Annotated in this window: 103 protein-coding genes and 3 pseudogenes (1 of these 106 running past the window's edge); 50 read left to right on the top strand and 56 right to left on the bottom strand. The window is 41.4% G+C overall.

The window, feature by feature from the left end:
* A protein-coding gene (locus FTT99_RS10800; RefSeq protein WP_078189725.1) for a LysR family transcriptional regulator crosses the window boundary here: on the bottom strand, positions 1 to 862 show its 5' portion. 2 nt of this gene lie to the left of the window's left edge; only the first 862 of its 864 coding nucleotides appear in the window; it begins with the start codon at positions 860 to 862; the stop codon is cut by the window's left edge — 1 of its three bases falls inside, at position 1.
* 468 nt (positions 863 to 1330) lie between these two features.
* Here FTT99_RS10800 and FTT99_RS10795 point away from each other — a divergent pair, with 468 nt between their 5' ends.
* A complete protein-coding gene (locus FTT99_RS10795) occupies positions 1331 to 1540 on the top strand; it encodes a hypothetical protein (RefSeq protein WP_180131715.1) in 210 nt (69 codons plus the stop codon).
* A 129-nt stretch (positions 1541 to 1669) separates the two neighbouring features.
* Here FTT99_RS10795 and FTT99_RS10790 read toward each other — a convergent pair whose 3' ends face one another.
* A complete protein-coding gene (locus FTT99_RS10790; RefSeq protein WP_180131712.1) occupies positions 1670 to 1906 on the bottom strand; it encodes a DUF2061 domain-containing protein in 237 nt (78 codons plus the stop codon).
* 359 nt (positions 1907 to 2265) lie between these two features.
* Here FTT99_RS10790 and leuC point away from each other — a divergent pair, with 359 nt between their 5' ends.
* The 4 genes from leuC to leuB all read left to right on the top strand — a co-directional run bounded on the left by leuC (position 2266) and on the right by leuB (position 6183).
* Positions 2266 to 3714 carry a 3-isopropylmalate dehydratase large subunit gene (gene leuC / locus FTT99_RS10785; RefSeq protein ID WP_180077931.1) on the top strand — a complete coding sequence of 483 codons (1449 nt, stop codon included), beginning with the start codon at positions 2266 to 2268 and terminating at the stop codon, positions 3712 to 3714.
* 24 nt (positions 3715 to 3738) lie between these two features.
* Positions 3739 to 4389 (top strand): 3-isopropylmalate dehydratase small subunit, encoded by a 651-nt coding sequence (leuD, locus tag FTT99_RS10780; protein WP_180161451.1) that lies wholly within the window; start codon positions 3739 to 3741, stop codon positions 4387 to 4389.
* A 109-nt stretch (positions 4390 to 4498) separates the two neighbouring features.
* Complete coding sequence (locus tag FTT99_RS10775) at positions 4499 to 5062, top strand: hypothetical protein (protein ID WP_180131709.1); 564 nt, start codon at positions 4499 to 4501, stop codon at positions 5060 to 5062.
* Positions 5063 to 5103: 41 nt separating this feature from the next.
* A complete protein-coding gene (gene leuB, locus FTT99_RS10770) occupies positions 5104 to 6183 on the top strand; it encodes a 3-isopropylmalate dehydrogenase (RefSeq protein WP_078189719.1) in 1080 nt (359 codons plus the stop codon).
* Positions 6184 to 6257: 74 nt separating this feature from the next.
* Here leuB and FTT99_RS10765 read toward each other — a convergent pair whose 3' ends face one another.
* The 3 genes from FTT99_RS10765 to infA all read right to left on the bottom strand — a co-directional run bounded on the left by FTT99_RS10765 (position 6258) and on the right by infA (position 7568).
* The gene (locus FTT99_RS10765) at positions 6258 to 6704 is read right to left on the bottom strand and encodes a hypothetical protein (protein ID WP_373684593.1); all 447 of its coding nucleotides are present in this window, start codon (positions 6702 to 6704) and stop codon (positions 6258 to 6260) included.
* Between the two features lie 114 nt (positions 6705 to 6818).
* Positions 6819 to 7193 carry a hypothetical protein gene (locus tag FTT99_RS10760; protein ID WP_180113566.1) on the bottom strand — a complete coding sequence of 125 codons (375 nt, stop codon included), beginning with the start codon at positions 7191 to 7193 and terminating at the stop codon, positions 6819 to 6821.
* A gap of 153 nt (positions 7194 to 7346) precedes the next feature.
* Entirely contained in the window at positions 7347 to 7568 is a 222-nt protein-coding gene (gene infA / locus FTT99_RS10755) for a translation initiation factor IF-1 (RefSeq protein ID WP_001284370.1), read from the bottom strand.
* Positions 7569 to 7799: 231 nt separating this feature from the next.
* Between infA and FTT99_RS10750 the strand changes: the two genes are divergently transcribed.
* Positions 7800 to 8807, top strand: coding sequence for an AraC family transcriptional regulator (locus tag FTT99_RS10750; RefSeq protein ID WP_078189717.1), 1008 nt, complete (start codon positions 7800 to 7802; stop codon positions 8805 to 8807).
* A gap of 133 nt (positions 8808 to 8940) precedes the next feature.
* On the opposite strand, the gene truA is transcribed toward FTT99_RS10750, so the two are convergent.
* The 5 genes from truA to asd form a co-directional block, all read right to left on the bottom strand.
* Positions 8941 to 9738 (bottom strand): tRNA pseudouridine(38-40) synthase TruA, encoded by a 798-nt coding sequence (gene truA / locus FTT99_RS10745; protein WP_180131706.1) that lies wholly within the window; start codon positions 9736 to 9738, stop codon positions 8941 to 8943.
* 16 nt (positions 9739 to 9754) lie between these two features.
* Entirely contained in the window at positions 9755 to 10717 is a 963-nt protein-coding gene (locus FTT99_RS10740; RefSeq protein WP_180131729.1) for an asparaginase domain-containing protein, read from the bottom strand.
* Positions 10718 to 10766: 49 nt separating this feature from the next.
* Positions 10767 to 12062, bottom strand: a complete 1296-nt coding sequence (locus FTT99_RS10735) for a fimbrial protein FimV (RefSeq protein ID WP_180131703.1) — start codon at positions 12060 to 12062, stop codon at positions 10767 to 10769.
* 75 nt (positions 12063 to 12137) lie between these two features.
* A complete protein-coding gene (locus tag FTT99_RS10730) occupies positions 12138 to 13571 on the bottom strand; it encodes a hypothetical protein (protein WP_180131700.1) in 1434 nt (477 codons plus the stop codon).
* 143 nt (positions 13572 to 13714) lie between these two features.
* On the bottom strand, positions 13715 to 14833 hold the full coding sequence (asd, locus tag FTT99_RS10725; protein ID WP_180131696.1) for an aspartate-semialdehyde dehydrogenase: 1119 nt from the start codon (positions 14831 to 14833) through the stop codon (positions 13715 to 13717).
* A gap of 185 nt (positions 14834 to 15018) precedes the next feature.
* Here asd and FTT99_RS10720 point away from each other — a divergent pair, with 185 nt between their 5' ends.
* Together FTT99_RS10720 and FTT99_RS10715 are read left to right on the top strand one after the other, a co-directional pair.
* Positions 15019 to 16146, top strand: a complete 1128-nt coding sequence (locus tag FTT99_RS10720) for an endonuclease/exonuclease/phosphatase family protein (RefSeq protein ID WP_180131693.1) — start codon at positions 15019 to 15021, stop codon at positions 16144 to 16146.
* Between the two features lie 372 nt (positions 16147 to 16518).
* Positions 16519 to 16824 carry a hypothetical protein gene (locus tag FTT99_RS10715; protein ID WP_257226790.1) on the top strand — a complete coding sequence of 102 codons (306 nt, stop codon included), beginning with the start codon at positions 16519 to 16521 and terminating at the stop codon, positions 16822 to 16824.
* Positions 16825 to 16962: 138 nt separating this feature from the next.
* Here FTT99_RS10715 and FTT99_RS10710 read toward each other — a convergent pair whose 3' ends face one another.
* From FTT99_RS10710 to FTT99_RS10695, 4 genes are all read right to left on the bottom strand, one after another.
* The gene (locus FTT99_RS10710; protein WP_180010178.1) at positions 16963 to 18075 is read right to left on the bottom strand and encodes a glycosyltransferase family 4 protein; all 1113 of its coding nucleotides are present in this window, start codon (positions 18073 to 18075) and stop codon (positions 16963 to 16965) included.
* A 32-nt stretch (positions 18076 to 18107) separates the two neighbouring features.
* On the bottom strand, positions 18108 to 19043 hold the full coding sequence (gene lpxL, locus FTT99_RS10705; RefSeq protein WP_180131690.1) for an LpxL/LpxP family Kdo(2)-lipid IV(A) lauroyl/palmitoleoyl acyltransferase: 936 nt from the start codon (positions 19041 to 19043) through the stop codon (positions 18108 to 18110).
* An 86-nt stretch (positions 19044 to 19129) separates the two neighbouring features.
* On the bottom strand, positions 19130 to 19891 hold the full coding sequence (locus FTT99_RS10700; protein ID WP_180131688.1) for a 3-oxoacyl-ACP reductase: 762 nt from the start codon (positions 19889 to 19891) through the stop codon (positions 19130 to 19132).
* A gap of 186 nt (positions 19892 to 20077) precedes the next feature.
* A complete protein-coding gene (locus tag FTT99_RS10695) occupies positions 20078 to 21982 on the bottom strand; it encodes an ATP-binding cassette domain-containing protein (RefSeq protein WP_078192744.1) in 1905 nt (634 codons plus the stop codon).
* Positions 21983 to 22016: 34 nt separating this feature from the next.
* On the opposite strand from FTT99_RS10695, the gene FTT99_RS10690 reads away from it, so the two are divergent.
* From FTT99_RS10690 to FTT99_RS10665, 6 genes are all read left to right on the top strand, one after another.
* Complete coding sequence (locus FTT99_RS10690; protein WP_078189840.1) at positions 22017 to 22262, top strand: SlyX family protein; 246 nt, start codon at positions 22017 to 22019, stop codon at positions 22260 to 22262.
* 132 nt (positions 22263 to 22394) lie between these two features.
* The gene (locus FTT99_RS10685) at positions 22395 to 23396 is read left to right on the top strand and encodes a hypothetical protein (RefSeq protein ID WP_180161449.1); all 1002 of its coding nucleotides are present in this window, start codon (positions 22395 to 22397) and stop codon (positions 23394 to 23396) included.
* Between the two features lie 70 nt (positions 23397 to 23466).
* Positions 23467 to 23916 carry a hypothetical protein gene (locus tag FTT99_RS10680; RefSeq protein ID WP_078189705.1) on the top strand — a complete coding sequence of 150 codons (450 nt, stop codon included), beginning with the start codon at positions 23467 to 23469 and terminating at the stop codon, positions 23914 to 23916.
* Positions 23917 to 23954: 38 nt separating this feature from the next.
* Positions 23955 to 26597 (top strand): type I DNA topoisomerase, encoded by a 2643-nt coding sequence (gene topA, locus FTT99_RS10675; protein ID WP_180007162.1) that lies wholly within the window; start codon positions 23955 to 23957, stop codon positions 26595 to 26597.
* 169 nt (positions 26598 to 26766) lie between these two features.
* Positions 26767 to 27525 carry a hypothetical protein gene (locus tag FTT99_RS10670; RefSeq protein WP_168377896.1) on the top strand — a complete coding sequence of 253 codons (759 nt, stop codon included), beginning with the start codon at positions 26767 to 26769 and terminating at the stop codon, positions 27523 to 27525.
* 126 nt (positions 27526 to 27651) lie between these two features.
* Positions 27652 to 28224: an HdeD family acid-resistance protein gene (locus tag FTT99_RS10665; RefSeq protein WP_180131680.1), complete on the top strand. Its 573-nt coding sequence runs from the start codon at positions 27652 to 27654 to the stop codon at positions 28222 to 28224.
* A gap of 77 nt (positions 28225 to 28301) precedes the next feature.
* Here FTT99_RS10665 and FTT99_RS10660 read toward each other — a convergent pair whose 3' ends face one another.
* Positions 28302 to 28751, bottom strand: coding sequence for a carboxymuconolactone decarboxylase family protein (locus FTT99_RS10660; protein ID WP_180026607.1), 450 nt, complete (start codon positions 28749 to 28751; stop codon positions 28302 to 28304).
* Positions 28752 to 28834: 83 nt separating this feature from the next.
* On the opposite strand from FTT99_RS10660, the gene FTT99_RS10655 reads away from it, so the two are divergent.
* Positions 28835 to 29965, top strand: coding sequence for a glycerate kinase (locus FTT99_RS10655; RefSeq protein WP_180131677.1), 1131 nt, complete (start codon positions 28835 to 28837; stop codon positions 29963 to 29965).
* A 65-nt stretch (positions 29966 to 30030) separates the two neighbouring features.
* On the opposite strand, the gene FTT99_RS10650 is transcribed toward FTT99_RS10655, so the two are convergent.
* Complete coding sequence (locus FTT99_RS10650) at positions 30031 to 30414, bottom strand: hypothetical protein (protein WP_180161447.1); 384 nt, start codon at positions 30412 to 30414, stop codon at positions 30031 to 30033.
* Between the two features lie 97 nt (positions 30415 to 30511).
* On the opposite strand from FTT99_RS10650, the gene FTT99_RS10645 reads away from it, so the two are divergent.
* From FTT99_RS10645 to FTT99_RS10625, 5 genes are all read left to right on the top strand, one after another.
* On the top strand, positions 30512 to 32500 hold the full coding sequence (locus FTT99_RS10645; RefSeq protein ID WP_168377891.1) for an ATP-dependent helicase: 1989 nt from the start codon (positions 30512 to 30514) through the stop codon (positions 32498 to 32500).
* A gap of 86 nt (positions 32501 to 32586) precedes the next feature.
* A complete protein-coding gene (locus FTT99_RS10640) occupies positions 32587 to 32838 on the top strand; it encodes an RNA-binding protein (RefSeq protein WP_078189697.1) in 252 nt (83 codons plus the stop codon).
* Between the two features lie 42 nt (positions 32839 to 32880).
* A complete protein-coding gene (locus tag FTT99_RS10635; RefSeq protein ID WP_180024454.1) occupies positions 32881 to 33243 on the top strand; it encodes an ASCH domain-containing protein in 363 nt (120 codons plus the stop codon).
* Positions 33244 to 33318: 75 nt separating this feature from the next.
* Positions 33319 to 33822 (top strand): DUF6586 family protein, encoded by a 504-nt coding sequence (locus FTT99_RS10630; RefSeq protein WP_180024453.1) that lies wholly within the window; start codon positions 33319 to 33321, stop codon positions 33820 to 33822.
* 105 nt (positions 33823 to 33927) lie between these two features.
* Positions 33928 to 34206, top strand: a complete 279-nt coding sequence (locus FTT99_RS10625) for a hypothetical protein (RefSeq protein WP_078192732.1) — start codon at positions 33928 to 33930, stop codon at positions 34204 to 34206.
* Positions 34207 to 34284: 78 nt separating this feature from the next.
* Here FTT99_RS10625 and FTT99_RS10620 read toward each other — a convergent pair whose 3' ends face one another.
* From FTT99_RS10620 to FTT99_RS10600, 5 genes are all read right to left on the bottom strand, one after another.
* Complete coding sequence (locus tag FTT99_RS10620) at positions 34285 to 34527, bottom strand: hypothetical protein (protein ID WP_180024452.1); 243 nt, start codon at positions 34525 to 34527, stop codon at positions 34285 to 34287.
* 177 nt (positions 34528 to 34704) lie between these two features.
* Positions 34705 to 36423, bottom strand: a complete 1719-nt coding sequence (locus FTT99_RS10615) for a cation:proton antiporter (RefSeq protein WP_180007170.1) — start codon at positions 36421 to 36423, stop codon at positions 34705 to 34707.
* 141 nt (positions 36424 to 36564) lie between these two features.
* Positions 36565 to 36720 carry a 50S ribosomal protein L33 gene (rpmG, locus tag FTT99_RS10610; RefSeq protein WP_001205031.1) on the bottom strand — a complete coding sequence of 52 codons (156 nt, stop codon included), beginning with the start codon at positions 36718 to 36720 and terminating at the stop codon, positions 36565 to 36567.
* Positions 36721 to 36732: 12 nt separating this feature from the next.
* Entirely contained in the window at positions 36733 to 36969 is a 237-nt protein-coding gene (rpmB, locus tag FTT99_RS10605) for a 50S ribosomal protein L28 (RefSeq protein WP_000048256.1), read from the bottom strand.
* A gap of 162 nt (positions 36970 to 37131) precedes the next feature.
* Positions 37132 to 38580 (bottom strand): coniferyl aldehyde dehydrogenase, encoded by a 1449-nt coding sequence (locus tag FTT99_RS10600; RefSeq protein ID WP_180034939.1) that lies wholly within the window; start codon positions 38578 to 38580, stop codon positions 37132 to 37134.
* 116 nt (positions 38581 to 38696) lie between these two features.
* On the opposite strand from FTT99_RS10600, the gene FTT99_RS10595 reads away from it, so the two are divergent.
* The 5 genes from FTT99_RS10595 to FTT99_RS10575 all read left to right on the top strand — a co-directional run bounded on the left by FTT99_RS10595 (position 38697) and on the right by FTT99_RS10575 (position 42377).
* Positions 38697 to 39398, top strand: coding sequence for a TetR/AcrR family transcriptional regulator (locus FTT99_RS10595; protein WP_078192728.1), 702 nt, complete (start codon positions 38697 to 38699; stop codon positions 39396 to 39398).
* 79 nt (positions 39399 to 39477) lie between these two features.
* Positions 39478 to 40344, top strand: coding sequence for a formyltetrahydrofolate deformylase (gene purU / locus FTT99_RS10590; protein WP_078192727.1), 867 nt, complete (start codon positions 39478 to 39480; stop codon positions 40342 to 40344).
* A gap of 210 nt (positions 40345 to 40554) precedes the next feature.
* Positions 40555 to 41319 carry a TonB family protein gene (locus FTT99_RS10585; protein WP_111884065.1) on the top strand — a complete coding sequence of 255 codons (765 nt, stop codon included), beginning with the start codon at positions 40555 to 40557 and terminating at the stop codon, positions 41317 to 41319.
* A gap of 30 nt (positions 41320 to 41349) precedes the next feature.
* On the top strand, positions 41350 to 41973 hold the full coding sequence (locus FTT99_RS10580; RefSeq protein WP_180131549.1) for a MotA/TolQ/ExbB proton channel family protein: 624 nt from the start codon (positions 41350 to 41352) through the stop codon (positions 41971 to 41973).
* On the top strand, positions 41973 to 42377 hold the full coding sequence (locus tag FTT99_RS10575; RefSeq protein WP_078192724.1) for a biopolymer transporter ExbD: 405 nt from the start codon (positions 41973 to 41975) through the stop codon (positions 42375 to 42377). The genes FTT99_RS10580 and FTT99_RS10575 overlap by 1 nt, the downstream gene beginning before the upstream one ends.
* A gap of 87 nt (positions 42378 to 42464) precedes the next feature.
* On the opposite strand, the gene msrA is transcribed toward FTT99_RS10575, so the two are convergent.
* The 5 genes from msrA to thyA form a co-directional block, all read right to left on the bottom strand.
* Positions 42465 to 42989 (bottom strand): peptide-methionine (S)-S-oxide reductase MsrA, encoded by a 525-nt coding sequence (gene msrA / locus FTT99_RS10570; protein WP_180024449.1) that lies wholly within the window; start codon positions 42987 to 42989, stop codon positions 42465 to 42467.
* A gap of 159 nt (positions 42990 to 43148) precedes the next feature.
* Positions 43149 to 43607, bottom strand: a complete 459-nt coding sequence (locus FTT99_RS10565; RefSeq protein ID WP_180131552.1) for an META domain-containing protein — start codon at positions 43605 to 43607, stop codon at positions 43149 to 43151.
* 84 nt (positions 43608 to 43691) lie between these two features.
* Positions 43692 to 44762, bottom strand: coding sequence for a DUF4105 domain-containing protein (locus tag FTT99_RS10560; RefSeq protein ID WP_180131554.1), 1071 nt, complete (start codon positions 44760 to 44762; stop codon positions 43692 to 43694).
* Between the two features lie 27 nt (positions 44763 to 44789).
* Positions 44790 to 45302: a dihydrofolate reductase gene (locus FTT99_RS10555; protein WP_180004562.1), complete on the bottom strand. Its 513-nt coding sequence runs from the start codon at positions 45300 to 45302 to the stop codon at positions 44790 to 44792.
* A gap of 167 nt (positions 45303 to 45469) precedes the next feature.
* Positions 45470 to 46312, bottom strand: coding sequence for a thymidylate synthase (thyA, locus tag FTT99_RS10550; RefSeq protein WP_078189681.1), 843 nt, complete (start codon positions 46310 to 46312; stop codon positions 45470 to 45472).
* Between the two features lie 559 nt (positions 46313 to 46871).
* Here thyA and FTT99_RS10545 point away from each other — a divergent pair.
* Positions 46872 to 47384, top strand: coding sequence for a peptidoglycan amidohydrolase family protein (locus FTT99_RS10545; RefSeq protein ID WP_078189680.1), 513 nt, complete (start codon positions 46872 to 46874; stop codon positions 47382 to 47384).
* Between the two features lie 22 nt (positions 47385 to 47406).
* Here the strand turns inward: FTT99_RS10545 and FTT99_RS10540 are convergent, their stop codons facing one another.
* The 3 genes from FTT99_RS10540 to lgt all read right to left on the bottom strand — a co-directional run bounded on the left by FTT99_RS10540 (position 47407) and on the right by lgt (position 49137).
* A complete protein-coding gene (locus FTT99_RS10540; protein WP_180131557.1) occupies positions 47407 to 47775 on the bottom strand; it encodes a hypothetical protein in 369 nt (122 codons plus the stop codon).
* Positions 47776 to 48168, bottom strand: a complete 393-nt coding sequence (locus tag FTT99_RS10535) for a hypothetical protein (protein WP_180131559.1) — start codon at positions 48166 to 48168, stop codon at positions 47776 to 47778.
* 156 nt (positions 48169 to 48324) lie between these two features.
* Positions 48325 to 49137, bottom strand: a complete 813-nt coding sequence (gene lgt / locus FTT99_RS10530) for a prolipoprotein diacylglyceryl transferase (RefSeq protein ID WP_078189677.1) — start codon at positions 49135 to 49137, stop codon at positions 48325 to 48327.
* Between the two features lie 93 nt (positions 49138 to 49230).
* On the opposite strand from lgt, the gene FTT99_RS10525 reads away from it, so the two are divergent.
* Positions 49231 to 50010 (top strand): NRDE family protein, encoded by a 780-nt coding sequence (locus FTT99_RS10525; RefSeq protein WP_180034931.1) that lies wholly within the window; start codon positions 49231 to 49233, stop codon positions 50008 to 50010.
* Between the two features lie 41 nt (positions 50011 to 50051).
* Here the strand turns inward: FTT99_RS10525 and FTT99_RS10520 are convergent.
* The 4 genes and pseudogenes from FTT99_RS10520 to tatA all read right to left on the bottom strand — a co-directional run bounded on the left by FTT99_RS10520 (position 50052) and on the right by tatA (position 53967).
* A pseudogene (locus tag FTT99_RS10520) lies at positions 50052 to 52268 on the bottom strand (PhoX family phosphatase).
* 221 nt (positions 52269 to 52489) lie between these two features.
* Entirely contained in the window at positions 52490 to 53260 is a 771-nt protein-coding gene (gene tatC / locus FTT99_RS10515; protein ID WP_180131565.1) for a twin-arginine translocase subunit TatC, read from the bottom strand.
* Complete coding sequence (gene tatB, locus FTT99_RS16565) at positions 53257 to 53733, bottom strand: Sec-independent protein translocase protein TatB (protein WP_180024441.1); 477 nt, start codon at positions 53731 to 53733, stop codon at positions 53257 to 53259. Before tatB ends, tatC begins: the two co-directional genes overlap by 4 nt.
* A gap of 12 nt (positions 53734 to 53745) precedes the next feature.
* Complete coding sequence (tatA, locus tag FTT99_RS10505) at positions 53746 to 53967, bottom strand: Sec-independent protein translocase subunit TatA (RefSeq protein ID WP_078189673.1); 222 nt, start codon at positions 53965 to 53967, stop codon at positions 53746 to 53748.
* 141 nt (positions 53968 to 54108) lie between these two features.
* Here tatA and FTT99_RS10500 point away from each other — a divergent pair, with 141 nt between their 5' ends.
* Positions 54109 to 54990 (top strand): permease, encoded by an 882-nt coding sequence (locus FTT99_RS10500; protein WP_143221672.1) that lies wholly within the window; start codon positions 54109 to 54111, stop codon positions 54988 to 54990.
* 36 nt (positions 54991 to 55026) lie between these two features.
* Here the strand turns inward: FTT99_RS10500 and FTT99_RS10495 are convergent, their stop codons facing one another.
* From FTT99_RS10495 to FTT99_RS10450, 10 genes are all read right to left on the bottom strand, one after another.
* Positions 55027 to 55320: a hypothetical protein gene (locus tag FTT99_RS10495; protein WP_180131567.1), complete on the bottom strand. Its 294-nt coding sequence runs from the start codon at positions 55318 to 55320 to the stop codon at positions 55027 to 55029.
* Positions 55321 to 55385: 65 nt separating this feature from the next.
* Positions 55386 to 56009, bottom strand: coding sequence for an RdgB/HAM1 family non-canonical purine NTP pyrophosphatase (gene rdgB, locus FTT99_RS10490; protein WP_180026016.1), 624 nt, complete (start codon positions 56007 to 56009; stop codon positions 55386 to 55388).
* Between the two features lie 103 nt (positions 56010 to 56112).
* Positions 56113 to 56703: a tetratricopeptide repeat protein gene (locus FTT99_RS10485; RefSeq protein ID WP_078189669.1), complete on the bottom strand. Its 591-nt coding sequence runs from the start codon at positions 56701 to 56703 to the stop codon at positions 56113 to 56115.
* Complete coding sequence (metW, locus tag FTT99_RS10480) at positions 56700 to 57293, bottom strand: methionine biosynthesis protein MetW (protein ID WP_067763682.1); 594 nt, start codon at positions 57291 to 57293, stop codon at positions 56700 to 56702. Before metW ends, FTT99_RS10485 begins: the two co-directional genes overlap by 4 nt.
* Positions 57293 to 58453, bottom strand: a complete 1161-nt coding sequence (locus FTT99_RS10475; RefSeq protein WP_078192713.1) for a homoserine O-acetyltransferase — start codon at positions 58451 to 58453, stop codon at positions 57293 to 57295. Before FTT99_RS10475 ends, metW begins: the two co-directional genes overlap by 1 nt.
* Before the next feature lie 104 nt (positions 58454 to 58557).
* Positions 58558 to 60255, bottom strand: coding sequence for a 2-isopropylmalate synthase (gene leuA / locus FTT99_RS10470; RefSeq protein ID WP_078192712.1), 1698 nt, complete (start codon positions 60253 to 60255; stop codon positions 58558 to 58560).
* Between the two features lie 263 nt (positions 60256 to 60518).
* A complete protein-coding gene (locus tag FTT99_RS10465; protein ID WP_180131577.1) occupies positions 60519 to 61625 on the bottom strand; it encodes an alpha-hydroxy acid oxidase in 1107 nt (368 codons plus the stop codon).
* A 33-nt stretch (positions 61626 to 61658) separates the two neighbouring features.
* Positions 61659 to 62342, bottom strand: coding sequence for a Fe2+-dependent dioxygenase (locus FTT99_RS10460; RefSeq protein WP_078192711.1), 684 nt, complete (start codon positions 62340 to 62342; stop codon positions 61659 to 61661).
* Positions 62343 to 62452: 110 nt separating this feature from the next.
* Positions 62453 to 64705, bottom strand: a complete 2253-nt coding sequence (locus FTT99_RS10455; RefSeq protein ID WP_180131569.1) for a TonB-dependent siderophore receptor — start codon at positions 64703 to 64705, stop codon at positions 62453 to 62455.
* A gap of 300 nt (positions 64706 to 65005) precedes the next feature.
* On the bottom strand, positions 65006 to 67216 hold the full coding sequence (locus FTT99_RS10450; RefSeq protein WP_180021071.1) for a TonB-dependent receptor domain-containing protein: 2211 nt from the start codon (positions 67214 to 67216) through the stop codon (positions 65006 to 65008).
* A 272-nt stretch (positions 67217 to 67488) separates the two neighbouring features.
* On the opposite strand from FTT99_RS10450, the gene tig reads away from it, so the two are divergent.
* From tig to FTT99_RS10430, 4 genes are all read left to right on the top strand, one after another.
* Positions 67489 to 68820, top strand: a complete 1332-nt coding sequence (tig, locus tag FTT99_RS10445; protein WP_078192708.1) for a trigger factor — start codon at positions 67489 to 67491, stop codon at positions 68818 to 68820.
* Between the two features lie 194 nt (positions 68821 to 69014).
* Entirely contained in the window at positions 69015 to 69620 is a 606-nt protein-coding gene (gene clpP / locus FTT99_RS10440) for an ATP-dependent Clp endopeptidase proteolytic subunit ClpP (RefSeq protein WP_078192707.1), read from the top strand.
* 29 nt (positions 69621 to 69649) lie between these two features.
* Positions 69650 to 70960 carry an ATP-dependent protease ATP-binding subunit ClpX gene (clpX, locus tag FTT99_RS10435; RefSeq protein ID WP_078189661.1) on the top strand — a complete coding sequence of 437 codons (1311 nt, stop codon included), beginning with the start codon at positions 69650 to 69652 and terminating at the stop codon, positions 70958 to 70960.
* Between the two features lie 163 nt (positions 70961 to 71123).
* The gene (locus FTT99_RS10430; protein WP_180131572.1) at positions 71124 to 71837 is read left to right on the top strand and encodes a DUF2846 domain-containing protein; all 714 of its coding nucleotides are present in this window, start codon (positions 71124 to 71126) and stop codon (positions 71835 to 71837) included.
* Positions 71838 to 71966: 129 nt separating this feature from the next.
* Here FTT99_RS10430 and FTT99_RS10425 read toward each other — a convergent pair whose 3' ends face one another.
* On the bottom strand, positions 71967 to 73493 hold the full coding sequence (locus tag FTT99_RS10425) for a fumarate hydratase (RefSeq protein WP_180131574.1): 1527 nt from the start codon (positions 73491 to 73493) through the stop codon (positions 71967 to 71969).
* Between the two features lie 682 nt (positions 73494 to 74175).
* Between FTT99_RS10425 and FTT99_RS10420 the strand changes: the two genes are divergently transcribed.
* From FTT99_RS10420 to FTT99_RS10410, 4 genes and pseudogenes are all read left to right on the top strand, one after another.
* Positions 74176 to 74316, top strand: coding sequence for a hypothetical protein (locus FTT99_RS10420; protein ID WP_180131665.1), 141 nt, complete (start codon positions 74176 to 74178; stop codon positions 74314 to 74316).
* 191 nt (positions 74317 to 74507) lie between these two features.
* Positions 74508 to 74669 (top strand): annotated as a pseudogene (locus FTT99_RS16625) (GNAT family N-acetyltransferase); the annotation flags it as partial.
* 221 nt (positions 74670 to 74890) lie between these two features.
* Complete coding sequence (locus FTT99_RS10415; protein ID WP_180034916.1) at positions 74891 to 76111, top strand: OprD family outer membrane porin; 1221 nt, start codon at positions 74891 to 74893, stop codon at positions 76109 to 76111.
* Positions 76112 to 76160: 49 nt separating this feature from the next.
* The gene (locus FTT99_RS10410) at positions 76161 to 77783 is read left to right on the top strand and encodes an alkaline phosphatase (protein ID WP_180131662.1); all 1623 of its coding nucleotides are present in this window, start codon (positions 76161 to 76163) and stop codon (positions 77781 to 77783) included.
* A gap of 152 nt (positions 77784 to 77935) precedes the next feature.
* Here FTT99_RS10410 and FTT99_RS10405 read toward each other — a convergent pair whose 3' ends face one another.
* The 4 genes from FTT99_RS10405 to FTT99_RS10390 all read right to left on the bottom strand — a co-directional run bounded on the left by FTT99_RS10405 (position 77936) and on the right by FTT99_RS10390 (position 84048).
* On the bottom strand, positions 77936 to 78610 hold the full coding sequence (locus FTT99_RS10405) for a phosphatase PAP2 family protein (RefSeq protein ID WP_180161445.1): 675 nt from the start codon (positions 78608 to 78610) through the stop codon (positions 77936 to 77938).
* A gap of 260 nt (positions 78611 to 78870) precedes the next feature.
* A complete protein-coding gene (pta, locus tag FTT99_RS10400; protein WP_180131657.1) occupies positions 78871 to 81012 on the bottom strand; it encodes a phosphate acetyltransferase in 2142 nt (713 codons plus the stop codon).
* 59 nt (positions 81013 to 81071) lie between these two features.
* A complete protein-coding gene (locus FTT99_RS10395; RefSeq protein WP_111884043.1) occupies positions 81072 to 82289 on the bottom strand; it encodes an acetate/propionate family kinase in 1218 nt (405 codons plus the stop codon).
* A gap of 493 nt (positions 82290 to 82782) precedes the next feature.
* Positions 82783 to 84048, bottom strand: a complete 1266-nt coding sequence (locus FTT99_RS10390; RefSeq protein WP_180021062.1) for a glutamate-5-semialdehyde dehydrogenase — start codon at positions 84046 to 84048, stop codon at positions 82783 to 82785.
* Positions 84049 to 84351: 303 nt separating this feature from the next.
* On the opposite strand from FTT99_RS10390, the gene FTT99_RS10385 reads away from it, so the two are divergent.
* Positions 84352 to 85680: an alpha/beta fold hydrolase gene (locus tag FTT99_RS10385; RefSeq protein WP_180131654.1), complete on the top strand. Its 1329-nt coding sequence runs from the start codon at positions 84352 to 84354 to the stop codon at positions 85678 to 85680.
* Between the two features lie 29 nt (positions 85681 to 85709).
* Here FTT99_RS10385 and FTT99_RS10380 read toward each other — a convergent pair whose 3' ends face one another.
* Both FTT99_RS10380 and nagZ read right to left on the bottom strand, forming a co-directional pair.
* Positions 85710 to 86579, bottom strand: coding sequence for a class I SAM-dependent methyltransferase (locus FTT99_RS10380; protein WP_180161443.1), 870 nt, complete (start codon positions 86577 to 86579; stop codon positions 85710 to 85712).
* Positions 86580 to 86709: 130 nt separating this feature from the next.
* Complete coding sequence (gene nagZ / locus FTT99_RS10375) at positions 86710 to 87732, bottom strand: beta-N-acetylhexosaminidase (protein ID WP_180131648.1); 1023 nt, start codon at positions 87730 to 87732, stop codon at positions 86710 to 86712.
* Between the two features lie 200 nt (positions 87733 to 87932).
* Between nagZ and FTT99_RS10370 the strand changes: the two genes are divergently transcribed.
* From FTT99_RS10370 to FTT99_RS10340, 7 genes are all read left to right on the top strand, one after another.
* Entirely contained in the window at positions 87933 to 90143 is a 2211-nt protein-coding gene (locus tag FTT99_RS10370) for a carboxy terminal-processing peptidase (protein ID WP_180093328.1), read from the top strand.
* Between the two features lie 437 nt (positions 90144 to 90580).
* Positions 90581 to 92647 (top strand): EAL domain-containing protein, encoded by a 2067-nt coding sequence (locus FTT99_RS10365; RefSeq protein ID WP_180131646.1) that lies wholly within the window; start codon positions 90581 to 90583, stop codon positions 92645 to 92647.
* Positions 92648 to 92887: 240 nt separating this feature from the next.
* A complete protein-coding gene (locus FTT99_RS10360) occupies positions 92888 to 94480 on the top strand; it encodes a peptide chain release factor 3 (protein ID WP_078192693.1) in 1593 nt (530 codons plus the stop codon).
* 106 nt (positions 94481 to 94586) lie between these two features.
* On the top strand, positions 94587 to 95414 hold the full coding sequence (locus tag FTT99_RS10355) for a hypothetical protein (protein WP_180131644.1): 828 nt from the start codon (positions 94587 to 94589) through the stop codon (positions 95412 to 95414).
* Between the two features lie 74 nt (positions 95415 to 95488).
* Positions 95489 to 96445, top strand: coding sequence for an RsiV family protein (locus FTT99_RS10350; RefSeq protein ID WP_180161441.1), 957 nt, complete (start codon positions 95489 to 95491; stop codon positions 96443 to 96445).
* Between the two features lie 8 nt (positions 96446 to 96453).
* A complete protein-coding gene (locus tag FTT99_RS10345) occupies positions 96454 to 97275 on the top strand; it encodes a TatD family hydrolase (protein ID WP_180131639.1) in 822 nt (273 codons plus the stop codon).
* A 150-nt stretch (positions 97276 to 97425) separates the two neighbouring features.
* Positions 97426 to 98232, top strand: a complete 807-nt coding sequence (locus FTT99_RS10340) for an enoyl-ACP reductase (protein WP_078189642.1) — start codon at positions 97426 to 97428, stop codon at positions 98230 to 98232.
* A gap of 161 nt (positions 98233 to 98393) precedes the next feature.
* Here FTT99_RS10340 and secB read toward each other — a convergent pair whose 3' ends face one another.
* The 4 genes from secB to rsgA form a co-directional block, all read right to left on the bottom strand.
* Positions 98394 to 98849, bottom strand: coding sequence for a protein-export chaperone SecB (gene secB / locus FTT99_RS10335; RefSeq protein WP_078189641.1), 456 nt, complete (start codon positions 98847 to 98849; stop codon positions 98394 to 98396).
* Positions 98850 to 98889: 40 nt separating this feature from the next.
* Entirely contained in the window at positions 98890 to 99144 is a 255-nt protein-coding gene (grxC, locus tag FTT99_RS10330) for a glutaredoxin 3 (protein WP_078189640.1), read from the bottom strand.
* Between the two features lie 20 nt (positions 99145 to 99164).
* On the bottom strand, positions 99165 to 99572 hold the full coding sequence (locus tag FTT99_RS10325) for a rhodanese-like domain-containing protein (RefSeq protein ID WP_078189639.1): 408 nt from the start codon (positions 99570 to 99572) through the stop codon (positions 99165 to 99167).
* A gap of 93 nt (positions 99573 to 99665) precedes the next feature.
* Positions 99666 to 100724: a ribosome small subunit-dependent GTPase A gene (rsgA, locus tag FTT99_RS10320; RefSeq protein ID WP_180131636.1), complete on the bottom strand. Its 1059-nt coding sequence runs from the start codon at positions 100722 to 100724 to the stop codon at positions 99666 to 99668.
* Between the two features lie 125 nt (positions 100725 to 100849).
* Between rsgA and orn the strand changes: the two genes are divergently transcribed.
* Complete coding sequence (orn, locus tag FTT99_RS10315; protein WP_067763591.1) at positions 100850 to 101407, top strand: oligoribonuclease; 558 nt, start codon at positions 100850 to 100852, stop codon at positions 101405 to 101407.
* Between the two features lie 56 nt (positions 101408 to 101463).
* Here orn and FTT99_RS10310 read toward each other — a convergent pair whose 3' ends face one another.
* Complete coding sequence (locus tag FTT99_RS10310; protein WP_180131633.1) at positions 101464 to 101904, bottom strand: GNAT family N-acetyltransferase; 441 nt, start codon at positions 101902 to 101904, stop codon at positions 101464 to 101466.
* 199 nt (positions 101905 to 102103) lie between these two features.
* On the opposite strand from FTT99_RS10310, the gene FTT99_RS10305 reads away from it, so the two are divergent.
* From FTT99_RS10305 to FTT99_RS10285, 5 genes are all read left to right on the top strand, one after another.
* Positions 102104 to 102874 (top strand): ThiF family adenylyltransferase, encoded by a 771-nt coding sequence (locus FTT99_RS10305; RefSeq protein WP_180093340.1) that lies wholly within the window; start codon positions 102104 to 102106, stop codon positions 102872 to 102874.
* A gap of 115 nt (positions 102875 to 102989) precedes the next feature.
* The gene (locus tag FTT99_RS10300) at positions 102990 to 104804 is read left to right on the top strand and encodes a tetratricopeptide repeat protein (protein WP_180131631.1); all 1815 of its coding nucleotides are present in this window, start codon (positions 102990 to 102992) and stop codon (positions 104802 to 104804) included.
* Between the two features lie 236 nt (positions 104805 to 105040).
* Entirely contained in the window at positions 105041 to 108457 is a 3417-nt protein-coding gene (locus FTT99_RS10295) for a type VI secretion system Vgr family protein (RefSeq protein WP_180131628.1), read from the top strand.
* Positions 108458 to 108521: 64 nt separating this feature from the next.
* Positions 108522 to 113576 carry an RHS repeat-associated core domain-containing protein gene (locus FTT99_RS10290; protein WP_180131625.1) on the top strand — a complete coding sequence of 1685 codons (5055 nt, stop codon included), beginning with the start codon at positions 108522 to 108524 and terminating at the stop codon, positions 113574 to 113576.
* A gap of 1 nt (position 113577) precedes the next feature.
* Positions 113578 to 113835: a hypothetical protein gene (locus FTT99_RS10285; RefSeq protein WP_078192682.1), complete on the top strand. Its 258-nt coding sequence runs from the start codon at positions 113578 to 113580 to the stop codon at positions 113833 to 113835.
* Positions 113836 to 114009: 174 nt separating this feature from the next.
* Here the strand turns inward: FTT99_RS10285 and FTT99_RS10280 are convergent.
* Positions 114010 to 114941: pseudogene (locus FTT99_RS10280) on the bottom strand (IS5 family transposase).
* Positions 114942 to 115343: the final 402 nt, after the last annotated feature.

Genomic DNA, 115343 nt, shown 5'->3' with positions numbered 1-115343 from the left:
AGATGTGTTTCATCAATTCAACCAGCTTTTGTGCAGCAAGTGACTGAGTACGGCCTGGGTGCCATACCATGCCCAATTGACGATTCATGTTTGAAGGTAAATTCAGTTGTTTTAAATCTTGGTTCAATAAGGTTTTAGGAAGGACTGACCAACCGAGACCAATGGAAACCAACATACGAATCGACTCGAGTGAATTATTGCTCATGGTGACTTTTGGTTTCAGGCCATACTTTTCAAACTCAGCCAAGGTAATTTGACTGGTATAGGTTTGCGCCGCAGGCAATAGACTTGGGTATTGGATCAAATCCTCTAAGGTTAAATGTTCAACTTGCGCCAAAGGATGGAAAGGCGCAACCACGAATACCAGTGGATCATTCCATGTCGTAATGTATTTTAAACGGCTGTCACCTTGTGGCGGTAAAGTTAAAAATGCCAATTCTAAGTCGCCAGCCAAAACTTGCTCATGGGCCTGTTCAGAATCAACAAAGTGTACATCTAATGTTACTTCCGGAAACTGTTGTACATATTGACGCAAATGCGCTGGTAAATGGTGTAAGCCGATATGATGACTGGTACCAATTTTCAGTTTACCTTGAACCTGACCTTGCTCATGGCTGAGCGTATGGTGAATATCGCCCAACTCATTCAGCCAGCTTTTTACTTTTGGCAAGAGAGAGTTTGCTGCATGCGTCGCTTGAACACCACGACCCGCTGATTCAAAAAGTTTGACACCGAAGTATTCTTCTAAACTGTGAATACGCTTGGTTACAGCAGGTTGCGTAATGAAGAGCTGATCTGCTGCCAAAGAGATCGAACCAGTTTCCATGACTTTTACAAAGGCTTCAAAGGCTGCGAGATTCATCTTCATTCCTATAAAGAATTTTTATGCGTAGTCTCATTGTTATAATATTTTAAGAATAAATCAAAGGAAAAGTTGTATCTTTTGATTTAAAACTAGGCGTTCAAGCCAGATGACGCTTTAAATCTGAGGGAAGTTTCAGGGTTCAATAGTGTTATTTGAGTACTTGGTCGCTGCATGATTTAAGATTGGGCTGAGACATTTTCAGCTCAAATGCGCTGTTACAAAGTTATTTTTTAAACCGAAACCAGAGTTATGCATAATATAAAAAAATACAGGGCTGGAAAGTAATTCAACCGTTTGAATTAAAGAGGAGCGATGGCGTTTCTTTTAATTCAGTATTGAACTAAAACAAAAAATGAACTCAAGTTTTGATGGCTTGGAGAACATACTTTTCAGTGAATAATTATAGCAACAGGTACAGTCAGAGCTGCATCGATTAGCGATGTTGTACCTCACAGGGAGAAGGCGATGGATATTAAACACATTAAAAATTTATTGGATATTTTTGAAGGGACAGTCGAAAAGCGCTGTGCAATATATGAAATCGCAGATGATGAAGACGACGAAAACCGTGCAGCTGCTGAGTGTAATGCGGCAAAAAACAAACTGATTCTTGCGATAGAACAATTGGTTGAGGCGCATGGTCAGCTGGTCTTACAACAAAAAACCAAGCTTTGATGATCTGTCTACAATTGAATCTATAGGATGAAATGAATAGAAAGTTAAAGTGGATAGAGTAAAAGAACGTTTTGAGGTCATTAAAAAAACCACCGTGATGGTGGTTTTTTTACAAGGAGCAGGGTTGGATTAAGCGGGGATATTTTTCTCTACAGCTTTATCTTTCTTTTCCCAGACTTTTTCGTGGAAGAAAAAGGCAACCGCTTGAACAGTTGGTTCAAGTAAACTTAATGTAATGGCCATTGCAATACTGCCTGTTACGTAATAACCAACCAACATCGCAACCGTGATATGCATGATGTAATAGCTCAAGGTTTTTTTGAACATGCGCTGATTATTTTCGACGAACTTGTTAATGTGTGCCATGAGAATGCTCCTTGTTAAATTGATAAATCTTGGCAATGAGTTAATAATAATGATTCTTATTTGCAATGTAAAAGAGAAAATTCGATTTATGACCATTGAATTTTTAAATTACTGTTTAAATAATGGCAGACAGTGAACAAAAAAAGTCGGAGAAAATTCTAAAGTTTCATCTGCTGAAAGTATTGAAGTGAGCGTGTTTTAAACGCATTAATGGTCTTTAAAATGTAGCGGAAATCAGCAGTTAAATATCATTCCTATAAGTTTTTAAACTAATAAAAATGATAAATTAGATTTATGTGAATACGTGGTTATAATCGATTTAACGAAAGAATTTACCCAGTCCAGTGGAGCAAATCGACATGGCAGGCGAAACCCAAAAAGCGGAAACCCAAACAAAAAAAACCTTGTATGACAAATTGTGGGATGACCATCTAGTAAAACAACGAGATGATGGCTCTTCATTATTGTATATCGACCGTCATTTATTGCATGAAGTGACTTCTCCACAAGCCTTTGAAGGGCTACAGCTTGCGGGCCGTAAACCATGGCGTTTAAGCGCTAATGTTGCAACGCCAGACCATAACGTACCTACGTCTACTAAGGAGCGTGCTGAAGGTATTGCAGGTATTGAAGATGATACCTCACGTATCCAAGTGCAAACTTTAGATGACAACTGTAAAACTTTTGATGTTGCCCAGTTTGACATCAACGATGTACGCCAAGGGATCGCGCATGTGGTTGGGCCTGAACAAGGTTTAACGTTGCCAGGTATGACCGTGGTGTGTGGTGACTCACATACTGCAACGCATGGTGCATTTGGTTGCTTGGCACATGGTATCGGCACATCGGAAGTTGAACACGTATTGGCGACTCAATGCTTAGTTCAAAAGAAAATGAAGAACATGTTGGTGCGTGTTGACGGTCAATTGGGTCAGGGCGTAACTCCTAAAGACGTGGTTTTAGCGATTATCGGTAAAATCGGTACGGCAGGTGGTACAGGTCACGCGATTGAGTTTGGTGGTCAAGTATTCCGTGATATGTCGATCGAAGGTCGTATGACGGTGTGTAACATGGCAATCGAAGGCGGTGCGCGTGTTGGTATGGTCGCTGTCGATGACAAAACCATTGCCTATGTAAAAGACCGTCCATATGCACCGAAGGGCGAACAGTGGGATGCTGCAGTAGAATATTGGAAGACTTTAGTGTCTGATGAAGGCGCGCATTTTGATACTGTTGTAGTGTTGCAAGGTGAAGAAATTGAGCCACAAGTGTCTTGGGGGACTTCTCCTGAGATGGTGATTCCTGTATCTCAAGCAGTGCCAACTTTAGAACAAGCCAAAGATGATGTACAGCGTAATGACTGGACACGTGCATACAACTACATGGGCTTAGAAGCGGGGCAGGCATTGGCTGATATTCAATTAGACCGTGTATTTATTGGTTCATGTACCAACTCACGCATCGAAGATATTCGTGCAGCGGCTGAAGTGGCCAAAGGTAAAAAAGTGGCGGCATCGATTAAGCAAGCCATGGTGGTGCCGGGTTCAGGTTTGGTGAAAGCACAAGCAGAAGCAGAAGGCTTAGATAAAATCTTAATTGAAGCAGGCTTTGAATGGCGTGAGCCGGGTTGCTCAATGTGTTTGGCAATGAATGCCGACAAATTGCAACCAGGTGAGCACTGTGCATCGACGTCTAACCGTAATTTTGAAGGTCGTCAAGGCAATGGTGGTCGCACGCATTTGGTGAGTCCAGCAATGGCAGCAGCTGCGGCAATCGCTGGTCACTTCGTTGACGTTCGTACCTTCTAATCAGGGCTAATAGGAGCAAATCGCATGAAAAAATATACCGTTGAACAAGGTATCGTTGCACCATTAGACCGTGCCAATGTGGATACAGATTTAATTATTCCAAAACAGTTTTTGAAATCTATTAAGCGTACAGGCTTTGGTGCCAACTTATTTGATGAGTTGCGCTATTTGGATGAAGGCTATTTAGGTCAGGACATTTCAAAACGTCCAATTAACCCAGATTTCGAATTGAATAAACCGCGTTATCAAGGTGCGTCGATTTTGATCTCTCGTGCAAACTTTGGTTGTGGTTCGAGCCGTGAGCATGCGCCTTGGGCATTAGAAGAATATGGTTTCCGTACCGTCATTGCACCAAGCTATGCGGACATTTTCTTTAATAACAGTTTTAAAAATGGCATGTTGCCAGTGATCTTGTCTGAAGAGATCGTCGATCAGTTATTTAAAGAATGTGCTGCATCTGAAGGCTATCAATTAACCATTGATTTGGCTGCGCAAGAAGTACGTACACCGAGTGGTGAAGCATTTACATTTGAAGTCGATCCATTCCGTAAACACTGCTTATTGAATGGCTTGGATGATATCGGTTTAACTTTACAAGCAGCCGATGATATCCGTGCTTATGAAGAAAAAACCAAAGCATCTCGCCCTTGGGTATTTACAGAAATTAAAGCTTAAGTCAGTGTCACTGTAGAACTTCTTAGTAGTCAGTCGGCTTAAGTCTTGTTAATATCAGGCGAAACAAAATTTATACGTTAGCCAGAATTTATCAGGTTGGGTTCGAAAAATGAAAAAGTTCTTCGGTCAGCTGGTTGTAACGGGAGCGCTGTTTGCAACGCTCTCTGCCTGTCAAAGCTTTGACACGGCACGCATTAAAAATGTGAAGGAAACTGAAAGTACAAAAAATAATGCTTTGATTTACTGTGCAGGTACAGTGCACTGTGAATTTGAGCGTTTTGATCAAATACAAGTGGTTGATCCAAATAATCAACGTGTACAACGTGCTGCGATTAAAGCAGGCATTGTGCGGTTGAATGGTCGTTCATTGTCTGAACCTAATCCTTTGTATTTGTCTGTACCTACAGGTCAGCATGAAATCGTGATTCGCTATTATCCAATTTCTCAGGAAAAAGCAGAGCGCTTGCATGTCATTCACAACTTTAGGTCTAAACACGAGTACACCTTTAAAATGTACCGTGAGCGTTCAAAAAACAGAGGCAGTTTACTAGATAAATCTGCGCCTGATCCGCTCTGTGTAGACTTAAAGCAAGGTGCAAAAACGATTCGACGTTTCTGCCGACCCTACAATGTCCTCACAGGACTTGGTGAGTTTGTAGAAAAGAAACTTTAAATCTGACTGGTAATCAAGCCAGCGTATAAATGGAAAGACTCATGTCAAAACATATTTTGATTTTACCAGGTGATGGTATTGGTCCTGAAATCGTGAAAGCGGCTGAACAAGTGCTGACACGTGTAAACGAGAAATTCAACTTAGGTTTGACTTGGGAACAAGGTCTTTTAGGTGGTGCAGCGATCGATGCGCACGGTTCACCTTATCCAGATGTAACAGCAGCACAAGCGAAGACTGCTGATGCGATTTTATTGGGTGCAGTGGGTGGTCCTAAGTGGGATACCATTGAGCGTTCAATTCGTCCAGAACGTGGCCTATTAAAAATTCGTTCAGAATTAAATTTATTTGCCAATTTACGTCCAGCAATTCTTTATCCGCAGCTTGCAGATGCGTCGAGCTTAAAACCTGAAATCGTAGCAGGTTTGGATATTTTGATCGTACGTGAGTTAACTGGCGGGATCTATTTCGGTCAACCACGTGGTATTCGTGAACTCGAAAACGGCGAAAAACAAGGTTTCAATACTGACGTATATGCTGAATCTGAAATCAAGCGTATTGCCAAAGTTGCTTTTGAAATGGCGAACTTACGTGGTGGTAAGGTATGTTCAGTGGATAAAGCCAACGTGCTAGAAGTGACTGAGCTTTGGAAACAAACCGTAACTGCGTTAAAAGAAGAGCAGTATCCTGAAATTAACTTGTCTCATATGTACGTCGACAATGCTGCAATGCAATTGGTCCGTGCGCCAAAACAGTTTGATGTGATCGTAACTGGTAACTTGTTCGGCGATATCTTGTCTGATGAAGCGGCGATGTTAACCGGTTCTATCGGCATGCTGCCATCGGCTTCTTTAGATGAAAATGGTAAAGGTATGTATGAACCTTGCCACGGTTCAGCACCAGACATCGCAGGTCAAAACATTGCGAACCCATTAGCAACAATTCTGTCTGTTGCTATGATGCTGCGCTATACCTTCCGTGAAGAAGCGGCGGCAAAAGCAATTGAAGATGCTGTAGGTAATGTCTTAGATCAAGGCTTACGTACAGGTGACATCATGTCAGAAGGCAGTACTCAAGTCGGTACTGTAGAAATGGGTCAAGCTGTAGTTTCTGCATTGAACTAATGGCGAATCAAAAAACGCAGCGTTTATGCTGCGTTTTTTTGTGCCTAGAAATTATCAATCTTAGAATTGATGCGCTAACAGGTGCGACCAGTTAATCGGACATCAGTTGCAATATTATGCTTTAAGCGAAATTGAATAAGGCAGTTTAACTCAACCTCATAGCGTGTATTTCCACTGGGAATCGGCACAGCAGCGCCGCTGCCCATGCCCATTGCGGGATTTTCAGCCATCGGTAAAGGAATACTGATCGGGCGTGCGACACGATAACGGAGGTAGTCAGAACTGACCTCTACGGGAGAGGTTCTTTGATAGCCAAGTTTGCTGAGATTAAGTTCTGCTTGAATCGTTTGGCTCGATTGACCAATAAATGAGGCTAAATAGCGTTCACGTTCAACGGAGGATATCGTTGATGTCGTGCTACAGCCAGCCAACCATACAATGCTTAGAACGCATCCCATGCTCAATATCGGACGAATAAAACGCTGATCTTTGTAAACCTGATGTTCTAAAATAAATTCCATGGGCCAGTTCCTCACGAAATAAATTCAGTTTAGTCAGATCGGTCTGTATAACACTGTAGTCATTTGATACACGGTCATCCGAGCAAGATTAGCCTCTAGGATTCTCATGCAGGATCAACAAGCTTTACCAACATAGTTAATAGATTCCACTATTTGATTGCGTAATTTGAACTCGATTTTACATTCCATATCGACAGTGACACCACCTTTAGACGGCGTTGGGATAGGGGCGCCCATGGCTATACTGGTGCCGATATTTGGTGTACCAATCGGGATTGGCATCGAGCGTAAAATGGTATAGCTGAGTTTTTCATTGCTTTGTACGGGTGCTCCCATCACTTTATAGCCCAATTGACTCAAGTTGAGCTCTTTACGAACTTGATCAGCTGGCTGTCCAATATAGTGTTGTAGGGATTGATTGAGTTGCTTTTGGCCTGTCGTGGCGCAAGCAACACAAAAGATAGCACCGACTAATCCTAGATGTTTCATATGATTTTATGTCCTTATATTTTGAATTTTATAATCGAATTTTTATGTTTTTAGACTGTAAAGGAAAGCAAATTTGCAGTCAATTTTTATCATTGTATTGAAATAAATACAAAAAAAGCCACTTATAAAGTGGCTTTTTCGCTTCGCTAAAACTTAGCGCGCACGGTAAGTGATACGACCCTTAGTCAAATCATAAGGTGTCATTTCTACTTTAACACTGTCGCCAGTCAAAATACGGATATAGTGTTTACGCATTTTGCCAGAGATGTGAGCAATCACTTCATGACCGTTTTCTAAACGTACACGGAACATAGTATTAGGAAGCGTCTCGGTGACAACGCCTTCGAACTCGATGAGTTCCTCTTTATTGGCCATAGCCTACCTGAATGAATAAATTAGCAAGGCGCAAATTATAGTCAATTTTTTTTCAGAATACAAGCCGTAAAAGGCTTTGAACTGATCGACTGTCAGTAAAATAAGCGAACAATTCAGTTAAATATTTTCAACAAAAAATGTGCAGTAACAGTTGTCAGTTTGGTCAATCGCAGTTAATCTAAAATCAATCTTTTTAGGTATAAATGAAGTACATACAAGGAAGGTTCTGGAGTGGGTCAGCTAACTGATGCATCTGTTGTGTTGCGTTTAGGGTATCAAGCGATTCGTCGTGCCGGATTGCCAACAGAAGAAATTTTAACAAAAGCGGGTGTGGCATTAAATCAGGTTGAAACCAATGACCGTACCCCATTGAATGCACAATTTGCATTCTGGGTGGCTGCAGAAGAAGTCAGTAAGGATCCTGATATTGGTTTGCATCTGGGAGAGCATTTGCCTTTATATCGAGGGCAGGTGATTGAACACTTATTTATTTCATCTGAGAATTTCGGTGAAGGTTTAAAGCGGGCTTTGGCCTATCAACGCCTAATTAGCGATGCCTTTCATGCGCAATTGGTGATTGAAGATGACCGCTGCTATTTGACCAATGGTCATCAGCCTTGGGCAGAAAATATCGTGAATCGTCATTTTTCTGAATGCGCGATGTCCGGTGTTTTGCGTTTCTTTAAGTTTATTACTGAAGGGCGTTTTCAGCCGATTTATATCGACTTTAACTTTAGTCAGGGCGCGCCAGATGATGAGTATTTCCGTGTTTATGAATGCCCTGTGAGCTTAGGGCAGAAAGAAACCCGATTGTATTTTGATCCGGCTATTTTAGAGTATCAATTGTGGCAGGCAGAACCTGAGTTATTACAATTGCATGAGCAGTTGGCGATTGAAAAACTTCAGGAGTTGGCGCGTTATGATTTGGTCGGTGAAGTTCGCCGTGCTATTGGTTCAACGCTTGAAAGCGGTGAAACCACACTCGAAACGGTCGCTGCGCAGCTCAACATTACCCCGCGTCGTTTACGGACTCAATTGTCAGAAGCCAATACCAGTTTTCAGCAAATTTTGTCAGACTATCGCTGTCGTTTGGCTAAAAAATTATTGGCCAATACCAATGAAAGTGTGGAGCGCATTGTGTACTTAACGGGTTTTTCTGAACCAAGTACGTTCTATCGTGCATTTAAACGCTGGACCAATGAAACGCCCGTGGAATACCGTAAGCGGAAGCAGCGTTAAGGTTGATCTTCGATAAAATCCTTCCCTAAACAGAATCCCCCTTTTGAAAGGGGGGAAGTTTCATTTTAAAGCTTAGCAATAATTGAGAAAATGAAACACCTCCCTCTATGAAAGAGAGGTTGGGATGGATTGTTTATTCAGGCATATTTAACCAATGTGGTCCCAGCGGAACTTGAGGAAGTTCAAACTGAGCTGGATAGTCTGCGTGGATAAAATATAGTCCATCGGGTGGTGCGGTGACACCTGCTGCTTTTCGGTCTTCAGCAGCAAAAATATCGTCAATATGGTCAATGTCATACATACCTTGCCCAATTTCCAATAAACAGCCCATGATGTTACGCACCATGTGATGTAAAAAACCATCCGCCTGAATATCTAGGACCAAGTAACATCCGTGTTGGATCAGACGGCAATGGCTGACATGACGAACGGGCTGATTGGACTGACACGCTGCGGCACGGAAGCTTTCGAAATTATGAGTGCCTTCAAATTTGGCCGCAGCACGTTGCATTTTCAGCACATCTAGCTTGGCATAAACATGGGTCACTTGCTTATGTAATAAAGCTGGACGTTGTGGATTGTTATAGACCACATAGCGATAACGACGTGCTTGCGCTTTAAAGCGGGCATGGAAGTCCTGATCCATTTCCTTAATCCATTGGATGGAGATATCACGGGGTAATTGGCTATTGCTGCCCATTAACCATCCGCGAATGGGGCGAATCGCCTGAGTATCGAAATGTGCCACCATATTGGTTGCATGGACGCCGGCATCTGTTCGGCCAGCGCCATGCAACATGATCGGCTCATTGGCTACTTTGCTGAGGATGGTTTCAATGGTTTCTTGCACGCTTGGTACGCCCGGTTGCTGAGTTTGCCAGCCCTTGTATTGCGTGCCACAAAACTCAATCCCAATCGCAAAACGTTGCATAGTTACCTCAAATGACTTAATCGTTCCAATGCGCAGTCCAGTCTGCGGCACTGCCGTATTGTAAATACATTTTCAAACATTTGGCATAAAGATCTGCATGACCCAAACAATTGCTTAGTAATATTCCACTGTCTTTGACCCAGTCACTCACAGCATAGCGTTGATCTATACCCCCATGAACAACCTGTGTACTTAAAATAATTTTGCAATTTTTTTGTTGTATAGCCTTTAATACATTGAGTAACTCAGCATCAACGGCAATATTGCCTGTGCCAAAACCTTGCAGAATTAAAACATCTGGCGTGTGTGTAAGCAGGGCGGCTAAATTTTGACTGTGTAGATCAGTTGCTATCGGTTGCCACATCCAATTCAGGCAATTGAAATGAGCTGCTTTGTCTAAATCATTGGCTTGAACAATATACGGCGATGTCAGCATTGAAAGTGGCTGTGTGGCTGGCAGCCCATCAAAGGCTTTCAGATCGGTTGTATGTACTTTTAATGCGGATTGAGCATGCATCAGTTGATGATGAAAGGCCAAATAAACCCCAACACTCGATTGATGTACCGATTCCAATGCAAAATTTAAATTGTCGATGGCATCGGTAAATTCACGGGTGTTGTCACCAACCACATTAAACAGCGGATATTGGCTGCCTGTAAGCACGATATGAGCAGACTGTGCCATAAAGTGTGCAAGTACTGCGCTGGCATAGCTAAGCGTGTCTGTGCCATGAATAATTACGAAATGCTGAAATTGTTGTAATTGTAAACTTTGAATTTGTTGGATCAGTGCCAGCCAGTCGGGTGCAGTACAAGCACTACTGTCACGAATGACAGGTGCAACAAAACATTCAATGTTTAGGTGTAGTGGCAGCACATGCTGTAATTTAGGTAAAAACGCATTCGCTGGCATGGGGCTTAAAGGTTCACCGATACAACCGAAGGTACCACCCATATAAATAAGAGCAATTTTTTTCATCATAAAAAAAGCAGCCTTGAAAGACTGCTTTAGTTTAAATCGCTTTTGCTTAAGATGCGATTTGATTCAGTAACTGATCTACTTGTTGACGCTGAGCTGAAGAAAACTCAGCCTCTTTTTCAGTTAAAATTTCACGTGCAGCGTCATAAGCACCTAGTTTGATGTATTGCGCTGCCAATTCAAGATTCAATTCAATTTCATTGACTTCAACCAGTTCAGGGAAAGATTTAACCAATGGATCGTTTTGGTCTGTAGCAGATGGGGTTGACGGTGTGCCTAAACCGCTAATGTCAAAACTCACACCACTTGAAGCAAGTGCGGGAGGTTTTTCTTCAGGTGTAGACTCTAAGTTAAACTCTGTTGCAGGAGCAACAACCGCTTCTTCTGTTTTTGCTGTTTCAAAAGCACCTAAGTCAAAGTTTAAGGTTGGAGCTTCAACTTTGTTTTCTTCTACAGCTGGTTTTTCTGTTGTAAATGAAAAATCTAAAGGCTCGATTTTTTCTTCTACAGTTTCTGTTTTGGTTTCAGCCGCAGCTTCAGTGCCTGGGGCAAAGTCCATTACAAAATCAATCGGTTTGATTTCTTCAACGGCAGGAGATGGCTGAGCAATCTCTTCGGTTTTCGGTGTTGCTTCAAGTGCGGGTTCTGGTGAAATTGAAAGCGTGTCAAATTCAAGCGGCTGTATTTTTTCAGCAGGAGCACTTTCAACTGGGGTAGAAATGTCTGCTTTTGCAGGCGTTTCAGTGGTGAAATTAAACTCTAGAGGCTTTTGTTCTTCAGAGATTGGTTTAGTTGGCGCTGAATTCATGAGCGCATCAAAATCTGAGGTATTGTTTGTAATTTTAGGAGTTGATGATGTAGAAGAATGATGAATCGCAATATCTTCATCAACATGTGAATTGTCAAACTCTACTTTTTTTGCTTCAGCTTGTTCTAAAATTTCATCGAGTTCAAGTGAACGAATATGGCTCAGCAATTGGCTGATGGCAAATTCGTCTTTTTGTAAAATGTGAATATCTAATAGATATAGGTATAACTCATGTTGTGAGTTGTCACGTTTTAACGATTGATTGATTTGCGCTTCAGCAGAAAAGAAATTACGTTCTGCAATTAATTTTTCAATTTTGCCACGAGCTTCTGTCGTTAATGGTGTCATTGATTTTTTTTCAATGACACTGTTTTCAACCACTTGAGTTTTCTTCGGAGTCGCTTTAGCTGAAACACCCGTTTTCTTGGTTTTAGTGGATGTTGGTTTGGCTTTATCTGATTCTTGATCTTTTTGGCGTTTGTTTAAAAAAACCAATACGATCACTAAGATCACTAATGGAATCACATAAATCAGCATGTTTTAACCCCTTGGAGATAGAGCGATATAAAGTTGCACTCATCTCTATAAAATCTTGATTGGTAACGTTTTAGTTTATTGGCTTCTTTTATCTGCTTGTTGAGCTTTCAACTGTTGTTGCAGTTGAGCAAGACGAGCATTTAATAATTGAATTCTGTGATCCTTTTGATTTAGCGCCAATTCTAATTGAGTTACGTTTCTCTGTAATTTAACGGTTTTTTCACGAGATGTCATAACTTTTAATGACAACTCTTTCGAAGTTTTATTCTTTTCTGCCGCACTGTTGGCAGAAGATTGTGCCGAATCTTGCGCTTTTTCTGCAACCAGACTCATTTCAGCTTGATTCAAACGGTATTTGGTTTTGCCTGACTGCTTCGAAGGCACTTTGGCAAGTTCTGCCGCAGAGACTTTTACAGGCTGTTTTGCTTGCTGCATACCATGCAGATTTAATGCCGCACCACGGCGCAGACGGTTTACGTCGCCCTGAATGAATGCATGTTCGTTGCTGTTTTTAATCTGTTGCATGACTTCAGAGACAGGGCGGTTTTGTTCTGTCGCAATACGTGAGGCAATCCCCCAAAGGCTTTCATTTGAGCGAACCACATATTTTGCCGCAGGTGTTGCTGTTGATGCAGCTGCAGTACTTGTTGGTTTTGGTGTAGATGCTGTTTGAGTTGTCGTTGTTGGATTTTCACGTTTTTGTGCTGCCTGCTCCGCAGCAAATTTTTGTGCCAATGGGTCTTGAGACCTTGCAGTTGATGCTGTTGCAGTTTGTGTGGCTTGCATTTCTGAACTGACAGAGCCGGTCGAATTGGTTTTTGTAACTTGCGAAATTGATGTTTCAGCACCTGATGAAGTACTTCCGCTATGTTGCTCCGCAGGCGTAACACTATAATTTTGTACATGCGTGACAGGTTCAATCGCAACAGGCGTTGACGTTGCTAATTGTGCTAACTGTGGAGGTGCTTTGGTACTGAGTAATAAGGGTTGTTCTGCAGCTACGGGTGCTTTTGCGGTATACAGTGTGCTGACAGGTAAATTTAAGGCAATATCTTTTTCATTTACAATCACGACAGGTGCTAAAGCACGCTCATTGGCACGTGTTTGATTCGCATTCGACGGCGCTGGATTGCGTTTTAATGGTGTGCGAATTTGTTGCAGGCGTGAAGCATTCCCTTCTTTAATATTGACAATAAAATTAAGTTCTGCATCGGTTACTGGACGCGAAGAGGTAATGGTAATTACCCCGTTGCCTGCACCATCACGACGCGTAAAGAAGTTTAAATGTCCCGGTGGTTGATGCCCTGTACCCATACTCAACAAATCCTCTGCCGTGGCTAAACTTGCATTGAGCGGCACAGATGTGTTTGAGTGGCGAAAATGAATCTCAGCGTACAGCAATTCCCCGGGTGCTGACTGGACTTGTACAGGATCAATGCTGATCGCTTGAATGTTTTGAGATGCAATAACGGCTAAAATGGCGATCTTTAATTTGTTATATACGGTCATCTTAATCTTTAGCTCGAATATATGTCGCATGGCGAAAATTATAGATTAGCGAGTTGTCAAAGAATTGTAAAATATTTACACGACAGTTACATAAAAAAGCCGATCAATTGTGATCGGCTTCCTGTTCATAGACTTAAAAATGCTTAAGCAGTTTTATAATCAATGAGAATTCTTAGCATACGGCGTAAAGGTTCAGCAGCACCCCAAAGCAATTGGTCACCCACAGTGAATGCGCCTAGGTATTCTTTACCCATGTTGAGCTTACGGAGACGACCAACTGGAACAGACAAGGTGCCAGTTACAGCAACAGGAGTCAGATCAGTCATTGAAGCTTCACGCGTATTTGGAACCACTTTAGACCAATCGTTGGCACTTGCGATGATATCTTCGATTTCATCCAGTGGAACATCTTTACGAAGTTTTAAAGTCAATGCTTGTGAGTGACAACGCATTGCACCAATACGGACACAGTGTCCATCGATTGGAACGATTTGCTGGTTGCCTAAGATCTTGTTGGTTTCAACTTGACCTTTCCATTCTTCTTTCGACTGACCGCTTTCAAGCTGTTTGTCGATATAAGGAATGAGAGAACCTGCTAAAGGCACACCGAAGTTCGCAGATGGGAAACCTTCACCGCGTTGTAGGGCTGCAATTTTAGAGTCGATATCTAAAATTGGAGAACGTGGGTCATCTAGCAAATCTTTGGTATTGTTGTACAAGTAGCCCATACCTGAAATCAGTTCACGCATGTTTTGCGCGCCTGCACCAGATGCCGCTTGATAAGTCATTGAAGTTGCCCATTCCACTAAATTATTTTGGAATAGACCGCCTAAACCCATTAACATTAATGAAACGGTACAGTTACCGCCCACGAATGTTTTTGTGCCTTTGACTAAGCCGTCTTTGATTACATTCATGTTTACTGGGTCAAGTACGATGATTGCTTCATCGTCCATACGTAAAGTCGATGCAGCATCGATCCAGTAACCATTCCAGTTTTCAGCTTTAAGCTTAGGGAAAACTTCAGTCGTATAATCGCCACCTTGGCAGGTGATAATGACATCCATTTGCTTCAGACTATCAATGTCCGTTGCATCCATAAGTGCTGGGGCAGTCTTACCACCAAACGCAGGGGCTTCACCACCTGCATTACTGGTAGAAAAGTAAAACGGTTCGAAATGAGCGAAATCGTTTTCTTCAACCATACGTTGCATAAGGACGGAACCAACCATCCCGCGCCAACCGACCAGACCTACTTTCATGTCACTTTGCCTCGGTGCGTTAAAAAAATAAAAAGGGGGTTCGAGTGTACCAAAAGGGCGCATAACTGCAAGCGCTACATAATGAAAACACCAATAATATTGTGCAATATATCTTGTTTATGTTACATGCAAAACTGATATAAATTTATGAATCAATAAAAAATAAAGAATATAAGGGAGGCGTAATGATTTGGATTGAAATACTGGCGGGCTTCGTCATTTGGTTGACATTTTGGTCACTGATCCCACGAGATGAATGGTGGTTTCGTGGTGCAGATTTTCCGCGCCTGCAAATCTTGGCTTTGGGTATATTTGCCTTCATGGGCTTAATTTTATGGAATGCTGAATGGGACTTGGCGCGTGAAATCATTTTAATTGGGTTGATTGCCGCCTTGGCATATCAATTAAAAATGGTTTTGCCTTATACCTTCCTTTGGAAAAAACAAGTCAAAAAAGTTCGATCAGACCAGTTAGACAAACAGAAACAAATTTCAATCATTGTCTCAAATGTACTTACGCCGAATACTCAATATCACTTATTATTGGCACAAATACAAAAGCATCAACCTGACTTAGTACTCACGCTAGAAACCGATCAAACTTGGCAAAATGAATTGGCAGTGATTGAAGCTGATTATCCTTATCGCGTACCCGTACCTTTGGATAATTTGTATGGGATGCATTTGTATAGCAAGTTAGAACTTAGTGAAACTGAAGTCAAATTTATTCTCAGTGATGAAATTCCTTCGATCCATACCCGAGTCACCTTAGCATCAGGAAATCAGGTTCAACTGTATTGTTTACATCCCAAACCGCCAAGTCCAACAGAAGCCAAAGATTCAACTTTACGCGATGCAGAATTGCTGATTGTGGGCGATCAGATTAAAGATTTAGATGAAAGTTGCATCGTTATGGGGGACCTGAATGATGTGGCATGGTCACGTACTACACGACTCTTTCAACGAATCAGTGGGCTTTTAGACCCACGTGTTGGACGGCATTTCGTAAATACCTTTCATGCCAATTATCCACTGCTGCGTTGGTCGCTCGACCATATTTTTCATAGTACAGATTTTGCATTGGTACACATGGAACGCTTGCCCAATATCGGTTCAGACCATTTTCCAGTCTATGTGGTGCTGCAAACAGGCAGGGTATTTGAGCAAATCCAAGAAGAATTAGAGCAAACAGATGAAGATGAACAAGAAGCGCAAGAGGCAATTCAGGAGGGTATAGAAAAAGCTGAGAAAGAGGAGAAGATTGTGACCGATGAAATCGCCCATGATTATAAGGATGGTACGAAGGCACCTTGATTTTGTTTGATTTAAGAGAAAAGTGTAAGAAATAGCTTACACAGCTTTCGGCTTCTGACGAATGGTCAGGTCAAGTGTATTGACTTATTCTTTGTTCATCGGCACATGGAACTGGGAACGGAACATCCCACTAAGGAAGACGAAGCCGATGGAAGCATCACGGAACGGATGCAGGAAAGGAAAGCCAATAAAAAATAAAAAGAATACTTGTGAAAGCACAACCTCATAGACCCGAGTTTTGCAGGATGCAGAACTCGGGTTTTGCTTTTGTGATATAGAATTTTTTGCTTTTCTTTTGATCAATTTCTTTATACAGTGTGCCAAGAAAAAAAACGATGAATTTCTAATAAAAATATAGGTATGAGACGTTCTATGCTGTCCGAATGGCACCAAAAAATATTGCAGATTACACACTTATCCACCGATGCACTTTCCATTTACCTTGGCTTAATCCTGTTCTTTTTTGTGGCCTTTTGCCATCACCGCCAATTGAAATCACATTATGCGATTTGGACGGTTGTGGTCGTTGCAGTGGGGTTGGAATTGTTTAATGCACGGCATGATATTTTAGATAGAGGCTATTGGCGTATAGGGCAAAGTTTGCAACATATTTTGAATGTCTTGTTACTGCCAATGATCCTTTGGTTGATGGCCCGATACCGTGTATGGAAGGGTTGAATCACCATTGAGTCATTCATGATAAAAAAGGATATTGTGCATTTCACAATATCCTTTTTAGATGATAATCGAGTTGCCGAATTAAAAATATTTCCCGAGCTTCATCCTGAGCAGTAAGGATCAATGGCGTGTAGTCAATCAAGCTGAATGCTGAGAGACCACTTGCGTATACAACTCCAAAGTCTGATCACACATCTCTTTTAAACTAAACATGCTGATAGGCTGCACGTGTTGTGGTTGGTCTAAATGCAACTTTAAGGTGTCGAGTAATTGTGTTTCATCATCGACAGTGACTAAACCTTGCGGATAGACATTCGATAAAATTTCAGCTACGCCACCACGGTTCCAACCGATTACAGGTGTACCTACAGACAGTGCTTCAAGTACTGTCCGTCCAAAGGTTTCCGCTTGGCTCGACAAAGACAAAACCAAATCGCTAAAAGCTAACCATTCACGGATATCTGAACGATGACCGACAAAAGTAATCCGATCACTCAGCCCTTTAGCCGCAATACTGTCTTGCATTTCTTGTAAATAAGCCGCTTTTTTCGGATCTGCACCACCGACCACTACCGCATGTACGTCGGGATACTGTGTTTGTAGCTGTTCCATTAAATGGATCAGGGTTTCATGACCTTTCAAACGGGTGATACGGCCTGGTAAGCAAATCAGACGCTTATTTTCTAGTTCAGGGAAATCTTTTAGGGTTTGATTGAGCCACTGTGCTGAGGGTTGATAGCCATGTGGAAAAGCCGCAGGGTCAATGCCACGATAAATACGCACAATGTCCTTAGTAGGACAGTTTTTGTAGTTGTCCGTGATGTATTTGACAACACTATCCGAGACCGCAATAACTTTTTCAGCCTGCGTCATGATTTGACTATAGCGATTAATCGAATAAAAACCATGTACAGTTGAAATCAGGTGAGGTCGTTTGTTTGCAGGAATCCCTTTGAGGGCAAAATGCGTGAGCCATGCAGGGACACGTGAGCGCACATGCACGATGTCTGGTTGATGTTGCTCAATCAGTTTACGTAGAGGACGAATTTGCCATAAGCTTGATAAGGCTTTTTTATGGATTGCGAGTGTGAGATGAGTTGAGCCTTCGGCTTCCAATTGAGTCACCATACGGCCACCATTTGAAACCACTAAGGACTCATGACCGGCGGTCACTAAAGCACGAGCTATTTCTAAGGTTCCTCGCTCGACACCACCACTGTTCAATTCAGGTAAAAGCTGCATTACTTTCATAGCATTTCTCTTTTTTATGTGCTGAGTTGAACTCAATAGATTTTGTCATAGCCTTGTGGGCGGGTTTTAAAGCGGCGATGGAACCACATGTATTGTGTCGGTGCGATTCGTAGCTGATTTTCAATAATTTTATTGGTTCGAACAGCATCCGAAACTTCATCGTCACTCGGAAAATTATCCAAAGCAGGTTCAATCAGCACATGATATTGAGGGTTGCTGATGTCGCCATCGCGATAAAAATACAACGGGATCGCCTCGGCTTTAGCAATTTTTAATAAGCGACGATGTGCAGTAACAGTGGCTGCTGGAGTACCAAAAAATGGTGCCATGACCCCTTGTTTTAAACCAAAGTCTTGATCGGGACTGTACCAAATGGCATGGCCATTTTTCAGATTGCGAATCAAGCCACGCATATCGTCATGGTCGATTTGGTTGGCATAGATGGTGGCACGGCAACGCACAATCAACATATCCAACAGCGGATTATTTTGCGGACGATAAACCACATCCGGCTCAAAAAACTGTGCGCATAAATAGCCACCTGCATCGAGCAGGGTAGAATGTGTGCCGAGGAGCAAAATACCTTTGCCTTCAGCTTGTGCATTTTGAATATGCTCTAAGCCTTCAATTTGCACCCGATTTTTGAACCACTGCGGGCTGTACCATGCATTTAAAGTTTCAAAAATACCAATCATTTGGTCGATAAAAACCTGTCGTGCATTGGCTTCAACTTGTTCTGACGTCCATTCAGGAAAGCAAACTTCCAAGTTGCGAATCGTGGTTTTACGACGTGACTTAAGATTGTTAAATGCGACAGAACCGAGGAATTGCCCAAGGCGATACTGAATTGCCCACGGAAGAATCGCCAAAATCATAAGAAATACAATCCCTATCCATATTCCCCAGTACTGAGGAAGTAAGAAAGACCATTGGAATTTTCCGGGTTGATATGTTGGCTTTTGACTCATAGGGCTAAATCAAAGATTAAAAATAGGGTTCAGTTTAGCATGAAGCTGAATTGAAAGAGAAAGTTCAACCTCATGCTGCATCAGACTTAACCTTTGACTAAACCGCCATCGACAATCAAATTCTGCCCGGTGACTGCACGTGAGTAAGGGGACAAGAACATCATGATGGCCGCCGCAAATTCTTCAGGTGTGGTCACTGTGCGTAAAGGTGTCGATGCTGCGATTAAATCAAACACGGCATCGGGCGTCGCTTTACTGGCATCGGTGCTTTGTAATAAGCCACCTGAAAGCATATTGATGTTAATCCCAAACTCACCCAGCTCATGCGCCGCTGTGCGAGTGAAGGCCAAAAGTGCTGCCTTTGCTGCAGTGTAGTCGTGGTAAGGCACGACAGGGTTTTGTACCAGGTTGGTACCAATATTCACAATGCGACCAAAAACCTGTGCTTTCATCTTGGGAAGCGCCGCTTGAGTGGTGTTGAGTGCAGCGACGACTGCGCCATCAAACTGTTGCTGTAAGTGCTGTGCAGTCAGTTCTTCCATTTTAGGACGGGCATCGCCATTAAATTGAAAATGGATGAGGGCATTATTTACGACAGAGGTGATCGCGGTACCAAAATGTGCTTCTGCTGCGGCAAAGAGCTGTTCTACTTGAGCTTTATCTGTGACATCAGCTTGATAGGTAAACACTTGCTGAGGAAATGCGGTCGCCAACTGTTCTGCCGCAGTTTGACTGGATAGATAGTTCACGACCACGCGTGCGCCTTCAGCTATTAAAGTTTGGCTAATTGCCAAACCGAGGCCACGTGCGCCTCCTGTAACCAAGACAATTTGATCTGAAATTTGCATACTCGTGACTCAATCTTATATTGAACGTCACCATAGCAAGCTTTTCACATTTGCGGAATCGTCTTTACAGACGCTGTATGCTCCAATTTGAAACAGCGTCATTTAGGTTAGCCATCCAGTCGAGTCATATGACATAAAAAAAGCCGTATCGAAATACGGCTTTTTCTGTGTGGAATATTTGTAGATTTATCCTTTAGCGAGCGTTTCTAGCTCATCTAAACGTTCCATTTTTTCTAGCATTTCGTCATCAATTTCAGCAAGACGCTGTGATGCTTTGGTCGCAGCATCGGCGTCAGTCATGAACCAAGAACCGTCAGCTAATTTTTCAGACAATTCAGCTTGCTCTTGTTCCAATGCTTCAATTTCAGTCGGCAGTTGTTCTAGGGCACGTTGGTCTTTATAGCTGAGCTTGACTTTTTTAGGCACGGCAGCGGCAGCCGCTGCTTCGGCTTTAGCCATGGCTTTTTTCACATCGCTTTTTTGATCCACGACAGTTTGGTCAGGACGCTGTTCCAAATAGTCTTGGTAACCGCCGATGTATTCATCGATTTGACCTTTACCATCAAAGACCCAAGTTGATGTCACCACGTTGTCCATAAAGGCACGGTCATGCGAAATCAGTAACAGTGTGCCTTTGTAAGCGCTGAGCATTTCTTCCAACAGTTCAAGAGTTACCATATCCAAGTCGTTGGTCGGTTCGTCCATCACGATAAGGTTCGATGGTTTCAGTAGCAGTTTCGCCAACAGAATACGGTTACGCTCACCCCCAGACAGTGCTTTAACCGGTGTACGTGCGCGTTCTGGAGAGAATAAAAAGTCTTGTAAATAACTGTAGATGTGACGACGGCTACCATTGACATCGACATGGTCTGAGCCTTCAGAAACGTTATCTTTCACTGATTTTTCAAGATCAAGTGCATTTCGAAGCTGATCAAAGTAAGCAACTTCAAGCTGTGTACCTGTTTTCACTGTACCAGTATGTTCTTGCTCACCCAAAATAGCTTTGATAAGGGTGGTTTTACCCACACCGTTGTCACCGACTAAGCCGATACGGTCACCACGTAATACCAGTGCCGAGAAATCTTTGATGATTGGCGCGCTGTTGCCAAATTGCACAGCTAAGTTTTCAATTTCAAAGACCACTTTACCTGAGCGCTGCGCATCTTGCGTTGCCATGCTCACTTTACCTTGTTGTGAACGGCGCGCTTTAGACTCTTCACGCAATGCTTTTAAGGCACGAACACGACCTTCGTTACGGGTACGACGCGCTTTAATGCCCTGACGAATCCAAACTTCTTCTTCAGCGAGTTTTTTATCGAATAGCGCATTTTGCTTTTCTTCCGCTTCCATTTGCTGAGCTTTGAGTTCGAGGTAACGTGAATAGTTACCTTCATAGCTACGCAAAATGCCGCGGTCAAGTTCTACAATACGGGTTGCGATGCTGTCGACAAATGAACGGTCATGTGAAATAAACAGCAGGGTTAAGTTGTTTTGATCAAGCAGGAATTTTTCGAGCCATTCAATACTTTCAACGTCCAAATGGTTGGTTGGTTCGTCGAGTAGTAAGACATCGGGCTGCGTCAAGAGAGCACGTGCCAATAAAACACGACGCTTACGACCACCAGACAAATCTGCAAGGTCAGCTTCTGGGTCTAGGCCCATTTTACTGAGGATAGCATTCACTTTGGTTTCAAGTGACCAGCCATCCATTTGATCCATCTGATGTTGTAAGTTACCCATGCGCTCACAGGCATCCATATCGCCGAGTACGCAGGCTTCGCTGGCTTCATGATAAGCACGCAGTACAGTAGCAGCTTCACCTGCACCATCGGCTACAATATCAGCGACTTTGCCCGAATCCATGGGGACATCTTGCGCAAGCATTGAAATCGTAATGCCATTTTGTAATGAAACTTCACCCCCGTCTGGCAATAAAGTTCCCTCAATCAGTTTAAGTAAAGTAGACTTACCTTCACCATTACGACCGATTAGACACACTCGCTCGCCACGTTCTAAACTGAAGTTCGCGCCGTCGAGTAGGGAAGGTCCGCCAAATGCAAGCTGGACGTCCCTTAAAGTAATATAGGCCATAATGTTTCCTGAAATCTTATATGAGGAGTGTAAATTGACTACACAACAAAATCTTGATGAACAGGCGTCATTTTCCGCACCCATTGAAGATTTGCAAGTCCGAATTGCATTTTTAGATGATTTAGTTGACCAACTGAATGATCAAGTTGCGCGTCAAAACGCCGAAATCGCTGATTTAAAGAAACAAATGCAGATGTTGTATCGTCGTATTGAATCGGCAGATTTATCTGAAGGCATCGCAGCATTTGACCCAATGACCAACCGCCCACCGCATTATTAATGTCGATTTTGAATGACAGGCAGATGACGAATCAGCGCCAAAGCTGTGGATTGGTGTAAATTTATTTGACCTTTTGCAGCGTGACAGGTCTAATGCACCGCATCTGCTGATCGAAACCCATTATTTCATCTCATGAGTCAAAAAGTTGTCCTGCTAGATTTGGAAAATAACCCGCCCACAGCAAATCTATTGCGCAATATCATTGAACATTACAGTACTTTGTATGTGTTTAGCTGCAGTGGAAAATTTGAATATGCACTTGAAGATTTAACTGAAATTGCAGGGTGGATCGCGAGTGGTCAATTGGTGGTTTTGGATATTCCAGAAACGCCGCAAAAAGAATTTGAATATGCGGTGATTGTGGGGCAACTGATGGCCTTGATGGATCCAGATGTGCATATTGAAGTGATTTCAGCAATGCCTGATATTGAATTACTGATGGAACAATTGGATGGCTCTGGGCTCAGCGCACATCTTATTCAAATTCAGTCAGAACAAGAAGTTTCACATAAAGTTAAGTATAAAATTCCTGACCTAGAAACCATTCGGAATAAACCTGATTTATTACTGATTAAACACTATTGTGATGGTCTGGAACAACTCAGTGGCAAGCCAAACAGTTTGGATAAACTGAAAAACTCGCTGATGAATATTTTGCAAGTCTCTAGCGAAAAAGCTCAGCATTTGGTCGGTATGTTGATCAATCTACAAATCGTCAAACGCTTTGATGAGCAGATTTCGATTCGAAAAAAAGTACTCAAACAATGGGTGCAGCTAGATTTAAATACGACTGCTGAAACAGCATTGCCGATAAAGACAGACCTGAATGCATTTACTGCTTCACTCGAAGAACAAACCTCAAATACTGATGATACGGCGTCGATGATTCAGGCTGCACAGCAAGGCTTATTTAAAAATTTCAATAAAATTGATCCTGTGCAAATGGAAGTGATCCGAAAATTGCATGAATTAAAGTCAGATAAACCAAAAGATATCTACGCCTTACGTGATTTATTGGAGCAAATGTTCCCACAATCTGATGTTCGACTATTACTTAAAGAGTTGATCGAAAAAGGATATATCTATTGGAATGGTCACGAAGTGCTATATAGCCATGAGATGTTCCTGAATTAATTTTATCGAGTGAACTTGCGTTTTATATTGCGCTTATGCAACTCTAATAAAGGAATATAAAGGTTGTGCTATGGAAAATACTGGAATCTGGGTTACCGTTTTTATTGTGGTCTTTGTACTTGGGTCGATTTTTGGACTTCGAGTAAATCCTAGAGAAAAAGCCTTGGGCATTATGCGCGAGAAGGCGCGTAAGATGGGGCTGCACCCACGTTTAGTGGCTGCACCTGCTTGGACCAAGATTCCAATGGCTTCTGAAAAACGTGCCAGTATGGTGGCGTATTACAGTGTGCTGATTCCAGATGCGCGTTTGCCTTTAATGCGTGCTTTAGTGGTCGATGACAAACTTGAACTGGTACATGGTGATGACAAGTTCAAGGATTTAGCCATTACATTAAAGGGCATTTATGCTATTGATATGCAGGCAAACTGTGTAGGACTCTATTGGAACGAAGAATCTGACTTAAGAGCCACACAGCTTGATGATATGAAAGCATTTTTACATTCATTGGCTGAACTTTAAATTTTAAAAAACCTATTAAACAGGAATGATGGTTAACTATGGCGAACGCTCCTCGGTCCACATCTAAAAGTACCACAGCAAAATCTGCCGATGCTGGGAAAAAGCGTGCGTTAGTGATTGTGGAATCGCCTGCAAAAGCGAAAACAATCAATAAATATTTGGGCTCTGATTACATCGTGAAATCATCGGTGGGTCATGTCCGTGATTTACCTACAGGCGGCTCGAGTAAAACAGCAGAGAAAAAGCCTGTAACTCGTGCAAAATTAACTGAAGCTGAAAAAGCCAAAAAAGCACAAAAAGCTTTGGTTAATCGTATGGGCGTAGACCCTGAAAATGACTGGAAGGCACAGTACGAAGTCCTACCGGGCAAAGAACATGTTGTTGCGGAACTGAAAAAGCTTGCATCGCAAGTTGACGAGGTCTATCTCGCAACGGATATGGATAGGGAAGGAGAAGCAATTGCTTGGCATTTAAAAGAAGTGATTGGCGGTGACGACTCACGTTATCAACGTGTGGTGTTCAACGAAATTACCAAAAATGCCATCCAAGAAGCGTTTAAACATCCTTCTCGCCTCGATACAGATAAAGTCAATGCTCAGCAAGCCCGTCGTTTCCTCGACCGTATTGTGGGCTTTATGATCTCGCCACTCTTATGGGAAAAAATCGCCCGTGGTTTATCGGCAGGTCGTGTGCAATCTGTGGCTGTAAAACTTGTGGTTGAGCGTGAACGTGAAATTCGTGCCTTCATTCCAGAAGAGTTTTGGCAAGTTTTTGCAGATACCAAGTCAAAGAAAGACGATATCCGCTTAGAAGCGGTGAAGCAAAATGGCAAGACTTTAAAACTGCACAATAAAGCTGAAACGGATGCTTTACTGAACCTGATTAAAGATGCCGACTACACAGTTTCAGCACGTGAAGACAAACCAACTAAGGTTAATCCAAGTGCGCCATACATCACGTCTACACTGCAACAAGCAGCGAGTACACGTTTAGGTTTTTCTGTGAAGAAAACCATGATGCTGGCACAACGCTTATATGAAGCGGGCTTTATTACTTATATGCGTACAGACTCAACATTCTTGAGTGATGATGCTGTGAATATGGTTCGTGGTCATATCGAAACTGAGTTTGGTCAAAAATATTTACCAGCTAAACCAAATCGCTACGGCAATAAAGCTGGTGCGCAAGAAGCCCATGAAGCGATTCGTCCATCAAATGTAGCGCTAAAAGGCGATAGTTTGGTGGGTGTAGAGCGTGATGCGCAGCGTCTTTATGACCTGATCTGGCGTCAGTTCGTTGCATGTCAAATGACCCCTGCAGAATATTTATCATCAACGATTTTAGTCAATGCCAATGGTGTTGAACTCAAAGCCAAAGGCCGTACATTGGTCTTTGATGGTTTCACTAAAGTGCGTGGCCAAAACAAATCGGATGATGATGTACTGCTACCTGCTGTAAAAGTTGGGGAAGTACTCAAGCTTGAAAAATTAGATCCATCTCAACACTTTACCAAACCACCTGCGCGCTTCACTGAAGCATCATTGGTCAAAGAGCTTGAGAAAAAAGGGATTGGTCGTCCATCGACTTATGCTGCGATTATCTCAACCATTCAAGACCGTGGTTATGTGAAGCTCGATAACCGTCGTTTGTTCGCCGAGAAAATGGGTGAAATCGTGACAGACCGTCTCGATGAAAACTTTAATAACTTGATGAACTATGCATTTACGGCAGACCTTGAAGGCCAGCTGGATAAAGTCGCCGATGGTGATCGTAACTGGAAAGAGTTACTCAATAGCTTCTACGGTGATTTTAAAACACGCTTAACCACAGCTCAGGGTGAAAATGGCATGCGCCGTAATTTACCTGTAGAAGTGGATGCGGTGCACTGTAAAGAATGTGACCGTCCGATGCAGATTCGTACAGGGACTACAGGCGTGTTCTTGGGTTGTTCAGGTTATAACTTACCGCCAAAAGAGCGTTGTAAGGGAACTTTAAACCTGACACCTGTAGAATCATTGGCTGCACTGTCTGACGATGACTCGGCTGAAACAGCAGATTTAATGTCGAAAAAACGCTGTCCAATCTGTGAAACAGCCATGGATAGCTATGTGATTGATGGTGGGCGTAAGTTGCATATCTGTGGTAATAACCCAGACTGTGCTGGTTTTGAGCTTGAAGAAGGTGAGTTCAAAATCAAAGGTTATGATGGTCCAACCATTCCTTGCGACAAATGTGATGGCGAAATGCAATTGAAGACAGGCCGTTTCGGTCCTTACTTTGCATGTAATAGCTGTGACAATACACGTAAAGTGTTGAAGAGCGGTCAGCCTGCACCTCCACGTGTAGATCCGATTAAAATGGAGCACTTACGTTCAACCAAACATGATGACTTCTTTGTTCTTCGTGATGGCGCAGCAGGTTTATTCTTAGCTGCAAGTAAGTTCCCGAAAGTACGTGAAACTCGTGCACCGAAAGTGGCTGAACTACGTTCTGTCGCAGATCAGTTGGATGCAAAATATCAGTTCATCTTACAAGCACCGGATGTCGATCCTGAAGGAAACCCAACATTGGTGAAATTCAGCCGTAAGAACCAAGCGCAATATATTGGTTCTGAAAATGCTGAAGGCAAACAAACCAAATGGTCTTTGGTGTACCAAGACGGTAAGTGGGTTGAGGCTTAAGCTTTAAAATCAATAAAATGCTGACTTCGGTCGGCATTTTTTATGTCTTTTGATCAGGGATATTTGATGATAGGCAATCTATTGAGCTTTTAAATTGTCCAAGACATTTTAAGAATGTTCTGTTTTAATTCTGAAAATAAATGCTAAAAATTAATTGAGATCTTGGGGAATGTGGAAAAAAATTCGGGTACTGTGTTTACTGCTGATTCTACTAGTGGTCGCAGTCAATGCCTATAAAGACAAAAACCAAGACTGGAGTAAACCGATCTTTGTATTGTTACATCCAATTAATGCAGATGGTCGAGAGAGCACACAAGCTTATATACAGCAGCTCTCTGTCAATGATTTAAATGATGTTCAACAATATTTACAAGCGACAGCACAGAAATACCGAGGGCAACCGACTTATGTGTATTTTAAGTTAGGTCGTGAGCTGAAAGTTTTACCTCCCAAAGTACCCAATGATGCTGGCATGTTGGACGTTATCTTATGGAGTTTGAAATTCCGCTACTATGCTTGGCAGCAGCATGAAAATGTAGATGGTGTTTCGAGTGTCACGCTATTTTTAAATTATTATGATCCGACTCAAACCAAAGAACTTAAACATTCCACAGCTTTGGAAAATGGTCGAATTGGATCGGTGAATATATTTGCATCGAATAAACAGACAGCGCAGAATAAAATCGTTTTAGCCCATGAGTTATTACACGCTTTTGGTGCAACTGATAAATATGATTTGGCCACAGGTCAGCCTATCTTCCCTGTCGGTTATGCAGAACCTGAGCGGCAGCCTTTGTTTCCACAAAGTAAAGCTGAACTAATGGCTGGGCACATTCCAACTTCACAGACGCAAAGTAAAATGCCTGAAGATTTAGCTGATACTGTGGTGAATGACGTCACAGCGATTGAAGTGGGATGGAAAAAATAATGTGGATAAAGCATATTTTATCCACAGCTTCAAGTGGCAGTGTGGATAAGATTTGGACTTTTCTTTTATTTTTCTTCATCATGAAGTTGCATAATCCATTGAATAACGAATAATTTGAGAAAAAACATGAGAACAGTAGGCAACGATTTAATTCGCAGTCAGCTCCATGAAAACCGTAAGTGGTATCTCGGTTTAGGTGCTTTATTGGTGGTCTTCGGATTGGTCCTTTTGGCAGCTTTGCCATTCGCGACAATCACTGTCATTTATATTTTTGGTGTGCTGATGATGTTAGGTGGTGTAATCCACTTCATCGCGGCATTTAAAATTTTTGAAGGCGGCTACCGCTGGTTCTGGGCACTATTTGGTGTGTTGTATTTGGTCGCAGGCTATTATGCCTTTACAACGCCTGTTAAAACGGCCATTGTCCTAACTAATTTATTGGCGATCATCTTGATTATTGCAGGGGTCATTCGTATCTTTAATGCTGTGCTATTTCGAGCATTTCAAGGTTGGGGATGGACGCTATTTTCAGGTCTATTGACCTTGATTACGGGGGGGATCATTTTGATGTCGCCTGATGCGCCATTTTGGGTATTAGGATTATTCTTGGCGGTTGATATTTTATTCCAAGGGGTCAACTACCTTACTTTGGCTTCTTATATTCGACGTGAAGTGCCGAAAAGCTCAGCAGAGCAGTAAACCTCTTGCGGATCTGATAAATAAAAAAAGAGTGCTGAGGCACTCTTTTTTTATTCACTTTTAATGTGTACAACCCGTTAAGGTTTCACGCTATAGCGGCTACTAATTGCAATTCGGTTCCATGTGTTGATCACAATAGCCAGCCATTCCACGGCACTGATTTGTTCATCTGTTAAAAAGGGCAAAGCATCTTCATAAACTGCATCGGGAACTTGGCCTTCGGCAATCAATGTAATTGCTTCGATCAAGCTTAAAGCTGCACGTTCTTTTTCATCGTAGTACGCAGTTTCACGCCATGCATTGAGTAGGCTAATGCGTTCAATACTTTCACCTGTTTTAAGTGCATCTTGCGCATGCATGCGAATACAGAATGCACATTCGTTGATTTGGGATGCACGTAATTTCAGTAAATGGGCTAAACCTTCACTTAGGCCAGACTCATTTATTTTTTGCATTGCCAGTGCATCAAGTTCTGCAACTTTTTTATACTGTTCAGGTGCAGACTGACCTAGATTGATTCGTGACATTTCGAGCCTTTCTGATGTTTTTAGATATACCTGCTATTTTAAAACCGTTATGGTTGAGGACAAGTTTTATTTTGAGCATTTAGATGACCACTTTTGTTCTTGCGCCCGATTCATTTAAAGAAAGTATGAGTGCTCAACAAGCCTGTGACGCGATGCAGCGTGCAATTTTAAAGCTCATACCTGACGCAAATGTCATCGCTGTGCCAATGGCAGATGGCGGTGAGGGAACTGTAGATGCGTTACTCAGTGCTTGCGACGGTCAAAAAGTGACGATAGCGCTTACAGGTCCTTTGCCCAATCAAGGTGTGACGACATATTTCGGTTTGATCGACGGTGGAAAAACTGCGGTGATTGAAATGGCAAAAGCCAATGGTATTCATCTTGTCGATATTGCTCAGCGAAATCCTTTACTGACGTCAACTTATGGTACGGGCGAAATGATCCAGGCTGCTCTAGACTTCGGAGTAAGTAAAATTATCATTGGCTTGGGCGGGAGTGTGACCAATGATGGCGGTGCAGGTATGGCGCAGGCCTTGGGGGCACAATTTTTAGATGAAAATGGCTTGGAAATAGCAGTTTGTGGTGGTTGTCTCGATCAAATTAACAGTATTGATTTGACGCAGATCGACTCACGTTTAGCGCAAACAGAGATTATCATTGCTAGCGATGTCATTAATCCACTATGTGGTGATAATGGCGCATCCCATATCTTTGGCCCGCAAAAAGGCGCAACGCAGGAGATGGTGCATCAGTTAGATCAGAACCTCAGTCATTATGCCGATGTGGTTGAAGCGACACTGGGTTGTGCTTTACGTGATGTAGCAGGTGCAGGTGCTGCAGGTGGATTAGGTTTTGGGTTGATGGCTTTTGCAGGTGCATCGATGCAATCAGGTGTGGAATTGGTCATTGAACAAACTCAGTTGAAGGAAAAAATAGCACAGGCAGATTATGTGCTGACAGGTGAAGGGAAAATTGATCATCAAACCAAGTTAGGTAAAACACCATTTGGTGTGGCGCAGGTTGCAAAAAAGTTTAATAAACCCGTGATCGCCTTTGCTGGTCTAGTGGGTGAGGAAATAACAGAACTCTATGATTTAGGTTTCACACAGATTGTTGGGATTAATCCACCAGATTGTAAGTTGGAAGATGCATTAAAAAATGCGGAACTAAATTTGGAACATTGCTGTAGAAATGTGATGAGATGTTTGAAATAAAAATCAAGGTAAAATTTATACATGCATCTAGTGAGTTTTAAGATAATCATAGTTAGAAAATATGATTAATTTGGTTGAGAATCTTTGCAATATTTTTCCATTGGTTTTTGATTTTTTGGAATTATATTTTCAATGTTTTTTATATTTTCTATTGCATTTTCTTTTGCCCGTTTCGCTTTTAATAATTCAGAATTCTCTGAAGCAATTTCATATTGTGCTTTACTCATTTTATAAGTTGCACATAAATTATCGGATATAAGCTTATGATTGCCAGAAATTAGAGCTACAGCTAGATCATCATGGAGTTGAATTCCTTTCTGATTATTTTTACTTATCAACTGATCAAATTCAGTTTGAGTCAATTTTTTTGCATAAGATGGATGATTTGTAAATATTATGAGTAATAAAATTGGCTGAAGGACATGGTTAATTAGCTTAAAATTTTTCATAAACTTATCTTTTTCTAGTTGTAATTTTGATCCTACATTAGCATGTATTTTTTTTCAATCTGCTAAACTATACCTATCCATAAAATGATGAGTACACATGAGTTTAGCCAACCTGATTGATGAATTAAATCCTCAACAAAAACAAGCCGCAACAACAGAAGCACAGCATAGCTTGGTTTTGGCGGGAGCAGGTTGTGGTAAAACCAAAACCATCGTGGCGCGTGCAGCTTATTTAATTGATCAAGGCGTGCCTGCCAATCAAATTCAAATTTTGACTTTTACTCGCCGTGCAGCGAGTGAAATTGTTGCTCGTGTGGAGTTGGCTCTAGGTGAGCAAGCCAAAGGGTTACGTGCATCAACCTTTCATACCTTTTGTATGTACCTCTTGCGCCGTATTCCAAAAGCCTTTGGTCTAGAACAGTTTTCGATTATTGATCGTGATGATCAACTCATGATGTTCCGCCTGATTCGTGGCCGTGATGATAAGAAAAACCCCAATCACTTGCCCAAGCCAAAAGAACTCTGTGACCTATATTCTTTTGCGCGGAATACGCGTCAAAAACTTAGCATTGCCATGGAAAAGCAAATGCCTGAGTACTTTGCTTTAAAAGATCAAATCGCGGATATCATGAAAGAATACGAAGCTCGTAAACGTGCGCGTAGTTTTCTCGATTATGACGATATCTTGGCGATTGTGGCGAAAGCCTTGGCGGAATCAGATGGATTGGTCGATTATGTCGCTTCGATTTGTCGCCACATGTTGGTTGATGAAATGCAGGATACCAATCCGCTGCAATGGGCGTTACTTGAGCCACTAAAAGAACGTGTCAGTTTGTTCTGTGTTGGCGATGATGCACAGTCGATTTACGGCTTCCGTGGTGCGGACTTTGAAAACATTCATCATTTCAAAGAGCGTGTACCAGACGCACAGATTTTCAAACTCGAAAAAAATTATCGTTCAACCCAAGAAATTTTAGACTTGTCGAATTGGTTGTTGGATGAAAGCGAAATTAAATATGACAAACGCTTAGATGCCTATCGTGGTGAAGGGATTAAGCCGAAAATGCATATTTTCCCGAATGAGTTTGATGAAGCCAAATGGATTGCCATCGACATTAAAGAACGTCATTACCTCGAAGGCAGCAAATGGTCGGATCATATGGTGCTTGTGCGTTCAAGCTTTGCTGCTCGTCATATTGAAGCAGCCTGTATTGCCGCAAACGTGCCGTATCGCTTTATTGGCGGCATGAAATTACTTGAAACAGCCCATGTAAAAGACTTGCTCAGTGTACTGCGTGTAGTGGCCAATCCTTTAGATGATATCGCGTGGATGCGCTTTTTAACCTTATGGAATGGTGTGGGTGATGTCGGTGCGAGTAAGTTATCGCAGCAGATTTTACTTGAGCCAGAAATGCAAGCCATTGCAACCAAGTTGGAAAAGTTTGGCAAAGTACCTGACCAAGCGATTCTGATGATGAAGCAAATGTCGGTGTTGAAAGATCAAGTCAAAGAATGTGTAAGCTTGGCTGTTCAAGCGATTTCTGAGCAGCTGGAAGAAAACTATAAAAAAGATTGGAACCGCCGTGTCGGGGATTTTGATTTGGTGAAACAACTGGCATCAAAGCATACACAGCTCAGTGAATTTCTTGAAGAGTATGTGCTCGATCCTGTGTCTATTTCTGAAATTGAACGGCAATCAGATAGTGATGTCGTGACTTTAATTACCATTCATTCGGCAAAAGGAACGGAGCAAAAAGTCTGTTATGTGGCGAATGTCACACCAGGGCAATATCCGCATGCACGTGCCCAAGGTAATTTCGATGAAGTGGAAGAAGAACGTCGGGTGTTATATGTGGCGCTGACACGTGCGCAAAATGAATTGATTTTGACTAAGCAAAACTTGAACCACTGGGCGCGTGAAACTGTCGATGAGCAAGGGCGTAAAGTAGAAAGTTACTTTATGAATGATTTAACTCGAAACCTATGTAGTTTGGAAACACATTATAAAACCCGTCAGCAAACCGTAAAAAGTGCGTTAATCGAAAGAAAATCGATTAATTTAGATTTTGGTATCGATCTCGATTAAAATAGATTTTTGACGTGATTTACACGCAAGTTAAAAAGCAAAATAGACAAATGCTTTTTGATGATGCTGTCTATTTGGAAGATTGAATGAAAATTTTAGTACGTAACTTAGAGCGTTCAGTTACTGAAGCAGAATTGGTTGAACTGTTTAAACCATTTGGCGCAGTAGAGTCTGCTGTTGTTGTTATGGATGCAAGCACAGGTAAATCGAAAGGGTTTGGTTTTGTCGAAATGCCAAATGGTCGTGAAGCTGTAAAAGCGATTAAAGGCCTGAATACTTTGAAAGTCAAAGGTGCGGGTATTCGCGTAAAAGCGGCTGAAGATAAGCCTAAAGCATAAATTTAAAAAGGAGCGTTACGCTCCTTTTTTTATCAGTGATCTATGAAAAAATGCTACTCGGCTTTGTCGATTGTTGCGCCATCTGGTTCGAACATTGCTTGTGGGCTTAAAACGCTTGAAGTCCGCTCATGGCAGCCCGAACATTTGCCTTTAAAAGATTTAGTGATCGTGGAAAATCAACGCTACTTACATGAAAGCGGAGATGAAGATATTGGACGTGCAGTGGCGATGGTCGATGTATATGACGTTCATGCATGGACTGAAACAGAGGTAGACCAAGCGCAGGCGACATATTGGGCAGCAGGGTACTGGGCTTGGCGTCTGGAAAATATCAGGATGATTGATTGGGATATGCCTGTTCCTGCCAAGCGTGACATTTATTTAATTGAAATCGATCATCCATAATATTTATTGTGAATTTCCTAAAAATCCGTTTAAGCTTATTCATGTAGAAAAACGCCAAAATTTAGGGAATTGTTCATGTCTCGTGTTGCTCGCTTTCATGCTGATCGTACCAATCAAAAGTTATATTTTACCCGTCTTGCATGTCAGCAAGCCGAGCAGACTGATCATGTTCAACAAGCTCAGGCTTATCGCGAAGCAGCAGTTTTTCATTTGCATGGTGCAGTACTTGCGTTTTTACAAGAGTTGGTGCGTTACTATCGTTTAAATGATCCTGCGCCCACGTTAAAGTCGATTGAAACGCTGATGGCTGAAAAAGGTCAGATATCACCTGAAGTGACTGTTATGCAGCAATTGGCAAAGCAGGGTTTTATTGCAGAGCTGAAACGTGCACATCGTATGTGTCAGTATGCACCTGAACCGTCTGCACCAGAGCCAGAAGATGAAACATCTTCAAATTTAATTATTAAAGTTACCCAAACACCGCAAGCATGGTTACCAGATACCGCTATTTTGCGTGAATGGCATCGTGATCTAACTCAATTAATTGATGGATTTCGTAACGAGATGGTGGAGTTCTAATCGGACTATTGCTACTTGAAATAAATTTATTTAACCCGATATAAGATTATCTAAGTAATACAAAGTGCAGATGCCTTTATCACCATGTTGCGCATGGAGGGATATATGTCTATAGAACAGTTGAAAGAACTCTTTGGGAACCAGGAAGCAATTTTAGAGCTGGTTCAATTGGAAGGTGGTGAGTTGGCATTGCGTAATGCAGGCTCAGAAAAAGAGCCTTTGGTGACTATCCAATTCAATGAAGAATTACGCAATATTTTGGGCGATCAAATGAGTGTGATCGCTCAGCAAATGATTCAGGCTGCATTGTTTGGTCTGTTAGAAAAACAAGTGGATGAATGGCATGCCGAAGTGGTTGATGAAAAGCCAAAATATATGAGCTAATCATATAGCTGCTGATTTTGTGGATCATGTTGATGAAAACGCACCTTTTGGTGCGTTTTTTTATACTCAAAATGGCACTTAGACTTTGCTCAGTTCAGCAGGTGAGATCAGCATCGAACCTAAAAATACAATGAAGACCCCGATGAGCTGTAAGAAAAATGGATTTTTGGCATCTTGCCAATACAAAATCAGAAAGACGATGGAAATGGGATAAAACAATAGACAGCCTAGACCCCATAAAATACTGGTTTTAAATGCAGCGATGAGAAAGCCCAGACCGCCAATTAAAATAATGGCAAAGCCTAAATAGAGAATGAACATGTTTATCTTGTTTGAAGTTTTTAAAATGATACTTTGTTTGGTGCTCATTTTATCAATATGTTTTTTAAATTCAATTATTTGTGATTTTAATATTACTGAATTATATCAGTTTAAAAAAAGGCGATGCTTTAATGCATCGCCTTTTGGGTATTGCCCCTAAGCGTTTTATTTAGGCATTTAGTGTGTCGGTGTTTGGTGATGGGCAATTTGGATTTGATTTAAAATATGATTGCTCATATTTTTCGCCATTTCCTCTTTGGCATAATAAACCTCACCGATATTGTCACGACGAATGACTTCAGCTTCTTCTTTACTTTCAGCACAAACCAATACTTGGATAGACGGATTCAGCATTTTGGCAATATCGACAATTTTATGAATATCTAAAATATCCATAGGTGAAATGACCAAAAGGCGTGCGTGTTGAATATGGGCTTGAATTAAAACACCCGGTTCTGTTGCTACACCAGATACCGCAGCGATGCCTTTTTCCCGCAAGTTTTCCACGATTTCACGGTTTTCTTCAGCAATAACCACTTTAATGTTTTCATTCATTAATTCGCGAGTAATACGACGACCGACTTCACCATGACCAATCAGCACCACCTGATCACGCAGATAATCCTGTGAGACCTCATCCGGCAACATGGCCAATGGGTCACTACTACGTTCCAGTAAACGGGCCAAATTCGAGCGCTCACGGATGAGTCGCTGCATAGGCTCGATTGCAGAAAATATAAATGAATTCAGCGTAATCGAGATTAAAGCGCCTGCCAGTATCAGATTTTGACCTTCCATTGAAAGGAGATTTAGAGATACACCTAAGGTCGCCAAAATAAATGAGAACTCACCAATCTGCGCCAAACTCGCCCCAACGGTTAATGCGGTATTGATGGGGTAACGGAAGAACAACACCAACGCCATTGCAGCGATGGTCTTACCAATCATGATAATGCCGACTACTGCTAAGACGTGAAGCGGTTGTTCAATCAAGATCCGTGGATCAAACAGCATGCCGACGGAGACGAAAAACAAAATCGAAAAAATTTCACGAAGCGGAAGGGTTTCTTCTTCTGCACGGTGACTAAAGTCAGACTCTTTGACCACCATACCGGCAAAAAATGCGCCCAGTGCCATGGATACACCAAATACCTTGTAGGCACCAAAGGCAATAGACACAGCTGCTGCAACCACGGTAAGCGTGAATAATTCACGTGAGCCTAAGCGTGCAACCACTTGCATAATCATTGGCACTAAGCGTTTACCAATGATCAGCATGAAGGCAATAAAGCCAGCAACTTTGAGTAAAGTTAGACCTAAGGTCAGCCAAATATTTTCATCAGCACTGCTTTCTGTGAGCGGTTGGCCGCCAAGCAGTACGGCAGTTGCAGGCAGAAGGACCAGGACCAAAACCATCACCAAGTCTTCAACCAAGAGCCAACCCACGGCAATTTTACCATTGACGGAGTTGAGTAAACCGCGATCACCTAAGGCTTTGAGTAGAACGACAGTACTTGCACACGACAAACTTAAGCCAAACACTAAGGCTGAGCCCATGCTCCAGCCCCAAAGCATGGAAATTCCCATACCCAGTAAGGTCGCCACTGCAATTTGTAAAATGGCACCGGGGAGGGCAATACGACGGACTTGCATCAAATCATTGAGTGAAAAGTGCATACCCACGCCAAACATCAGGAACATGACACCGAGTTCGGCTAACTGGTTAGCGAGATGGATATCGCCAACTACTCCAGGCGTATTTGGGCTAATAATAATACCGGCAATCAGATAGCCGATGAGGGGAGGAAGTCGCAGGCGCGCAGCAATATAGCCAAAAATTAAGGCAAAACCAAAGCCAACAGCAAGTAATATTATGAGTTCTACATCATGAGGCACTAAAAACTCCTTAAGCCTAAGTTAAGGGTAAAAAAGACAAGCACAAAAAGTGCCAAAAGCATTCTGAAAGTTTAGCAATTCGAATAAAAAAAATGCAAAAAAAAACGACCTAAGCAGGTCGTTTTTTTCAAAAAACTAAAATTATTTGATTTTAGCTTCTTTGAAAATTACGTGTTGACGGATTTTTGGATCAAATTTTTTGATTTCCATTTTTTCCGGCATAGTACGTTTGTTCTTAGTGGTAGTGTAGAAATAACCTGTACCAGCAGAAGAAACTAGGCGAATTTTATCACGCATGTTCGTAGCTCCTTAGATCTTTTGACCTTGAGCACGTAGGTCAGCAACAACCTTTTCGATGCCCAATTTGTCGATAATACGCATACCTTTAGTAGTTAGACGAAGACGTACGAAACGTTTTTCGCTTTCTAACCAAAAACGGTGGTGATGCAGGTTCGGCTCGAACCGGCGTTTAGTTTTGTTGTTGGCGTGTGAGACGTTGTTACCAACGACTGGACGCTTGCCGGTAACTTGGCAAACCTTAGACATGGTGTAACTCCATTGATTTAGCCAACAGCAAATCTGTATGGCCAGTCAAAAAAAACATTGAATTCATTCAAGGGGCGTTTTATATCAAAAATGCGCTTAAAAGACAAGCGATTTTGCATAAAACGAACGATCACCCAGTGTGATCGTTCATGCCTTGATCGTTTATCGAAGAAGTGTCTTCGAAATCAGTTTGTGGATCGGCTTATTGAACGGTGGAAGAATGAATTTCAAACTATAGAGTTTTGGATTCGACATCACCGAGCGTTCATGCGACAAACTGAAGAAACCTTCTGGACCATGATATTTACCCATACCCGAAGCCCCCACACCGCCAAACGGCAGGTCATCTTGAGCAACATGGGTTAATACCGTGTTTTGTCCGAAATGTCCTGAATGGGTACGTGTTGCGACATAGTCGGCACGTGCCTGATCAAAGTCAAAATAGTATAAAGCAAGTGGACGAGGACGGCTATTAATAAAAGCAATAACCTCGTCAATTTGATCATATTCCATGATCGGAAGGATCGGACCGAAGATTTCATGCTGCATAATTTGCATGTCTGGAGTGACACCCGTTAAAACAGTCGGTGCAATTTTACGTACAGCGTCCACATCTTCATTTTGTGGGTTAAAACTGATGATTTGTGCGCCTTGATCACGCGCATCTTCTAAATAACCTTGTAGGCGCTTGTACTGCTTGTCATTAATAATCGAGGTGTAGTCCTGATTATGAGCAATACTTGGGTACATAGCTTCAACGCACACTTTATAGTGATCTAAAAATTCAGCAGTTTTACCACGAGGTAAGAACACATAATCAGGTGCAACACAAGTTTGACCTGCATTCCAAAGTTTACCAACCGCAAGACGCTGTGCAACATCCGCAAGGTCAATAGACGGATGAACCAATACAGGTGACTTTCCGCCTAATTCTAAAATCACAGGAACTAAGTTTTCAGACGCAGCAGCCATGACGGTTTTACCGACATTGGTTGAGCCCGTGAAAATCATTTTATCGAAGGCAAGGTGACTAAACGCATCTGAAATTGGGCCACCACCATTGACGACTGCGACCAATTCTTGAGGAAATGCTTCTGCGAGAGCTTTTTCGAGCACATCACCGAATGCCGCAGAGGCACTCGAGATTTTGATCATGGCATGGTTGCCCGCAGCCAAAGCACAAATCAGTGGGCCTATAGAAAGAAGCAGTGGGTAGTTCCATGGCGTAATAATGCCGACGACACCAAGTGGTTGATATTGCACCCATGCTTTTGCAGGTTGGTGAATAATTCCGACATGGCGTTTGGATGGTTTCATCCAGTCTGTCAAATGCTTGCTATAATATTTGATGTGTTCAAGACATGTGAGCAACTCACCAATCTTGGTTTCACCAATAGAACGGTTACCATAGTCTTGATTAATTGCATCAGCAAATTGATCTTGATACTTAACTAAGATACGCTTAAGCCGAGCCAAACGGTCTATACGTTCCTTCGCTGTAGGCAATGGGTAACGTAAATATGCTTGTTTCTGCTGTTCCAACATATTGTTGAGATGCTGGTGATCAAAAGAATGTGGTGTCATTGAAGTTGTTTTTGTTTGACTATTCATGTCGCACGACCATATCCAAATTAGCGATTAATTAATTTTTAGAGCAAATACTCTAAATAGTCAAGTTACTTTATGTGTTAGTGTTCTAATGCTTTGAAATAAATGGTTGTTTTAGGATGTCTCACACCAAAACCTTAAAAACGAAAGAACGTATTTTGCAGCTGAGTTTGCAGTTGTTTAATGAGCGTGGCGAGCGTTCAGTGACAACCAATCATATTGCTGCTGAACTGGGAATGAGCCCAGGTAACTTGTATTACCATTTCCGAAATAAAAGTGAAATTATTAAGGAATTAATGGAGCAATATCAGCATGAAACGCTAGAAATGTTAGCGCTTCCTGATGATCGTCAGCTTGATGCCAATGATAAAATTCGCTATTTCCAAGTGTTAAGTAGCCAATTATGGGCTTATCGCTTTTTACATCGTGATGTTTATCACTTGGTCGAAAATAATGAAGATTTCCGCAAAATGTATCCGCGTTTTGCCGGTCAAGTTATGCAACAAGGGCAGAAAATTTATCGTGCCTTTGTTGACGCAGGCTTAATGCAGATGACCGATTCTGAAATTGAGGCCTTAACCATTAACTTGTGGATCGTGCTGACCAACTGGACCAACTTCCTTTATATGTCGGGCCATATTACTGACTCCAACACTTTGGAAGAAAAGTGGGTGTGGCAAGCACTGCGACAAATGGTGTTCTTAGAAGGCGCATATCTACGTGGTGAAAGCCGTGAAACCTATGAGCGACTGCTCGAAACTTTAGGGCCGTCGGACTTATTTGCAAGTCTTTCAAACGTAAAGCATCAGGTTACTGAATAAGACTATTTAGTCTGGCTTTAAAAAGCGTTAGAATACTCGGCTCTTTTTTCAATTTAACTGATTAGTGATATAAACCAACATGAATATGTCGACCGCTAACACAGCACGCTTACTCATTACCTGTGAAGATAAACCAGGGATTGTGCAAGCTGTATCGAGCTTTTTGTATCATCAGGGAGCAAATATTACCGCACTTGATCAATACGCGACTGAAGCTCAAGGGGGGCGATACTTCATGCGTGTTGAGTTTGAATTGGACAATTTACAAAGCCGTAAAGAAAGTCTAACTCAAACATTTGCGAGCAATGTTGCTGAGCGTTACAACATGCACTGGCGTTTAGCTTTAGTCAGTGATGTGAAGAAAGTCGGTATCTTGGTGTCAAAAGTTGACCATGCTTTGCTTGAGCTGTTGTGGCGTCATGCACGTGGTGGTTTGCCATGTGAAATCACCAAAGTCGTGTCTAACCACGATGCTTTACGTGAATCTGTAGAAAATTTCGGTATTCCGTTTGAAGTTGTTCCTGTGAATAAAGAAAACAAACGTGAAGCTTATGAGCAAATTGATCAGTTGATGCAAGGCAATGATTTACTCGTTCTTGCTCGTTATATGCAAATTTTAGACGAAGAATTTGTTCAAAAATGGGAAATGAAAGTGATCAACATTCACCATTCATTCCTCCCAGCCTTTGTTGGTGCGAACCCATATAAACAAGCGCATGAAAAAGGCGTGAAACTGATTGGTGCAACAGCGCACTATGTGACTGCTGATCTTGACCAAGGTCCGATTATTGAGCAAGACGTAGAGCGTGTCAGTCACGACTTTACCGTTGAACAATTGCGTGAGTTAGGTCAGGACGTAGAGCGTAATGTACTCGCACGTGCAGTCAAATGGCATCTTGAAGATCGTATTATTGTCGATGGTAATAAAACTGTTGTATTTCAATAAAACGAGATGAATTTTTGAATAAAAGGGCATACTTTAGGTATGCCTTTTTTATATTATGATTAAAAAAAGTCATTAAATCTGACGAATTAATAGTTGCAAATGAAAACACTTCTCATTTATTATTGCCGTACTTTAATTGTGCTAACCGATGAGCATGATTGTATTTTTGACAAAATAAATGCAATCGCTTCTTCAAGGTAACTGAGTTTAATGAGTCAATCTCCCGCTCCAATGATGCAATCACCTAACCCGATGAAAAAGAAAATCATTACTGCGCTTCTCGCTGTTGTGGTAGGGCATATGGGAGTATTGTGGGCGGTCAGCAATATGAAAGCACCAGAACTTAAACCGATTGAAAAAGATCCGATTAAAGTTCGTTTTGTGAAGATTGTTGAAGAGAAAAAACCAGAACCTCCGAAGCCAAAACCAGAACCGAAGAAAGAGCCACCAAAGCCAAAAGAAGTTAAAATTGTAGATAAGCCTTTACCACCTCCACCGAAGAAAGTGGAAAAAGTGGAACAGGTGAAAAAGAAAGATGCGCCGAAACCAACTGTTGAAGCGGTCAAAAACGTACCACCAACACCTGTTGTTTCAACTGTGGTTTCTGAAACAAAAGTCGTTCGTGTTGAACCAACACCTCCGGCACCTGTTGCACCACCACCTGCGCCTCCAGCACCACCTGCGCCACCGACACCTAAAACAGTCAGCATTGGTAATGGTGTCAGTTGGATTAAGAAACCGAATGTTCAATTTGAAGATGGTGAATTAAAAGCGTCGTGTACAGTTGAAGTTGCGATTGCAGCAAGTGCTGAAGGTAAAGTCGAATCAGCAACGATTAAAAACTCGACTTGTGGCGCTGCTGTAAACCGTAAAGTGACTGCTGCAGTGAAGCGTGCACGTTTATCCAAATATATTGATAATGGTGTGGCAACTCCGACGCGAGTTGATCAACCATTCAACTTTAAACTTAATTAAGATTCCGGCTAACCCATTAGGAGTTCGAATATGAACTTTTCAGTTTATTGGCAACATGCAGATGCAGTCAGCAAAACACTGTATTTCGTGTTACTTGCAATGTCGATTGCGACTTGGACGATCTTCGTTCTTCGTATTATGGGCACACGTCAGCTCAAGCAGGTGGCATATAACCACCTTGCAGATGCACTAAGCAAACTGAAAGCGAAATTTGCTCCTTTGGCTTTTGAACAACGTAAGGCTGTGGCTGAACAAGCATTACTACGTCAAATTTCGGTAGAAAAAGCTAATGCTGAAAAAGGCGTATCTGTATTGGGTACGATTGCTTCAATTGCACCGTTCGTAGGTTTGTTCGGTACTGTGTGGGGTATTTTTCATGCCCTTGTAGCAGTAGGAAAAAGCGGTCAAGCGGGTTTAGCGCAAGTGGCAACTCCAGTCGGTGAAGCTTTGATCATGACCGGTCTTGGTTTGGCTGTGGCGATTCCTGCGGTATTGGCTTATAACATTTGTGTTCGTTTTAACCGTACACTGTCGAATGAATTGCAAGATCAAGCACATGGTTTATTGATTGATACTATGTTGCAACAAGAATCTGCAGCGAAGAGAGAAGACGTGAAAACTGCACAGCAAAGTTTAGCTGGAGGTCAAGCTTAATGGCTTTTCAATTGGGTGAAGACAACGATGCTGGCATGAATGAGATGAACCTCATTCCGCTCATCGATATTATGTTGGTATTGATGATCATCTTCTTGGTGACTGCGACTGTTGCCAACCCATCAATTCCATTAACCTTGCCACAAACGACTGCAGAAGTGATTGATCTGCCAACTGAAAGCGTAACCATCAGCATTAACTCAGCGGGTGATATCGCTTGGAATGGTGATATTGTCACGCTCGAAGATTTAGAAAGTCGTCTAAATACAGCTGGTCAGCAAGAACGTAAGCCTGCATTGGTATTAAAAGCCGATAAAGAATCACGTTATGACACAGTTGCACAAGTGATGTCGCGTGCGAGTGGAGCCGGACTCAGCGATATCGCCTTTGCCAGTGATAACTAAGCACTGAGCAAAGATAACTAAAAAAAGCGACTGAAATGTCGCTTTTTTTATGTTTCTATTTTGAAAATAGATGCCGTTTTAATTAGATCACTCAGATTTGAGTAGGTCTTGAAATTTGCTACGTAATTTCATGAGTTTAGGTGGTATTGAAAAATTACAATAACCTTGGTTTGGGTTACGTGCAAAGAAGTTTTGATGATATTCTTCGGCAGGGTAGAAGGTTGGCATTGGACTCAGTTCAGTCACGATATTGATGCCTTCAGCTTTTAATTCTTCAATACGTTGTTCAGCAAGCTGCTTTTGTGATTCGTCCTGATAGAAAATCACTGAGCGATACTGTGTACCGACATCGTTGCCTTGACGGTTCAGCGTGGTTGGATCGTGAGTTGCGAAAAATACATCTAGCAATTGGCTAAAACTGATTTGGCTGTCATCAAAATTGATCTGAATGACTTCTGCATGTTGGGTATTCCCCTCACAAATTTGCTCATAGCTCGGATGCTGAGTAACTCCCCCTGCATAACCACTGACGACTGTTTGCACGCCCTTTAGTTGTAGAAAAACTGCTTCTACACACCAAAAGCACCCACCACCAAATACCGCTTGTTGCATAGTGAAATCCTATTTTGTTCCCTGATGTTTAATATGGGGTTATAGCTAAAAACTGCAATGTACGTCTGTATACTAATCACTAGTTTATGTGCATTAAATGTCTCTGGCATGACTGAACAGTGAATAAAAAAGTCTGCCGAAGCAGACTTTTTTAATGATTTAACGCGGTTGAACAGCGCTTTCATATTGAATTAATAAATTGCCGTGACGGTCTAGCAATTTCAAGGTTTTTCCAAAAACTTGATAATGCGTTACCTTTTCGAGTGCTGCATGGTACTGTCGCTCTAGCCCATTGTTATTGAGACAAGCCATTTGTGTCGCAGCAATCGGGCCAAACGTTATGGTGTCTTTGCCAGCATTATAGCCACCCATTATACGATTACAGCCGTCTGCACCTGAGACACGTTTTGAAGCCGCATCGAATTGAATGCTTGGAATATTATGCGCATTGGGTGCTGTTTTGATTGGAGTGTTGCCAATCTGAGTGGCAATCCAAGTACGGTTTTGTAATAGGTTTAAATTTTCAGTTAGGGTGTTGTCTTGTGCAGGCATGCTTTCACAGCCTGTCACCACTAAAGTTGAAACCAAAGTTGCAGCAACAAATATTTGTTTTAGCATCGGAATTTCCCCGTGGAAGCATTTCAACTATCTAAGCAAATATCGCACAGATAAGCTAGCCATATTTGTATCAATATTTAAGAATTACAATTGATTGGCGCTTGGATTTGAATGTGAATGCGGCAAACCTTGTCGAATTAATTTGGAATATTGTTCACTGCTCAGTTGCTTGATTTGAGAGACACGAGGGTTAACATGGGCTTTTTGATACCATGTTTTCATATCCCAATTTTGGTCTATGGCATGAAGGTCATACAAATAATTCGGCAAATAACCCGATGCAAATAAGCGGTAATCGGTTGGAAGCTGATGTTTGGAAACCGCTTGAATCATATCAAACACCAGTGTTGTACAATTACTAGTGAGCGTGTTGTACCATTTAGGTTGAGTCCGCAGTTCATCGGCCTTATGTAGATATTCAATAAACAGCGCCTGCATTTCAGATTTTGGCATGTTTACGGGGAAGAAATAGACCTGTTCACCACGTGTATTGCTACGAGTATAGATGATATCTTTTTCATCTGATGCAATGAGGCTCAGTTCATATTTACGGAAAAAACCACCAATTGCAGAGAATTCTTCATTTTTCTCTTTGCGAATTTCAATCGAAAACGTCAGCGGTGGTCGGTCAGCAAAATCAAAACTGACCAAGGTATGGGCGATTTGCGGCCCCATCCAATACGATGTAATGATGTTGACGCCATTGATTTGACTTAGGTCATATTGGCGGGTTTCCCAACGCGGGGTATAGCTGCCATCGGCATGCCAGTCGAAATTACGCACATTATGCAAGGTGACGAGATTGCCTTGCTTTTCATAATGTAGAATTTCTGCTACTTCAGGATTCCATTCACGATCTTGGCGTGCTTCCATGCCAAAATACCAAAATAGACCACAGATAAAGCCCACAATATAAATCAAGACATCTTTACGACGGCTAAAAAAGTGTTGGGTAATATAGATGCCTAAAATGCTCAGGGCGAAAGCAATCCAGATCCCAATGATAATGCGGCTGCCTAACCAGCCTGCCGGTTGCTGTATCCACAGGGCGGCACAGAGCCAAATCGAAGAACAGAGGACAAACACACTAAATAGAGCATGAAGAATACTTCGCCCTATTTTTTTGAACATTGCTTGTTGGTCACTCTGTTGCATATTTTTCTTTTAGTTTAAGATTTTTCTTTATTTTCGGTAAGTTGCGAACTCAAAAGCAATCCCAGTTTTGTCGTCGATGTGTTGTTCTGATGCCACTTTTTGAAAGTCCGCAGGAATTTCAGGATAGAAAATGTCTCCATCAACATTTAAATCGATGTGTGTTAATTCTAGACGATCGGTGATATTAATGGTTTGTTGAAAAATTTCTCCACCGCCAATAATAAAAATAGTATTTGGCTTTTCTGAAGATTTAACATCGTCCATAGAGTTTTTTAAGGCTTCTTCAATTGAATGAGCTACTTTAACACCTTCAAAAGACCAATCGAGATTACGCGTTACAACCCAATTGACACGCTTAGGAAGTGGGCGACCAATTGAGTCAAAATTCTTACGACCTAATATAATCACTCCACCTTGAGTGATTTCTTTAAAGTGCTTTAAATCGGCAGAAATATGCCAAGGAAGATCGTTATCTTTCCCAATACAACGTTGGTTATCCATTGCAACAACATGCACAACCTCTAAATTTTGGAAAGTCATAACGTTAAAATCCAAACCATAAAAAAAGCAATATCCAAATTCGGCTTATTAAAAAGCTGAATTTGGATATTGTAACTATAAAATCTTAAATTAAATAGCTTCTGTCTTTTTTAAGGTAAAATCAATTGTTAATATTGGTTTTAACTATTCGAAATTTAATATAAAAATTAAACAGCAACAGGGGCTTTAATCGCAGGATGTGATTCATAACCTACAATTTCAATATCTTCAAATTTAAAATCGAAAAGATCGGTAATTTCAGGATTGAGTTTTAATTGGCACAGACCCATTGGTTCACGTGTCAGTTGCAACTGCGCTTGTTCGAAATGGTTGGCATACAAATGTGTATCCCCACCGGTCCAAACGAAGTCGCCCACACCAAGACCACAAACTTGCGCAATCATGTGTGTTAACAGGGCATAGCTGGCAATGTTAAACGGCACACCTAGGAAAACGTCAGCACTACGTTGATATAATTGGCAAGATAATTTTCCGTTTTGAACAAAAAATTGAAACAAGGTATGGCATGGTGGCAATGCAACATTACCTGCCTCATTTGGGTTCCAACCAGACACGATTAGACGACGAGAGTTAGGATTGGTTTTGATTTCATTGACCAACCATTTGATTTGGTCGAAACCATCTTGTTCATATAGGCCATCGGCTTTTTTGGTTGCACCGAAATTACGCCATTGATGACCATAAACAGGACCTAATTCACCGGCAGGACGACCAAAACGAGCAGTTTGTTCTGCTGTAGACCATTCATCCCAAATCGAGACTTTATTGTCTTGCAAATATTGAACATTGGTATCGCCTTTAAGGAACCACAACAGTTCAATCACGATAGAGCGGAAATGAACTTTCTTGGTGGTCAGTAAAGGGAAACCTTGAGAAAGATCGAAGCGCATTTGATGACCAAATACAGAACGTGTTCCCGTACCCGTACGGTCGCCCTTGTCGCCGCCGTTGTCGAGAATGTGTTGTAAAAGGTCTAAATACTGGCGCATGTCTCTCTCATAATTTGCTAAATTTCTTGTGGCACATATTAGCTTGTTTTGCGTGTGGAAGGAACTGCGATGGGTACTTGAATATGGTCAGGTTTAAAAAATCAAAAGCATACGGTGTTTATTGGGTGATGACCAAATTTTGCAGGCAACAAGCGCTGAGTTGTCTGGGCTGAAGACGCCTATTAATAACAATTACATCAAGCGTTAACGAGACAATATGTCTGTTAAATCAAGCATGAGCTTAGAAAATGAAGCTCTATTTTTTACATATTGAGAGATGCTTCTTTCGCAGTGTTGAAAAAAGTACAGATAAGTTTGATTAAAAAATAAACGTGATTTTTCTCATTATGAAGAGGTGATATTGAACAGCTATTTTTGATTAAGAGTTTGATATCAAAAATAAATCTATTTGAATTAAAAATAGACGGTCGTATTTAAATGTGAAGATTTGTTTAAGAAATCTTACATTTTTTACATGAAAAAACATGATTTACGCGGTACTATCACCCTCGTTAAAATTTTTGAATGCCTAAATATAGGCGGGAGTGTGGGTTAAAGAATGGCTTATGATCACAATGTAAACTTGAGTGAAGTGCATGCTCCAGTTCAGGCAAATATCATAATTCGTTCTCAGGCGAGTAAAAATACGGGCAAGTCCAATACCACTCAAAAAGCAGCGACTAAAAATGTGGTATCCCGAAATGGTCAGCGTATCGATATCGATCGTTTGACTGGATTTTTACAAGGCATTACCCGCCAAAGCAGTACTCAGAAATGTGCCCGCAGTGTTCGTCTAGCACTTGAGTCCGCAGGGGCACGTTTTAACGGTCACCCCGTTGCCGCAGCAGACTGGGGCAGCACATTACAAAAAATTGGTTATCAAAAAATTAATTTAGCGTTTGATCGACCAAAGAAAGGCGATATTTATATTATCGACCGCAATCAAAGTAGCCGTTATGGTCATATCGCAGCATATTCAGGTAAGGATTGGGTGTCTGATTATCGTCAAGCGGGTTATGCGGTCTATCGAACTCCAAATGTGAAATATAGCTATTATCGCTTAGCGGATTAACAGCCCGTGGCTGAATAAAAGGTTAGTCTTCAAACCTTTTTGCACGCTGACTGTAGATCGAGACGATAAATAATCCAATTGCAGTAAAGCCCACACATTGCAGCGCTAAAATCCAGCGTTGCTCATTGGGTAGAAAATAAATTAAGCACATTAAACATAAAATGGGCAAACCAGCCAAACCGCATTTTAATGACGGAGACAGTGTTTTTAGTTTGTCTTGTCTGAGCTTATAAAGCAGATCAATCATCATACCAATGGCTAAACTGAAGCCCGCAAAGCGGGGATCTAGTTGTTTTTGTTCAACGCATAGAAAAATAAGCACACAGGTACTGATACAAATGATGAGCTTGATTTGTCGGTTACAGCGCTCAGAGTACCAAAACGTCAGCATTTAAACTTTACCTTTGGGCGAAGTTTTCTCGTTTTTATTCAGTAGAGAAATCGGGGAGAGCAGGCAGATCGCCAAAGCCATAAAGCCAATGCCTTGAGCACCCGGAATCAGAATTTCACCCCTATTCATGTTGATAAAAACCAATGCCAACAGCAGTGCAATCGGTATCCACGTTAATAAACGATAGAGCAAACCTGTTGGGTTTTTTGCTGCAAAATGAATCTTGCAATAACGACAAATCAGGAAAATGACGCCTGTACCCATGAACATTAGAATGGCTTGAAGTGTTAGGGGTTTCATCCAATACAGAACACCGGTCAGTACGGCCATCGCAATAAAAAACAAGATTTTTTTAAGTACAGAAACGCTGGGATTAAACCAAAATTCAAGCATGGATCGATAGTTTAAAAATAAGCTGAATAAACTTTAGCACAGATCAGTTGTCTAATTCAGTCACTTCATGTGCAGTAAATGCGTATGAAGGAATAAATTTCAGCGCATAAAAAAGCGAGGCTTGGACCTCGCTTGCTTAAAGATATTTAGAAAATATTAATGATTCTTTTGTGGGCCCCAGTCATAGATTTTTTTCTGGTAGGCATACCACATCATCCATAGTCCAATCAGAATCATCGGAACTGTCAGGAACTGACCTTTACTCATCCATCCAATGAACAGTTGACCATTGTCCGGCTCACGGAAGAATTCAACGGTGAAGCGTGCGATACCATATCCGATGAGGAACAAAGCTGAAACGGCATAGCGTGGGCGAGGTTTTGAACTAAACCACCACAGCACAATAAACAGAATTAAACCTTCACAGAGTGCTTGATAGAGTTGCGACGGATGGCGCACCAACTGAAGTGGATCGGTCGGGAAGATCATGCCGAAAGCAAAATTTGGGTCAGTCACTGCACGACCATATAGCTCGCCACCAATAAAGTTCCCAATACGACCAAACATTAAGCCTGTTGGAACGCAGGGTGCAATAAAGTCGAGGGTCTGGAACCAAGTCATTTTATATTTCTTGCACCACAGTAACATGGCAATCATGACCCCAAGGAAACCGCCATGGAAGCTCATGCCGCCTGTCCAAACTTGGAATAGCCACAATGGGTTGGCAAGGAACTGATCGAAACCATAAAAGAAGACATAGCCAAAGCGTCCACCAATCACGACACCCAATGCACCGTAGAAAATCAGGTCTGAGACCATTTCTGCGTTCCAGCCGTCACGTTGTTTTGCACGGTAGGTTGCCAAGCCCCATGCAAATAAAAAGGCCAATAAATACATCAGACCATACCAGTGAACTTGTAGTGGCCCCAGTGATATCGCCACAGGGTCGATATTTGGATATGTCAGCATTGCTGTTCCTTGTCATTATGTTTTGCACAGATTTTAGCTGAATGTGCTGAAAAATGTTGTACATTCAATGTGTAAAGATATTGAGAGTTGAATATGTGCATTGTGGCTTTTGCTTGGCAGGTCTTGGATGACATGCCACTCTGCCTGATTTCGAATCGTGATGAGTTTTATCATCGACCGACGGCAGGCCTAAAGCAATGGGTAGATAGTCCGATTATTGCAGGGCAGGACTTACAGTCTGGTGGAACATGGATGGGGATAACCGCTCAAGGGCGTTGGGCGATTGTGACCAATTTTCGTGATGGTCGTGATCAGACTGCATATCCCACTTCACGTGGCGCTTTGATTCAGCAATTTTTAGAATCTGAGCAAACGCCCATTCGGTTTGCGCAAGCACTGGAACAAATCCAATGTAATTATGCTGGCTTTAATTTATTCGTTGGCGATGCCACTCAAGCCGTTTATATGAGTAATCGCGGTGAAGCGCCACAAGTCTTAGCCAAAGGGGTGTATGTCACATCCAATGGTTTAATGACTGAACATTGGGAAAAGACCCGACATTTACGCAAACGTTTCACGCAAGAATTTTTACCGATGCTACAAAGCCAGCAACCACAGGCGGATATAGACGCTGCTGCGTGGGATATTTTGGAAGATGAACGTAAAATCATTCCATCATTGTTACCCAATACTGGGATTCAGGCGGAAATGGAACATTTGCTGTCTTCAACCTTTATTCAAAGTCCGGTGTATGGCACCCGCTGTTCAAATTTATTGTGTATGCGGGATTCACAGTGGCATTGGCAGGAAAAACAGCAGCAGGGTGAGCAACAAGGACAGATCACCCAGATAGAAGTGCATTTAAAGCCATAAAAAAAAGCCGACGATTCGTCGGCTTATTTTTTAGAGGTGTCTTATGCGGTTTTTTGCGTTGGCTGAGCTTGTTCTACCGCTTCGCCAGCAATCACCCCACCATCTTTACGGGTGATGACTACGGTCGCTGAGCGAGGACGTGAAGTCGCTGCTGCATTGGTTTGTGATGCAGGCCAGTGGCTGGTCGGTTCAGAATAGGATGCTGAATCTTCACCGGGATGTTGCACATTGATAAAAATCGCTTTGTAGTCAGGTGTCATCGTCACACCTGTGATTTCACATTCTTTAGGTCCAGTCAGGAAGCGACGTAAGTTTTCATCATTCAGTTTTGCACCCACAATGGTTTCTTGACCCGATGATGTCGTGGCTTTTGTACCATCACCGACTTGACCCGGAAGCGCAGCAAGCATCATACAGTTGGTGGTATCAGTATAAGCACCGTCATCGGTTTGAATCCATAACACACCACGTGGGTCGAACCACATCCCATCGGGTGAAGACAAGTCATTGTTGTCATTTAGACCAGATAAGTTAATGTTGCTCGCCATTTTTGCTTCAGCACCAAACAGGTAAATATCCCAAGTAAAGCTGAGTGCTGTGGTTGTATCACCATCTTCACGGAAACGGATAATATGACCGTTGACGTTGCCTTTACCACCTTCAGGGTCGGTGTAGTTACGTGGGTTGGCTGCATCAAGTGAATGCGTCGTACCACGGTTCGAGTTATTGGTGAGGGTCACATAGACTTCACCATTGTCTGGATGCACAGCGACCCATTCAGGACGGTCCATTTTGGTAGCACCGACAGCATCTGCGGCAAGACGTGCGAAGGTCAGCACATCTGCTTGTGAGCTAAAAGGATACACGCTGTTGCTTTGGTTTAAACCATTGACGTTATAGCTCAATTCAATCCATTGACCTTTGCCGTCGTTGTTAAATTTGGCAACGTATAACTTACCGTTGTTCATGTATTTGTCGCCCGCGGCATAGCCACCGTTGACATCTTTTTTATTCCATTTTTGGTCGGATACAAATTTATAGATGTATTCACCGCGCGAGTCATCGCCCATGTAAAACGCAAGGTTGTCATCTTCACGCAAGCGACTTGCACGGCAGTCTTCATGTGCAAAGCGACCCAGTGCAGTACGTTTTACTGGGTTTTCACGGCGGTCAAATGGATCGATTTCGACAATCCAACCAAAGGTGTTTGGACCATTACGATAATCTTCTGCTGCCTGAGTACCGGTAACATTCGCCGACCAACGGTCATATAAATCTTGAGACTCATTACTTCCAATCGCTGTTTCCCAACCATAGCGCGAGTTCGCACCCGCTTTTAGGCCATAACGGTTGAGTGCCACAATTTCAGCAGGACTACGTTTGGCATCATCGTCTTTTGCACGAGCGAAGTAACCAATGAAGTTTTCTTCTGTTGTCAGGTAAGTGCCCCAAGGGGTATAGCCATTACCGCAGTTGTTGTGTGTACCACGGGTTTGTTGACCATTGGCTGAAAACTTTGTACTGACTAAGCTTGAGCCTGCAACAGGGCCTTTAAAGTCCATTACGGTCGATGCGGTAATACGACGGTTAAATGGAGAGTTTTGTACCAGTTTAACGGCTTGAGTCTTGCTGTCTTTTTCAATTTGAATCACAGAAACACCGTGTGCATTGACTTCACGGATAACTTCATCTTCAGGGCGACGACCTTCCACTTTGGTTGGGCCTTGCGGGTGCAAGAAGGTCGGGTTGATGTATTCATGATTCATTACCAACAAACCTTGGTCAGACTGCTTGGCATCATAACGTCCAGAGGTGGTATTTAAACCAAAGAAGCTCATACCGTCATGGCAGTCACCAGAGCGGAATTAGAAGCTCGGGCCAGAAGGAACATTGTTATCATCCCACGCTGGGTATGCAGGGTTAATCGAGTCACCCATCGCATATAGCACATGCGCTTGATAGCCTTCAGGAACAGTCACAATATCGTCTAAATTTTTTTTCACCGGTGTGAAATTGAACTTGGTCGGTTTTTGATTTGGATCGGTTACAGGTGGTTTGGTATTGCTATTTGAATCTGAGTCATTGTCATCATTACACCCCGTTAATGAAGATGCCAATGCAAGTGCGACTGCACCACTCGCAGTCTTGGTAATCAAGCTACGACGGCTGATGCGCTGTTCTAAAATGTCACGAAAATGAAGGTTATCCGAAGTGTTGTTATCAAGTTCTTGATCTTCGTTATATGGCATGTTTGTCATGAATTTAAATCCTGGCAAAGGTGTGCTGGGTAAAAGTTGATCACATAAAACTATCGATAAAATATGACAATGCTTTGAAGCTAATGTTGCAAACTGATGAAATAGGCTTTTAGATTTCGCTGCATGAAAATTGCAAAACATTAAGATGGGCGCATAAAAAAAGAGGCTATCTCAGCCTCTTAGGTGTAAAACTCACCAAAATTGTCGAAACATATGTCTATTTAAGTTGCAGATGCACGTCGTTTTTCAATCAGCTTGCCAAAGAACAAACCCAGCTCAAAGAGCATCCACATGGGAATGGCCAGCATGATCATCGAAAGCGCATCGGGTGGAGTGGCAAACATGGCGACAAAAAAACAGCCGACGATAATAAAACGACGCTTCTCCACCAAGGTTTGAGTAGACACCACCCCGATCAAAATCAAAATTAACGTGATGATAGGAATTTCAAAGGTCAGTCCAAACACCAAAAATAGCTTTAAGCAGAAACTTAAATAACTATTGATGTCAGTCATAGGGGCGACTGTTTCAGGGGAAACACTCATAAAAAAATGTAGGATGGACGGCAGGGCAACCCAATAGGCAAAGGCAATACCGGCATAGAAGAGGACGATACTGCCGAATAATAAGGGCATCGCCAAATGCCGCTCTTTGTCATACAGTGCAGGTTTGATGAAGGCCCAAAGTTGATAAATCACGAAAGGCATCGCGAGCATAAGCGCGACAAAGAAATTCAACTTGAACGGCGCCATAAAGGTGGCGGTCACATCCGTTGCGATCATGGATGAGGTCATCGGCAACTGCGCACGCAGAGGCTCTGACATCAATTGATAGCTTTGATTGGCAAAGGGCAATAAACAAAAGAACAGAATCAAAATGAGCCCTGTAATTTTGATCAAATGCCGACGCAAAATCACCAAATGTTTGGTGATCGGCATTTCTTCCAAATCAGGCACAGTGTTCTGTGAATTATTCAGTGAAAGATCTGTCATACGGCCACCTGATATTCTGCTAATGCTTCGGTCGAGCTTAATGCAGCAGATTGATCTGTTTTAATTTCGTGCTTTATTTTCATTTGGGGTGTAACCATGGCAAAGATCGTGCTCTGACCACGTTCGATGTATTGATAACGTGGGGATAAATTTTTATTGTCAGGTAGGACTGCTTCTTGTTGTTTTTGCGCAGTCTGTTCTATGGGATGTTGCGTTTGTTGCAATTCATTCATCTGCGCCTGCATACGCGCTTCGAGCTGTTGAATACGTTGCATTTCTTTTTGCATTTCTTCACGAAGTTCGGACATGCGAAGTTCACGGTCAATATCTGTTTGCACGTTACTGATCAGTCGTTTAACTTTCCCGTACCATTTGCCTGCAAAGCGGATACCTTCAGGCAGTTTTTCCGGGCCGAGTACGATCAGCGCAATAATGCTGAACACCAGTAATTCGCTAATACCAATATTAAGCATTATGACAACTCCTTAGCTTTGAACTGAGGAATTGGTTTTATTTTGAGCTTCATGCTCTAGCGTGCGGGGCTCATTAAGCTGTGTATTTGCTGCGTCTTCATCACGCATCGATTTTTTGAAATCTTTGACCGCGCCGCCGACATCTTTGCCCAAGTTTTTTAGCTTAGAGGTACCAAAGAGTAAAATCACCACAATTGCAAAAATCAGTACATGCCAAATCGATAGTCCAGCCATCTTGTTATCCTCTTGTTGGTCTGCACAACATTTCAGCAGTTGTAGATGACAGTGAAGTGACCAAGATGTTGCAGTTTAAAGACAGCCGCGAAGCTTATGTTCAGTGTTACTATGCATGGATTGAGCAGTGAGGGTGGTGTAGTGGCGTTTCTTCTTCCGATATTGGGTTTTTTAAGTGGCCTCGGATTGGCATCATTATCAGGAACATCATCGCTCAAATCGATTTTCTCTAGCTTACTTGCACGCTGTTTTATTCCAGCCGTGATCATCTACAACATGGTGTTCTATCAAGCAGGCAGTTTAGCGCTCATGCTCTTTAGCTTTAGTGTTGCCGTGCTGATGTTTTATTTATTTCGCTGGCTGTTAAAAGATAGTTTACGTGCCTTGTGTGTCAGTTATTTGAACTTGGCTTGGCTGGGTTTTCCTTTTGCATTAGCACTGTTCGGTCCTGAAATTAGTGCAGCGATGGTGGCTCTGTATGTCGGTGGCTCTATCTTTGGCAATATGTGGGCCGTGACAGCCGTCAGTTCAGCCCAACTCCCATGGTCGAGCGTGATTCAAAAAGTGGCGATGTCACCGCCTGTATTTGCCTTGATGATTGCAGGTGTCTGTCGAATAGTTGGACTGCAGCATTTAGAAGAACATCAGATCTTAGATTGGCTGTATCAGGCTGCAAAAATTGGAATGAGTTTCACAGGGATGTGCGTCTTAGGCATGTGGCTGCGCCAAACTAAGGTACAGTGGCGTGATCTGATGAACAGTAGTCGTATTTATGCGATGAAACTCACCGTTGGCGCGGTGATCTGTAGTTTGAGTTATGCCTTTCTTCCGATTCCCCAGATCGAGAAATATATTGGGGTGATGTTTATGCTGTTCTGCTTACCCCCTGCCGCCAATATTGTGGCTTTAGAAACGCATTATCAAGGAACAGGCACTTCGGCACGTTATATTGCTTCAGGCACGATTATGAGCTGCATCGTCGTCAGTATATATGGGTTAATTTTGCATCTTTTTTCGCTTTAAAATGAAAAGTGAATTATAGATGCCGGCAAAGGGTGACTACTTGAGCTGTTTGCGAATCTGCCAATCACGCACGAGGGCATATATCATCGCGATACCTATCAGGCCTGGAAATCCAACCTGACCTTGCGACAGATTAAGCATGATCGACAGTACGATCAACACTGCAAAAATAGCGTAAGTGGTACGAAAGCCTGAGGTGAGCGGGTAGGTCAGTTGCGCATGGCAATGAGGGCAACTTATTTTTTGAAAACCAAGAAAAGAGCGTGTCGGGATTTCAGTTGAAGTGTGATGACATGCGTTGCATATGATCTGTATCGGTTGAAGTGCCATAATTATTCTATTTTTATTCAGGGATTGGAGTTAATCTTTGGCATTAAGATTAACTCCAATGCAAATTATTTCAAACTTGCTTTAAATAATTTCATCGCCTGACCACGATGGCTGATTTTATTTTTTTCTTCTTTTGATAATTCAGCACTAGAAACGTTTAGTTCAGGCAGCCAAAACAGTGGGTCATAGCCAAAGCCATTTTCACCGCGTGCTGCTTCCATCACTTCACCGCGCCAAATCCCTTGGAAAATTTGTGGGAGTGGGTCTTCTGCATGTTGGACCAAAGCCAAGACACATACAAACATCCCTTCGATGGCTTCACTCTCTTTACGGAGTGGTTTGAGGTCAGCAAGCAACTTGGCATTGTTAGCGGCATCATTGCCATGTTCACCTGCATAGCGCGCAGAGTAAATCCCCGGTGCGCCACCAAGCACAGGTACGCAAATGCCAGAATCATCTGCAATGGCTGGCTTGCCTGAAATTTTCGACGCATGACGCGCTTTGATAATGGCATTTTCAACAAAGCTTAGACCGTCTTCGATGGCATCTTCAATGTTTAATTGACCTTGAGGAATCACTTCAACAGGCAAATTCAGTTCCGCAAACATTTTTTCAAATTCTGCAATTTTACCTTTGTTATTACTTGCAAGCACCAAAGTGCCTTGAGATAACCAATCAGTTGAAGCCATGTGAATATTCACCATAAAACAAGATTTGAGGCTATTTTAACAAGATGCTGTGGTTGACAGGCAATAAAAAAGCACCCGAAGGTGCTTTTTAAGATTCAAAAACTTATTGTGCTTGAATCCATTTGTCTGCACGGTCACGTGCTTGACGAATTTGGTCTTGGCTTAAGTTGGCTGCCAATGCCGTTTTCTTACCTTCAGACAAGCTAATCACTTTGTTGTCGAGCATGCCATCACGGGTAGAAAGCTCATACCATTGGTATGCACCCATGTAGTTTTTCTTTTGCTCTTCCATCATGGCTAAGTTAAAGCTTGCGCGGTTATCACCACGGCTGGCTGCTTTTTCGAAATATTGACGAGCAAGCGCTTCATCTTTTTTAGTCCCAATGCCATCAGCGAGCATACGACCTACATTAAGCTGTGCTGCAGATAAACCTTGATCAGCAGCAGCCTTATACCATGCAAAAGCTTGACGTTCATCTTTGGCAACGTCTTTACCTTGTTGATATTTAGTGCCTAAGTAAAACTGAGCACCGGGCTGACCTGCTTTAGCAGCTTTACTTAAGCTGTGAATATCCATAATTGAATATTGAGCAGCTTGGCTAGAAACTGAAGATGATGGAGCAACATAATCCGCATGGGCTTGTATGCTAAAAAGTCCAATCAGTAGCGTCGTGCTTAATAATAATTTTTTCATAGAGCGCTCACTCGATAAATTGCGACTTCACCAAATAGATTTGGGAGACGTTTACTGAGTAAACTGTCTTGTTGATCCCCATTCACGGCAAGTCGGTTAATAATCCGGATGTTATTTTCAGCACACAGCGCTTCAAAATCACGGAAAGTACATAAATGAATATTGGGCGTGTTATACCACATATAGGGTAACGCGTCTGAAACGGGCATCATTCCTTTTAATGCAAGGAAAGAACGAGTCTTCCAATGTGCAAAGTTTGGAAAGGTAATAATAGCCTGTTTCCCCACACGCACCATGTCTCTTAAGAGAACGTCTGGCGCATCTACAGCTTGCAAGGCTTGTGCCATAACCACATAGTCAAAAGACTGGTCGGCAAAGCGACTTAAACCTAAGTTCAAGTCCTGTTGGATGATATTTAACCCGCGACTGACTGCAATTGCAATCTTTTCTTGATCAATTTCTAAGCCATATGCACGAATATTGTGCTTTTTGCTCATATGTGCAAGCAGTTCACCGTCACCACACCCTAAATCGAGTACGCTTGAATCTGGTTTAATCCAACGTTCAGCCAGTTGATGATCAATACGCATTAGTTGGTCTCCTTCGGTGTTTCTTGCAGGTGTTTTACACCGCCTAGGAATGCACGTAAGCTTTTCACATATAACGGAATCGGGAACAAGAAAGAGTCATGGCCTTGTTCAGCATCAATATCCACATAGCTCACAGGCTTATGATTGCTAATTAATGCATCTACAATTTCTTGCGAACGAGCAGGGGCAAAACGCCAGTCCGTTGTAAATGAAACAACTAAAAATTGACACTTGGTTTTAGACATCGCGGTTTTTAATGATTGCTCATATTCACGTGATGGATCGAAATAATCTAAAGCCTTGGTCATGATCAAATAGGTATTGGCATCAAAGTTACGGCTAAATTGCTCACCTTGATAACGCAAATAACTTTCGACTTGGAATTCGACGTCAAAGCCATACATAAATTTACCTGACTTTAAGTCACGGCCAAATTTTTGTTTCATGGCTTCTTCAGAGAGGTAAGTGATATGACCCACCATACGGGCCAAGATCAAACCTCGCTTAGGATAACTATCATTTTCTAAATAGCGACCATCATGGAAATCAGGGTCAGACAAAATCGACTGACGCGCCACTTCGTTAAAGGCAATGTTTTGCGCAGACAGTTTTGGTGTACTGGCAATAATCACGCACTTTTGTAAACGATCTGGATAGTCCACAGACCATTGTAGAGCTTGCATACCGCCTAAAGAGCCGCCAATCACCGCATACCACTGCTGAATTTCTAAACGATCAGACAACATGGCTTGGGTTTTGACCCAGTCACGGACAGTCACTAATGGGAAATCAGGACCATAAGGGCGATTGTCATTTTCAGGATTTGGAGAGGTCGGTCCAGTAGAACCGCTACAGCCGCCAATATTATTTAATGCTACGACAAAGAATTTTGACGTATCAATGGCTTTGCCTGGTCCAATACATGCGTCCCACCAACCCGGTTTACGGTCATCTTCATGATGATAACCTGCTGCATGGTGATGGCCTGACAGAGCATGACAAATCAAAATTGCATTAGATTTGTCTGCATTCAGTTCGCCATAAGTTTCAACCATGAGCTCAAAACGTGGGAGTATGCGATCGCATTCGAGCTCTAACGGCTCTTCAAAAATAAACTTTTGTGGGGTAACTAAGCCCACTGAGTCAGCTGGAAAAGACACAGGAATAATTCGCCTTAAATCTTTAGTATGAATAATAAAAGGATACCACTTGAGGGTATCCTTCTAAAGTCATTTTATTGCTATTTAATATTTATAGCATTGAATTAGACTGCAGCAGCAATCACTTGTTCAGTACTTAAAACACCTTGTTCAATTAAACGGTTAGTGCTGGCAATAATCGCTTCGATGGATGCAGTCACGATGTTGTCATGTACACCTGCGCCGAATGCAGACTTACCTGTACCTTTCACTTGAAGTTCAATTAAAGCTAATGCTTTGGCATGCGCACCAGAACTGATACTACGTTCTTCATAGTTCAAGACATCAATCGGCAACTGCAATGCATTTAAGATAGCAGAAATTGGGCCGTTGCCTTCACCACGTAATTGCTGGATCTCACCGTTCACTTCGATATCGAGTTCAATGACTTGCTTGCCATTTTCATCATGTAAGCGGTAGTTTTTCGCCGCATAATGTGTATCTTTGGCCGCCACATAGGTGTCTTTAAATAATGACCAGATCGCTTGTGCAGAAATCTCGGTGCCGTCTTCATCTGTTTTTTGCTGTACGATTTGCGAGAACTCAATTTGAATACGACGAGGCAACACCACGTTGTAATTTGATTCTAACAAGTACGCAATACCGCCTTTACCAGACTGTGAGTTGACGCGAATCACGGCATCATAGTCGCGGCCCAAGTCTTTCGGGTCGATTGGCAAATAAGGCATATCCCACATTTCTTCGTTCTTTTGGAACTCGAAACCTTTTTTAATGGCATCTTGGTGTGAACCAGAGAACGCGGTGAAGACCAAATCACCAGCATACGGATGACGAGGGTGTACCGGCAAGCCTGTGCATTCTTCAATGATTGAAATGATTTCGTTAATGTTTGAGAAATCTAAGTTTGGCGCAACACCTTGGGTATACATGTTCAATGCAATCGCTGCAACGTCCACGTTACCTGTACGTTCACCATTACCAAACACACAACCTTCGACACGGTCAGCACCAGCCATAATCGCCAACTCAGAAGCGGCGATACCACAGCCACGGTCGTTATGACAGTGCACAGAAATAATCACACCGTCACGGCGTTGAATGTTGCGGTGCATCCATTCCACTTGGTCGGCATAGACGTTCGGACCTGAAACTTCAACCGTTGCAGGCAAGTTTAAAATAACTTTGTTCTCTGGAGATGCTTCCCAAATTTCAGTGACAGCATCACAGACATCTTTAGCGACTTCTAATTCTGTTGCAGTAAAACACTCTGGACTGTATTGGAATACAAATTCAGTTTCAGGCTGTTTTGCAGCGTATTCTTTGACTTTCGTTGCAGCGTTAATCGCTAATTGTTTTGCACCAGCAACGTCAACATTCAACACTTTATTGCGGAAGGTTGGAGAATTTGAGTTGTAGATATGCACGATGGCACGTTTTGCACCTTGTAATGATTCAAATGTACGTTGAATCAAATGATCACGTGCTTGAACCAAAACTTCGATGTACACATCATCGGGAATATGACCGCCTTCGATCAACAAACGCGTGAAATCAAAGTCGATTTGTGATGCAGAAGGGAAGCCGATTTCAATGTGTTTGAAACCAATTTTCACAAGCATTTGGAACATTTTGAACTTTTGTTCAATGTTCATTGGCTCGAAGATCGCTTGGTTACCGTCACGAAGGTCGGTACTCATCCAGATCGGCGCTTTATTGATTTCGTTATTTGGCCATTGACGGTCTGGTAAGTCTACACGTTGGTACATGCGACGGTATTTTTTGCTTGGATCTGCCAACATCATGTGAAAACTCCTTATAGCACCGTGGATAAATGTCGTGGATAAACGGCAAGGTACTACTTATATAGATTGTGTCTATTCTAGCAATTTACAAGTTTAATATCGGAGTCTTTAGTCGAAAGTCGAAATAAATCTGTAAAGATTCACATGACTTAGCTTTACCGTAAGCTCGTAAATGTATAACTAAATATTAGTCCATATATTCCGGAAATAATTTCCTATTTTTGCGTCAAGATGCCATTGCTGGAAAATATTTTTCTATAAAATTAGCTTTTTTGAAAAATATAATCTTTATTGATCTCATCGACGGTGGCTGTTCCCATCAATGCCATCGTAATCTCAAATTCTTCTTTCAGTATTTTGAGTACATGGGCAACGCCTAAAGCCCCCGCAGTCGCTAAACCATAAATGCAAGGACGTCCAACTAATACGGCAGATGCACCCAAGGCTATCGCTTTAAACACATCTGAACCTCGACGAATACCACCATCATATAAAACTGGAAAATCCGTAGGCACAACTTTTTTAATCAGTTCTAAAGCGGTGAGAGGGGAAATGCAACTATCCAGTACGCGCCCTCCATGATTCGACACAATAATGCCTTGCACACCGTGTTGCAGGGCAAGTTCAGCATCATGTGGATTGACAATGCCTTTTAAAATAATCGGTAATGAGGTGTTTTGACTGAGCCAAAGGATATCCGCCCATGTTGGTGCGATTTTCATCAGACCGTTAAATACGGGATGGTCGCCATCATTGAGCTCAGGCAATGGGATATGTGCAGGCGTATGCGGATGTTGCATGCCTTCTGGTAAATGAAAAAACGCACGACGTTCACGATCGCGGATGCCAGTATGCGGTGAATCCACCGTAATCACTAATGCCGTATAATTATGCGCTTCAGCCATTTTCACTAAAGCTAGAGATTTTTCCCGATCCCCTTGCCAATACAGCTGAAACCATTTGCGTGGATTGTCCTGCTTTAACTTACGCATATTTGTATTGGTAAACGTACTGAGGATCATATTGCTGCCAAGGACTTCGGCAGCGAGGGCTGTTGCAGCTTCAGCATCAGGATGAAATTGTTGTTGATGACCAATGGGCGCTACAAAAATCGGATGCGGGAAACGTTGCCCTAAAATTTCGATTTGAGTATGACCTTGGGTCAGATCTTTCAGCATACGTGGTAGCAGTTGTATCTGTTCAAACTGAGATAAATTGTCACGGACACTGTGTTCATCCATCGAGCCGCCTTGCAAGTACTGCCACACCATGTTGGAAAGGTGTTTTTCAGCCTCGACTTCATAATCTGCAATGGTTTGCAAATGAGCTGGAATCTGAGTCAGTGGCGCTAAAATGTTGTGATCAGTCATTGGTAGTTTGTCCATGTCTATTGACCTTAAGCTTTAAATTTCGGCCCATTTGCGGATAAGGTTGTGATACAGACTAGTCAACTTGACGACTTCACTATGTGCATCACCCAATTGCATACGCAAATTTTGAATGCTTTGATCGAGATTAAATAACATGTGACGCTCAGCATCTTCACGGATCATACTTTGCAACCAAAAAAATGACGCAATACGACAGCCTGCAGTCACGGGAGTAACTTCATGCACACTGGTAGATGGATACAAAATCAAATCTCCGGCAGGCAATTTCACTTCGTGGTAGCCATAGGTGTCTTCTACCACAAGTTCACCGCCTTCATATTCTTCGGGTTCACTTAGAAAAATCGTGCAGGACAAATCGGTACGAATTTTTTGATTGCTGTCAGGCATCCAGCGAATGGCATTGTCGACATGGAAACCAAACGTTTCACCATTTTCATAGCGATTAAAATAGGGCGGCAAAATATTGAGGGGTAGGGCTGCCGATGTAAAAAGCGCGTGTTGTGACAATTCATGCAGAATAATGTCACCTAAATGCTGTGTTAATGGATGGTCTATATCTAGCTGTTGGTTATTTTTAACATTTTTAGACAGTGAGCCCGTAGTTTTTTGACCATTAATCCATTCTACTTTTTGCATTTCTGTGCGGAAGTAGTTGACCTGTTCTTTACTCAATACATTTGGAATATGGTGAATCACGGTCTGACCTTTTGAAATGTAATGTTTGTGTTTCGATCATATACAAAAATAGCCTCGAAGCGAGGCTATTTGAGTCAATACCATAAATTATTTATGGTATTTATTTCTTCTTAGTATTTGAAGTTTATAGACAGAACTGCGCTGCGACCTTCTGCTTCAGTGGCATAGTGAGATGCGTAGGCTTTAGTGAAATAACGTTTGTCAGAAAGGTTATTTACATTCAACTGTAAATCCACATTTTTGTTAACGGTAAAACGCGCCATAGCATCGTAGCGTACATAAGATGGAGCCCATTTGATGTTTGCAACATCACCATAAACTTTGTCTGAATATACTGCACCACCACCCAAAGTTAATTGCGGCAATATCTTATAGGTAGTCCATAATGTTGCTGCTTGTTTAGGTACATTAGGCATTTGGTTGCCATTATAAATGGCATTATCTGTACAAGTTGCTGTTGAACCTGAACCACGGCATGATTTACCATTTTTTGTTAATTCACTATTAAGATAAGTATAACCTGCCGAAATATCCCATTTATCGGTAATTTGACCATTTAATCCTAATTCAACACCATCAACTTTACTTTCACCTACATTCGCATAAGTTGTTGGGTCAAGTTGTACACGAGTATTTTGTTTTTCAGTACGGAAGATCGCTGCTGTTAAATTCAAACGATCATTTAACAGATCCCACTTAGTACCCAACTCGTAAGTTTGTGCTTCTTCAGGATCGATCATTTGGTTATTAGCATTTATGGTTTCGCTGTTATCTCCCCAACCAGCATTTAAGCCAACAGGACTGGCAGAGGTAGCATAACTTGCATAAATTGAACCATTTTCAACAGGTTTAAAGGTTATACCTGATTGATATGTAAAGAAGTCTGAATCATTGTTAGCTGTATATGCAGCAGCTGAAGATGTAGCACGAAAGTTTTGTTCAGCTTCAAACTTGTCCCAGCGCACACCAAGATCAAGTAACCATTGTGGTGTGATTTCAATACTATCTAATAAATATACAGAAGTGCTTTCAACCGTGGCATCAAAGTCTTGGCGGGCTTCTAGACGATCTAAAAATGGTTTTTGAGTTGGATTGTTTAGAGAAGTACACCAATTGCTTGAAAGGTCTTTACAGTCGCTGTAAAACCCCGTTGAGGAAACTTTGCCATCTTTACTGTTAATGATGTTATAACCACCTTTGTCAGTTTCTTGCTTGCTATATTCAGCACCGACATTAAAACTGTGATTAATGGCACCTGTAGCGAATTTACCTGTCAATGCTAATTGATTTGTAAAGGTATCGCTATCTGTGATGGCAGAGTTTTGACGATGCCATACTTTGCCATTGGCTACATTGCCTTTGGAGTCATCAGGGTTTGTCCAAACATAATCATTTTTAGATTTGCTGTACATTGCAGTGTTTGTGAGGGTTAAGTTGTCAGTTAAATCATGTTCTAACTTGATTGTTCCTGCTTGGTTTTCTTGTTTTTGGAAGTCACGATCTTTCCAACCATAATAAACGCCTTGTTTTACTTCCGCAGGTTTACCCTGTGGTTTACTTAAACCAGCATCCCAATATGGAACACCTGAATCTGGAGTGTCATCCGATTTTAAATAGTAATAACTTAAAGTTGCACGAGTAGGGGTGTCTAAGCCAAAAGTAATACTAGGGGCAATACCTGCACGTTTGTATTCAGCACCGTCAGCTTGACCTGCTTTCTCATTCATGTGTCCCATAACGGCAACACGTGCAGCAATCCCATTGCCAAAATCTTTGTTGCCATCAAGCGTCACACGTGCGTAAGCATCTGTACCGCCAGCAACAGTACCTTCTAAAAAGTCACCTTTTTTGGCCACTTTAGAAATCATGTTGATGCTACCGCCAACAGTACCTGCACCACCCATAGCAGAAGCAGAACCTTTGGTGACTTCAACTTGTTCTATGGCAAACATTTCACGGTTTTGTGAGGTTGAATTACGAATACCATCTAAATACATTGAGCTTTCAGAGCTGTAGCCACGGATAAATGGACGGTCGCCATTTGGGTTGCCGCCTTCACCAGCACCAAGGGTAATTCCAGGTACTGTACGTAAAGCATCACTTAAAGTTGTGACTTGCGTATCTTCAATCAGTTGCTTAGAAATCACTGATACTGATTTTGGTGTATCAAGAAGTGGAGCAACAAATTTAGCATTCGCAGATTTATCAACTTTTAAGCTTGGTGCTTTTTCAGCAGCAACTTCTTGGTTAATCGTTGGAAGTTGAGTAACTTGCTCTTGCGCGACTGCATTAACAGCAATAACAGAAAGTGAAGAAGCAATTGCTGAAGAAACAATTTTCTTACGTGTTTTAATGAAGGTCATTTCGAACCCGATTTGGAATAGTGAATTTGTATGCGAATAATAATGATTCTTATTTTTTCTTACATCTTTATGTAATTGTAAATCACGATAAATAATCATATTGTGATAGTCCTATTTAATGTAATGATATAACAAGTATTAATTAAGACTATGTTTTATTTAAATATTGATAAAATGTATTGTTTTTTTATGTTTAATTGAGATTATAAATATAGACATGATTGTGAATTAAATAAGAAGTAATCGTAAATTATTTATGCAAAAAAACCTGCCGAAGCAGGTTTTTTATTATGCGGTTATTTAGAATTTAAAGGTTGTACTTAATTGTACACGGCGGCCTTCCTGAGTATTGCTATAACGGTTGTAATAGCTATCTGCGACTTTCTCGTAATCGTTAAAGTTTTTATCAAATATATTGTACAGAGCAACACCTATATCCCAGTTTGGCGTTACATTAAAGTTTGAACCGACGTGTAATAATGCGTATTCCTTGTAGTCACCTAGGGCGTCATAAACCTGTTGATTCGCTACAGTTAGATTGTCATAGGTTGAGGTGAAACGTGCACGTTCACTTCGATACTCGCCACGCGCCCATAAATTCACAAAGTCAGCAGCTTGCCATTTAAGCGACGCATTGACCATGTGTTCTGGTGTGTCATTAAGTACAGGATTGCCTAAACTGCTATCTTTAATTTCAGTTTCAGTCCAAGTGTAGTTCAGTCCAAATTTCCAATTGTCGGCAAATGCCCAGTTTAAACCAGCTTCAATACCATAAACTTCAGCTTCTTCGGCATTCACAGGACGAGTCACATTCCATGAATCTGGTTTGCCACGGTTATAATCCATCACCCACGGCGTTCCCACCGACGCCATGAATGCTTCACAGTCCGCTTTAGACCAATTAATACCCGAAGTTGTTGTGTTATCAGTATTACAGCTAATTTCTTTATTGCCCGTCATAATTTTATCTTCAATTTGGCTAAAGAAAGCTGTTACGTTGAAGTCAAAATTATTATTGGTAGAAAAGTATGTACCAAACTCAAAGTTCTTGCTGGTTTCAGGTTTTAGATTTGGGTTGCCAAAAGTTGGTGTACGACCCTGACCACTGACATTGACCACACCATCAGTTAAACGTTCTAAACGTGGGGCTTTATAACCTTCACTATATCCGCCTTTGAAGGTCCAGTTTTCATTTGCATTCCATACCAAATATGCACGTGGTGTCCAAAAGTCACCAAACGTATCGTGGTCGTCATAACGAAGACCAAGTGTTAATGCAAGATTGTCGTTCAGCGACCAAGTATCTTCGGCGAATAGACCCAATTGCTCAAAAGAAACTTCTTTTTTTACACGCAAACCATCACTGATACTGGCTTCCCACCATTGACCGCCTAGAGTAATACGGTGGTCTTCAAAATGTTGAGTGGTAAATTTAGTATCAAAAATAGTATCTTCACTTTCTAACACACGAGGAGTGATGGCTGTTGACATTCCTTGTGCACGTGCAGGAATTAAACGTCCAACCGTTTCTGTTTGAGTATTGATAATACTTGACTCAAGTTTGCCAATAGCATTATTCCAAGTATGTGCGAGGATCATTTTCTCACGGTTATATTCTTGAGCATCACCATAACCACCGTTTGCGCCAAGCGTCCCTAATTGACCTTTGCTATTGTCATACCATTGTTCAGTTTTTTCATATTCAACTGAAATATCATGGTCGCTGTGCGGTGTCAGGGTTAAGCGAGCACCGATAGTTTCTAGATCTGATTTAGTTGGGCTATTTCCGCCACTAAGTTCAGCACCAGTATCATCGTCATCACTACGTATTAAATCTGATTGATCACGTTCCGCTTTACGTGCACGGATTTGTAAGCCCAATAAATCTTGAATGATTGGCCCTGTTAAAAATGCATCGACAGCGCGTTGGTTACCAAAGTCTGAGTGATTTGGCAGTACTGTCCCTTCTAACGTGACCGAACCAGTCCATTCAGGTGAAACTTTTTTGGTAATGATATTGACTACACCACCAATTGCATCAGAACCATATAAAGTAGAAGCTGGTCCGCGGATGACTTCGATGCGTTGGATAGCCGAAACAGGGGGGATAAAACTATTATTCGACTCACCAAATCCATTAGGGGCAATGTCACCTGTACTATTTTGTCGGCGGCCATCAATTAAAACCAAGGTATATTCGGCGTCCATACCACGAATACGAATATTTAATCCGCCGGTTTTCCCTGCTGTAGGGCTAATATCGACACCTTCTACATCACTTAATGCATCTGCAACGGATGTAATTCGTTTATTTTTTAAGTCTTCAGCCGTAATCACGGTAATTGAAGCAGGAGCATTCTTGATCTTTTGTTCAAAGCCCGCTGCAGAAACAACAATGGTTTCCATCTGTTGAGCTTGAGATTCAGTCGTTTCAGCATGTGCGAAACTCGTGGTGGTTACAATTGCCCCAAATAAAGCAGCGGAAAGTGGGTTGAGATTAAATTTACTCATAAAAGAATTCCAAATATGGACGAGATAAATATATGAAAATAAATTAAAAAAATATCATTAAGAATAATAGTGAGAAAGTTTCTCATTTTCAATAGTGAATTAAAAAATAATCAATATTTCTTCGAAAAAAGCTGAAAAATTCTAAAGATAAGAAGGGCATCCATGCTTGAATTTATAGTGTTATAATCCATTTTTGTATATCTTTAATTGTTGTCATATAATGTGGCACTTTTTTTTAAAACTGTTTTAACTAACAAATTATCGAGGAAGCCATGCAAGTAACTTCTGAAGCGGTTTCGGGCGTTGCCCGTCGTTTAAATGTATCTGTACCGACGAGCCGTATTAACGAGCAGTTTGAAGCTCGCTTGAAACGCACTGCCAAAACTGTGAAGATCAACGGCTTCCGTCCAGGTAAAGTACCTGTAAACGTTGTTCGTCGTGAATACGGTGCTGGTATCTATCAAGAAGTTGTAAACGACATCATTCGTGACACAGTATTCGAAGCGATCCAACAAGAAAAAATCAATGCTGTTGGTATGCCAAACATTGAAAAAACTGAAATGAAAGATGATGCTTTAGTTTATGAAGCAACTGTAGAAGTTTATCCAGAAGTTGAAGTTAAGTTCGAAGGTCTAGAAGTTGAACGTAAAACAACTTCAGTTGACGACAAAGACGTTGAGAAGATGATTGAAAATCTTCAAAAACAACGCGCTTCATGGGTTGAAACTAAAGGCATGGCTAAAAAAGACATGCAAGTAACTTTCGACTTTGAAGGTACTGTTGATGGCGAGAAGTTTGAAGGCGGCGCTGCTGAAGACTTTAAACTCGTTCTTGGTTCTGGTCGTATGATCCCTGGCTTCGAAGACGGTATCGTTGGTATGAAGAAAGGCGAAGAGAAAGTTATCGATGTAACTTTCCCTGAAGACTACCAAGCTGAAAACCTTGCTGGTAAAGCTGCTCAATTCAAAATCACTGTTAAGCTTGTTGAAAAACAAAAACTTCCAGAAGTTGATGCTGAATTCTTAAAAATCTTCGGTCTAACTGAAGAAGAAGGCGTTGAAAAACTGAAAGCTGACGTGCGTAAAAACATGGAACGTGAAGTGAAAAACGGTCTTCGTAACCAAGTGAAAGGTGCAACTTTTGATGCGCTTGTAGCTGCAAACGAAGTAGAACTTCCAGAAGCAATGGTTGCTCAAGAAATTGACCGTCAACGTCAACAAATGATCCAACAATTCACTCAACAGTTTGGTGCTCAAGGCGCTAAAGCGTTTGATTCAAGCATGCTTCCAGATGACCTATTCAAAGAGCAAGCTGAAAAATCAGTTAAACTTGGCGTATTAGTCAGCAAAGTATTAGCTGATGCTAAAATTGAAGTTGATGCTGCACGTGTTGATGCTTACATCGAAGACATGGCTTCTTCTTACGAAGATCCTAAAGAAGTAATTGAATACTTCAACAACGATAAACAGCAACGTGCTCAAATCGAAGCTGTTATTCTAGAAGACCAAGTTGTAGATCACATCTTAGCTTCTGCTAAAGTAACTGATACAACTGTGAGCTATGAAGACTTATTGAAAGAGCAACAAGCTCGTCAACAAGGCTAATTTCTAGCTTTCAAAAAAAGGCGCATTAAGCGCCTTTTTTTATCGAAATTTGCCCCCAAATAAGTTGTCCTGATTTCACAATGCTTATGAAAAAAATATCTGTTATTTAATTGGGAATCTTTTGCAATTTCGACAAATATCCCTCATATTGTGAATTATGGGTTGAGTCAGAAAAATTTAGGAATAAATAACGTATGTATGTTCCAACAATTGAAAACGCACTAGTACCAATGGTGGTAGAACAGTCATCTCGTGGCGAGCGTTCTTTTGATATTTATTCACGCCTTTTGCGTGAACGTGTGATTTTTTTAACCGGTGAAGTTGAAGACAACATGGCAAATTTGATTGTTGCCCAAATGTTGTTCTTAGAAGCAGAAAACCCAGATAAAGATATTCATTTATATATCAACTCACCAGGCGGTTCGGTTACTGCGGGTATGGCGATTTACGATACCATGCAATTTATTAAACCTGATGTTGTGACTTACTGCATGGGGCAAGCAGCATCGATGGGTGCATTCCTGCTTAACGCCGGTGCTAAAGGCAAACGTTACTGTCTTGAAAATGCCCGTGTCATGATTCACCAACCACTCGGTGGTTTCCGAGGTCAGGCATCTGATATTGAAATTCATGCACGTGAAATTCTATTCATCAAAGAACGTTTAAATCGTTTAATGGCAGAGCATAGTGGTCAAGACTACGAAACTGTTGCTCGAGATACTGACCGTGACAATTTTATGACAGCGCAAGCTGCGAAAGAATACGGTCTTGTGGACGAAGTTTTATCTAAACGCCCATAAGTTTTAAAGAATTAATTATTGGAGTGAATATGTCCGAACATCCTCAAGGACAAAAGCATTGTTCATTTTGCGGTAAAACGCAGTCTGAAGTCGGGAAACTGATTGCAGGTGAGGACGCGTACATCTGTAATGAGTGTGTGGACGTATGTCTTGACCTAGTTCAGACCAGTCAGCAAGTTGAATCAAATGACTGGGCAACTCGTCCTTTACCAAAACCGCATGAAATCCGTGCTGCGCTTGACCAATATGTGATTGGTCAAGATGTTGCGAAAAAGACTCTCTCTGTTGCGGTATACAACCATTATAAACGTCTAAAAGTTGGCACCAGTGGTAAAAAACCAGAAGACGGAGTAGAGATTTCGAAAAGTAATATTATGTTGGTTGGACCAACTGGTTCAGGTAAAACACTGCTTGCTCAGACACTTGCTCGTCTTTTAGATGTGCCATTTGCGATGGCAGATGCAACGACTTTAACTGAAGCTGGTTATGTGGGTGAAGACGTTGAGAACATTGTTCAAAAACTCCTTCAAAAAGCCGATTACGATGTAGAAAAAGCACAAAAAGGCATTATCTATATCGATGAAATCGACAAAATTACCCGCAAGTCTGAAAACCCATCGATTACTCGTGATGTATCGGGTGAGGGTGTTCAGCAAGCGTTATTGAAAATGATCGAAGGTACGGTTGCGTCGATTCCGCCTCAAGGTGGTCGTAAGCATCCACAGCAAGAATTTATTCAAATTGATACTTCAAATATCCTGTTTATCTGTGGTGGCGCATTCTCTGGTCTAGAGAAAATCGTACAGCAGCGTCAGGAAAAAGGAGGTATTGGCTTTACAGCTGAAGTGCGTAAGAAAGATGAAACTAAAAAATTATCTGACTTATTCCGCCAAGTTGAAGCGACAGATTTGGTTAAATTCGGTCTGATTCCTGAATTTATTGGTCGTTTGCCAGTCATTGCAACCTTGGAAGAACTCGACGAAGAAGCATTGATGCAGATTCTGACTGAACCAAAAAATGCATTGACACGTCAGTACCAATATTTATTTGAAATGGAAAATGTTGACCTCGTATTTGAAGACTCAGCATTGCGTGCCGTGGCTAAAAAAGCCCTTGACCGTAATACGGGTGCACGTGGTCTACGTTCGATTTTAGAAAATTCATTGCTTGAAACGATGTATGACCTACCAAGTCGTTCAGATGTGGGTACGGTTGTCGTCAATGAAGCGGTGATTAATGGTGAAGCGGAACCTGAATTTAAATCAGAACGTCAACCAAAGAAAACTGAAGAAGCTGCACCGAAGTCAGATTTAAAAGTTGTGAACTCTAAATCTGCTTAAGCGCTATTCGTCTGAAACGTGTGTAAATCCAAGATTTGCACACGTTTTTTATTTCCAAAAATAAAAGCAGAATGTTAATCTCAGCAGGATGGCGTGGATGCCTGAATGTAAAAAACTGAAAACAAAAGTGTAAAAATAAAAAAAGACGCAGTGAGGGATAATCATGCGTGGAGTTGAAATTCTACTTTTAAGCAGTGTAGCGCTGCTGGGTTGTCATGGAAAATCAGCCGTTGAGCAAACGTCATTGGCTTCAACATTAAAGCCTGTGGATCCTGAAAGTACACCGGGTCATATTGAGCAATATCGATTGGGTATGTTTACCATTGGTGGTTGGGTCAATCAGAAACAAGGCCGACATTTTCAAGAAGTGAAAGCTCAGCATGATCAAGCAGCGATTGTGTATTTATATCGTCCAGACAGTAAATGGAATCGTCAAGAAATTGTGGCCAGCAGCTTATTTCTGAACAGTGAGCGTATTCCAAGTTTATTGAATAATCATTATTACTGGGTGGAGTTACCTGCGGGGAATTACCGCTTATCATCGAGTCGCCCTTTGGGGGTGAATCATTTTCAAAAACCTAAATATTTAGACTTTGATGTTGAAGCAGGTCAAACTTACTTCATTAAATATGATGAAGAGAATTTATCCAGTAAAAGAACGGTTTCAGGGCCATTGCTGCTCATGCCTGAAAAAATTGGTCGAAATGAAATCGCATTTACAGAGTTGAAATCCAACAGTTTTAACTTTGTGGCAGAAGATCAAAACACTGGAAAAGTGCGGAAAAGTGCGCAGAAGTTGAAAGCACCTCATTATGATCCTGCGGAAGATGTGCAGTTGACCAAGCCTTTTAAACTGTGGAATCCATTAACTTGGTAATGTAATTAGCTCGTGTTTTTGAGTGTGTGAAAGCATTAAATAGCGAATGTCATTCGACAGACAGTCTAAATATTGACAATAAAAAAGCACCCGATGGGGTGCTTTTTTTTGATCTTGAACGTGGCGAAATTAGTTCGCAGCAGCATCAACTACTGGGATTTTACCAATTTTTGCTTGCCAGATTTTTGGTGCAGTTGCATGAACAGAAGTACCATTTACGTCAACAGCTACAGATACCGGCATGTCTTTTACAACAAATTTGTAGATCGCTTCCATACCTAAGTCAGCAAATGCTACAACTTCAGCTTCACGAATCGCTTTCGATACTAAGTAAGCAGCACCGCCGACAGCCATAAGGTAAGTCGCTTTGTTGTCTTTGATTGCTTCAACAGCAGCAGGACCACGATCCGCTTTACCAATCATACCGAACATACCAGTTGCTTCAAGTACTTGACGTGTGAACTTATCCATACGAGTTGCAGTTGTTGGGCCAGCTGGACCAACGACTTCGTCACCGACTGGATCAACAGGGCCAACGTAGTAAATAAATTTACCTTTTAGGTCAACTGGAAGTTCTTCACCTTTGTTTAACATGTCAACCATACGTTTGTGCGCAGCGTCACGACCTGTATAGATTGTACCGTTAAGAAGTAGTGTGTCACCTGGTTGCCAAGAGTTCATTTCTTCTTGAGTAATGTTATCTAAGTCAACACGTTTAGACGTTGATGAATCCCAAGTTACTGCAGGATAGTCTTCAAGGCTAGGCGCCTGAATATGCGCTACACCTGAACCGTCTAATTGGAAATGCGCATGACGAGTTGCAGCGCAGTTAGGAATCATACCCACTGGTTTACCCGCAGCGTGACATGGGTAGTCTTTGATTTTGATATCAAGAACAGTGGTTAAACCGCCAAGACCTTGAGCACCAATACCTAAAGCATTTACTTTTTCGAAGATTTCGATACGAAGTTCTTCGATTTGGTTTTGTGGGCCACGACGAAGTAATTCGTCCATGTTGATTTCTTCCATCAATGCTTCTTTTGCAAGCATCATGGCTTTTTCAGCAGTACCACCAATACCGATACCGAGCATACCAGGAGGACACCAACCTGCACCCATTGTTGGAACAGTTTTAATTACCCAATCTACGATAGAGTCAGAAGGGTTAAGCATTGCAAGCTTAGATTTATTTTCTGAACCACCACCCTTAGCAGCAACAGTAATATCAACTTTATTACCCGGAACGAGTTTGTAGTGAATTACAGCAGGGGTGTTGTCTTTGGTATTTTTACGACCAAAAGCAGGATCAGCTAATACTGATGCACGAAGAATATTTGAGTTTTCAAGATAACCTTGACGTACACCTTCGTTAATTGCATCGTCTAGGCTCATGGTTAAATCAAATTTAACGTCTAAGCCCACTTCAAGAAATACGTTCACAATACCCGTATCTTGACAGATAGGACGATGGCCTTCTGCACACATACGAGAGTTAATTAAAATTTGTGCAATCGCGTCTTTTGCGGCTTTGTTTTCTTCACGGTCATACGCACGGCTCATCGCTTGGATGAAGTCCTGTGGGTGATAGTAAGAAATGAACTGAAGCGCATCTTTTACCGATGTGATCAAGTCATCTTGCTTGATAATAGTTGTCATACAAATATCTCTTGAGCGGGCTGATAGCTAGCGGGCTAAATTATAAGACAAAAACACAGTTGTGTGGGTATTTCGCTTAATCTTTGGCCGAAAGTTTAATAGGGTTTAACAGTGCCATGTTTCGCTGTCATCAATATCCTAAAAATGACGTTTTCACTGTCATATTTCATGAAATATTTGTCACATAACTAGAGGAGAAGATTTGTTTTTGTTTCTAAGATTTTGAAATTAAATAATATTTATTATTTTTGAATATTTCATATTTGTCATATAACTGTCATAAAACTTTTACATAATGACGTCATCAAAGTTAGAGTGTGAAATATATGGTTACTCCAGTGTTGTCAGTTATTGGTTTTTCTCTGTTTATCGCAGCAACTTGGTTCTACGGTCAACAAGAAGATCAAGCCTAAAGCTTTATCTTCTTTTTTTTGCTTTAAATTTGATAAAAATAATATTCTTCTTCAAATCTTCAAATCTTCAAATCTTCAAATCTTCAAATCTTCAAATCTTCAAATCTTCAAATCTTCAAATCTTCAAATCTAATCATGAGTAATAGCTAAATTTTTGGTCTGCGTCAGTGTGATAATCATCGTTGATCTTTATTGCTTTCAAATTTTTTACAAGACTTCAATTCTAAACGTTATGATTTTAAGCAAATAGATGACAGATAAAATAAAAAATGGGCACAGTTACTGTACGTCCAACTGTTGAATCAGATTGGGAGATACTGAAAAATTTACGGCTAGAAGCGTTACAAGACAGTCCCGATGCATTTACAGCAACTTTTGAAAAAACTAAAACTCATAGTGATTCTGAATAGCATGATAGAGCGGCGCAAAAAAGACCATGCCAGTTTCTATTGGCATTTGACGGAATGAGAGCTGTAGGCATGGTTGGAGGTACTATTGATAAACAGCATGAATTTACTGTAGTTGCAATGTGGTTGTATGAGAATTATCGGGGAAACAGTGTTGCTGATCTTTTAATATCTAGTCTACAAAATATGCAGCAAACCAAGGTTATACAAAAATTGTACTTCGTGTTGAATTAAGTAATTTACGAGCTACTCAATTTTATTCTAAACAAGGTTTTATAAAAGTTCTTGAGCAATCTTCTTTAAAATCAGGCTTAGAGCTTAGCAGTCAAAAAATGGAGTGCTTGCAGTTCTTTTAATGGTCAACTTTTTTCGTATATAAGTACTTAAAAAAAATAACTCTAATTTTTATATTATCAAATATTTATATTAAACATTTGTTTTATTTTTCATGTAATTGTCATGGGATTGCAAGTGTATTGTCATACAGAGTCTTTAGGTTATTGCAGTATTTCTCAAGGACCAAAGAGGTTAGACATTGAATTACAAAGCACTCATCTGCTGTATGGTTTTCACCCCCATGCTGACAATGCAGGCAGCACAAGCAGAATTTATTAAAGATAGTAAAGCAGAAATAGATTTTAAAAATTATTATTTTGATCAAGATCAAGAGCCTAACGATAAAGATTCGACAGTTTGGGGACAAGGTATTGAATTGAGTTATCAATCTGGCTTTACCGAAGGTCAAGTCGGTTTTGGTTTAGATGCGACTGCGGCAGCAGGTATACGTTTAGACGGCAGTAAAGATAAAGCCAAAAATTCGTTGATGTTTCCTTTAGAGGGTGATGGTAGTCCAACAAATTATTGGACACGTGCATATCCCACTTTAAAAGCGCGCTATCAGAAAACTGATGTAAAAGTCGGAGAGTTACGCCCTAATTTGCCCATTTTAAGTCGAAGCTTTGCTCGCTTGCTCGAATCTGCCTATTTAGGTGGTCAAGTCACTTCTAAAGATGTAAAGGGATTGACTTTAACGGGTGGTTACGTCACTAAAGCAATTCCACGTGCATCACGAGATGCGTCAAAGCTTTCTATTAAAGGCGCGACCGAAACCAGTGATGGGTTTATGTTTGGCGGTGCGGACTGGAAGCCCAATAAAAATTTAACGCTACAGTACTATGCAGGTGAGCTAGATGATTTTTATGTACAGCAATTTATCGGCGTGAAACACAAATTTCCATTCAGTGAAAACCAGAGTTTTAATACGGACTTACGTTTATTTGATACTCAAGCGACTGGAGCTAATGAGCGTGGTGAAAAAGGCTATGGTGCCAAAGTAGATAATCAGACAGCCAGTGTAGACTTCAAATACAAATTTAAAAATCATCAGCTGCAATTTGGCGCGCAAAAAATTGGTGATGATGGCGATTTTCTGCATATGAATCAGGGCAGTTTAGATAATGGTGCGGATGGTACGTTCATTTATTTGCCAACAAATCGTTTGTTGCAGAACTTTACTAATGCAGGCGAAAAGTCCACATGGTATGGCTATCGATATGACTTCAATAATCAATACTTAAAAGGCTTAAATGTATCGTTCCTGAAAGTACAAGGACGTGACTTTGGTAAATGTGGTTGTGCAACTGAGTCCGAAATTGACTATACCTTGCGTTATAAAGTGCCGGAAGGCAAATTCAAAAATTTAGGTTTTACCGCTCAATACGGAAAATTCAAAAAAAGTACAGGAACAAAGCAGGAACAAAGCCGTATCTACTTGACCTATACCATGCCAATTTTCTAATCCAAAACTGATCAGATTAATTTATTAATAAGTTTATAGAGAAATAAAAATGAATCATATTAATTCGAATCGTCGTCAATTCTTAAAGGGTTTGATGGGAGTCGGGTCTTTAGCGTTATTTTCTGGACTGAGTCCAGTAAGCACGTGGGCAAATGCCAAATTTCCGATTAGCCCATTTCAATTAGGTGTTGCCTCAGGTGAACCTTGGCCAGATGGTTTTGTGATTTGGACCCGAGTTGCACCATATCCACTTTCAGTGGATGGTGGGATGCCGAAAGAAGCAGTTGAAGTAGATTGGGATATTGCTACAGATATTGAATTTAAGAAAATTGTGCAAACTGGGAAAGCACAGGCACATCCTGACTTACATCACACTGTGCATGTGGAAGTGGCCGGTTTAGCACCGATGACACGTTATTATTATCGATTCCGGTTATCTGGTTATGAAAGCCCAGTAGGCACGGCAAAATCAGCACCTGCCGCGCACCAAATGCCAGAACGAGTTCGAGTCGCTGTAGTGGGCTGTCAGCATTATGAAACTGGCTATTACACCGCTTATGATTATTTGAGCCAAGAAAAAGATATCGATATTGTCTTTCACTATGGTGATTACATTTATGAAGGGCCTGAAGGCAAGGGTGGTGGACGTGCAATCGGTGACTTGCGTGTGTCTATTCCAGCGCGTCAGCATATTGGTCCTGAAATTCAAACTTTACTGCAATATCGTATTCGTTATGCACAGTATCGTGCGGACCCCGATTTACAAGCTGCACATGCATCTGCACCTTTTGCGATGACGTTTGATGATCATGAAGTGGATAACAACTGGGCTGCAGATATTGAAGAAAAAGGTGAGAAGAAAGACATATTTTTACTGCGTCGCGCAGCAGCGTTTCAAGCATGGTATGAATATATGCCTGTGCGTTTAAAACAGAAGCCGAACGGCCCAGATATCCTTGCTTACCGCACTTTAGATTATGGCAAAATGCTACGGATGAATATTTTGGATACACGCCAGTACCGTTCTCCAATTTTATGCACCAAAGCTCAGTTAGAAGATGGGTTTGATAAAATAGATTACTGCCGTACTGAGAATAGCCGAAATGAGCAGGTTCTTGGTAAAGCACAAGAGCAATGGTTGGCGAAGCAAATGCGCCATGATAAGCGTTGGAATGTCTTGGCACAGCAAATTCAGGTTATGCCTTGGGTACGTTATAACAAATCAGGCAAAGCTTATTTTGGGAAAGATACGTGGAATGGCTATCCATACGCACGCGAGCGCTTGATTGAATCTATCAAAAAAAATGCACCTCATGGTAATACGGTAATTTTATCAGGAGATTTGCATCAATATTTTGCAGCGAATATTCCAAGTGATTTGAATGATTTTAAGAGTCCATCGATTGCAACCGAATTTTTAACTACATCGATAACCTCTACCGGCAATGGTCAACCAATTCGTCCAGGGCAGGAAGATGTGCTGAAGTTAAATCCACACATCAAATTTATCAATGATCAACGCGGTTATCAGACTTTAGACTTTTTTAAAGACTATATGCGTACAGACTTAAAGGTTCTAGACTTTGTTGAAAAACCAGGTGGAAAAATGACGACCGTAGCAAGTTTTGAAGTGGCTTACGGCAAGCCAGAACTGAAGCAGATTGAATCTTAATAAAACGGTATCAAAATACTTCTGCTAAATTCAATAAAGCGCTTAGATGGTTCTAAGCGCTTTATTTTTATATTGGACATGCACATCTATTAAAAACCACTGCCCATGCATGTGATCTACTATCTATGCAATGGGACAAGATGCTGATTTTTTTAATCAGATTTTTTGTGTGTGGCAGAAATGAGATGGTTAATTTCAGTTTTGGCTTTAATCATATCGGCTTGGAATTGTGGATCTGCCTGTAGGCGTGAAAATTGCGCTGCTCCCATAATACGGCCAGCATCGACATCACTTTGCCAATGCATATTGCACACGACTCGGCTTTGACCAAATTCAATACCACGTTTAAAAATTTGACTTTGACGCTCAGGACGTAACTCTGCTAAGACTAATGCATATGTCCAACCGATAGTTGTATGTCCAGAAGGATAGGAAACATATTGATTTTTTTCATTTTCTTCTTCAGGGGTACAAGTGCTGACATTAAAATAGCCATATGGACGTTCACGGCTATATTTCTTTTTTGCAGTTTGAGTAGAGTATCTACTATCAAGTTTAATCTTTCTTAAAATTTCAAATAAAATAGGTGTATTTTTTTCATTAATTTCTAAGCCAAATGCAGATGAAAAAGGTCGCCCTAAGTGTGCATTTGAAACATCAGCATCAATTTGTGCTTGCTGCCAGCGAGCCGTATTTTTCAAATATTGAGATTGTTTGAAAATACTTTGATCACGAATAAAATCTCCACTATAGGCTTGTGGAGGAGTAGATAATATTTCAAGACTATTTGGAGCTGAGTCAGGTGTTAGATATGAATCTGCGGCCATGGAGTGTGCGCTTAAGCAAACCCATATTAATGTAGAGATGGCACATGGAGTATAAAATTTTAAGTTTGTCATGATATAGCTAAGTTTTGAATAATTAAAAAAGCGCTCATACCATAAGCAATAATATTGACTCTAAGATGACAAGAATTAATAAGATGAAATTTATCGCAATATAAATAAGATTGAAATGCGGGAAAATCGGAATGAATAAAAAAACCACCCAATCTTTCGAAAGGGTGGTTTAGAACTCGAAACTAAAATTAAGCTTCTTGCTGTTCGGATTGGATTGCCGTTAATGCAATGGTAAACACGATGTCATCGACCAAAGCCCCACGTGACAAGTCATTTACAGGCTTGTTTAAACCTTGCAGCATAGGGCCAACACTGACTACATTTGCAGAACGTTGAACTGCTTTATAGGTTGTATTACCTGTATTTAAGTCCGGGAAAATAAACACATTGGCACGACCAGCCACTTTCGAGTCAGGTGCTTTAGAGCGTCCCACACTTTCCACCGATGCAGCATCATATTGAAGCGGGCCATCAATGAGTAAATCTGGACGGCGTTCTTTGGCAATACGTGTTGCTTCAGCCACTTTCTCGACATCTGCGCCTGCACCAGAAGTCCCTGTTGAATACGAAATCATCGCAATACGTGGGTCAATACCAAAAGCTTTCGCTGAATCTGCAGATTGAATCGCAATCTCTGCAAGCTGTTCTGCATTTGGATCTGGATTAATGGCACAGTCACCATATACATAGACTTCATCAGGCAACAGCATAAAGAACACAGAAGAAACCAATGAATAATCAGGTGCAGTCTTAATCAATTGGAATGCAGGACGTACAGTATTCGCCGTAGTATGTACTGCGCCTGAGACTAAGCCATCCACCTGATCGAGTGCAAGCATCATGGTACCTAAAACCACAGTATCTTGTAGCTGTTCACGTGCTTGTAGATCATTGAGTTTACCTTTACGCAGCTCAACCATTTTAGGCACATAGTTTTCACGAATCAGATCTGGATCAATAATTTCTAAATCATGTGGCAATTCAATGTTACGTGCTTTTGCAACTTCAATCACGGCTTCAGGTTTTGCCAATAAAATACAGTGTGCAATGCCACGTGATTGACAAATGGCAGCCGCCTGAATGGTGCGTGGTTCATCACCTTCAGGTAGAACAATTCGTTTTTTCGCAGCAATAGATTTTTGTACCAATTCATGACGGAATGCAGAAGGGGACAAACGGGGTTGATACGAACCATTCAATACTTCAGTAATCCATTCAGTATTGATGTGGCTTGAAACAAAGCGGGTCACTTGTTCTGCACGTTCTACGTCATCGACAGGAATTTCATTGCCTAAATTTGAAAGTTGTTGTGCCGTTTCAAAAGTGCTTAAAGGCGTATGTAAAATCGGTAAGCCTTGCTTAATCGCAGTTTGGCAGAAATCCAAAACTTGTGGGTTCGGTTGATGGTGTTCAGTCAAAACCAAACCGGCAAGTGGAATACCATTGCTACTTGCAAGGCTAGAAGCCAACAACACATCAATACGGTCAGAGGCGCTGATAATGAGTTCACCTGCCACAAATTTGTGAAGTTCATGTTCAATATTAGAGGCAACTAAGCTGCTATGTAGTACGCGTCGATGAGCAGCATCGCCTTGGTTAATCCATTCCGCTTGAATATGTGTCGCCAAGTCAGACATGCGCGGTACGCTGAGCGTATTACTAAATGGAACGAGGCCAATGACAGGTAGCTGTGTAGAACCAATTTGCGGATTACTTTGTTGTAATTCGAGTACAAATTTATTGGTATCACTGATTAAACGCAGATTTGGATCAAGCGTGACAGGAATTTGCGCAGATTCTTCTGGCAAGCCACGTGTGCGCATAAACAAAACGCCCGCAGTACGTTCAGATACCGCACCACCAAATTGGCGTAAAGAACTGTCAATTTTCTCAGCCGTTTTTGTGGCATTTTGAATATCTGCTGTGCTGACAATAATCACTTTAGCATCGAGTGCTTTTGCTAATGTTGCGTTGAGTTCTGAGGCAAAGTTATCTCGGCTGTTTGGAACCAAGCCTTCAACAATAATCAGATCATGCTTTTTTGCAATTTCACGGTGCAAACGAACCGCTTCTTCGAGCAGTTCATCACTTTCATCATGACTGAGTTGCTTCACGATGGTGGCATGATGAATAGGTTCTACCGTTTCATTATTAAATAAATGACGATAAAGAGCCGTTGTACGGTCCACGGTATCTGCGACATTTTCTTGTGAAAATGGTTTCAGAAAACCTGCTTTGACCCCTTGGCATTCCAAAGCATAAATTAAACCTAAGCATGCAGATGTTAAACCTACACCTTCCCCAGTTGGCACGAGTAAAATTGTTTTCATACGGTGTCTAAATTAAAGCTAAAAATTAATATTGAAGGCGAAGGGGCTGATGCGATTGCTTATGCAATCGCAGCTTCAGCATCAGACTTTTTTGTAGCCGACGCTGTCACCTCGTCTACAACATGCTCAGTTTCTTTGGCAATACGGCCTTCTTCATCGGTTGGAACAACCCAAATTTGTGGGCCAGTACCATGGTCAATACGACCTTCAGTACCGCGTTTTAAGTTGTCATTTAATTCTTTACTCAGGTTGAAACCAAAGTGCGGTAAGTATGAAACCGTTTTTTCACGAATGTAGGCAGAATTTTCACCAATACCACCGGTAAAGAATAAACCGTCAATACGTGGTAGACCACAGCTGAGACCTGCCAAAGATTTTGCTAAACGGTAGCAGAATACTTCAATGGCAAGTGCGGCATCTTCGTTGCCTTGTTCCGATGCTTCGATCAACGTACGCATGTCATTTGAAAGATCAGACAAACCGAGTAGGCCTGATTGGCTGTTCAGCATCTTGTCGATTTTGTAGATATCCCAACCTAAGTTGCTTGCAAGGAAGCTGTGAATACTTGGGTCAACATCACCACTACGTGTGCCCATGACCACACCTTCAAGTGGTGTTAGACCCATTGACGTATCTACAGATTGACCATTCCAAATCGCACAAGTCGAGCTACCATTGCCTAAGTGAGCAGTTAACCAGCCACCTTGTTTAAAGCTGCCTGCCAACATTGAGCCACGCTCAGATACGTAGGCATGGCTAGTACCATGGAATCCATAACGACGCACGTTATGCTGTGTGTACAAGAATTTTGGTAATGCATAACGGTATGCATGAGACGGCATCGTTTGGTGGAATGCAGTGTCAAATACGGCTACTTGCGGAAGTTCAGGGAACAAACGCATCGTTGCTTCGATACCCACCAAGTGAGCCGGGTTATGCAATGGAGCAAGTGGAGTTGCTTCACGAATACGTTCAATAATTTCTGGTGTTAAGAGCTCAGCTTTGGTTAATGTACCGCCGTGAACAACGCGGTGACCAATCGCTTGAGGATTATGGTGAGCCAAACGCTCTAAAATAGTTTCAAGGGCTTTTTCATGGTCAGCATGTGGAATAGACAGCTCAAGCGCATCACCACCTGTAGTGACCCCTTTAATACGTGCATCAGCAGAACCTAGGTTCTCGGCTAGACCAAAAATACGATCTTCACGGCGCTCAGAAACTAACGCATATTTGATAGAAGAAGATCCGCAGTTAATTACTAATACTGATGTAGACACGTTTAAATACCCGAATTCTAATTGAAATACTTATCCATAATATTGATCTGATTGCAGTTGTATTGATTGATACAATTTAGATCTGTGATGATGTTTTATCATGGGTTTTTTTATCGTCCTAGATAGACTTTAGGAGATTAGACTTAAGCACTATCGACCCTGAGCACAATAATAATTAAAATTTATCAGTTCATAGTTTTCATTTATTAATAAAATAGTCCTCAAAATTTATACGATTTAAGGGATATACATAGAACATAACATGCGTTCGCTGCGCTGTAATCCTCAAATTGTTGCAAAAAAGCAGGTAAATTTAACTTTTCTCATTCTTCTTAAGTATTTAATTGTCAAAAAATCTGTTTTCGATTCTATATCCTGTGTGTTTGCAGGCTTATATTTCAATATGTGAACCCTGGGTCTAATTTTTTAAATCACCATAAAAAAAGCTGTGCCTTTAATCAGAAAAGCACAGCTTTCGTTGTCTTATTGGGTGTTATTGGCGAATTTGACCATCACCAAATACAATCCATTTTTGAGAAGTCAGACCTTCAAGACCGACTGGACCACGTGCATGGATTTTATCGGTTGAAATACCGATCTCAGCACCAAGACCATATTCAAACCCATCTGCAAAGCGCGTTGAGGCATTAATCATCACTGAACTCGAATCTACACGCGCTAAGAACTGACGCGCCAAACTGAAGTTTTCGGTAATGATTGAGTCGGTATGGTGTGAGCCATATTTGTTGATGTGCTCAATCGCTTCATCTAGGCCTGTAACGACTTTCACTGCCAAAATCGGGCCCAAGTATTCGGTGTACCAATCTTCCTCAGTTGCAGGAACAATCGACTCACCCAAAATGCGCTGCGTTTCAGCACAGCCACGCAGTTCAACTTTTTTCTCCGCATAGAGTTCAGCAATGCGTGGTAAAAACTCTTCAGCGACATTTTCATCGACAAGTAAGGTTTCCATGGCATTACATACGCCATAACGGTGTGTTTTGGCATTAAGCGCAATAGGTAATGCTTTTTGCAAATCAGCCTGAGCTTCCACAAAAACATGGCAGTTACCATCAAGATGTTTGATGACGGGCACACGTGCTTCATTGGTGATACGTTCAATTAAGCCTTTGCCACCACGTGGTACGATTACATCGACATATTCAGGCATGGTAATTAATTGGCCAACCGCAGCACGGTCTGGGGTATTAAGCACTTGAACGGCATGTTCAGGCAAGCCAGCGGCAGTTAAGCCATGTTGAATCGCTGCTGCAATTGCTTGGTTAGATTCCAAAGCTTCAGAACCACCACGTAAAATAATCGCGTTACCTGATTTAAGCGCTAAAGATGCGGCTTCAAGGGTTACATTCGGGCGAGATTCGTAAATCATGCCGACAACACCTAGTGGCACACGCATTTTTCCTAACTGAATACCTGTCGGACGAAAGGCCATATCGGTGATTTCGCCAATCGGGTCAGTCAGTGCGATTACATCTTTTAGACCTTGAAGCATGCCTTTAAAGCGTGTGGGGGTAAGTTCTAAGCGATCAAGCAGAGCACTATCCAAGTTGTTGTTATGCGCTTTGGTCATATCCACTTGGTTGGCTGCCAAAATTGCAGTTTCACTGTTTTGTAAAGCAGTATAAATTGCTGATAAGGCATTATTTTTAGTCTGGGTAGAAGCCCCTGCGAGCACACGTGATGCTGTGCGTGCTTGCTGTCCTACCGTTTGCATGTATTGTTCAATAGACTCTTGCATAGCGGTTTGATCACTTAGAAATTTCAACTCGATATTAACAGCCTGTGACTGAACAATGAAGCACTTAAGTGCATATTCGACTGTACTTGCTGACCAGAATTAACATTTTGAAATTGTTTTTAGAGCAAAAGTAGATAAGCGGCGGGGATATCAGTTGCTTGTAAAATGAACCTCTGTATAGAATGAAACAATAGCGACATTGAAGTCGTACAAATAACGATTAAAGAGCAGGACGCTAAGTCGAGCAGAGTCTCTAAATGAATTCCTGACAATAAAAATAAGGCAGGAATGGAGGAAAGGAATATGAATTCCATTATCCAAATGGATCCCACCGTACAGGAAAGTACGCATTACAGTTTTTTCGATCTATATGACAAGCAAAGCTTTAAACAGCCTGCCAGAACGACATGGATTGATGGCTGGAAGGTCGAATATATGGCCATTGCACAACCTGAAACGATTCATCGCACCCCGATTGTTATTATTGGTGGGGCATTTCAAAACTTTAATTCCTACAAATATTGTGTCGAACAATTATTTGCGGCAGGCCCAATTATTTTAATTGATTTACCCTCCATGGGCTCAAACCAGCAAATTACCAATGTCGATACTTCGGTGTCAGCAGGGACTTTAGAGTTGGGTGATCTGGCACAGATGTTAGGCGTTTGGCTGGATATCGTCGGGCTAGAAAAAGTATCCGTGATGGGGATGTCGCTCGGTTCAGTGGTGGCTGCAGGACTGGCGGATCAACGTCCTGAATTGATTGACCGCATGATATTGATGGGCGTAATGCAAAAAACGCGTAAGAGCTGGCGCATGTTGCTTGAAGAATCCTTGCATTTGATGAAAGAACAGCGCATGGATGAATTTGGTCAAGCGGTGATTTTGTATTTGGTTAATCATGCCAAACTGGATGTGACGCGGATGTCACCGACAGCGAAGCGTTTGTTCTTTAGACAAATGGCTGAATTCACCAATACCGAACAAGAGCGTTATGACATTAACTGTAATCGTTTGCTGCGTTTGCAAGACGTGCCGATTCCACAGTGTGATGTTTTGGTGTCATGCGGGCAGTACGACAGTTTTACTTTGCCGCATGAAAATGCAGGCTTTGCCTTGCAATGTCCGAATATGCAATTTGCCATGATTGCCAATGCGGATCATTTACCGCAGTTGCAACGCCGTAAGGAAACTATGAATTTGTTTGCAACTTATCTACGCGGTGAGTCTATTCAGCAGTTGGAAGGGATCATTCCAATGAGCCGAGAGCAAATGCAAAATATCGAACGCCGTGGCGAAGCGCGGGTGAGTGTACAACAGCCATTCACGCATTTATCTCATCGACATTCAGACCTTGTGGTTGACACTCAAATTATAGATTTAAATTATTTCGGCGTGTTGCTGAATGTACAGGCTGAAATGTTGGACTGCATGCACGCATATCCTCGGGATTTGGCATTACATCTAGAAGATGAAGAAGGTGAGTTTAAAATAGAATGTCTCATCTTTGACGTTGTAGATACGCAGGTTCGCGCTTTGTTTAAGCATGGTAGTTTTGAGTTGGCGGAGCGTTTATTGCGTTTTGTACAACGCCAAAAAGAAGATGTGTTGATATTAGAAGCTGTAAGTTAAAACATGAACAACTAAAAAAAAACAGCGCTTTAGCGCTGTTTTTTTGTTTTGGCATGAACCATCCAAACCAAATCTCCACAGTGCTGCTCTGCATCGTGGAAAGGAATCACTTGTTCTTGTTGCTGTTGTGGAAAGTATAAGGCCGGCTGAACGACGTCTACTTCTTCAAATCCTGTATGACTGAAAAACTGCTGTAATTCAGCAGGGGATTGAAAATGAAAAGTAAAAGCGCTGCGAGACATGACTTTGAGTAATTTACTACTGGCCCAAATAAAACGTGCTAAACGGTTTTTAACGGGTTCTGGATAGATGTCGGTCAGATAATGTAATTCCTGAAACGAGGCGCCATATTCGGTGATCCCTTTCAATAACTTATTCAGTAGGTGTTGATCAAAATAATTAATCAGACCTTCGCTAATCACCACCAAAGGACGTTCAGGGTCAAAACTCTGAAAAATACGTTCAAAATCTTGAGTGAAAATGTCACCAGTTAAGACCTCAGGGGCATGCGGGTCAATTTGTTTGAGTGCTTGTGTTTTGATTTTTGCCATATCCGGCAAGTCGAGTTCACGATAGTCAATTTCAGGATGCTTGGTACGAAAATTCCAACCGCGCGGGGAGAGGCCACAGGCAATTTCAAGGACTTGTAGCTGAGGGTGTTGGGCAATGAGTTGATCTAAATATTGATCGATCATGGCATGGCGCTGTTTAAGCGTCGAACGCATGCTACCGCCCACATTCTTTTCTGCCCAGCTTTCTAAAGGATGGACTAAACGTGCTAAAAATTTGCCTTTACGTGTGGCAAAAACGGGATGCGAAATCCCCATGCTGTACCAAATATAGCCGGTGTAATGTGCAGTAAAGGAAATGTGTCGATGTTCCGATAAACTTTGTGTCATGTCGTCCTGACCTAATGTTGTTTTTATTGGCAATTTTTGTATAGCGCCGAAGCATTTATTTTGTCTTCATCATAAATCAAAAAGGAGCACCTTGTCGTGCTCCATTTTCTAGAATTTTGAAAGTCTTGGATTAGCAATATTGATTTTTAAAATCCACAATACGATTACGCACGTTTTGCCAGTCCGCCCCGAGTTCAATGTTTTGTCCAATCTCAATTTGTGGGATTTTTCCGCGCATACGTTCAAGACGTTCTTGATTTGGGAGAGCCAAGTTTTGAATGCCATCCAGCGCAATGCATGCAGATTCACGGTTATTACATACAAGGCCCATATCACAACCTGCATTTAATGCTGCTTGGATACGAGCATCTGCGCCGCCAGCGACACAAGCGGCTTGCATGCTTAAATCATCGGAGAATAAAACGCCATCAAATAGGAGCTCTTGACGTAAGACTTTCTGAATCCAATACGGTGAAAATCCAGCAGGATTAGGATCAATATTTTCATAAATCACATGCGCAGGCATTAAGGCATCAAGCTGTGGTTGCAGTTGAATAAAGCTTTGCATGTCTTTTTGATAGATTTCTTCATAACTACGATGGTCAATGGCAGCAGCAACATGTGAGTCTGCTTTCACCGATCCATGGCCTGGGAAATGCTTACCTGTAGATGCCATCCCCGCACGTTTCATACCTTTTAAGAAAGCACTTGCCAATGGAATAATGTCTTGCATATTTTTGGCAAAACCACGGTCACCAATCACATCACTGACATCATTTAAATCCAGCACCGGTGCAAAACTGAAATCGATGCCGACCGCAAGGACTTCGGCTGCCATCAACCAGCCACATTGTTCAGCCAGTTCAACAGCTTTTTCAGGTTCAGTTAAGTAAATTTCTCCAAACTTACCCATAGCTGGTAGGAGTGTGAAGCCTTGCTTTAAGCGTTGTACACGACCACCTTCCTGATCGACGGCAATTAAAATATCAGGACGGATTTGACGCATATGGTCGGTCAGGGCACGAACTTGTTCAGGAGATTCAATGTTGCGACCAAATAAAATCATGCCGCCAACTTGTGGTGCCTGTAATAGTTCAATATCTTCTTGGGTAAGTTCTGTGCCAGCAATGTCGAGCATTAATGCGCCAATCATATTCGGTGTCCGTGTTGGAATTTTTAAGGAAAAACAATACCTGAATTCTGCAATGATTTGCTACACTTTGTCAGCAGAGAATATGATAAAACTACACGACATAAACATATTAAGTTGTTTAAGATTTTGAATCTATTCAATTCAGGTCGAAAACCAACACGGTAATATTGGTCTTAATACCAAGGAAGTACAAATTATTTATGAAACTTCAAACATTAGCTTGTGCCGTTGCGATTGCGACAGGTGGATTCTTTTTCACTCATGTGGTGAATGACGCAATTGCTGCCAATAATACAGAAGCAGTGAGCGCGGGTACTATTCAACCCACTCAAGAACAAGCCTTGGTCTCACGTCAGCTTGCAACATTGGTAGACCGTCAACACTATTTAAATCAGCGTTTAGATGCCAATACCTCTAATCGTATTTTAGATTTTTATATTGATAGTTTAGATGCTGAACATACGTTGTTCTTGGCATCAGATATTGAAAATTATAAAAAACGTTATGGCTCAACTTTTGGTGCAAATCTCAAAGCGGGCAATTTAACAGGGCCGTATGCGATTCATGCGCAATATCGTGAGCGCTTAAAACAGTTCTACACCTATATGTTGGAAGAGCTGAAAAAGCCACAGAATTTAAATCAACCGAATAACTACATCGAAACCGATCGTGAAAAAGCGCCATTCTTTAAATCGACAGAAGAACAGCGTGCGCATTGGAATAAAATGTTGGTCTCTCAGCTGATCAACTTAACCATCAGCAAAGAAGAAGAGAAAGCCAAACAAAAAGCGTTGAAAGATGACCCAACACTGGCAAATGGTCAAGACTTAACAGGTCCTGAAGACTTAACACCTGTACAGACTTTAACCAAGCGTTATACGCGTCAGTTAGAGCGGATTAGTCGTTTAAAAAGCGATGATGTGCTTGATAAAACTCTGAATGCCATGATGCTGACGTATGATCCGCACAGTAACTATTTCCCACCTGTAGATGCGATGGAATTGAACCGTCAAACCACGCTGCAATTGGAAGGGATTGGGGTGTCGATTCGTCCTGAACGTGGCAACGAAGACTACACTAAAATTGAAACGATTGTAGAAGGTGGTCCAGCCAGCAAATCAGGACAAGTCAAGTCAGGTGATCGCATTGTTGGTGTTGCCCAAGATGGCGACAAAATGGTGGATGTGATCGGTTGGCCGAGCAATGAAATTGTCGGACTGATTCGTGGTAAACGTGGCACCAAAGTGACTCTACGTTTATTGGGTGCTGGTGCGTCCATGAATCAAGCGCGAAATGTCACAATTGTACGTGATGTGATTCAAGAAGAAGATGCAGGCGTGCGTTCACGTACCGTTGAAATTGAGCGTGATGGCAAAAAGCATAAGTTCGGTGTAATTGAAATTCCATCGTTTTACTTGAACTATCGTGCACGTCGTGCAGGTACAGACTACCGTTCTGTGTCAGAAGATACCAATAAAGCCTTAAAAACTTTAGATGCGCAAAATGTTGAAGGCATCATCATTGACTTACGTAACAACCCTGGTGGCTCACTTGAAGAAGTGGCACGTATGCTTGGTCAAGTGATTAAATCAGGTCCAGTGGTGCAAATCCGTGATGGCAATGGCAATGTCAGCGTGTTTGAAGATGATGATGGGGGCGCGCAAACTTATGCTGGTCCATTGGCAGTATTGATTAACTTGGCTTCGGCGTCTGCGAGTGAAATTTATTCTGCTGCGATTCAAGACTATGAACGTGGTGTGGTGATTGGTAGCACCACAACGGGTAAAGGAACAGCGCAGGTACAACTTGACTCTTTAGCCTATGGTCAAGCAACCTTAACGCAACGTAAATTTTACCGCGTGACTGGCGGCAGTACCCAAAATAAAGGGGTCGTGCCTGATATTAAGTTGGTTGATATTTACAATGAAGAGTTTGGTGAACGTAAAGCGAAAAATGCTTTACAGTGGGATACCATTCCTACAGCACCGTTTAAACGTGAAGGCTCGATCCAAGCCTATGTTCCCGATTTGATTAAGTCATCTCAGCAACGTGTCAGCATTGATCCGCAATTTAAATATTTAGAGCAACGTACTGCGATTGCGAAAAAGACAGAAGAGCAAAAGCGTGTGGTGCTTGACTTAGCGAAGCGTAAAGCCGAGCTGTTGGCACTAGAGCAAAAGTCTTTGGATGCTGAAAATCAGCGTCGTAAAGTGGTGGGTCAAAAACCTTATGCCAACTGGGAAAGCTACCAAGCGTCTATGGATGCATTGGTGGAGGCACGTGCAAAAATGAAGGCAAACCAACGTCCAGCACTGCCTGAAGAAGAAGTCTTTGTGACGGAAGCAGCAAACGTGCTAATGGACTATGCCAAATTACAAGGCAAAACGCATACAACAACAGCCAAAAAGTAAGTAATTCATCCATAAATAACATTGAGATGATTGCTTGAGTTTTTGACAGAAAAGATGAATTTATCCATTGAGAAATAGCGAGCTACGGCTCGCTATTTTTTTGTGAGTAGGGCGGTGTTCGATTTAAATCTAGAAAGCAATCTATAAATGATTCTAACTTATTCATTTTATTATGATTAGACACTGTTCTAAAATAATAAACACCTGATGCAATTTTTATCAAAAGTTTAAGTTTTAGTGAACTTCATCAAGCTTTATTTTTTTTAAATTAATCAGTTGCTTAAAATCTTGAAAGAAAGACTTGACCATTATCGTAGACTAATAGATTCTAAGAGGAAATAAGTAAGTAATTGAAAATGTAACAAGTTAAAGGGAAGAGATAGATTGGGTAATTCGGTTAAAGAAAGTGCCACGATAACCTAAGCGGAACGCTTGATATGACCCATATTCAATATGATTACAATCTGGTCGTTGGTTCAATCGTAGTTGCATTATTAAGTTGTTACTTAGCTGTTTCACTCGAACAAATGTTGTTCCGTGGAACACGACCAAGATATGAAAATGTCATTTTATTATTCAGCGGTGCAATTTTAGGTGCTGCGATTTGGTGCATGCATTTTGTAGGCATGATGGCCAGCCATTTACCTTCAAATCATAGTTTTGATACTAGTCTGACCCTAACATCTTATTTTATCGCCTTTGTCGCGTCCACTTTTGCCGTGTGGTTAACCACACGACTGACGCTACCATTTCCTCGTTTAATTTTAGGCTCAGTTTTAATGGGGCTAGGCATTTCCGGAATGCATTACACGGGGATGCTGAGTTTAGACGTTCAGGGTTATGAGCAACGATACGAACCTTTAATTGTTATCTGTTCAATTTTAGTTGCGATCTGTGGCTCGTGTTTGGCATTTTGGCTAACGTTTAAAAATAAATACTCGCCAAAACGTAACATCATGAATGCCTTTGTTGCGGTCATGCTGACTTTTAGCATTGTCGCTATGCATTATATTGGTATGGCAGCTGTTGATTTTGTACCGCTAAACTCGATGGATATATTGGTTGCGGCTCAAATTAACCATAATTTATTGCTATTTATTGTCTTATTTGTCACCAGTTTATTGTTGATGGCGGCCTTTAGCGTTGCAGTACTTGAGCAACGTTTAGAACATCGCAGTTTGCAGTTGATGCGCGCAAATCGAGAACTGGCCAATCAAGCGGTACAGGACAATTTGACCCGTTTACCTAATCGACTATTTTTGGCTGAATATGCACATTTTCTATTTACAGAGCATCGCTTAAGACAAGATAAAATTGCTTTTATTTATATTGATATCGACCGTTTTAAAGCGGTCAATGATGTGTTTGGACACCATGTGGGTGATCAACTACTAATTCAAATTGCCACACGCATTCACCGTTTAATTAATGATCAAGCCAAATTGCTACGAATCGGTGGGGACGAGTTTCTGATTGTGCTTGAGTCGGCAAGCAATGACTCTGCCACAGCAATGTCTGAAAAAATATTGGAATTGATGCAAGAAAGCTTTTTGATTGCAGGTAAGGAAATTAACATTTCAGGCAGTATTGGTATTGCGATGTACCCTGAACATGGTGCGAACTTACAAGACCTACTGATCAATGCAGACACCGCAATGCTGAGTTCGAAGTATCAGGGGCGTAATACCTATTCATTTTTTAATTATACTGCCGACCAATTTGAAGAAAAAAGTCAGACGAAACTGATCAATGATTTATATAAAGCGGTAGAAGAACAGCAATTTATTTTATTTTATCAGCCAAAATTTAATGCCGTTGATCGTGAAATTTGTGGGGTTGAGGCCTTAATTCGTTGGAATCATCCAACTCTAGGTATGCTGACGCCAAATAAGTTTATCAATGGTGCAGAAAAAACTGGACTGATTATTGCCATGGGCTATTGGGCGCTTGAAGAAGCCTGTAAGCAAATTCAGCACTGGGAAAAGCTGAATATGCCGCTGTATCCGATTGCGGTCAATTTATCAGCGATTCAGTTTGAGCATAAACATTTATTTAGTACCTTAGAGTCGCTTTTTGCAAGGTATGAAATTAACCCATCAAATTTAATTATTGAAATTACCGAGTCAACAGCTATGCATCATATCGATGCCAGTATCTTGACTTTTGAACATTTGAGAAAGATGGGAATTAAAGTTGCGATTGATGACTTTGGTACGGGACATTCAAGTTTCTTGTATTTAAAAGAACTGCCTGTAGATGAACTGAAAATTGACCGTGAGTTTATCCGCAATTTGAGCGTCGGCTCTAAAGAAGAAATTATTTTAGAAAGTATTATTCACTTGGCAATTCGACTGGGTTTAACGGTCACTGCAGAAGGTGTAGAGACAGAACAACAAGCAGAAATTTTAAAACGTTTAGGTTGCCAACAGTTGCAGGGATATTTGTTAGGAATGCCGATGCCAGTGGCACAGCTTGAAGAACGCATGAAAATGAAAGTTGAATAAAGTCCTCGTAGTCTGATCGCATTGCCAATGAGTGAGAAAAAAAGACAGAGAAATGCTTTATATCGTCGATAAAAACAGGTCGTCATCCAATGTAAAACATCAAGACACACCACGCTAAGATTTTGACTCAACCCGATGTGGTTGATTATTTTTAATGGTCAATCTGATACAATATCGCCAATTTTCCATATTGATCAGATCTGATCTTTTGCACTGCGAGTTTTGCAGTAGGTGTCTTTCATGAGTTTTAAAGAAGAATTAGCGACACAGGTCGCTCAGCGACGTACTTTCGCTATTATTTCCCACCCCGATGCCGGTAAAACCACAATGACAGAAAAACTGTTGTTATGGGGACAGGCGATTCAGGTTGCAGGTATGGTAAAAAGCCGTAAATCTGATCGTGCGGCAACGTCTGACTGGATGGAAATGGAAAAAGAACGTGGTATTTCGATCACCACTTCTGTTATGCAGTTCCCGTTTAAAGACAAGATGATTAACTTGCTCGACACCCCAGGGCATGAAGACTTTTCTGAAGATACCTACCGTACATTAACCGCTGTTGACTCTGCGCTTATGGTGATTGATGGTGCAAAAGGTGTCGAAGACCGTACGATCAAATTGATGGAAGTGTGTCGTATGCGCGACACGCCGATTATTTCATTCGTCAACAAAATGGACCGTGAAATTCGTGAGCCATTAGAACTGCTTGATGAAATCGAAAACGTTTTAAAAATTAAATGTGTTCCGATTACTTGGCCATTAGGCACAGGTCGTGACTTTGCCGGTGTATTTAACCTACTCGAAGAAAAATTCTACGTTTATAAGGCAGGTTTCGGTTCAACAATTACGGATATTGAAGTCCGTGATGGCTATGACTATGCAGATTTGCGTGAAAAAGTCGGTGATCTCGCTTGGGCTGCATTTGAAGAATCATTGGAATTGGTTCAAATGGCCAATGAACCTTTAGACCGTGATGAATTTTTGGCAGGTCGTCAAACGCCAGTGTTGTTTGGTACGGCACTCGGTAACTTTGGTGTCGACCATGTGTTGGATGCATTTAGTCAATATGCGCCTGAACCTAAAGCACATCCGACGCAAGACCGTAAAGTTGAAGCGACTGAAGAAGGCTTCACAGGTTTCGTCTTTAAAATTCAAGCCAATATGGATCCAAAACACCGTGACCGTATTGCATTCATGCGTATCTGTTCAGGTAAGTATGAAAAAGGCTTAAAAATGAAACATGTGCGTCTAGGTAAAGATGTGCGTATTAGTGATGCTTTAACGTTCCTTGCTGGTGACCGTCAGCACCTTGAAGAAGCATGGCCGGGCGACATTATCGGTTTGCATAACCATGGTACGATTCAGATCGGCGATACCTTCACTTCGGGTGAAGATTTACACTTTACCGGTATTCCTCACTTCGCCCCTGAAATGTTCCGTCGCGTGCGTTTAAAAGATCCTTTGAAGTCAAAACAGCTACAAAAAGGCTTAAAAGAACTTTCAGAAGAAGGTGCAACTCAGGTCTTTATGCCGCAAAACAGTAACGATTTAATCGTGGGTGCTGTGGGTGTACTTCAGTTTGAAGTTGTGGCTTATCGTCTGAAAGAAGAATACAAAGTTGATTGTATTTACGAGCCTGTAAGTATCAATACCGTACGTTGGGTATCGTGTGATGACGAGAAAAAATTCAACGAATTTAAGAAAAAAGCACACGACCAATTGTCTGTCGATGGCGGTGGTCATTTAACTTATCTTGCACCAAGTCGTGTGAATTTACAGTTAATGCAAGAACGTTATCCGGATATCGTGTTCAGCAATACACGTGAACACTAAGTTGTTCTTTTACAGAAATAAAACAGCTTCTTCGTGAAGCTGTTTTATTTTGTGGTAGAGTTTTTAAATCCATACATTACGCAATCATTTGGTCGTTTAGGACATCATGAAAATATTCAAGGATGCTACAGTTTTTGCACTTTTGGGGAGTGTTTTGCTGCTCAGTGCATGTGATTCAGGAAAAGAAAACAAAGCGACAAAGCCGGCCGATGATGGCGCTTCTGAAGCGGTCGTGATCAATCCAGATGTTTTGCCCTATTTAAATATTCGAGAGCAAGCAGCAAAAATTGCCAAACCGTTTTGTGAAAATAAAAGTTGTATTGATTTAGAGATACAAACCATTCAGACCGTAGATACGTGGTTGAATGGTTGGATTGAAAAAAATCAGGCCAGCGTCGTACAAGATCAGATTGCATTAAAGCAAAATATGAATCTCCAACAAGCCGTCGATGCGTATGTGAAAAAATCAGATGCTTGGCAGGCAGAGTTTAAAACCAATAAAGCCTATGAATTGGCCATGTACACACGAGTTCCTTATCAACGTAATCAATATGTGTTGCTGCAAATCGGTGTTGATACCAAACAGGAAAATATCACGGTCAAAGAGCGGTATTATTTTTTTGTGGCAGACCGCCGTGCGAAAAAGAATCTTAAACCTTTAGATATTATTGATGCAAAGCAACAGCAAAATATGGATGCTATTGTGCAGCAAGCCTATACCAAATGGTTAGATGAACAAGAGGTAGATGTCAAAAAATCGGCACCGAAAAAACTCTATTGGGGCCAAGCAGATTGGTTCTTTGATCAAGAAGGTGTCGGTTTGCATTATCGTACAGATGAAATTGTCAAAGATAGTAAACAACTGGATATTTATCTCAGCAAAGCGCAAACACAACAAGTATTGAAAGCTGACGTTTATCAGCATATGTTCTAATCAACGAAAGTATTTAATTTGATAAGATATTTACCAAAATAAATATCAATTATTCAAAATGAAAGGTTGAAGCAATGGTGCAAAAAAATAAAATTTGGGCAAGCTCAATATTGGCAGTTTCTGTTGCATTCACGGCGTGTCAGCCACAACAAGCTGAACCTGAAAAAAAGCCAGATCAAGCAAAAACTGAACAGCCAGATTTGAGTGCAAAACTGATTGGTGATGCGGAAAAATTACAACTGAATTTACCTGAATGTGATGGCGGGGTCTGTCCTGAAATTTCAGTTGAACGCTTAAACAGTAATCAAGCCTTTATTGATGACTTTATTGATGCGGAAATTCTAAAACAGTTAGGTGAAATTCTATCTGTATCGCCTTTAGAAGATAAGACGCTGAGTACTGATGCTCCCGCTGCAAGTGAAGTTCCTGCAGCGTCTGAAGCAAAATCTGCTTTGGCAAATGTTGAAACGCCCAAATTAAAATTGGAAAAAGCCACGCAGCCTTACATGCAAGCGTTCTTAAAGTTAGATAAAGAATTGAAATCTTTAAGTGCCAATCAGCAAATCAGTTTGATGATTAAACCTAAAATATTAAATGCTGAAAAACCCTTGGCAACAGTGGTTTTAAATACCAGTTCATATTTAGGTGGAGCGCATGGTTCTTCTGCACAGCAATATTATAACTTCGATTTAAGCACTCAAAAATTGGTGCAGCTCAACGACATATTATTGCCAAATCAACGTGCTGAGCTTGAAAAGCGGGGCTATGAAGTATTTAAAACTTGGGTGAAAGATGCCAAGTTGGCAGACAATATTCAAGAATACGAACAGATTTGGAAATTTAAACTGTCTGATAATTTTTATCTGAGTCAGCAAGGTTTAATTTTGCAATATGCCGAATATGAAATTGGGCCGTATGTGGTGGGTTTACCACGTTTGACCATTCCGTATGATCAATTGCAAAGTGTATTGAAAAAGCAATATCTACCTCCAGTTGAAGCTGTTGAAGCCTCAGCCGCAAAAGCAAATTAATTAGTTCAATGACTTACTCACTGTTTGATACGCATACGCATTTTGATGTTCCCGATTTTGACGCTGATCGGGAACAGTTGGCGTATGCTGCCAAACAAGCGGGTGTCGATGCGTTAGTATTGATTGGTTTTGTACAGTCACGTTTTCACAATTTGCTGCAAACCCAAGGGTTTTTAGCTCGTTTATCCAATGCTCCCAAAAGCTATTTAGCCCCCGGCTTACATCCGTTTTATATTGAGCAACATCGTACAGAACATTTGTTCGATGTGGAACAGCTGCTAAAACAGCATGATTGTGTCGCTATCGGTGAAATAGGTTTAGATACCTTTTTGAAACAGCATAAACAGCCCGAACTTTTTCAAAAGCAGCAGCAGTATTTTTCCGCACAGCTTGAATTAGCACAGCAGTTTGATAAACCCATTTTGCTGCATATTCGCAAATCCCATGCGGAGGTGCTTTCGATGTTGAAAAAGCATCAATTTAAGCTCGGTGGTATTGCACATGCATTTAGTGGTGGTGTTGAAGAAGCGAAGGCATTTACCAAGCTAGGTTTTAAAATTGGTGTAACAGGGCAAATCACCAATCCTAATGCAAAAAAATTACATCAAGTGGTTCAGACTTTGGGTGTAGATCATTTGGTCTTAGAAACTGACTGTCCAGATATGACTCCCTTATGTTGTCAGCATTCAACGGAAGGGCGTACCCGTAATACGCCGGTCAATTTACCCTATGTATTGCAGGGGCTAGCTCAGAGCTTAAACCGTACTGAATCTGAGATTGCAGATATATTATGGAAAAATTCATTACAAGCATTGCATCTGGACGCTTAAGCGGCAACAAATATGACGCCGCTTGATTGAATCTGGTTTTATTCGCATCGTGCGTGCAATGATGGTTTTCTAAAAAAAGGCGCATTATGCAATTTCTAAAATGCTTTAGACTTGGCATTATGCTGTTAAATTATTTTGAGTGAGTTTTACATGGCACAAGGACTATTGGCTGGCAAACGCTTTTTAATCGCGGGTATTGCAAGTAAGTTATCAATCGCATTTGGTATTGCGCAAGCTTTACATCGCGAAGGTGCAGAACTGGCTTTTACATATCCAAATGAAAAATTAAAAAAACGTGTAGATGATTTTGCTGAACAATTTGGTTCAACTTTAGTTTTCCCATGTGATGTCGCAGTAGACGCTGAAATTGATACCGCTTTTGCTGAACTTGCTAAACATTGGGATGGTCTAGATGGTGTTGTGCATTCAATTGGTTTTGCACCGGCACATACTTTAGATGGCGATTTCACTGATATTACCGACCGTGAAGGTTTTAAAATTGCTCACGACATCAGCGCATATAGCTTTATTGCGATGGCTCGTGCGGCAAAACCTTTATTGGCTGCACGTCAAGGTTGCTTATTGACGCTGACTTACCAAGGTTCTGAACGCGTAATGCCAAACTATAACGTTATGGGTATGGCAAAAGCGTCACTAGAAGCAGGCGTACGTTATTTGGCAACAAGTCTTGGTGCTGAAGGTATTCGTGTAAATGCGATTTCAGCAGGTCCGATTCGTACCTTAGCGGCTTCAGGGATTAAATCTTTCCGTAAAATGTTAGACCTAAATGAAAAAGTCGCACCACTTAAACGCAATGTCACCATTGAAGATGTAGGTAATGCAGCATTATTCCTTTGCTCGCCTTGGGCAAATGGTATTACAGGTGAAATTCTGTATGTTGATGCAGGCTTTAATACTGTAGGTATGAGCGCTGATCTAATGGCAGATGCTGAGTAATTCTCTTTAAGTTCCCTCTCCCTTTGGGAGAGGGCTAGGGTGAGGGAATAAAAACCTCTCCCCTTGGAAACAGTGTTTCTCATCTCCTGGAAGGAGAGGGAATAAATAAAGCATAAAAAAAGACCGCAAAAGCGGTCTTTTTTAGATTTGAAGATAAGCGATTAAGCTTGGCCTTCAGCAGCCGTTTGCGCACGTTGCAAATTCGCTTCGAATTCAGCATCGAAGTTAATTGGTGTAAGCAATAATTGTGGGAAGCTGCCTTTAGTAACCATATCGTTCACAGCTTCACGTAGGAATGGGAACAAGATATTTGGGCAGTAAGCACCAAGAATGTAAGGAAGACGTTCTTCTTCAACGCTATCGATCAGGAAGATACCTGCTTGAGTAACGTCAACGATAAATGCAGTGTCACCCGCATTGTTCGCTTGAACGACAACTTTCAGTGAAACTTCGAAGTGTGTTGGATCAACTTTTTCTGCAGAAGAAGAAAGGTTGATATTTAGTTCAGGCTGCCATTCTTTAGTAAATACTTGAGCCCCAGGTACTTCGAAAGAAATATCTTTAGTATAAATACGCTCTAATGCCAATTGTGGTTGAGCTTGTTGTTCTTCACTCATTGTTTATTCCTTAATATGAGGTGACGATTTATGTTTAAAATTAAGATAGCATGCCGTCGAGTTTGCCTTCACGCTCTAAAGCATAAAGTTGGTCAAAACCGCCAATAAACTGATCATTAATAAAAATTTGAGGAACGGTACGGTGGTTGGTGCGTTGCATCAATTCAACACGTACTTCAGGCGCTTCATTTGATAAATTAATTTCTTTATAAGCCACGCCTTTACGCTCTAGGAGCTGTTTTGCACGAATGCAGTAAGGACATACAGTTGTTGAATAAATCGTAACTTCAGCCATGTTAATCTCCTAAGAAGCGCTTATTTGCTTTTAACTAGAGGTAAGCCTTGAGCTTTCCAGTTGCTAATGCCGCCGTCTAAACGGTATGCATCTGCATGACCGACTTGTTGCAATGCAGAACCTGCCACTTGACCAAGGTTACATACAAAAACCAACGGGCGATCAGAAGTTTTTAACTCTTCAATGTGTTTTGTAATTTGGCTATATGGAATATTACGGCTACCGCTAATATGACCTTCGCGGAAGTCTTTCGCATCACGTAAGTCAATCAATTGAGCATTTTTAGCTTTAACTAAAATCCCTAAAGATTGAGGTGAAATTTTGCGACCATTACGCTGGCCTTCAAGAATAAAGAACAGCACGACCAATACAGCCAGCGTTCCAAATAAGAAGGGGTGATTCCCCATAAATTCGAACCAACGTTCCACAATTCACCTAACTACAATTTTAAATTGCCAAGAGTATAGCCCATAAATATGGTGATCAAAATCACCCCTTCAAGGGCATGAACAGAATAAAAATTAATTTTTTTGCTGCGCTTCCGTGATTTCGTCGATCAGACGTAAATAACTGTCTAATCGACGCGGTAAAATTTCGCCATTTTGAGCCGCCATTCTAAGCGCACATTGCTTTTCATGTTTATGCGTACAGTTACGGAACTGGCAATAGCCCAAATGTGACTCGATCTCAGGGAAACCTTGTTGAACTTTTTCCAATTCTAGGTGCCATAAACCAAATTCACGAATTCCCGGGGAATCAATCAATGCAGAACCTTCACCAAACGCAATTAAGCGCGTAGACGTGGTGGTGTGCTGACCGAGCGCGGAGTTTTCCGAAATAATATTGGTTTTTTGCGCAGCATCCGGAACAATGGCATTAATTAAAGTGCTCTTACCAACCCCAGACTGACCTACAAATGCGACAGTTTCACCAGAAAGTCGAGCAGAAAGTGTGCTTAAGTCACCATCGGATTGGGTTTGCATGACCTCATAGCCCAAGTCACGATATTCTTGTAATAGCGTTAAGATCGGATCGTTGTCTTTAAGTAAGTCTGATTTATTTAAGACCAATAATGCTGGAATATCGGCAGCTGCACAGGCCACTAAATAGCGGTCAATCAGGCCTGGCGCTGGCTCAGGAAGTGGTGCAAATACAATCACAATCAGGCTGACATTGGCTGCGACAGGTTTCACTTTGTGATAACGGTCAGGGCGTGTCAGTAAAGATTGGCGTGGATGAATCGCGGTAATAATCCCTAAACCTGTGATCGGGTCAGCTTGCCATTTGACACGGTCACCCGTCACCAATAATTCGAGATTGGTACGGGTATGGCAGCGCCAAACACTGCCTAATTCGATGGGTTTCCAATGTGGTTCAGGTTCACCAGCTTGCACAATAGGTTTTTCAGGATGTTGGTCGGGTGTAGACAGCGCTTGAACTTCAAGTTGACGACCATAATGTTGGACGACCAAGCCTTCCAAATCTGCAGAAGTATCGATTTCTTCCTGACGAGATTTATGTTGCTTCTGAATGCGACGTTGCTGCTGTTCAGTCAGTCGGCGCTTACGAATTAAAGCCATTCATATCCTAAAAAACCGTGAAAACTAGATGGCAAAAATAGCATGAAAGCAGGGTCTATTTACAGCGCAAGCCCAATAAATTTGCTACTATGTTCATTTTTACAGCCTAATAAGATTGCACATTTATGAGCAGCACACCTGATACACGCCTGATTTGGATTGACCTTGAAATGACAGGTCTAGATACAGATAACGACCAGATTATTGAAGTTGCAACAATTGTGACGGATGATAATTTAAATATTCTGGCGGAAGGGCCTGTGCTTGCGGTACATCAGTCTGACCGTGTGCTCAATGCAATGGATGAATGGAATACTCGCCAACATGGTCAATCAGGCCTAATCGAACGTGTACGTCGTAGTAAATTGACAGCACAAGATGCTGAACAGCAAACTTTAGAATTTTTGAAAAAATGGGTGAATCCAAAATCATCACCAATGTGTGGTAACTCAATTTGCCAAGATCGTCGTTTCTTGCATCGTTTGATGCCTGAAATGGAACAATACTTCCACTACCGTAATCTCGATGTATCATCAGTGAAAGAATTGGCGAAACGCTGGCGCCCAGAGATCATGGGTGGCTTGAAAAAGAATGCTTCACATTTAGCGATGGATGATATCCGAGACTCGATTGCAGAGCTCAAATACTACCGTGAATATTTCTTTATTATGAATAAAGACTAAGGTTGTAAGATCGAAAAAGAGGCGAAAGCCTCTTTTTTTTATCCGAGATATTTTCTCTATCGTTGATAGATGTTGGCTTGATGAATCTCGAGAAAACTTGCAGGCTGAGCCAAATCAGTGAAGCCAAATTGACGATATAGACCATGTGCATCCGCCGTTGCAAGTAACATGCGTCTTAGATCTGCGGCGCCACATTTTTCAAATAAAGTACTCACAATTAATTTTGAATAGCCTTTGCCTCGATGCTCATCGGCGACATAAATATCGGCTAAATAAGCAAAAGTTGCATAATCCGTAATAGCACGACCAAAACCGATGAGTTCATCATCGAGAAGTAGAGCCACGGCCAAAGAGTTTTCAATCGCTTTTTTCACCACATTTTTCGGAATATCTTTTGACCAATAGGTATGGCTTAAAAAGCGATGCACGGTGTCTAAATCCATTTCATTTTTGTCATCGGTAATTTTTAAATTATTTGGCAGAGGATGGATGTCCATGGCAATACACACTTGAGTTTTAGATTTATGGTTATACTTTTTAAAGCAGACCTCCGTTCACTGTAAATGTTTATTTTGATGGATTTAGACCTGATGCGAATGCCGCTCTGTTGCGCTGTCTGCTGAATTGCGTTTTATCAAAGAAAATAAGTAGCGAATTTGCTAAAATGGCGGCTGATTTAACACAGCTTCCAAACCTATGACTGAACTGCTCCAAGATGATGAATATGACCGCCGTTTTGCTGGCGTAGCCAAAATATATAGTGATGAAAGTTTTCATCATTATGAAAAAAGTCATGTCATGGTGATTGGGATCGGTGGAGTAGGCTCATGGGCGGTCGAAGCTTTAGCGCGTACAGGTATTGGTGAGCTAACCTTGGTCGATATGGATGTAGTTGCTGCATCGAATATTAATCGACAATTGCCTGCCATGAGCACGACACTGGGACATGAAAAAATTGAAGTGATGGCAGAGCGCTGCCGTGGGATTAATCCCCGAATCAAAATAAATTTGATTGATGATTATCTCACACCCGAAAATGTCAAAGAAATTTTGGCAGGTGCTCCTGACCTAATTTTAGATTGTATTGATGATGTGAAGGCCAAATTTGCCTTAATGCTACATTGCCGTTTTAATAAAATTCCGTTGATCGTTTCCGGTGGAGCAGGGGGTAAACTTGATCCGCTGAAAATCCGAGTCGCAGATTTATCAAGAACAGAGCAAGACCCGATGTTAGCCAAATTGCGCACACAATTACGCGGCAAAGGCATTTGTAAAAAGCCGAAAGAAAAGTTTGGGATTACCTGTGTTTATTCGATTGATAATCCATTTTCCAGTGCTGATGTTTGTCCAAGTGCGGGCTTACGTTGTGGTGGATATGGTTCAGCAGTAGTCGTGACGTCCAGCTTTGCGATGGTGGCTGTGTCAGAGGTGCTCAAAAAACTTGATGCAAAACGAGCAAAAGCATGACAGCTATCTCATTTTGAAAAAAATAAAGCACCGAATTCGGTGCTTTTTTTGTATATAGAATTAAAATCAGACACAATGTTGGAATAATTAAAATATTGATTTTTTTGGGGCGAGTATGTGGTTTTTACTGATACTAATTTTGGGGATGGGAGCACTTGCGTTTTGGATGTGGAAAAGACCCGATCCAGTAAAACGCGATCAGGCTAAAGCGGTTGGGCATGACTTGTGGATAGACCAATTAGATGCACAGCTGAAATTTGCAGAACGTTTAATGCTTGATGCACCAACCGACTATGCGCGTGCCTATGAGTTGTATCAAAATTTGGCCAAACAGCATGAAATTCCGCAGGCCTATGTCGCTATGGGGCAGATGCATTTACAAGGCTTAGGCCGAGAAGTCAGTGTGGAAAATGCGCTGGCTTTATTGGAAAAAGCCAATAGTTTAGGTAGTGATGATGCTGCATATGTGTTGGGGCAAGTTGAAGAAGGTATCTATGGCGGTGTACCCAATCATGAAAAAGCGCAGTATTGGTATCGACATGCGATTTCACGCGGTCATTTGGATGCGCAATATCGACTCGCTGAATTAAACCCAGAAGATCAGACACATGCCGAGCAGCAACATTTAGATTTGTTGCAAAAAAATGCGGACAATGGACATGCCAATTCACAGTATCAATTGGCACAGTTCTATTTAAACCAAGCCACGCCAAATATTGCTCTAGGATTGGAATATTTACTGAAAGCTGCTCAACAAGACCATATGGCGGCTATTCAGCAATTGCAGCATTTCTATGCTCAAGGAAAGTATCTTGCGCAAAATGATGAAAAGTCATTGCAATATTTAAAGCGAGGATTGCTACTCGGGCACCAGCAGCAGTTGTATGAATATTATCAAGCAGTATTGATGGGTAAAATCGACGTCGATCAGCGTCAGCGGGTTTATCATGACCTTTTGCAGCAGGCCAAAGAGCACAAAGTTGCAGCAGCCAGCCGATTATTAGGCATTGCACATTTTCATGGTTGGTACTTGGAGAAGCAGGAAACTTTAGGTTTTCGCTTTCTGACCGAAGCTGCTCAACTTAAAGATGCTGAAGCGATTAGTCTTATTGCAGCGCTATATTTTGAAAAGTATTTGGTTAGTGATGATCCACAAAAAGCATTTGAGTTATATCAAACAGCGTATCAATTCAAACCCTTATTGATTAACCAAGTTGGTTTGGCCCTATGCTATCTACACGGCGTCGGTGTTGAGCGAAATATCAAGCAAGCGCAGCAACTTTTAATTGAAGCTGCTAGGCATTTAAATGATATGTCCATTACTTGTGTCGCTGATCAAAACTATGTGATTGGACGTTTTTATACATTGCCAGAGTATCCATTAGCACATCGTGATCAGTGTCTGAGTTATCTGGAAAAAGCCGCAGAACAAGGTTCGCAGGATGCTGCTTGGTATCTCTACCGTTTAGCCGTGGACAATATCTTGCCTGATCTACAGTTTGATGAAGCTCAAAGCCAGCGGGCATTGTTGAAAGCGGCAAAATTAGGTCATCCTGATGCACTTACGCAACTAGGTCTAGTTAATTTAAAAGGACAATGGGGAACACAAGATTTCCAACAAGCGTTGCAGTATTTCTCGCAAGCGGCGGGATTAGGAAATGTGACTGCCTTGTACCAGCTTGGTGAAATGTCAGAACATGGTTTGGGTGTGCAGCAAGATTTAACTCAGGCACATAGTTATTATGCACAAGCTGCTCAGGGGATGAGTGCTGCGGCGTTAACGCGATTGGGCTATTTATATATTCATGGCATGGGCGTAGAGCGTGATCTTAAAATTGCACAGCAATATTTGGAAAAAGCGGCCTTGCAAGGCTATGTCGAAGCACAAGAACAATTGGAGAATATTCACGCATTTTTAAATACCAATTAATCGTGATGCAAGGCAGTAAGGTGGTATGAAGAGACCTGAAGTTTAGTTTGATGGTCTCTACATTTTTTTAATGCAGAAATAAATAGAGTAAAAATAACATAAAGAATTGATGTAGAAATTTGAATTTTTACTTACATAAAACCCAAAAAAGCAGGCAGATTATGCCTAGAAAAATATGAGTTTTTTTGATTAAATACCCCGCATATTTTATAAAAATCTGATTTTAGATAATAACGATGCTGAACAATATTTATTCTGCACTTGAGAAATTGGGCATTAGTCCACAAAAACGTGCCTTGCATATTCAATTTTCCAATACCACGCTGAATGAACAAGTATTCTTGCAACGTATTGATGGGGAACATGCCTTAAGTGAAGGTTTGAATGTTCAGCTCATCTGTCTCTCAACTTCTGCCACGCTCGAACTGAAACAATTTATTGGCACGCAAGTCGCAATCGATCAGGTGACCGATGCTGGGCAACTTTTTCGTATTACCGGGATCATTACTGAAGCATTTCAAGGCCAAAGTGATGGTGCATTAACGCTATATAAGTTGACCTTAGAAGATGCAACGGCATTATGGCATAAGCGTCGTAATAGCCGTGTGTTTATGAATAAATCGGTCAAAGATGTGGTCGAGATTATTTTTAAGGAATGGCAAAAAAAGAGCCCACTTTTTGCAGCGAGCTTAAGTTTGGACTTAAGTGGCTTAAAAAAAGAGTATGACGTTCGACCATTCATGATGCAAAGTAATGAAACCGACTATGATTTTATTACCCGCTTATTACGCAGTGAAGGCATTCATTGGTTGGTTGATGAAGCTCAATCTTTTGTAACATCGTCTGCGGCACCCATCGCAGCCCAAAAGCTACGTTTGATTGATGATAATAGTCAATATCAAGCTTTGGAGCGACGTAATATCCGTTTTCATCGCAGTAGTGCGACTGAAAAAAATGACAGTATGACCAGTTTTATCGGTCAGCGCAGTCTGCAACCGACGTCGGTACATGTGCAGAGGTGGCAGGCAGATGTGCTTGAACAGGACGAGGGTGGTGGTGCAGTACAAAGCAAGCACCTACATAGTCAAAATCAAGATAATGCGAGCTTAAGCTTAGAGCAGGCATGGCATGTGAGCCCTGCATGGATGCAAGATCTGAATGGTGAAGATGCTGCAACTGCCTCTAATAGTGCTCAAGTTGAACGTCTCAATCAAAATTTTAGTGATTATTATGCGGCTCAAGCCAAACAATTTATTGCCAAAAGTACCGTACGTGATACGCAAGTTGGTTATTGGTTCAAATTGGATGAGCATCCAGAGATTGACCAGCATCGTGGTGCAGATCAAGAGTTTTTGATTTTATCTAAGTCTTTTTATAATCAAAATAATTTACCCAAAGACTTAACCGATCAAGTTACACAACTGATCCATCAAAGTCAGTGGCAAGTCAAACAAAGCGATGCGGATGAACGCCAAGCCAATACCTTGGCTTTACAACGTCGAAATATTACGACCGTCCCTGAATTTAATCCACTTACACATCGACCAGTAACACATCCCCAACGTGCCAAAGTTGTGGGGCCTGCCGGTGAAGAAATCCATGTTGATGAATGGGGGCGGATAAAAGTTCGTTTTCTGTTTACCCGTTCCGATGATCATGGCCATGATGGCGGTGCAGGTGCGAATAATAATGACACAGACTCGGCTTGGGTTGATGTACTGACGCCTTGGGCCGGTGAAGGTTATGGAGCGCGCTTCTTACCTCGCATTGGTGAAATAGTCGTCGTTGATTTCTTTGATGGCAACATTGACCGACCTTTTGTCGTGGGTCGTATTCATGAAGCGCAGCGTAGTCCCACTAAATTTGACAATAAAGGACAATTACCCGATACCAAAAAACTTGCGGGAATTCGTTCCAAAGAAGTGGCGGGAGAGGGATTTGGTCAATTACGCTTTGATGACACCACGGGGCAAATTAGTACCCAGCTGCAAAGTAGTCATGGTGCGAGCCAACTGAACCTCGGTAAGCTCAGTCATCCAAAAGATAAAGCAGAAAGTGAAGATCGGGGTGAAGGTTTTGAGCTGCGGACCGATCAATGGGGGGCAGTACGAGCTGGACAAGGTTTATTGGTGTCGACTTATAAACAGGAAAAGGCCAATGGTGAACATTTAGATGCAGAGATTGCAAGAACACAGCTGGAGACGAGTCATAGTAATAGTAAGTCTTTAAGTGATATTGCAAAACAACAAAAAACAGATGAAATTGAATCTGTTGAACAGCTCAAAGCTTTTGCCAGTGAAATAGAAAAAGATATCGCTAAATTTAAAAAAGCCATTCTTTTACTTAACTCAGTGGATGGTATTGCACTGAGTACACCAGAGGATATTCATTTATCTGCAACAGGCATGATCAACCAAATTGCCGGTGATAGCATTAACCTAAGTACGCAAAAAAATATTGTGGGACAAGCTTTAGGTAAGGTTAGCTTATTTGCAGCACAAGGCGGTATTAAAGCCATTGCAGCGCAAAGCAAAATTGAAATTCAAGCACAGTCAGATGCTTTGGATATTTTGGCAAAAAAAGGAATTACGATTTCTTCTACTGAGGACAAAATAGAGATTAGCAGTCCGAAAGAGATTGTGATCACAGGAGCTTCTTCTCAAATTACTTTAAATGGCTCGGGAATTCTTGCTAAGACAGGCGGTAAATTTGAAGTAAATGCAGGGCAGCATCTATTTAAACCAGCATCGAGTGCTAGCAAGTCTGCACAACTTCCTGCTTCTAATCCGATGAAAGGGGCCTTAGAACTGCTCAAGAGCTATGGTGGTCAAGATTTCTTTAGCGGAACTGGATTTAAAGTGATTGATGCTTTGGGCAAGCAAGTTACAGGAAAATTAGACGGCAATGGCTTTGCTCAAGTAACGGGTATTGCACCAGGACCGGCTAAAGTTGAGTTTGACAAAGATCCTCGAAGTGCTTGGGATTCAGCGAGTCATTTTAAGCGTGACTATCAATGGGCAGAAAACGTTGTACCGGGAGCTTCAGACTTGATTCAGAATGCACTCGGGTCGTTGGGGCAAAATTTAACTTCACAGCTTAAAGATAACTTATTCAATTTAAATGCAGATTCTTTAAAAAATATAGGAAAAAATGCATTAAAAGATCTAGGTGGACAGGCATTAAATCAATTTAAAGACCAAGTCACCAACTCTGCACTATCTGCAATTTCATCGAAACTCAACTTGGGACTTTCTGCTTCACAAATGGCAAGTTTGGGTCAGGGTGCACAAGGCTTATCCAGCGTATTAGGTGGAAGTGGAATGAGTAACGGCATCGTTTCTGGGTCAACTGCTGCCGCAGTTCAGAACTCACAAGCAACCATTGATAAGGATATAGTGGGCCGTAAAATTTCTTATTCCACACGCGCATTGACTTATACGGAAACCATTCGAGAAGGCTCTGCAACGCCTACGAATGTGACAGCTGCACCAGTCGCAGTGCCTAAAGTGCCTGAAATAAAAGTAGCGGAAGCTGCACCAGAAAAAGCGATACCTGTCCTTGCCAGTGACGATGATTGGGTAGATAGGAAGCAATATTCAAGCCCTTATCTCACTTATAGCGAAACTACACGACCGAAAAAGAACAATGGTTAGCGTTTGCTAAAGCTAGCGCCAAACACAGTTTTAAATATTTAGAATTTGAGTAATAGGTTTTTACATGACAACTGATCAAAATGTTCAAAAAGAACAACAGACAATAAATAAGCCAGCCGTAGAATTGGCAATTTTCAATTTAGAGAGTGTGACGCATACTGAAGATCATAAGTTTATAGCACATCAAATTCAGGATTATTTAAAAGCGTGTGGAAATACCAGCCTTGAGCAGCTAAAAGCTAATGCAAATGTTCCGACTGTAGCGAATATCTTTGCATTATCTGGGGCAGTTTTAGACTTGTTATTATTTGCCACCGAGCAAGAACAAGGGGATGCCGCTGTACAAAAAATAGCAGTGCTGAGTATGAACCTGATAGGTTTGTATTTAGAACCTAAAGCTGAAGCTCATGTACGTATGGCTTTACGTCCTTTATTGGGACTCATGGCTGAATGCTTATATCCGCAAAATGGTAAGATCAAAGAAGCTGATATCCGTCGCATGTCTTTGCATTTAAATGCACAAATGGCAGGAGATTTAGAAAAGTTTCTGACTGAAACACAGGCCAAACTACCTAGCCTGCTTTCAGGTGCGACAAATTTAGGAACATCAATATTAAACACTTTTGCAGCACCTATTCAGTCGGGGCTGGTTTCACCGACTATTAGCTTTGGTGCAAGTGCTGAAAAACGAGATCCGGCAGAACAATTTAGCAATTGGGCAAAACCGCTGATTGATTTAAGTAAAACCAGCGCACTTGCCAATATGCTACCTAAAATAAGGAAAGAACAAACAGGCACGCTGCTACAAACTCAAGCAACTCAGGCATTGAGTTCATTTCCAAATGAAATTCAACGTCAAGCTAACGCAAGTCTAAAATACAGTTTGGCATGGCTAATTCAAGAAACCTTAAAAGCCATTAAAACTCAAGGTAACAAAGCCAATGCCAGTGTGCCGATTAATCAAACTGGGGAACATGAGCAGCACACCACAGGGGATACTTTAGAGTTTTTAGCTTTACAGGCTGACGCATTGAATGATTCGACTTGTTCGATTCCAAATGAGGATGCTACACCTAGTGATTCAGCAACTGATAACAGTATTAGTTATGCTATAGGTGCTGAACGGGTCAATCACACCGATTTTAATTTACCTAAAGTGGGTTTTAGCTTTAGCCGTCAATATAATTCGCAAATGCATGAGTTTGATCAAAGTCTCATGGGCGCGCGTTGGATGATGCCTTTTTCGAATGTCATCATCCAAAATAGAAACGGCTATTTGTTTATTGATAGTAATGGGCGCAAGCATCAGCTACCAGATTCAATTACCTATGAAGCATACACGGTGCCTTATGAAGGCTTTACGGTAGAACCTTTAGAAAATGAAGATTTGCTACTAAACTTTGGTTCAGCGTGGAGTTTCCATTTTCACAGCTTTAATGGCGGAAAACACTATCAGTTGATTCAGCAATTCAATGAAGAAACAGATGAAAAAGTTGCTTTAAGTTATTTACTATTTGAACAGCAGGCTTATCTACAAAGTATTGATTTTCAATTGAAGAAAGCTAAACACCAGCTCAAGTTTGCCTTTAATGATCAAGTAAAAGTTATCGCTGCTTTTGTGGATGAACAGGCAGAGCCAGTGTCACGTTATGAATATGATACGCAAGGCAATTTAATTAAGGCTGTAGATCAAAATGGTCACGTGCGCAGCTATGAATATAATGATGCGCATCAGCTGACCCGTTATACCGACCGTACAAGGCGTGGGCAAAATATTCGTTATGAATCCAAAGAAGCGAATGCCAAAGCCATAGCAGAATGGGCAGATGACGGCAGCTTTAAGACCCGTTTGGAGTGGCATCCACGACTGCGCCAAGTTGCTGTATATGATGCTTATGATGTGCCGACCTATTACTACTTTGATTTAGATGGTTTTACCTATCGCACACGCTTAGCCGATGGCCGTGAAAAATGGCTATCGCGTGACAGTCAAAAACGCATTACCCGTCAAATTGATTTTGCAGGCCTAGAAACCGAACAAATTTATAACGAGCAAGATCAGCTGATTAAAATTGTACAGCCGAATGGAGGCATCATCCGTTTTGCCTATGATGAAGCAGGAAATTTGACGGAAACTAAAGATCCAGAAGGTCATATTTGGAAAAAAGAATACGATGCAGACGGTAATGTAACGAAGGAAATTAATCCTTTAGGTCATAGCACGCAATATAAATACAACAACGATAATCAAATTGTCGAAATCATTGATGCCAAAGGCGGCGCTAAAAAAATTCAATACAATGATTTGGGGCAAATGACCGCATATAGCGATTGTTCAGGTAAAGAAAGCGCATGGGAATACGATGAAGAAGGCGCACTGACGGCCCAGCAGTCTGCTGATGCGCAGCAAGTCAAATATATCTACAGCTCAGAAGGTAAAGACAAAGGTCAGCTTAAAGCAATTGTCTATCCTGATGGTTTAAAAGAACAATTTGAGCATGATGAAGAAGGGCGCTTGCTCAAGCATACGGATACCAAAGGTTTAAGTACGCAGTACCGTTATAATGCTGCGGGTTTGCTCGAACAGCGTATAGATGCGAACCGTCATCAAATTGGCTATCAGTGGGATAAGCAAGGTCGAATTCAAAAGCTGATCAATCAAAACCATGCGGAATATTTATTTAGTTATAACCGTTTTGGGCAGTTGGTGCATGAACAAGCCTTTGATGGCGAAGAAAAGCATTATAGTTACAATGACAATGGTCAGCTGTTTCAAATACGTCAACCGAATATCCTGACCCAATTGGGTTATCATGCAGATGGCTCAATCGCTTCAAAAATCTATACGCATGTGCAAACACGTGTAAGCCAAACAGAAGAATTTGAATACAACCTGAATCATCAGTTGAGCAAGGCGACGAATAAAGACAGTCAAATCGATTTTTATCGCAACCCGCTTGGCCAATTGGTACGTGAACATCAGCACTACAAGGTGCCAAATTTAAAGCCGCTGACTGCAGTACTGCGTTATGAGTATGATGAGTTAGGTAATTTAACAAAAACCATCCGCCCCGATGGACAAGTGCAAACTAATTTGAATTATGGTTCCGGGCATATCTATGGCATCGCCTTTAACCAACAAGACATGGTGGCATTTCAGCGCGATGATTTACACCGTGAAACTGCGCGGATGCTCGCCAATGGATTGGTTCAAACCAAAAATTATAATGATGTGGGTTTACTCAGTTCGCAGCTGATTCAGCCAGAGCAAGAGACTTTAGGGCGAGTACAGCATCAGGCGGAACGGCAGTATTATTATGATCAAAATTATCTACTCACGCAGGTGAACGACAGCCGTTTAGGCAAGCTGAATTATCAATATGATGCGGTTGGCCGTTTGATACAGAGTCAAAGTGTGCATAAAACGGAAAGCTTTGCTTTTGACCCTGCGGGGAATTTAATTGACCCGATTGCCACGCAGGCGTCTCAAGTCAAAAGTAATTTGATTGCTCAATATAAGGGTAAAAACTATAAATACGATGCGCAAGGCAATGTGATTGAAAGCAGCCATGCAGGTAAAACATTAAAATTGACTTGGGATAACCTGAATAGATTGATTCGTAGCGATCATCAGGGGCAGGTGACTGAATATGGTTATGATGTATTTGGACGGCGTTTATATAAGAAAAATCAAAATGCGCAAACCCTGACCTTATTCGGCTGGGACGGTGACCTGATGATTTGGGAGTCACAGCAATCTAATGCTGTTGAAGAAAACTACACTAAGCATTATGTCTATGAACCGCAGAGTTTTGTACCGCTGCTGCAAACGGGTTATACAGGATTTATTAAATTAATTGAAACACCAGACTACTCAAGGTTCCAAACAGAACCTTATTCCATCTATAAAGACCCTGTATGGAAAGTAGAAACGAGAAAGAATAAAGCAGAGTTAGAACGCGTTATGTTTTATCATTGTGATCAAGTGGGTACACCACAAACACTCAGTAATGAGTTAGGTGAGTGCGTTTGGGAAATCAAACAGGATACATGGGGCACTTCTTTAGAGATCAAAGCGAGTGAAAACTCACTTGAACAAACCAATATCCGATTCCAAGGACAATATTACGATAGTGAAACAGGATTGCACTATAACCGTTATCGTTATTATGAGCCATATAGTGCAAGGTATTTGAGTAAGGATCCAATAGGCTTGTTTGGGGGAGAAAATAACAGTAGTTATGTAAGTGATCCTAATCAGTGGGTAGATCCGATGGGGTTGATGGGTGGGAAAGATAATGGATTATTTTGGTTAACTGATTCTGCCAGCGAGGAAAGCAACAATCAAATTAAGAATATGGTGCAACAATCTAGAAATAATCCAAATAATAAAACCCAACTAGAATTAATACAAAGTGATGCGGAAAAAGGGAGGGTTTTAAGAGCAAATACGCCTGCTGTAAGTCCTACAGAAAGTCAAAGAAATGATTTTCCTGTAATCAATAATAGTAGAGGTAGCAGTAACGGTGGAGTATTAGCAAAATTACTTCCAAATACTATGTCACCTTTGGCTAAAGATCCGCAACTCGCTCAGGATTTAAAGGCTCAAGGTGCTATGAGAAATAATAACCTAGGAGCTGTAGCCGTAGCGGGTTATGCCCCTTATGCTATTGTAGGTGGAAAAGAGGCAGCACCAGTGGTTTTAAAAGTAGGTCGAGAAGGAATAAAAAGTATACCGAGTTTATCGAAAACGGCTTTACAAAATGCGAAAAATATATCGGCAACGCCAGTGGGACAGGCTGTGGTAAAAACAACTGGTGGTAGTGTACTGGTGGATAGTAGTTTACAAGCAAAAGATATGTATAAATGTAAATGTTTACAATGGGATGGATCTAGATCTTTAGTTGCCGTTGGTACGGGAGCTGCTTTTGGAGCTTGGGGGGGGGCGATGGCACAAACAGCTAAAGTTCCATTTGTTGGTACAACGGGTGTGCCTACAGCCATTGCTGGAAAAAATACTGGTGGATTAGTAATTTGGGCAAATCAATTTGCATTACAACAAACATCATCTAGAGCAATTAATAGTAGCACCTCTGATGATAAGAAGCAGGATAAATAAAATGTTAACAATTCTAGTTGAAGTAATTTTATCATTTTTTATATCCAATTATGAATCTGAAAATTATCCTTATCTAGCAGGTTTCATAAAGGGAATAGTTTTAGGTATATCAGCTTTCCTCTTGGGGATGTTGATTGATGTTATTAATGATAAAATTATGGAAACACATTTGATAATATTATATTTCATTACTTGCATTGGTATAGGAATAATAGGAGGGCTATTTTTTATGTTTTTTACTTGGTTCACTAAAAAATAATACTAATAACATAAACGCTTGGTGTGACGGTTTTAAAAGCATAGGTGTGACGGTTTTAAAAGCATAAAGGAACCGATTAACTGCACAAAAGACATAAATTTGACCTACAGTTACTTTTAAAAGGCTTTGTTGCACAAAGATTTGAAATACAAAGCCCCCCTAATTGAGCCAAATTTAAGGCGTAACTTGGGTAAGTGGTCGACCTAATTCCGTAAATCTGTTGAGCACTGCTCCACGTGCATGGATCTCATTCACTTGGCTATCAAAACTCCTTGCACAGAGTTTATCTCCTAATAATTTAATGCAATGCATCTTAGTTTCAACCAAACTTCGCCGATGATAGCCTGACCATTTTTTCCATAGTGTCCGGCCTAAACGTTTAATTGTTCGAAATAATTCATTCCCTCTAGCGAGCTACTCTTTGTATCTTTCCATGGTTTCGCATTTTTTCTAGGTGGAATCACCGCATTCTCTTGCCGATCTGCAATGACCTGACGGCATTGCTTGGTGTCATAAGCTCCATCAGTATAAACAGAGTCAATCCGCTCATCTTGTGGAATCTGATTAAGTAAATCGCCAAGCACCTGTGAATCACTGACATTATTGGTTGTAAGCTGAACTGCTCGTATTTGTAGGGTTTTAGTATCTATACCAATATGAAGTTTACGCCATTGGCGACGATATTCAGGTCCATGTTTCTTGCGCTTCCATTCGCTCTCACCTCGAAACTTCATGCCTGTAGAGTCCATGAGTAAATGCAGCCCATCGCTACTTTTTTGTTAGCTGATTACAATATCAATATGCTTTTGTCTTCTACAAAGCGTGGTGTAATCTGGAGCTATCCAATTTAATCCGCAAATTTTAATCAGACTTTGCACAAAGCCAGTAACCATACGTAAAGACAGACGAAATAAGGATTTAATTATTAAGCAGCATTGGATGGCTGCGTCGGAGTAGGTTTGATTTCGCCCTTGTTTGCCTTTTGATGGCGCATACCATTGCGTAGCAGGATCAAACCAAAGGGCAATATTTCCGCGACTCATGAGTGCTCGGTTATATGCGGGCCAATTGGTTGTGCGGTAGATTTTGTGTGTAGGTTTCTTCATTTGAAAATTATATCGCTGAAAAAGCCTTTACAGATAGGTTTGTTCAACAAAGCCATTGTACTCCCTCAAAATTTTGATCTAGTAAATTTTTTAATATTCTTTTCTGCGATTTTTACTTTTTATTTATGTATATTATTAAAAGTTCCGCAGCTTCGTTAATATATCTCAGTGAAAACTCTGAACAAGTTTTTGATCTGTATGGCTTTAAAAATCCTCAAGAAATATATCTATTTACTGCATGACATGAAGATACATCAGAGAAATTAATTTTAGAGTCTATTTACGATTATCGAAAAGTTATTAAAGATGATCCTTATCCTGAGGATTATTCTGATAAGAAATGAAAAAGTCTATTTTATCTTTAATTGCATATTTTGCCCAAGATAATGATATCCAAAAATG

The sequence above is a fragment of the Acinetobacter sp. YH12040 genome, assembly GCF_013420005.1.
Taxonomy (GTDB): Bacteria; Pseudomonadota; Gammaproteobacteria; order Pseudomonadales; family Moraxellaceae; genus Acinetobacter; species Acinetobacter amyesii.
Note: the sequence above shows the minus strand (reverse complement) of the source record. Positions and strands in the feature narration are given on the sequence as shown.

Excerpts from the sequence above, each read along its gene's own strand:
- FTT99_RS10575 (WP_078192724.1), top strand. The coding sequence starts at position 41,973 with ATGGCTTTTCAATTGGGTGAAGACAACGATGCTGGCATGAATGAGATG.
- purU (WP_078192727.1), top strand. The coding sequence starts at position 39,478 with ATGAATATGTCGACCGCTAACACAGCACGCTTACTCATTACCTGTGAA.
- leuC (WP_180077931.1), top strand. The coding sequence starts at position 2,266 with ATGGCAGGCGAAACCCAAAAAGCGGAAACCCAAACAAAAAAAACCTTG.
- FTT99_RS10640 (WP_078189697.1), top strand. The coding sequence starts at position 32,587 with ATGAAAATTTTAGTACGTAACTTAGAGCGTTCAGTTACTGAAGCAGAA.
- infA (WP_001284370.1), bottom strand. The coding sequence starts at position 7,568 with ATGGCCAATAAAGAGGAACTCATCGAGTTCGAAGGCGTTGTCACCGAG.
- FTT99_RS10715 (WP_257226790.1), top strand. The coding sequence starts at position 16,519 with ATGCTGTCCGAATGGCACCAAAAAATATTGCAGATTACACACTTATCC.
- FTT99_RS10650 (WP_180161447.1), bottom strand. The coding sequence starts at position 30,414 with ATGAAAAATTTTAAGCTAATTAACCATGTCCTTCAGCCAATTTTATTA.
- rpmG (WP_001205031.1), bottom strand. The coding sequence starts at position 36,720 with ATGCGTGATAAAATTCGCCTAGTTTCTTCTGCTGGTACAGGTTATTTC.
- FTT99_RS10655 (WP_180131677.1), top strand. The coding sequence starts at position 28,835 with ATGACCACTTTTGTTCTTGCGCCCGATTCATTTAAAGAAAGTATGAGT.
- FTT99_RS10645 (WP_168377891.1), top strand. The coding sequence starts at position 30,512 with ATGAGTTTAGCCAACCTGATTGATGAATTAAATCCTCAACAAAAACAA.
- FTT99_RS10680 (WP_078189705.1), top strand. The coding sequence starts at position 23,467 with ATGGAAAATACTGGAATCTGGGTTACCGTTTTTATTGTGGTCTTTGTA.
- leuA (WP_078192712.1), bottom strand. The coding sequence starts at position 60,255 with ATGATGTTGGCAGATCCAAGCAAAAAATACCGTCGCATGTACCAACGT.
- orn (WP_067763591.1), top strand. The coding sequence starts at position 100,850 with ATGAGCAGCACACCTGATACACGCCTGATTTGGATTGACCTTGAAATG.
- rpmB (WP_000048256.1), bottom strand. The coding sequence starts at position 36,969 with ATGTCTAAGGTTTGCCAAGTTACCGGCAAGCGTCCAGTCGTTGGTAAC.
- thyA (WP_078189681.1), bottom strand. The coding sequence starts at position 46,312 with ATGCGCCAGTATTTAGACCTTTTACAACACATTCTCGACAACGGCGGC.
- pta (WP_180131657.1), bottom strand. The coding sequence starts at position 81,012 with ATGAAAACAATTTTACTCGTGCCAACTGGGGAAGGTGTAGGTTTAACA.
- FTT99_RS10360 (WP_078192693.1), top strand. The coding sequence starts at position 92,888 with ATGAGTTTTAAAGAAGAATTAGCGACACAGGTCGCTCAGCGACGTACT.
- FTT99_RS10685 (WP_180161449.1), top strand. The coding sequence starts at position 22,395 with ATGAGTCAAAAAGTTGTCCTGCTAGATTTGGAAAATAACCCGCCCACA.
- nagZ (WP_180131648.1), bottom strand. The coding sequence starts at position 87,732 with ATGATTGGCGCATTAATGCTCGACATTGCTGGCACAGAACTTACCCAA.
- msrA (WP_180024449.1), bottom strand. The coding sequence starts at position 42,989 with ATGCAACAAGCGGTATTTGGTGGTGGGTGCTTTTGGTGTGTAGAAGCA.
- FTT99_RS10720 (WP_180131693.1), top strand. The coding sequence starts at position 15,019 with ATGATTTGGATTGAAATACTGGCGGGCTTCGTCATTTGGTTGACATTT.
- FTT99_RS10385 (WP_180131654.1), top strand. The coding sequence starts at position 84,352 with ATGAATTCCATTATCCAAATGGATCCCACCGTACAGGAAAGTACGCAT.
- FTT99_RS10760 (WP_180113566.1), bottom strand. The coding sequence starts at position 7,193 with ATGAAACATCTAGGATTAGTCGGTGCTATCTTTTGTGTTGCTTGCGCC.
- FTT99_RS10670 (WP_168377896.1), top strand. The coding sequence starts at position 26,767 with ATGTGGAAAAAAATTCGGGTACTGTGTTTACTGCTGATTCTACTAGTG.
- grxC (WP_078189640.1), bottom strand. The coding sequence starts at position 99,144 with ATGGCTGAAGTTACGATTTATTCAACAACTGTATGTCCTTACTGCATT.
- FTT99_RS10415 (WP_180034916.1), top strand. The coding sequence starts at position 74,891 with ATGCTGACAATGCAGGCAGCACAAGCAGAATTTATTAAAGATAGTAAA.
- FTT99_RS10630 (WP_180024453.1), top strand. The coding sequence starts at position 33,319 with ATGTCTCGTGTTGCTCGCTTTCATGCTGATCGTACCAATCAAAAGTTA.
- FTT99_RS10775 (WP_180131709.1), top strand. The coding sequence starts at position 4,499 with ATGAAAAAGTTCTTCGGTCAGCTGGTTGTAACGGGAGCGCTGTTTGCA.
- FTT99_RS10310 (WP_180131633.1), bottom strand. The coding sequence starts at position 101,904 with ATGGACATCCATCCTCTGCCAAATAATTTAAAAATTACCGATGACAAA.
- asd (WP_180131696.1), bottom strand. The coding sequence starts at position 14,833 with ATGAAAGTAGGTCTGGTCGGTTGGCGCGGGATGGTTGGTTCCGTCCTT.
- tatA (WP_078189673.1), bottom strand. The coding sequence starts at position 53,967 with ATGGCTGGACTATCGATTTGGCATGTACTGATTTTTGCAATTGTGGTG.
- truA (WP_180131706.1), bottom strand. The coding sequence starts at position 9,738 with ATGCAACGTTTTGCGATTGGGATTGAGTTTTGTGGCACGCAATACAAG.
- tig (WP_078192708.1), top strand. The coding sequence starts at position 67,489 with ATGCAAGTAACTTCTGAAGCGGTTTCGGGCGTTGCCCGTCGTTTAAAT.
- tatC (WP_180131565.1), bottom strand. The coding sequence starts at position 53,260 with ATGACAGATCTTTCACTGAATAATTCACAGAACACTGTGCCTGATTTG.
- FTT99_RS10290 (WP_180131625.1), top strand. The coding sequence starts at position 108,522 with ATGACAACTGATCAAAATGTTCAAAAAGAACAACAGACAATAAATAAG.
- FTT99_RS10540 (WP_180131557.1), bottom strand. The coding sequence starts at position 47,775 with ATGCTGACGTTTTGGTACTCTGAGCGCTGTAACCGACAAATCAAGCTC.
- FTT99_RS10695 (WP_078192744.1), bottom strand. The coding sequence starts at position 21,982 with ATGGCCTATATTACTTTAAGGGACGTCCAGCTTGCATTTGGCGGACCT.
- FTT99_RS10300 (WP_180131631.1), top strand. The coding sequence starts at position 102,990 with ATGTGGTTTTTACTGATACTAATTTTGGGGATGGGAGCACTTGCGTTT.
- FTT99_RS10285 (WP_078192682.1), top strand. The coding sequence starts at position 113,578 with ATGTTAACAATTCTAGTTGAAGTAATTTTATCATTTTTTATATCCAAT.
- clpX (WP_078189661.1), top strand. The coding sequence starts at position 69,650 with ATGTCCGAACATCCTCAAGGACAAAAGCATTGTTCATTTTGCGGTAAA.
- FTT99_RS10345 (WP_180131639.1), top strand. The coding sequence starts at position 96,454 with ATGACTTACTCACTGTTTGATACGCATACGCATTTTGATGTTCCCGAT.
- FTT99_RS10390 (WP_180021062.1), bottom strand. The coding sequence starts at position 84,048 with ATGCAAGAGTCTATTGAACAATACATGCAAACGGTAGGACAGCAAGCA.
- FTT99_RS10410 (WP_180131662.1), top strand. The coding sequence starts at position 76,161 with ATGAATCATATTAATTCGAATCGTCGTCAATTCTTAAAGGGTTTGATG.
- FTT99_RS10355 (WP_180131644.1), top strand. The coding sequence starts at position 94,587 with ATGAAAATATTCAAGGATGCTACAGTTTTTGCACTTTTGGGGAGTGTT.
- FTT99_RS10485 (WP_078189669.1), bottom strand. The coding sequence starts at position 56,703 with ATGAAAAAATTATTATTAAGCACGACGCTACTGATTGGACTTTTTAGC.
- FTT99_RS10700 (WP_180131688.1), bottom strand. The coding sequence starts at position 19,891 with ATGCAAATTTCAGATCAAATTGTCTTGGTTACAGGAGGCGCACGTGGC.
- FTT99_RS10795 (WP_180131715.1), top strand. The coding sequence starts at position 1,331 with ATGGATATTAAACACATTAAAAATTTATTGGATATTTTTGAAGGGACA.
- FTT99_RS10430 (WP_180131572.1), top strand. The coding sequence starts at position 71,124 with ATGCGTGGAGTTGAAATTCTACTTTTAAGCAGTGTAGCGCTGCTGGGT.
- FTT99_RS10405 (WP_180161445.1), bottom strand. The coding sequence starts at position 78,610 with ATGGCCGCAGATTCATATCTAACACCTGACTCAGCTCCAAATAGTCTT.
- FTT99_RS10665 (WP_180131680.1), top strand. The coding sequence starts at position 27,652 with ATGAGAACAGTAGGCAACGATTTAATTCGCAGTCAGCTCCATGAAAAC.
- FTT99_RS10625 (WP_078192732.1), top strand. The coding sequence starts at position 33,928 with ATGTCTATAGAACAGTTGAAAGAACTCTTTGGGAACCAGGAAGCAATT.
- FTT99_RS10295 (WP_180131628.1), top strand. The coding sequence starts at position 105,041 with ATGCTGAACAATATTTATTCTGCACTTGAGAAATTGGGCATTAGTCCA.
- leuB (WP_078189719.1), top strand. The coding sequence starts at position 5,104 with ATGTCAAAACATATTTTGATTTTACCAGGTGATGGTATTGGTCCTGAA.
- FTT99_RS10730 (WP_180131700.1), bottom strand. The coding sequence starts at position 13,571 with ATGACCGTATATAACAAATTAAAGATCGCCATTTTAGCCGTTATTGCA.
- rdgB (WP_180026016.1), bottom strand. The coding sequence starts at position 56,009 with ATGGCTTCAACTGATTGGTTATCTCAAGGCACTTTGGTGCTTGCAAGT.
- FTT99_RS10580 (WP_180131549.1), top strand. The coding sequence starts at position 41,350 with ATGAACTTTTCAGTTTATTGGCAACATGCAGATGCAGTCAGCAAAACA.
- FTT99_RS10585 (WP_111884065.1), top strand. The coding sequence starts at position 40,555 with ATGAGTCAATCTCCCGCTCCAATGATGCAATCACCTAACCCGATGAAA.
- FTT99_RS10350 (WP_180161441.1), top strand. The coding sequence starts at position 95,489 with ATGGTGCAAAAAAATAAAATTTGGGCAAGCTCAATATTGGCAGTTTCT.
- FTT99_RS10495 (WP_180131567.1), bottom strand. The coding sequence starts at position 55,320 with ATGGCACTTCAACCGATACAGATCATATGCAACGCATGTCATCACACT.
- FTT99_RS10545 (WP_078189680.1), top strand. The coding sequence starts at position 46,872 with ATGGCTTATGATCACAATGTAAACTTGAGTGAAGTGCATGCTCCAGTT.
- FTT99_RS10370 (WP_180093328.1), top strand. The coding sequence starts at position 87,933 with ATGAAACTTCAAACATTAGCTTGTGCCGTTGCGATTGCGACAGGTGGA.
- FTT99_RS10525 (WP_180034931.1), top strand. The coding sequence starts at position 49,231 with ATGTGCATTGTGGCTTTTGCTTGGCAGGTCTTGGATGACATGCCACTC.
- FTT99_RS10340 (WP_078189642.1), top strand. The coding sequence starts at position 97,426 with ATGGCACAAGGACTATTGGCTGGCAAACGCTTTTTAATCGCGGGTATT.
- secB (WP_078189641.1), bottom strand. The coding sequence starts at position 98,849 with ATGAGTGAAGAACAACAAGCTCAACCACAATTGGCATTAGAGCGTATT.
- FTT99_RS10565 (WP_180131552.1), bottom strand. The coding sequence starts at position 43,607 with ATGCTAAAACAAATATTTGTTGCTGCAACTTTGGTTTCAACTTTAGTG.
- FTT99_RS10560 (WP_180131554.1), bottom strand. The coding sequence starts at position 44,762 with ATGCAACAGAGTGACCAACAAGCAATGTTCAAAAAAATAGGGCGAAGT.
- topA (WP_180007162.1), top strand. The coding sequence starts at position 23,955 with ATGGCGAACGCTCCTCGGTCCACATCTAAAAGTACCACAGCAAAATCT.
- clpP (WP_078192707.1), top strand. The coding sequence starts at position 69,015 with ATGTATGTTCCAACAATTGAAAACGCACTAGTACCAATGGTGGTAGAA.
- lgt (WP_078189677.1), bottom strand. The coding sequence starts at position 49,137 with ATGCTGACATATCCAAATATCGACCCTGTGGCGATATCACTGGGGCCA.
- tatB (WP_180024441.1), bottom strand. The coding sequence starts at position 53,733 with ATGCTTAATATTGGTATTAGCGAATTACTGGTGTTCAGCATTATTGCG.
- FTT99_RS10790 (WP_180131712.1), bottom strand. The coding sequence starts at position 1,906 with ATGGCACACATTAACAAGTTCGTCGAAAATAATCAGCGCATGTTCAAA.
- FTT99_RS10740 (WP_180131729.1), bottom strand. The coding sequence starts at position 10,717 with ATGAAAAAAATTGCTCTTATTTATATGGGTGGTACCTTCGGTTGTATC.
- lpxL (WP_180131690.1), bottom strand. The coding sequence starts at position 19,043 with ATGAGTCAAAAGCCAACATATCAACCCGGAAAATTCCAATGGTCTTTC.
- leuD (WP_180161451.1), top strand. The coding sequence starts at position 3,739 with ATGAAAAAATATACCGTTGAACAAGGTATCGTTGCACCATTAGACCGT.
- FTT99_RS10450 (WP_180021071.1), bottom strand. The coding sequence starts at position 67,216 with ATGAGTAAATTTAATCTCAACCCACTTTCCGCTGCTTTATTTGGGGCA.
- FTT99_RS10555 (WP_180004562.1), bottom strand. The coding sequence starts at position 45,302 with ATGACTTTCCAAAATTTAGAGGTTGTGCATGTTGTTGCAATGGATAAC.
- FTT99_RS10660 (WP_180026607.1), bottom strand. The coding sequence starts at position 28,751 with ATGTCACGAATCAATCTAGGTCAGTCTGCACCTGAACAGTATAAAAAA.
- FTT99_RS10380 (WP_180161443.1), bottom strand. The coding sequence starts at position 86,579 with ATGACACAAAGTTTATCGGAACATCGACACATTTCCTTTACTGCACAT.
- FTT99_RS10305 (WP_180093340.1), top strand. The coding sequence starts at position 102,104 with ATGACTGAACTGCTCCAAGATGATGAATATGACCGCCGTTTTGCTGGC.
- FTT99_RS10635 (WP_180024454.1), top strand. The coding sequence starts at position 32,881 with ATGAAAAAATGCTACTCGGCTTTGTCGATTGTTGCGCCATCTGGTTCG.
- rsgA (WP_180131636.1), bottom strand. The coding sequence starts at position 100,724 with ATGGCTTTAATTCGTAAGCGCCGACTGACTGAACAGCAGCAACGTCGC.
- FTT99_RS10365 (WP_180131646.1), top strand. The coding sequence starts at position 90,581 with ATGACCCATATTCAATATGATTACAATCTGGTCGTTGGTTCAATCGTA.
- FTT99_RS10595 (WP_078192728.1), top strand. The coding sequence starts at position 38,697 with ATGTCTCACACCAAAACCTTAAAAACGAAAGAACGTATTTTGCAGCTG.
- FTT99_RS10425 (WP_180131574.1), bottom strand. The coding sequence starts at position 73,493 with ATGACAACTATTATCAAGCAAGATGACTTGATCACATCGGTAAAAGAT.
- FTT99_RS10465 (WP_180131577.1), bottom strand. The coding sequence starts at position 61,625 with ATGACTGATCACAACATTTTAGCGCCACTGACTCAGATTCCAGCTCAT.
- FTT99_RS10535 (WP_180131559.1), bottom strand. The coding sequence starts at position 48,168 with ATGCTTGAATTTTGGTTTAATCCCAGCGTTTCTGTACTTAAAAAAATC.
- FTT99_RS10620 (WP_180024452.1), bottom strand. The coding sequence starts at position 34,527 with ATGTTCATTCTCTATTTAGGCTTTGCCATTATTTTAATTGGCGGTCTG.
- FTT99_RS10420 (WP_180131665.1), top strand. The coding sequence starts at position 74,176 with ATGGGCACAGTTACTGTACGTCCAACTGTTGAATCAGATTGGGAGATA.
- FTT99_RS10765 (WP_373684593.1), bottom strand. The coding sequence starts at position 6,704 with ATGGAATTTATTTTAGAACATCAGGTTTACAAAGATCAGCGTTTTATT.
- FTT99_RS10600 (WP_180034939.1), bottom strand. The coding sequence starts at position 38,580 with ATGAATAGTCAAACAAAAACAACTTCAATGACACCACATTCTTTTGAT.
- FTT99_RS10455 (WP_180131569.1), bottom strand. The coding sequence starts at position 64,705 with ATGACCTTCATTAAAACACGTAAGAAAATTGTTTCTTCAGCAATTGCT.
- FTT99_RS10710 (WP_180010178.1), bottom strand. The coding sequence starts at position 18,075 with ATGAAAGTAATGCAGCTTTTACCTGAATTGAACAGTGGTGGTGTCGAG.
- metW (WP_067763682.1), bottom strand. The coding sequence starts at position 57,293 with ATGCGTATTGATCATCAACTGGCTGAACGTTGGATTAAACCAGATTCA.
- FTT99_RS10735 (WP_180131703.1), bottom strand. The coding sequence starts at position 12,062 with ATGCTGATTTATGTGATTCCATTAGTGATCTTAGTGATCGTATTGGTT.